Source organism: Glaciecola sp. G7-5, assembly GCF_055808975.1.
In genome coordinates, this window is the sequence record NZ_CM147892.1 from 3171932 (window position 1) to 3287274 (window position 115343).

The following is a 115343-nucleotide window of genomic DNA, read 5'->3' on the forward strand; positions in this document are numbered from 1 at the left end:
CTTGAACTATGGTGATTTAGGCGCTGCCGTCATTGATGCGCAAAAGGTAATTGAGCAAGTGAATCTTCCCATTAATTTAGGCGCTAGTGTTGCTGGCCAAAGTGAAGAAATGAACGCGAGTTTCGAGTCGTTATTACTAGCATTGGCCCTTGCCGTCTTTTTGGTCTACTTGGTAATGGCGTCGCAATTTGAATCATTACTGCATCCGTTTTTGATTCTATTTACGGTGCCAATGGCATGTGCCGGCTCCATTTACGGATTATTTTTGACTGGAACGAATGTCAGTGTTGTGGTTTTTATCGGCTTAATTATGCTCGCGGGTATTGTGGTTAATAATGCCATTGTGTTGATTGACCGAATTAATCAGTTGCGAGCCAATGGTACTGAAAAAAGCAGCGCAATTGTTGAAGCGGCGACTAGCCGATTAAGGCCTATTTTGATGACCACACTAACCACCGTACTTGGCCTGTTACCGATGGCGATTGGCTTAGGTGATGGTTCAGAAATACGCACACCAATGGCAATAACGGTTATCTTTGGACTTTTGTTTGCCACGCTTTTGACGTTGTTTCTCATTCCAATACTGTACAGTTTATTTGATGCAAAGCGATTTAAAACGCAGTACATGGAAACTAACCCAACGACAAAGCCCTCGCTAAGTAAGGAGCATGCCCATGGATAAGTTTGCACATGCTGGGGCTTTTCTTGCTTCATTTGCGTTACGCCGGCCAGTGACTATTTCTATGCTGTTTTTTTCTTTGTTACTACTTGGTTTAGGTGCTAGCCGTTATTTGCCCTTAGAAAAGTTTCCCGGTATTGATTTTCCTGAGTTATATGTACAAATACCGTATCAAGACGCGACGCCTGCAGAAATTGAAAAGATGATTACGCGTCCTGTAGAAGAAGCATTGGCGACAATGTCGGGGATTAAACGCATGCGCTCATTTTCTAATGAAAACAGCGCTGAGATAATGTTGCGATTTGATTGGGAAGCAAACATAAAAGCGAAAAGTGTAGAAGCGCGCGAGAAAATAGATGCGATACGACACTTGCTTCCTGACGATGTTGAACGCTTAATGGTGTTTAAGTTTAACCTCGCTGATATGCCTGTATTTCAGCTGCGCCTTTCAAGTGATCGCGATATTTCTAATAGTTACGATTTGCTAGAACGCACACTTAAGATGCCTATCGAACGGGTTGCTGGCGTCTCTAGAGTAGAACTTTATGGGGTTAACAAAAAGCAAATATCAATCCGCCTTGATCCCGACCGTATAGCTGCTTTACGCATAGATACTACGGATGTTTATCGGCAACTTCAAAATGCTAACTTTTCGATGACAGCTGGACAGTTTTTTGATTTGAACCAAAAAATTACGGTCAATCCAGTTGGGGAATATCAAAGCAAAGAGGATATTAGTAATTTAATTGTGGGTCGTAATATACGTTTGAGTGACATTGCCACTATTGAATTTGAAACCCCAAAGGCAACAGAAGCTCGCCATCTTGATCGCACCCACGCAATTGGTTTAAATATTTTCAGAGAATCAGACGCAAATTTAGTTGAGGTGTCTGAATCTGTCATGGCTGAAATTGAGAAGGCAAAAACCAGTAAAGCTTTTAACGGTATCAATGTCTATATTATGCAAGATGAAGCCAACAGCGTTACATCTTCACTGCAAGACTTGCTCAATACAGGTTTAATTGGTGCTGCGCTTTCAATCATCGTGCTTTATATGTTTTTGCGTAACTTAGCTACAACCTTGGTAGTCGTTTTGTCAGTGCCGTTTGCTATATGCATCACATTGGCGTGTATGTACTTTTTGGGATATACACTAAATATTCTTTCTCTTATGGGACTAATGCTAGCAGTAGGTATGCTTGTTGATAATGCGGTGGTCGTCACTGAAAGTATCTTTCAAGAGCGCGAAAAAAATAGCGATATCATTGCCGCTACCAAAAAGGGCGTGTCTTTGGTTAGTTTGGCGGTTATTGCCGGTACAGCAACAACCGCGATTGTGTTTTTGCCTAACATTGTTGGAGTAAAGGCAGAGCTCACTGTGTTTTTAGAGCATGTTGCTGTGTCTATTTGTATTTCTTTATTTGCTTCGTTATTGCTGGCACAAACCTTAATTCCTTTGTTAAGCACAAAATTGAAGATACAAAGAAAAGAAAAAGTACAAGCACAGAACAAAGCCTCTGCATTAAAAAGATTTTATGAAAACGTTTTACGATGGACTTTATCTAACCAAGGGAAAACATCGCTGATTGCGCTGGCGATTTTAGTGAGTACCTTAATTCCTCTAAACCTTTTAAAAAGCGACGATGACAACAACAATAACCAAGGCAGAATTTTCCTCAATTATCATATGCAAAGTAATTACAGCTTGGGAGAAGTTGAAAAGTCAGTCAATAAAATGGAGGAATATTTATACGCAAATCAAGAAAAATTCCATATAAAGCAAGTATATAGTTACTTTACTACTGGCTTTGCTGTGTCCACTTTAACGCTAGAAGATGACCTACCCATTTCAGTAGCACAATTGAAAAAAGAAATCAGTGATGGCTTACCCCCTTTGTTAGAGCGAAACCCTCATTTGAGTGGGAAGAGGGCTCGGGTGGGGGTGTAAGAATTAATTTATATGGACAATCTTCTGAAACCTTAATGGAAATTGCAGATCAAATTGTTCCAGTACTGGCGAGTATTGAAGGCTTAAGTGACGTTAAATCTGACGTAGATGCGCAAAATTATGAATTGCAAGTTACTGTTGACAGAGAGAAAGCATTTCGTTTTGGCCTCAGTACAAATGATGTCGCATCTATTGTAAGTACAGCGCTTCGCGGGACAAATTTACGAACGTTCAGAAATGGAAATGAGGGTGAAATTAATATTCGCTTACTTTATGACGAGTCTTTACAAGAAAGTATAGATAAATTAAAAAACGTAACGATTTTGCGTAATGGTAATCAAAACGTCACTCTAGATATGGTCGCCAACATGAGTATTAACCCTAGAATGTCTCAAATTCAAAGACGTTCTCGGCAAACCTCATTGGGACTAGGGGCAAACCTAAACGAAGATTTTACCATGAGTGAAGCGCGGGAGAGTATCGAGCTTATCATGGAAAACATCGCTTTGCCTTCAGGCTACACTTGGTCTTTAGATGGTAGCTTCCAGCGCCAAGACGAAGACGAAGCCATCATGCTCACTAATATGATCCTTGCCATTATTATGATTTATATCGTTATGGCGGCGCTGTTTGAATCACTGTTGTTACCTACTGCTGTATTGATTTCCTTAGTGTTTTCGTTTACCGGCGTTTTTTGGGCATTTTTAATCACCGGAAATGCCATGACGGTGATGGGCATGATTGGGATGCTGATACTAATGGGTATAGTGGTTAACAATGGTATTGTGTTAGTAGACCGCATTAATCAGCTAGCAGAATCAGGCATGAGTGTTCATCAAGCCATAATTGAGGGTTGTTTAACCCGTATAAGGCCTATTTTAATGACCGTATTAACCACTGTATTAGGGCTAATTCCACTGGCGGTTGGAGACGTTAGCATTGGCGGTGATGGCCCACCTTATTCACCGATGGCGATTGCAATTATTGGCGGTTTGTTGTTTAGTACGGTCACAAGTTTATTTTTAGTACCACTTGGTTACTTACTTTTACTTAAATTAAGGCGCAACACCATGGCGATGATAGCTGAGGCAACCGAATTTGTGACACGCTACATAATGCAAGCGAGGATTAAATTATGATTGAGGGAATATTAGGTCTTATTGGCGGTGTAGACCTTTTCTTGGTGTTTTTTGTCTTGATTATGGAGCTGCTATTTTGGCTAGTACTTTGGTGTATAGAACTTCTATTCGCACTTTTTGGTTGGCGTAAACCCCAGTTGGTGCCTAAACCCGTTTTTTGGCGCCCTAAGTCAAAATTAAAACAAAGTAAGCAGGCCTAATTCAAGAATAGACCGCGTGAAGTAATTTTATCAAGCTGTAATATATGGCTATGTTTTTTTTGGGTATGGGCAGATAGTAATGTAATTGGTTTAGCGCCAGCGGGTATATTGTACTTGGCAAGTAGAATTATACGGGAGTAACATTTGATGAAAAGGAAGCAGAACAATGAGCAGTATCTTCAACATATTTAAGAAAAAAGAACCGCAGCCTTCAGTTACAGAAAAATGGGAAGCACTTAAGCCTATACTAGCGCCATATAAACGCTTGGCTTGGATCCCTAATATAATAGAGCAACACTCCAGTCCTTTGGCTTCAAAATTTTCAGGTATCCCAGCGCTTTCAAAAGATGAAACGTGGCCTTGCTGCGCTAATTGCAACGAACCCATGCAATTATTCTTGCAGTTAAACGCTCAAGACCTCCCCGAATCAGAGAGAAATGTATTTGGTGGGGGGATACTTCAAACGTTTTATTGCACAAACTGGGAGAAAGAATGTGAAGTAAACTGTGAAGCCTATTTTCCATTTTCGAAAAGCAGTTTAGTAAGAATAGTTAATTATAAAGATGAAATTATCGCATCACCCAACAAAATCCCAGTTAAAGACGCCTTTGCAGAAAAACAAATAGTTGGATGGAAATCTAAAGAAGATTACCCAAACTGGATAGAGCTTGAAGATATTGGGCTAAGGTTGAATGATGATCAAAGTGAGTTACTTTGCGACATGGAGTACCCCCTCCCAGAAGATAAGCTGCTTGGTTGGCCATATTGGGTACAGGGTGTTGAATACCCTAATTGCCCAGAATGTGGAAAAGCGATGAAAGTCATTTTTCAAATAGATTCAGAGGATAATTTGCCCTATATGTTTGGAGATGTAGGTTGCTCGCATATTTCACAGTGCGAGGATCATAAAGATAAATTAGCAATTGCATGGGCATGCAGCTAACAAGCTATTAAAATTAGAATTTTTTTACTTTTATTTATTTTTTGCTAAAGTAATTGAAGTTTGTGCCGTTACCGTTATTGGGAAACGCTTTTTTCGCGTTGCTTAACAAATTTTGACTATGAAAGGAGAGAAGAAATGTACTTACCAACACAATTTCTTCCCATAAGAACAAGCAAGCCGAAGTTAGTAAAACGTGGTGAAGTCACCTTGGAAAAGGCTGAATCAAACCCAGATAGCACCAAGCAAGTGGCAAATGCACATGTAATCGTGTATGAAAAAAGAGAAGGGAAAGAACGACGCAAACGCCAGACTAAAGTTTTATTAGATACTCGTAGCGGAAGAGATAGACGTTACGATAGAGAAACGCCAAGTATAAACACCAAGGCATAATCCTCGATACCTAGCGCCTACACTACTGATCGATGAGTTAATGGCTAAGTCATCAACAATGTAGGCGTTGTAAATCACATAGTGATACAATTACTCCAAAATAAACACACTTCCAGTTGAGACTTATGGACGAACTGCTAGCGCCAATTCGACAGTTTTTACAATGCGAAACCCCACAAGCTTGGATAGACGAAGCTATTAAGCCTAAAAATTTACCAGTATTGCTTACAGATCACTTGATTTGCGAGCTTAAAGCCGCGCAAAGCGCGATGTTCTTAATTCGTAGATATGCGGTCGATGCAACTAGCGCGAAGGCTTTGTTGGATTGGTTAGCTCCGTATGAAAAGTTTACTTATCGTCACGAAGGCAAGTGGCAAGATCTAGCTAAATGTAAGCTCAATAAATCGATGATGGCGAAAACTGAAACTGCATATAGCCAAGATTTGATTGATAAAATGGTATTGTTGATTAAAGAAGAATTACATCATTTTTATCAAGTTTTAGAGATGATGGACTTGTATGGGGTAACTTACACTAATATTAGCTCGAGTCGCTATGCGAAAGGTCTGCTTAGCCATTGTAAAACCCATGAGCCCGATGCATTGATAGATAAATTAATTTGCGGCGCTTATATAGAGGCTCGTTCATGTGAACGTTTTGCTAAAATAGCGCCCCATTTAGATAGTAAGTTGGGGGAGTTTTACATCAGTTTACTGCGCTCAGAAGCTCGTCATTATCAAGACTATTTAAGCCTTGCTAGCCAAATAGCAGGCAAGGATATTTCAGATAAAGTTGCTTTTTTTGGTGCGAAGGAAGCTGAGTTGATCGTTAGCCCCGATGAAGACTTTAAGTTTCATAGTGGTTCGCCCGTTTTAGGGTAATACTTGCCTCCAGCCCGTCATCCTTGCGAAGGCAAGGACCTTCATAATTACACGCAAAGCTGTAAAGTTTTATTGGGTTTGTTAGCCTTTTTAGGAGATCATCGCCTGCGCGATGATGACGTTAACGACGGTGTTTATATTGAGCGCCAACAAAGAGATCATCGCCTGCGCGATGATGACGCGGACTTACTCTTGCGCTAATTCAACGACTTCGCTGCGTATAACCTGATTATCGATACTGTACTGGACGGTGAAGTTGCCTTTAAAAAGCTCTTTCCCGCGTCCTAGCGATAAACGATATAACAGATTTTGTGCTGAGTTGTATTCACCCATGGCAACTACGGTATCGGTTTTGTCAAAGATTTTAATACCCAGTTTAGTAATAGGGGGTTTGGTAAAACTAGGACGAACCAAAAACTCTTCTACACAAATTAAACTTTCAAATTTAGGTTTATCGCAATAGCGCGCGCCCAAGTAATTTTTATCAAGCGCAATTGGTAAGCTGATGATGCGTTTTAATTTATCAACTTCAGACTTCAATGCTTCTATTTCAGAGTTTTGTTGATTGCGTGCTTGCGCTAATAGTTTATCTTTTTGAAGCGATTCTTCTTGCGCCTCGGCTAAACGTTCACGTAAAGATTCAATGACTTTTTCTAGGGACGCAATTTTTGCTTCGGCCAGATTTAGGTCAATCTTTTCAGCATTACAGGTCTCTAGTTTTGCTACAGGCGCTTTTTCTGCAGGCGCTTTTTCTGCAGGAGCCTGACTTTGTGTCGTATTATCATTGTTTGATTCACAGGCTTGTGTTTGCAGGGTATTGCTACTTTGCAACAACTGCGCTTCGTCAAGTTTTTCTTGTAATAAGGCCTGCTCTTTTTCTGCGTCATTAAGCTCTCTATTCAATTGCTCAACTGTCATGACCAAGTTTCTTTCTTTTTGCAAAAGTCCCATCACATAGTCGTTATCGAAAGGATCTGGTTTTTCTTCTTCACTCTGGTTGAGAAATACGAATAAAGCGACGAGCACAAGAATGTTGGCAAGAATAAGAATGATGTATTTTTTGCTTAGATTAAACAAGCGGAATCCCTTTCGATGGCATATTTGATGATTATTTTTATAGCTTAATTATTCATCATTTCAGGTGTTTTTTAAACCCTTTTTTTAAGCAATAGCCTATTCAAACCATTAGTAAGAGAGTATAAGGCCTGAAAACGTATAAACTGAGGTAGTTCGAGTTCAAAATTGTCGTGTTTCAAGTGATAAGTTATTGGGCGTCGCAACTAAAATGCTGCCTTGTGAATACCAGTCTCCGAGTACTATTCGTTGCATCTGTAGCGGTTTTTCGTTGCGCTGCACGACAAAATGATGAATCTTAGGGCGATGGGTATGGCCATGAATAAATAAATCTACGTTATGATTCAACATGGCTGCTTCTACTTGTGACTGGGTCACATCCATAATGTCTTCACTAAGCTGCATTTGGTTGTTTTTACTTACTTGCCTTCCTTTTGATGCCAGTTTTTTCCGTAAACTAAGCGGTAGGGCTAACATTAACCTAGGCCACCACCAACCTCGCGCCTTTTTTCTAAATTTCATGTAGGCTAAGTCCCGTGTACATAGTTCGTCACCGTGGGAAATGAGGGTTTTGCGTCCATAAAGACTGATAACGAATTGTTCTGGTAGCAACTGCATATTACATTGCTTGGCGTAGGCATCTCTTATTGCAAAATCGCGATTACCGTGAATAAAGTAAACGGGTGTAACTTGGCTAAGCTTTGCGATTACCGCTGCCACCTGCTGACTAAAGGGGCTTTTGTCATCATCACCTATCCACACTTCGAACAAATCGCCCAAAATGTAAAGCGCATCAGCGTGAGGGGCTTCGTTTTCCATAAAGCTAAAAAAGCACTGGGCAATATCGTCTCGCTCAGCGCTTAAATGCAAATCTGAAATAAACAGGGTAGTGGACACTATGCTGCCTTTACCTGATTAATCGCTTTGAATGCTTGTTGCTATTCTTCGACAACACTTGCTGACTCAATAATTACGTCTTCTACAGGTACGTCGTCATGCATGCCAGCGCGGCCGGTATCAACACCTTTGATTTTTTCAACTACGTCCATGCCGTCAACTACTTCTGCAAACACGCAGTAGCCATAACCTTGAGCATTAGGGGCTTTAAAATCTAAAAAGTCGTTGTTATTTACATTGATGAAAAACTGACAAGTCGCTGAATGTGGATCGTTTGTACGGGCCATTGCTAGCGTGCCAATTTTATTGCTAAGACCATTGTCCGCTTCGTTTTCAATAGGATCTTTTGTCGCTTTTTGTTCTAGGCCAGACTCAAAACCGCCACCTTGGATCATAAAACTGCTGATTACACGATGAAAAATGGTGCCATCATAAAAACCTTCCTTTACGTACTCAAGGAAATTTGCTGTCGTATTAGGGGCTTCTTTTTCAAATAATTTAACTTTTATGTCACCAAAATTTGTTTTTAAAACAATCATGCACGTTGTCCTTTTATGAATATTATGAGTTATGGGGGTGAGAGCGACAAATAGTAGCCTATATGCATAGCAAAATGCTAGAATTGCGTGCATCTTTATCCACCTAATTACTATAAAAGCTTTCTACTATATGTTGCAGATATACAATACCTTATCCAAAGAAAAACAAGCCTTTGTTCCTTTAACTGAAAATAAAGTAGGCATTTACGTCTGTGGAATAACGGTATATGACCTTTGCCACATGGGTCACGCTCGTACTTACTTGAGCTTTGATATTGTGGTTAGATATTTGCGTCATCTCGGATACGACGTCAAGTACGTACGCAATATTACCGATGTCGACGATAAAATCATTCAGCGAGCGCAGAAAAATAACGAAAGTCCAAACGATTTAACTGCGCGCACAATCGCAGACATGCACAGCGATTTTGCAGCACTCAATTTACTTGAGCCTGATGTCGAACCACGCGTAACAACGCATATGCCTGAAATTATATCGGTCATTGAACGTTTAATAGAAAAAGGCTATGCCTATCAGTCTTCTTCAGGTGATGTTTTATTTAAAGTTTCCGCTTACAAAGACTATGGAAAACTAAGCAAACAAGACTTAAGTCAATTGGTTTCTGGGATCCGTGTGCAAACCACCAGTGACAAAGAAGACCCACTTGATTTTGTATTGTGGAAAGGCGTTAAAGAGGGCGAAATATCATGGCCTTCTCCTTGGGGCGAAGGGCGTCCAGGTTGGCATATTGAATGTTCAGCAATGAATCACAAGCATTTAGGCGCGCATTTTGATATCCACGGTGGTGGCTCTGATTTGATTTTCCCCCATCATGAAAATGAAGTGGCACAGTCTTGCTGCGCATTTGATACTGACTACGTCAATACGTGGATGCATGCCGGCATGGTGCAAATAGATAACGTGAAAATGTCTAAATCTTTAGATAACTTTTTTACGCTAAGAAGCGTGCTTGAAAAACACGACAGTGAGACGCTACGATTTTTCCTTATGTCTGCGCATTACCGCAGTCAGTTAAGCTATTCACAAGATAACATTGACCAAGCGCGTTCAAGTTTAGAGCGCTTATATACAGCACTGCGAGACCTTGAACCTAATCTTGAGGTTGATATATCTCACGGTGGCTATTTGGCTAAATTTGAAACGGCAATGAACGATGACTTCAATATGCCGGTTGCGGTTTCAGTCTTATTCGATATTGTGAAAGACTTAAACAAGCAAGACAGTGCAAGTCAAGAGGCAAAAGACTTAGCAGGCGTACTACGCAAATTAGGAGCGGTATTAGGTATTCTTGAGAGCAATCCGTCTGATTTCTTGCAAGGTGCCACTAGCGATGATTTTACGCAGCAAGTCGAAGATTTAATTGCCAAACGAATTGAGGCTAGGACCAATAAGGATTGGGCAGCGGCTGACGCCGTAAGAGATGAACTAGCCGCTTTAGGCGTTATACTCGAGGAAAGTAAAACAGGCACCAGTTGGCGTAAAGCTTAGCAAATTAAAGGCCTTGTGGGTAAGCAGAGATAGCTTGATTACACACAAGGTTTTTTTACGTGCGTTTTACATCCACTCGAATTTTAAGCTTTTGGCCAGGTTGTATATATTTTTTGCCTTGCAGCTTATTCCACTTAGTCAGTTCGCTTACCGTTACCTTAAACTTATCAGCAATGCGCGCCAATGAGTCTCCGTTTCTAACCGTGTAAACAAGGTTTCGCATCACCGGCGAATTCGCATCAGGCACCGGCACTTGATCAGTCCATACAACGATATTTGCGCCCACCTTAAGTGGGTCTGTAGGTGCCATTTTGTTCCATCTAGCTAACTCTCTCACGCCCACTTTATTTGCCATGGCGATGTCCCAAAGGGTGTCGCCAGTTTCAACCTTATGTTCGATTTTATGATTGGCTCGCTCAATGGATTGTGTTTTCTCAAGTCTTTGATCAACTGATAAACTATAGGCGTTTAGGTCCTTTAAGGACACCGGTATTAAGATGTAGTCATTGATATAAATTGTATTATTTCGAAGGTTGTTCACTTGTTTAATTACATCAATGCTCGTTGCGTATTTATTCGCGATGACACCTAAACTTTCCCCATTTTTAACTTGATGACGAACCCAATTTAAACGTTCTGTACTCGAGGTTTGTGCTAAGGCAGTGGTAAAGCCGTCGACTTTTTCAATGGGGATAATTAATTGATGGGGACCATCTGGATCTGTTGCCCAGCGATTATAGCCCGGATTAAGCGCTTGTAATTCAGCTATAGTCAGGTCAGCCATGCTTGCAGCAAGGGCTAAGTCAATCTGAGAGCCAACGTCGACTATGTCAATTACCGGAGCGTTCGGGATAGTTGGCCAATTAAAATTATATTTGTCTTGATGTTTAAGAATATCTGCCAGTGCCAACAGTTTTGGCACATATGCTCTGGTTTCTTTGGGTAAATCTAACGACCAAAAATCAGTAGCTTTGCCAGCTCTGCGGTTCTTTTTGATCGCTCTTTGTACACGGCCTTCACCGCTATTATAGGCTGCTAGAGCATGCAACCAATCACCGTCAAAAAATTCATTGAGATAACGCAAATATTTTATCGCACCTTCGGTCGAAGCAATGACGTCTCTGCGACCGTCATACCACCAAGTTTGTTTCATTCCAAAACGCTTTCCTGTTGAAGGGATAAATTGCCACATTCCTGATGCGCGACCATGGGAGTATGCAAATGGATCAAAAGCGCTTTCAACAATCGGGAGTAAAACCAACTCCAATGGCATGTTCTCGGCTTCTAAGCGTTCTACAATGTGATACAAAAAAGGACGAGCACGTTTAGACACGCGCTGCATGTATGCTGGATGACGCAAATACCAGTTTTTTTGTGCTTCTAGGCGCGGCTGATTTTCCACAATGGGTAAGCTAAATTGATATTGAATCTTTTCCCAAATATTATTCAGGGAATTAGGATCGACTGGATCGGGTTCTTCTAGTGCAATTTCAACTTCTTCTGTAGGGTGAATGACTTTTCTAACGCCATCTTCGCCTGTCTCGCACTCTGCGGAGTCGTGTTGTTTGTGCTTTGTCTCCATCATTGCAGGACAGGGTCTAATGTTGTCTATTTTTAGACTTTGATCTTCGATGCTCGATTCTAATCGCACCTGTGTATCTACTTCTGCAATTTTCTCGTTTTGCACAAGTTGGCAGGCACTGAGAGTGCATAAGAGACTAAGTGGCAGTAAAAACTTCATATTGTCCTTGTATAATTTATGATGCTGTAAAATGTTTTGTGTATAGGGCAAAGTCGCTTCGACATCTCAAAAGTTATCTTTTAGTTTGCGCAGAGCAGCAAAGGTATCAACATCTGTTGCACTGTTACAAGCCAGCGCACCTTGGCTGACAAGACTCTGTTTAACATCCGTTTTATGACAACGTAAAAACGGATTAATTTCACATTCTTTGCCAATTGTGCTCGGTAAGGTGATTTTATCTTGATTTCGTTGTTGCTTTACCCAAGTCGCGTGTGATGATAACGCTTTATTGTTTTGCTCGATACTCATTGCGAACGCCATATTAGCTTGCGTATATTCATGTGCACAATATACTTTAGTACTTGGTGCAAGTGCTGCAAGTTTTTGCAATGAGGGATAAAATACTTCGGGCGTACCTTCAAACATTCTTCCACACCCACCTGAAAATAATGTATCGCCGCAAAACAACAATTCTTGATTTACGTAAACAATATGGTCCAGAGTGTGACCTGGCGTTTCTTTGATCTCAAACTCGACAGGAAACTCAGGTAAGCTGATAGCGTCGTTTTCTTTTAAGGTGCGGGTTATGCCACTTATTTTAGGATTGTCCGGTCCATAAACTTCGACCAATGGGAATATTTTTTTAAGTTTCTCAATGCCACCGGTATGATCAAAATGATGATGCGTAATCAATATATAGTCGAGGCTGAGCTTACGTTCACGCAGAAAGGTTAGTACCGGCTCAGCATCTCCTGGGTCAACAACCAAAGAATGTGACTGTGTATGCAACGCCCATATATAATTGTCGGAAAAGGCTTTTATCGGTGTTATTGTAAAGCTCATGATATAGTCCATATAGTCAATAACTGTTGATATGATAGTATCATATTTGAATTTGATGGTTTAGTCCCAGACTTTGCTTTTATCTGGGAGCAAATAGTCTTGAGCAACAAGAGGTGTAAATGTTGATACGCTCAGCTCGCAGTAAAACAAAACCCGAATACCCAAAACAATGGCTTGAATTGAGCCAAGGAGAATTAGCGCGTGATGAGCTTGAAAAAGCCCTTGAGCCTATTGTAGAGCGTATTTTTGGTTACTACCTTGTTAAGGTCGGCAGCTTGAGTAGCCAGATAAAGTTGCCGACTTGCTCGATAAAAAACCAAGTTAGCTGCGCCCCTCATGCTAACAAACACAATCATTTGTGCGCGCAGTCTGCCAAATTACCGTTTAAGAATAATAGTATAGATGCGTTTATTGTGTTGGGTGAACTCGATTTTGCACAAGATCCGCATCAAATTATTCGTGAAATAGACCGCGCGATTACCAGTGACGGCCGTGTCGTTATTGCAGGCTTTAATCCTTTCAGTTTTGCGGGGGTGATTAAATATTTGCCTATTAATCGTAAAAATATATTACATAAAGGCCGCTTTTTTACCGCGGCTCGTATAAAAGATTGGCTTTCGCTATTAAATTTTGAAATTGTACAACAAGAGAATTTAGTCTATTCATCTTTGTTTATGCGCACCTTAAACAGTCAAAGTGCAATCCAGAAGTTCTGTAAGCGTTACCTGCCTTGGTTTTCTTCAATGTATATTATTGAAGCGAGGAAACGTGAAATTCCGCTTACAGGGATAAAACCTATGCACAAAACAAAGCGAAGCTTTAATCCAACGGGTGCGGTAGCGAGAAACGCCACCCAAAAGTTAGACAAAGCTTCGTAGCTGTTTCCCTACACTATTTTACTTAACCCGCATACCAGGCTTTGCGCCCTCATGAGGTTCTAAGATATATAAGTCTTCACCGCCTGGCCCTGCGGCAAGTACCATTCCTTCTGACATGCCAAAGCGCATCTTACGTGGAGCTAAATTAGCGACCATAACGGTATGTTTGCCAATCAGTTGCTCAGCTTTATAGGCAGACTTAATGCCCGCAAACACTTGACGTGTTTCACTGCCAATATCTAATTCAAGTCGCAGTAGCTTATCTGCTTTTTCAACGGCTTCAGCATGAACAATTTTTGCAATTCTAAAATCTACTTTTGCAAAGTCTTCGAAACTGATCATTTCAGCAATCGGCTCAACTTCATTTGCTTTGTTGTCTACTTTGTTTGCTTTGCTGTTATCTTTGGTGGCTTGCAAGTTTTCTTTAGAAGCCTCAACCATGGCGGCAACTTTGTCTGTATCAACGCGCTGAATCATGGCTTTAAACTTATTAATGTTATGACCAAGTTTAACCTCTTGGATTGCATCCCATGTAAACTCATCATTTAAAAAGCCTTGTGCATCAGCTGCTAACTTAGGCAGCACTGGCGACAAATAAATCATTAGTATTCTGAACAAATGAATTCCCATGGAGCATACATCATGGGTAAATGCTTGTTTGCTTTCATCTTTGATGGTGACCCAAGGGGCTTGGGCATCAATATATTGATTGGCTTTATCCGCTAAGGCCATTATCTCGCGTATCGCTTTATTGTATTGGCGGGCCTCAATGGACTCTGCAATACTTGCTTGCGCTTCTTGAAACTCGCTCAATAGGCTAGGGTTTTCGATGTTTGTTGATAGTTTACTATCAAATTTTTTGGTAATAAATCCGGCGCAGCGAGAGGCAATATTAACGACTTTATTGACTAGGTCCGAATTGACTTTAAGCGCAAAGTCTTCAAAGTTTAAGTCGATGTCAGTAACGTTGTCACCTAATTTACTGGCAAAGTAATAACGTAAATATTCAGGATTCAAATGCTCTAAATAAGTGCGGCCTTTTATAAACGTCCCTTTGGTTTTTGACATTTTTGCGCCATTAACGGTGACAAAACCGTGAATGTTCACGCCGGTTGGCTTTCGAAAGCCTGCACCTTCAAGCATTGCCGGCCAAAATAGGCAATGGAAGTAGGTAATGTCTTTGCCTATAAAATGGTAAAGTTCAGTATCGTTACCGTTTTCCCAAAATTCATTGAAGTCAATGCCATGTTGGTTTGCATAGTTTTTAAAACTAGCCATATAGCCAACCGGTGCGTCTACCCAAACATAAAAGAACTTACCTGGTGCGTTGGGGATCTCAAATCCGAAGTAGGGTGCATCGCGGCTAATATCCCATTGCTGCAGACCTTGTTCGAACCACTCTTCGAGTTTATTGGCCATTTCATTTTTAATTGCGCCAGAACGTATCCATTCCTTCAACATACCTTCGAATTTAGGCAGGTCAAAGAAATAATGTTCAGAATCTTTGAGAATAGGCGTTGCCCCCGATACGACCGAACGAGGGTCTTTTACCTCTGTTGGACTGTAGGTTGCCCCGCATGCATCGCAGTTGTCACCATTTTGATCTTCACTACCACATTTAGGGCAGGTTCCCTTAACGAAACGGTCGGGTAAAAACATCTCTTTTTCAGGATCAAACAACTGGCTGATAATACGTTTGGATATGTAACCGTTTTCGTTTAAACGATTATAAACGAGTTCACATAACTCTTTGTTTTCGTCAGAGTGTGTAATGTAGTAATTGTCGTAATCGACCAAAAAGTCTTTTAGATCTTGATGGTGCTCAGCGCGGGTCTGCTCAACTAATTCCTCGGGAGTTATGCCTAGTTCTTGTGCTTTTAACATAACCGGAGTGCCGTGTGCATCGTCAGCGCAGACGCTATAGCACTGATGGCCTCTTAGGCGCTGAAAACGCACCCATATGTCGGTTTGGATATGTTCTAATAAGTGACCTAAATGAATGAGATCCGTTTGCATACGGTAATGCACTTGTGACCAGTATGCGCCTAAGACTAGATTGCATAAAGTGTGGCGTCCTTGAGATAATTTCAAAATTGGGCTAAATGGTAGCCGAAACTCATATTATTTGCACCTTGAATTAGGCATAATCGACACTAAATTAGCTTAGGCAGGGTTATTTTTAGGGAAAGCGGGGATTGTGAATTTTTTTAAACGTAGTAATGCGGTTTCATCCGAAGAATTGTCAAGTTTAGTCGTGACGACGATTTGCAAATTATTTTCCTCAAGCAAGGCCGATTTGATTGCGGTGAAGCTTAAAGACAAAAATATTGATATATATTTCCCATTTTTGGTAGATGCGGTATGGGATACAATACAGTCTGAACTGACTCAGGTGCTTGGAAACGATTACAGCTATACCAAACACTACAACATTCCTATTTTTGCGGCGAAAAAGCCGCCGGTGCGAAATGTAAAAAACATTATCGCTGTTTCCTCAGGAAAAGGCGGAGTGGGGAAATCGGCTAGTGCACTTAATTTAGCGCTAGCCCTTCGTTGCCAAGGGGCACGCGTGGGTATTTTAGATGCAGATATCTACGGCCCATCAATCCCCATTATGCTGGGGACTGCGTCACAAAATGCGAATAGTGCTGATAACAAAACTATGTTGCCTATCGTTGCTCATGGTTTGGCGTCAAATTCTATTGGTTATTTAGTCAAAAATGACCATGCCTCTATTTGGCGCGGACCGATGGCAAGCAAAGCCCTTAATCAGTTGCTAACTGAGACTAAATGGCCAATGCTTGATTATTTAATTGTAGATATGCCGCCAGGAACCGGCGATATTCAATTAACGATGTGTCAACAGCTTCCGTTAACAGCCGCGGTTGTTGTTACTACACCTCAAGATATCGCACTTTCAGATGCTGCCAAAGGAATTGCCATGTTCGATAAACTCGATATCCCGGTGCTAGGAATTATTGAAAATATGAGTTATTTTGAATGTGGGCATTGTCATCATAAAACAGCCATATTTTCCCAATATGGAGCGCAAAAACTGAGTGAAAAATATGCTTTACCTCTGTTAGCACAAGTGCCTCTCGATCCTATTATTCGAGAGTTTGCCGATGCGGGGCGATCTTTACTTGATGAGCAAAGTGACCACGCTATTTCAACAATCTATAAGCAAGCAGCGATGGATCTTACGCGCAATTTATGCGAGGACCTTGCGGTATTGCCTGCGGCTGCAAATATGGCCACAAGTATAGAAATCACCAATTTGGACTAAGATACAAAGAGATTACTTGCAAGGGTGCTGTTCAAAAAGCATAATTCATGTGAAGTATTTAACCTGATATTGGTATTTCTGAGTACCGATGAAATCGGAATATCGTCCCATTCTAAGCATACCGTACTTTTTTAAGATGTTAGCTGCTTAGACCCGTCTTTAGACATTAAGAACACAAACTATAAGAAGTAATTAGCATGCGACTTTGCGATACAGATATAAAAGAATACATTGCCAAAGGTGAGATTGTTATTAGCCCCACACCTTCTGAAAACGCCATCAGTGGGGTAACGGTGGATGTGCGACTAGGCAGCAAGTTTAGAGTTTTTGAAGAGCATCAAGCGCCTTATATTGATTTGAGCGGTCCAAAAGAAACGGTCCAAGCAGCACTTGATATGGTAATGTCTGATGAAATAGAAATAGAGGACGATAAGTCCTTCTTTTTGCACCCTGGCGAACTTGCCATTGCAGTTACTCACGAGTCTATAACCTTGCCCGGTAATATGGTGGGGTGGCTTGACGGACGTTCTTCTTTAGCGCGCTTAGGTCTAATGGTCCATGTAACTGCGCATCGTATAGATCCTGGTTGGTCGGGCAATATTGTGCTTGAGTTCTATAATTCAGGGAAATTACCATTAGCACTCAAACCGAAAATGAAAATTGGTGCTTTGAGCTTTGAATTACTGTCTTCATATGCTGAAAAGCCATATAACTCAAGAAATGATGCAAAATATAAGGGACAAGACGGAGCCGTTGCGAGTCGAATAGGCTCTGATGATTAATATTCATTTTCAGCTCAGCGTAAAGGCAGGTGTAAATGTATGACTTAGTTGGTGATATACACGGTTTTGATGAGCCTTTTGTCGAGCTCCTAGAAAAGCTGGGTTATGCCAATATTGACGGGGTGTGGCAACATCCCACTCGGGTGCTAATTTCCTTAGGTGATTTGGTTGACCGTGGCCCTGGGCAAAAAAGTCGTTGATATTTTAAAGAACATGCAGCAGAACGGCAAAGCTATTGTGATTATGGGCAATCATGAGTTTTATGCCGTGGCTTGGCATTTAAAAGGTCCTGATGGGAAGCCTCTACGGCCGCATTCCGAGAAAAATTATAACGAACATCGCGCCTTTTTAGAGCAAGCTTCACAAGGTTCTCCTTGGTATATAGAGGCCATTAATTGGTTTAAAAGTTTACCTTTGTTTTTCGAAGACGAGCATCTTCGATGCATACATGCCGCCTGGCATGAGAAGCATCTAAACACCTTAAAAGCATACACTGATGACAAAGGGATAATTAAGTCCTCATTTTGGGAAGATCCCAGTATTGTTGATATTTCATTTTATAAGGCACTGGAGTATTGCATCAATGGTCCTAAGCTTAGGTTGCCAGAGGGTGCCTTTTTTATTGATTCAAATAATAGAAAACGGGTCAAAGTGCGCTTGAAGTGGTGGGATTTAGACCATCGTCCAACTTACAGAAACGCATGTACTTCAGTACCCGATCCAATGCAACTCCCTGATGAGCCTCTCGCATTGTCGTCTTTGCCTGTTATTCATGGTGACAAGCCTATTTTCTTTGGCCACTATTGGATGCAGGGAGAACCAAAACTGATGAAAGATAATATTGCGTGTTTAGATTGGTCGGTGGTTCAAGAAGCTGGATGTTTAGCGGCATACCGATTTGATGGCGAACAAAGCTTAGATGCTAAAAAACTTGTGTGGGTACGTTAGGGTATTTAGCAAATAAAATAGTGCAAATATTCAGCGCTTATCGTTGCTTTCTCAGAAAAAAGTAGATATTTAAACGGATATCCATATAATACGTCGCTCGGTCGGTGTGTGGCGCAGCTTGGTAGCGCACTTCGCTGGGGGTGAAGGGGTCGTAGGTTCGAATCCTATCACACCGACCAATCTTACAAATTCCTCTCAAATCAAAGATTAACATCACTAATGCTAAGCTAGCGCGTTTTGCGACGTTTTTTTTGTGTCTTAAATATCTGTCAGCGCATTCGTTACCTAGTGTCCTCATGCGAAAGTATGAATAACGGCGAATAACGGTATAACAAATAAAATTCAGTTTAAATCATTGGCCAGACACTAGGTTTTTTTACTAAATTAACTATCGGATTGGCCGATATCTTAAAAATGAAATGTTCTCAGCCAATCTTAGGACTTTATTTGTCTATTCGCGTTTTTGCTTTTTATTTACTCAAGTGGACTAGTATCGCCTCGCTTTTACTGGGCGCATCTTGTGTATTTGCGAATCAAAGCAGCTTTTTCACACCAACGTTTCAGCCCATCTATTTTAATAATATCGATCCTGAGGTTAGCCCAATCAATCCGGCTGTCAATGTAATCGAACAAGATTCTCAAGGCTTCATTTGGCTCGGTACCCAAGATGGCCTAGACAGATACGACGGCAAGACTTTTACCCATTACAATGTTGTACGAGATAGTGACAAATCATTATCAAGTAATTGGGTGTCAGATATATTTAATGACAGTGAAGGGCGCTTGTGGATTGCATCAATGGGCGGAGTTGATTTATTTATCCCAGAAAGCAATACCTTTGAACGTTTGGCTCTGCGAGAAGACTTTCCTAGTGATTTAGATGTTCTACAAATTGAAGAGCTCAAAAACGGCGAAATTTGGTTTGCGTCAAGACAAGGTGGCATCTACTCTTTTGACCCTCGCGACAATAAAATTCGAAATATTGAAATACCGCATACTGAAACAGAAGGAAAAAGTGATAAGTCAGCACGAATAGTGGTGACTGACAACGCAATTTATATTGCTAATAATCAAATAGGCATACTGCAATATCACATGATGACAAAAAGCTTTTCTCCTTTAGTCGAAATTAACGAACAATTACCCGATAAGCAGTTGACGAAACTTTACGCTAAAGATGATAGCGTTTTGTGGGGCTTGGTGCGCAATACTTCTCTTTTTAGTGTGAACATTAAAGGTAGCTGGAAGGTTGAAACTTATCCCGTTGTTGAACAGGTTTGTGGAAAAGTGTTGAACGATGTAATTAAGGATGACGACGGTATCTTATGGATTGGCACTGATACTGGTTTATGTGCTTACAACGCTAAATTGAATAAGGCCTTCTTATATCAAAAACAAGACGCTAACCGAGCAAGCCTAATTGAAAACCGCGTCGTAGGTCTTTTCCAGAGCAAGGATAACGTTATATGGGCAAGTACTATGGGAGGCGTAAGTCGCTGGAATGTTAAACAGAGACTCTTTAATCATTTGAAAAGCCACAAAGACGATCACTCTGTTATACAAAATGATGTGGTAACAAGTTTTGCCCACGATGTAACAAACTCTGTGCACTACATTGGCACTTTTGGCGGCGGTGTTAGTATCGTTGACTCTGCAAACAATACCATTGGTTTTATCAACTCATCAAATTACGAAATCATGAATGATGATCGCGTAATGGCCCTTGAGGTAGATGATAACCATAATCTTTGGATTGGTACATTAGAGTCGGGCATTTTCATCTTTAATCGGGAATCTCAAGATCTTAAGAGTTTAAAACGCAACAAAGAACAAAATAACAGTCTTAGCAGTAACGCGATTAGTAAAATTAGGCAACTCAGTTCTGGCGCGATGGCTATTGGTACCTTTGGTGGTGGACTCAATGTGCTGCTTTCAAGTGGTGAGTTCAAACACTTTAATAGCAGCATGAAGGCCGAAACCCAGTTGGGTAGTGACCTAGTATTAGATATTGTCGAAGATAAAGAAAGTCGCTTATGGGTCGCCACCTTAGGGGGGGCTTAAGTGCTATCAATCTTGAATCCAATACCTTAGAAAATTTCGCGCATGATGATGCCACACTGAGAAAAGCACTCAGCAATAGTATTTTTACATTGCAAGCTACCGAGGATTACCTTTGGATCGGCACCCAAGAAAACGGTGTAATTCGTTTGACTAAGGCCTCGCTCGATGCCGAATCACTTGAGGTAAAATACTTTGATGAAACATCTGGCCTTAAGAGCAAATCTATATACGGTATTTTGAGTGATGCCCCAGGCAATGTGTGGTTGAGCCACTCTAAAGGTCTTTCAAAAATCAGTGTGGAGAATGAAATTACTAATTTTTCAACATCACACGGTATTCAAGGTAAAGACTTTACCGCAGGCGCTTATTTAAAAGATGCACACGGTAACTTCTTTTTTGGTGGGGCAAATGGATTTAATGTTTTTGACCCGCAACATATTGACAAAACAAACTATAACGCGCCGTTACAACTTCACGCATTTTATAAGGCAAACAAGCCTATATCCATAGTCAATATGCTTAATGAGAACGGTGCGATTGAGCTAGAATACACAGATACTTTTATTAGCTTTAAGTTTTCTGTACTTGATTATACTGACTCTGCTAACAATACCATTGAATATACCCTTGAAGGTTTGTATACAGATATGATTGAGAACGATAATAATTTATTGGTTTCGTTTTCAACAATTCCGTCAGGAGAATACAAGCTTAGAGTGCGTGGCTTTAATGCTGATAAAATCGCGACGAGAAATGAAATTGTTGTTCCGGTTATTGTTCACCCTCCGCTGTGGCGAAGTCAATTGGCCTATTTGCTTTATGCCCTTATATTGTTACTCGTTATTTATTATTTTGCGACGCAATATAAACGTAAAATGAAGCGTCAAATTGAGTTTCAAAAAGAATTACAAAAGCAAGTGACTGAGCGCACCAACGAACTGATGTCAGTTAACCTTGAGTTAGAAGAGGCCGTTGAAACAACCAAACTTGCCAAAGAAAAAGCGGAACAAGCGGCGCAGGCAAAGTCTATCTTCCTTGCTACCATGAGTCATGAAATTCGCACGCCCATGAACAGTATTTTAGGCATGGGTGAGCTACTGTTGAATACAAGCCTCGATAGCATACAACGTAAATATGCGCAGACATCTCATCGCTCATCAGAAATGCTTCTAGAATTAATAAATGATGTATTAGATCATTCGAAAATGGAAGCGAATAAAGTATCGTTAGAAGAAATAGGCTTTGATTTTACAGCGACTGTTGAAGAAGCTGTTTTTCATCTTGCCAGTCGGGCGCATGAGAAAGGTTTAGTGATTGGTCTTCACATTGCTAAAGACAGTCCTAACCAAGTCTTTGGTGATCCGATTCGAGTACGTCAAATTGTCACCAATATAGTGGGTAATGCAATTAAATTTACGGAAACTGGTTTCGTTAAAATCAGTGTTAGCAATAAAGATGGGCAGCTTATTATTGCTATAAAAGATTCAGGTATAGGCATTGCCGACAACAAGTTAGACGATATTTTCAATCCATTTGAACAAGCCGAATCTGACACTACAAGGCGTTTTGGAGGTTCTGGCTTAGGTTTAAATATTACCAAAACCTTAGTCGAATTGATGGATGGGGATATCTCGGTTAGTTCTGAGAAATATAAAGGCACGCAGTTTACAGTGTCATTGCCTTTGCGCAATATCGCCATCGGCAATACAAACACCGAAAAAATAGAAGCAAGTCACTTTGTTGTGTGCATTACAAACCAAGTGGTGCTTGGAAATTGTACAAATGTACTAGACCGATGTGAACAGCCCTACGACATAATGCAAAGTTCAGCGCTTCAAGAGTGCGCAGATGAACAAAGTATTTTTGTTATTGATGAAAATAGTTATCACGAAATACAAAGCTCCGCGTTTTTCCAAGAAAACCAATCCCGGTTTATTCTTTGTTGCACTAATGCATCGATGATCCGCTATGACGCTTTAAAAGATATTCGTACGTTAACCTTACCCGTTACGAAAAAACAATTCATCAACGTGATGAATGAAAGTACCAGCCCTGATATTGCTGCAGATAAGCCAGACCAAAACCCTTTACATTTTGGTCAACATCATTATTTTGATGCCAAGGTACTGCTAGTTGAAGATGTGCGCACAAACCAAGAGGTCGCAAAAGGTATTTTGTCGCAGCTTGGCTGTGACATCGATATTGCCGACAACGGCATGATAGCTGTTCAAATGACGCACGAAACTCAATATGACTTAATCTTTATGGATTACCAAATGCCGGTTCTCGATGGTCTTGAGGCAAGTAAACTAATCAGGCAGCAAGGACATCATGGCAACGCACCGAAAATAGTTGCCTTGACAGCAGACTATAGCGACGGCAACAAAGCCAAGTGGGTCGCGGCAAAGGTTGATGGCTTTATGACTAAGCCATTTAGCGCTGCAGAAATGCTCAATACCTTAAAAACGTTTTTATCAACACACATCGTCAATAAAGAGGTTATTCCGTTGACGAATATCACGCCTGTGCCTGCGTCAATTGAAAAATCACATTGGCATTTTATTGATGAAACGGTAATCAAGTCACTGCGCGAGATAGAGCAAGCAACGGGTAACGACATGTTGTCGAAATTAGTGACAATCTTTATTGAAGACGCAGAAGAAAAGCTACCTGAAATGGAGGCTGCCATCAAAGAGGCAAATAATGCTGAACTAGCCAAAGTGGCTCATGCTTTTAAATCTATGGCAGGAAATGTCGGTGCCAGTCAAGTTTATGAAGTTTGTGCCCGCATAGAATCAAGAGCCCTTGCCAACAATAGTGCAGATATTGAGAGCGATTTCACTGCGTTTGAGGGCACTTTAAAAGACACGATTGCTGAGTTTACTGAATTATGTGGGGAGGCTGCGTGAAATATTCTCCTGAAGAACAAAATAGAATTTTGATTTGTGACGACGATCGTACTCATCTACTTATTTTAAAAGAAACCCTAGTCTCACAAGGCTATGATGTGCGACAAGCGGTCAACGGCAGAACTGGCCTTGGAACTTTTCACTAGTTTCATGCCACATATCGTACTTTTGGATGTAGGTATGCCAGTGTTAGACGGTTTTGAGGTGTGCACAAGAATTCGCGCAACTCCTACGGGCGCCAATATACCTATACTCATGATCACGGGCTCAGATGATCAACAGTCGATTGAAAAAGCCTTTGAAGTTGGTGCCACTGATTTTTTACCCAAGCCGATTAAATGGGCATTGATTCAGCATCGCGTAAAATACATGCTGCGCTCTTTCGAATTTCAGAAAAGCCTGCAAGCCCGAGAAAGTGAACTTAAGCATATCGCATATTATGACGCGCTAACTGATTTACCAAACCGACAATACTTTACCGATCAACTAAGTAAAGTGATCGCTCTGTCAAAGCGTCAACAAACAACAATGGCGGTGATGTTCATTGATTTGGATAGTTTTAAACGGGTAAATGACACATTGGGTCATCAATACGGTGACATCGTGCTAAAAGAAGTCGCTCACCGTTTAAGCAAGCAAACGCGTGAAAGCGATGTAGTCTGCCGTGCTGACAAAACGCACCTTGACTGTCAAGTTGCAAGATTAGGTGGTGACGAATTTACTCTATTGCTGAGCGATTGTGGAGGGGCTGATGAGGTTGTGCTTATAGCAAAGCGCATTCTTAGCGAGATTTCTGAAACGATTTTGGTAGGCCAGTATTCGTTAGTCGTTACCGCGAGTATTGGTATTTCTATTTATCCGGTGGATGGGGAGAATACACAAGATTTGTTAAAATTTTCAAATATGGCGATGTATGAGGCCAAAGAAAGTGGAAAAAATTGCTATAAACTCCATTCTAAAGAATTGAATGAACGTTCTATAAATCGACTAAAGCTTGAGGAATATATGCGTGAAGCTTTAGAACATAACAAGTTTGAATTGTTCTATCAGCCTCAAATTAATTTAACGTCAGGTAAAATAGAAGGCGCGGAAGCTCTTCTGCGCCTGCATCATGATGAAACGGGTATTATATCACCGCTTGAGTTTATTCCCGTTGCCGAAGATACAGGCCTAATAGTAGACATAGGTTATTGGGCCATCCAACAAGCATGTAATCAATTGGTCGAATGGCAAAATACGGCTGCTAATTCTATTTCCATTTCAGTTAATGTGTCAGTTAAACAAATAAACCAACCAAAATTTGTCAGTAGACTCGAAGAAATAATAAAAAAGAGCGGGGCTTCACCTCGGCTTCTGGACATCGAATTGACTGAAAGCATTATTATGAATAACCCAGAACAAAACATAAAAAAACTCAAGGAGATTAAAACCCTTGGCGTTGGCTTGTCTATTGATGATTTTGGTACTGGTTACTCTTCTCTTAGCTATTTAAAGAAATTTCCGATCGATACCTTAAAAATCGACCGTTCGTTTATTATTGGTATATGTGATAAAGCAAACAACGAAGATGCAGCCATTGTCCGCGCCATATCTGCCATGGCGCATGCTTTGCACCTTAATATTGTTGTAGAAGGTGTAGAAACAAAAGAACAGCTAGCATGTATTGGGAAGATTTGCGCTCATTCAGATACCTTTATTCAAGGTTATTATTATGCAAAACCGCTTCCTATCAATGTATTTTCAGAATTTGTGTTGACCCACCGCAGCAATACCGACGTTGATAAGGGCTTATTAAAATAGACATTGCTTTGTGTCCTTAATAAGATTTAAGCTTATGACTCTTATTGTATAAACTTACGAATTTTATCTTCGTTGATTGGAGTCTTTTTATGTCTACTAACGCAATATTCGACAAGTACAGCTGTTTTCGCGTTTCCATTGAAAATCATATTGCCCATATACAGCTTTGTCGCCCTGAAGCCTTAAATAGCATGAACATTGCGTTTTGGTCAGAGCTTCCTGAGCTTGTGCATCTAATCGATAATCAAGCTCATGGCCAGAGTGATTGTAATCTCGTCAACGGGAAAGCATTTTAGTGCAGGTATGGATTTGTCCGTATTTCAGAATATGGGGGCAAGCTTTAAAGCCGAGCCCGGGCGAAGGGAGAGAAAGCGCGCAGGCATATTCTGCAACTGCAAGAGACCTTTAGTGCACTCGAAAAAGCACGAATGCCGGTATTAGTTGCCACTCAAGGCGGTGTTATTGGCGGTGCGGTTGATATGGTAAGTGCCTGTGATATGCGTTATTGCAGCAAAGATGCTTTTTTCTGTATCAAAGAAACTGAAATTGGGATGACTGCGGATGTTGGTACTCTGCAAAGACTTCCGCATTTGATTCCTCAAGGCCTAGTTAGAGAGCTTGCGTATACGGGGCGAAATATGATGAGTGAAGAAGCAAAGTCCTGCGGCTTGGTGAATGAGGTATTTGAAGACCAAGAGACGATGCTAGCAGCGGTTTTTAAAATAGCCCAACGAATTGCTCAGCACTCACCCTTAGTGGTTGCAGGTTGCAAAGAAATGATTACCTACGCGCGCGACCACAATGTTAACGATAGTCTCAACTACATGGCGACTTGGCAAAGCGGCATGCTGCAAATGCCTGATGTAAGCGAAGCGATGTCGGCCGCAAAAGAGAAGCGAGCCCCTGTTTATGAAGATTTACTGCCACAAGACGACAAGCTACTTTGAAAGATTGTACTCAATGCGGTAAATGTTGCATAAAATATGGCAAGGGTGCACTTTTTGCGAGCCAACAAGAAATAGACCAATGGGAGTTGTTTGACCCTGACATATTTGCTTATGTTGCTAACAACGAAATATGGGTTGACCCAGAGACAGGCATAAAACTTGAGCGTTGTCCCTTTTTGGAAGCGATACCCGCTACCGTAGCGACTAACGCTATAAAATATAGTTGTGGTATTTATCAAAGTCGTCCTGAAGATTGCCGACAATACCCCAGCTTACTTTCAGAAATGGTTGCGGATGAATGCGAAATGATTGAAGTAGGGGACTTAGAAAACCCAAGATTAGCCCAAAAACATCTTTCCCGAATCATCAACGAAAACCGTTGATTGAACATTTAATATAAGCTTAGCCTTAAGGTGACTTAAGACCAAGGGTATTAACTGAAATTACTTTATAATGATGCTGCTTACCCTCGATTGCCGTTGTATCTACAAACTTCATTTCAGGCAAGGGTTGTCGTGGTGAATCGCTGTTATAAAGTGTTTGAAAAAGCGGGCGCCCTAGCATGTCAACTTCATTGTTTTGCACTTTGGTGAGAAATTTTCCGTCTCGTTCAATAATGAAATAAGCTAAGCCACTTTCAAGATCGGCCTCTGCCTGCCAAGTCAACACGCCATCTTTTACGATTAGATTACTTGGCGCTGGCGGTGGGGTATCATCAGCCACGAAGTTGTCTTTCATGTAACTCATCCAGGCCTCAGCGATTTTTTGGTTGGGTAGCCACACCGCTTTTAATTTATCTTCGTTATATTGAGCGGCAGGCACGGCTTGCGTCCCTAATAAGGGAGCTAGCCATGCGTCCTCTTTGGGCATAGCCCGCAGGGGTTCTCCTATATTTTTTGGTAAACGGGCTTCAAGAATGGTATTAAACCAAGGAATGGCAAGATAGCGCTGATTGCCATTTTGGTGTTCGGTGATTAAGTCATAAGAATGGGCAATAAGGCCACCTTTAGCTCTTATTGCATGAAAGACTGATTTGTTGCGCAGCCAAAGCCGAGTAAAGCGACTGCTGGTATCTGTTATACCTTCTTTGGCTCCTTGATTTAACATCATGGGAATTGTTAATGCTTCGGTGCTAAGGGGGAAGGCTCGTTCACTTTTTGGTTCTGAATCCGCTTCAATAACAATGGCACCTGACCTCATCCAAACAGCGGCAACACGTTCAGGATGAATAAAGCTCATTGCACCTACCCAATATGCACCGCCACTATGTCCCCATAAAGCCCAAGGTACTGCAGCTAATTCAGGATGGCCCGACTTCGCACCAAGGTCGCTTAAGGCTTTTAGAAACACAGCGTTCGACCCATTGCGTGGTTCGGCCCAGTTTTCACACTTTTCTCCTGAGGCCTGCTCATAGGCAGCGCTAATAAGCGCTGCATCATGTCTCTTGGCCAATGCCTGCCAATGCAAATCAAATGCACCTGTTAGTCCAGTATAGGCAGCCCCGCGGCCACAACCATGCTGGTGCACTATTACAGCACGTAAATGCGTAACGCTTGGTGGGATCCAAACCGTATAGTTTGCCGCAAAAATAAGTTCGCCCGGCTGTTCAGAACCCGGATAACGGACGTGGTAGTAGGGCGCTTTGTCAGAAACAGCTGTAAATGGAAATGGGAATGCTTGCGCGAACAGCTTAGTGTTAAAGAAGCCCAGCAAGACCAATAAAACTAAAAATTTAACACTCATGTTTGGCTGGCAATAAATATTGGATTTGAGTAAAACCATAAATCATCCCAAGGGTTTTTCACCGCTAACATCTTTGAGAGGTTCTAATTCATTGGTGTTGGTTCCTCTAACTCGAATATAGCTTGAAGTGCCTATAGCATCACCGCCAATGATGGCCTTAGGTGGCTTTTCGCTTCTATCCCAGCCAACACTGTACTGGCTATGAATATGGTGATCGCCCGCCAACCACGTTTTTTCTTCAGCAGGCGTCGATTCAGTGTGGCCTAGCGCCATAGTTGATGCGCTGAGGGCAAAAAATACACATGCTAGTTTTGTCAATTTCATTATAAGTCTTCTACAACGATAATGTGCAAAATCTCGGGTCCATGAGCGCCTTGTACTAGCACACCTTCAATATCTGTGGTGCCACTGACCCCTGATATTAAACACATATTTCGAGGCGTTTCTCCCTTTTTGGCTATTTCGTTGGCAATCAGCGCATAGTCATCCATATAATGAAGTACTTTTGACTTTGGGATAACCGCCATTAAATAAAGTGGTAGGAAATTTAACAATATCGGCATCTGGGGACTAGAGTGAACCACGAAGGAACCTGTTTCAGCTACGCCGTATTGTGCCCAGCATAAACCAACTGAGTTGTCTTCGCGGACGTCGATGTTAGTTTCAATACCCTCCCAATCAAGATTTTGTAGTTTCTCTGTGTCTTGGACTTTTAATGCCTTCGGCAACTTGTGTGTTTGCAAAAATTGGCTAACGACTGCGGGTAGCGCGTTAAGCGAGGGGATTTTTTGACAAGTAGTGCCAATGACTAAACCCTTGTCAATTCTGCTGATGAGCGCTTCGGTGGCATCTTCAGCGAGTAAGTCTGGTCGTGCAAATTGACTTTCGCTGAGTAAGGCTAAGGCCTCAGCTTCGATACTTTTTACATCTGCATTGACTACCGGTTTAGCCGCTTTTATTGCTTGAAATATCCTAGCTCGGCTTAAGTCACTTGTTTGCTTATTCATATGCTAGGCGCCTCTTTTCTTGTCTTTTTGTTGTTTTTTATATTGCTGCATGAAGGTTGTTGTTTCAGGTTCAATAAGGTCTCGGTTACGTGTCCAACCAGAGGTCATAGGCATAAATGAAATCCAGCCTTTGCGACTAAATACTTTCATAAAGAGCACTGAACAAGAACTAAAAAATTGAAACAATGCCGGTCTTTTTGCGACCTGAGAATACACATTTACAAAAAATCGATTGGTAAGCGGTTCGTAATTTTTTTCCCAAGATTGCGCGCGCAAAGAGCGTAATAGTTTTGGCAGTGGGATATTAACCGGACAGACTTCTTCGCAGCGGCCATTCATGGTGCATGCATGGGTTTGCTTGTTAGCCACCTCTAGACTGTTTAGATGCGGTGTAAGGACCGAGCCCATAGGACCTGGATAAACAGAGCCATAGGCGTGGCCGCCTATATGCTTATAAACCACACAATGATTCATACAAGCGCCACAACGAATACATCTGAGCATCTCCTCCATATCATCAGCAAGCATTTTAGTACGACCATTGTCGACTAACACGATGTGACATTCTTGCGGGCCATCCGCATCATTTTCACGTTTTGGTCCATTGTGAAAGGTGATGTATTGGGTTATTTCAGCGCCGGTTGCAGAGCGTGTAAGAAGCCTTAATAATGGCACCGCATGGGCCATAGATGGAACTAGCTTTTCAATTCCTGCGGTCACTATATGTACTTTAGGGGGTTGTAGTTAATTCAGCATTGCCTTCATTGGTTACGGTGCAGGTAGAACCGCTATCGGCAAGCAAAAAGTTGGAACCGCTAATACCAATATCTGAAGTCAGGAATTTAGTTCGTAAGTCACGCCGTGCACTGCCCACTAAATCTACAATTTCTTCTGAATAAGTAGGGTCTTTATGAAACTCCCTGAAAAGTTTGATAACGTCTTCTCTACTGCGATGCATTGCTGGCCAAACAATATGCGAGGGCGGGTCGCCTGCTAGTTGAATAATATGCTCAGCTAAGTCGGTTTCAATTCGCTCAATGTCAGAGTTGTCAAAGGCATGAGTAAGTCCTATTTCTTCACCTAACATCGACTTGCTACGCGTGACTTTTTTTGCCTCATGGGAACGGCAAATATCCATCACTATTTTAGAAGCTTCTTCTGCCGTACTTGCCCAGTGCACTATATTTCCTTGAGCTAGCGCATTTTTTTCAAACTCAGCCAAGTAATGATCCATATACTTGATCGTATGGTCTTTAATTTTCTGCCCTTGAGACCGGGCTTTATCGAAACCGGGAAAATCAATAAGCGCTTGCGCTCGTTTACTTTCAGCTTTGTCAGTGGTTCGCCTTATAATCGACTTTAAGTCTTTTTGAGCCAAGGCTTTGCTAACATTTTGTTTAAAATTTTCTGGCTTATGGTCTTGTTTACTTATTTGCATTTTTGGCTCCAATTATCTGCTCAGCCATGCCTGCAAGCACTTCTGCGGTATGTAAGGCGGTTATTTCCTTATGGCCTTCACGATTTAACTTGCCCGCCATATTCATTAAACAGCCCATATCGCCTCCTAACAAATAGTCAGCATTGGTCGCTAATATGTTTTCTGTCTTTTCTTGCACAATAGCATCTGAAATATCTGAATACTTAACGCAAAAAGTACCTCCAAAACCGCAACATTCTGAATGTCCATTAAGTGGCTTATGCTCTAAACCTTGTACTTTTTCTAACATCTTTCTAGGTTGCTCATACACACCTAGTGAACGATATCCTGAGCAGCTGTCATGATAAGTAAAAGTGCCATCTAGGGCGATATCGGTGGGTTCAAACTGACAAACATCAACTAAAAAGGATAACAGTTCGTGGGTGATACTAGCTAAATGTTGTGCGCGTGCTAGCCACTTGGGTTGGTCTTTCAGTACTTCTACAAAATTCTTTTTGATCATTGCAGCACAAGAGCCTGACGGCACAACAAGGTAGTCAAAATTTTCAAATTGCTCAATTGTTTTGTAGGCGATTTGCCGTGTGCCTTCGTCATCGCCGGAATTAAACGCTGGCTGACCACAACAAGACTGTAGCGATGGGACTTCAACTGTGCATCCGGCTTGTTCAAGCAAACTAAGAGAGGCAAAACCGATAGAAGGGCGCATGGTATTAACCAAACAAGTGACAAACAACCCAACACGCTTACTTGCGATATTTACGCATTCAATGCTGTCAGACTGTGGTTTATCAGCATTAATAATTTTAGGAGACATTTGAAAATCCTTTATAGGGTAAAAGATAACTGTGTATTCTAAATATAAAATGACACTTAGACTATCAATATACTATGCCTTTTTATTATTTCCACTACTCATTTAGTCTATGCTGTTAATCACTTGCTCCGCAAATTTTTGTTTTGTACACATAAAAGGGCGCTAAAACAAAGAAAATTAAAATTCGTACTCGATAGATAAGCGAAAAGTATGGTCTTTGCCTTTGTTTGACACTTCGGTAATAAAGCCAGCTTCCCACTTGATTTGTTCTTGCCCAACAAAGCGATGAACGCCCATCATGGCAGGTCCAATACCAAAAAAGTCTTCACCTGCATAAATCTCAATGGCGGGTTGAACTTGAGGCATAAAACGATACCGATACTTGGCGCGAAATTCTGTTTCAAATTCGCTAGTGAGATTCGCACCTTTTTCAAAAATTAAAAAGACATTTACTGTTAAACTCGTTTTTTCAAATTCTTTTTCAGAAATAATACCAACGCTCGCTTCGTAACTGTTGAGCAAGGTATTGCGCTCTACTTCAAATACAGCGCCCCAATCCGCCCAATATTGACCTTGTTGGGTAATCATCCAGCGCGCTTCAATTTCATAGGCACTGATGTCAAAGTCTTGTTCGCTATCACGCTCGGCAACAATATAGCCTTCTATAGCCAAGTCTTCGGCAATTGAGTAGCCCACACCGATTCGCTGAGCTAAGCGGTTAAACTCATCTGTTTGGCTCGACATTAAGCGCCACTCTACCTCGCGTTCATTGGCAACAACATAAGGATGATAGACTTTATCCACCACAATACCATCGGCAAAGCTAGGTAGGCTCATAAACACAACAACAAGTAAGAGTAAGAATTTGAAAGGCATTGTTTTGGTCATAATGACTCTCCAAATGCGCTTTGTTTAGCGCCAGCGGGTGGTTTTAATGGGTGCTTATAAAGGGATGCGCTTAACATCAAGACAAAACTGCCTATCAAAAAGATTCCATATAAGAGGCTCGGTGTAGCGTCATAGCCGGTCAGTGCTTTAAAAATAAAGCCATATTCAGATTCTTCGTTAAGCCAGTGAGAAAAGTTGCTCAGACTTTGGCTTCCAAAATGTATTAAGTCGATTTGGTGAGTGATATCAGCGACAAAACTGAACTGATTGGCAACAAACAAACTCCAAAGAACAAGCACCAAGGCCCAAAACGAAGACTGCCATAATTCATGAAGAATAAAACTGAAAAGAAAATAGAAGCTGACGCAAATACCTATACCGATTGCGCACCCTATGACCAATTCAACGAGTATGTCTGTATTGGCAAAGTAAATCGTAAAATAAAGTAAAAAAGAATTAATATGGATAACGAGCAATAAAAGGGTAGCGAGTCGAAGTAGTAGCGTTTTAAAGGAGATATCGGCAGCAAGCTGCGCAAACAAAAAGCAGATAAATGCGAGGGACGCAAAAATCATTTTCAACCATTCTATGCCAGTTCCTTCTGCTAGGTCACTTATATACTCGTATTGAAACAATACAACGATACTGAATAAGAAGGCGCTAGCGAATAAAACTGTGACTTGTAGCGGTCGTTCAATGAGGCGTTCATGCACGCATGACAAATACGCAAACATAATGAACATGGGTAATAAATCACGTAAAAATAGGACAACGGTATTAGTTAACATCTTTCTGTTCTCCTGTTGTTGCGACTATGATTCCTTTTGCAATATTAGGGTGGAACTCGCCAAAATAATGGTACTCGCCGGGCGCCAGTGGCCCTACGTATATGGTGGCGGTTTTGTTAGGGAAGAGAACTTTTTCGCGGTTTAAGTCAAAACTGTCAAACTCTTCAGGTTCGTCATCTAAGTTAATAATGCGTATCTTTATTTTTTTGTTTGCGGGTATATATAATATTTGTGGTGAAAATGTATTATTTTTGAGTTCAATCAGGTACTTTTTCTCTTGCGCAGAAAGGATGAAATGTGTACTCAAGACACTTAGAGCGACCATAAAACAAAATAGACTACGCATTAGTGCCACCATTTATAGGAATGCGCACCCTAACCATTAAGCCACCTAAATCTGATTTACCAAACAATAACGAGCCCTTATGCAAATTAATGATGTGTTTGGATATGGCTAAGCCTAAGCCAGAGCCCTTAATAGAGGTTTGATTGCTGGCGCGGAAAAAACGCTGCGTTAGTTTTTGCATATCTTGTTCACTCAATCCCTTACCTGAGTCCTCAACCAAGACCTCCATGTTGTTGTTCGTAACGCCTAGCGTTATAGAAATATGACACGCTTCACCGCCATATTTGTTTGCATTGCGTATAAGGTTTTCGAATAACACGTAGAGTGCAAACTCTGATGCAAATATATTGCAAGGACTCGCGACAAGGTCGATACTTTGCTGTGCATTTTCAATGCTTAAATAATTATTGGAGATGACTTCTTGTAGCACTTTTTCAACATCTACATCGCTTTTCTTAGTTTCAATGTTTTGTGAAGTAAACCGAAACAAGCCTATAATTTGCTCAATAACTTGGGCCATTCGCTCTACGTTTTGATTTAAGTCTGTGAAATCCTTAGTTTCTAAAGTGTTTTGTTTAAATGACTCCATCAAATTATTTGCAGCAATCGCTAATACGCTAATAGGGGTGCGCAACTCATGCGCGGCATTTGCAGACAATTGTTTTTCGAGCTCAAAGGATGATGACAAGCGGCTAAAAAGTTCATTTAGGCGATTGACCACCGGAACAAGTTCTTTGCTAGGTGTTTCTATATGCACACCAGATAAATCTTCACTGTGTTTGTTGCTTAATTCTTTAGACAAAAAACGTAAGGGTCGTAAGCTATTTCGAATAATATAGAAAATAATAAGCCCGATGATGGGGATTGACAATACAATAGGAACGAGCGTCGCTAATAATATTTCCTCAGTCACATTGCGACGATATTTGTCAGATTGGGCGACGGTTACATAGGTATCGCCATTACCTAAGGTGAATGTTCTCCAGCGTTGGCCGCTAAAGGCTTCTTCTGAAAACCCCTCTGTTTTAGAAATAACAACGCTTGGGCTGTTAGCTGAACGGGCAATAAGCTTTTGATCGCTCGAGTATATTTGAAAGGCTTTGTCGTCACTTAATACACTAACAGGCCTTTCTGCTAGTAATTGATTTGGCCTACTTTGGGCTTGGAGATGATTATTTAGGATAAAGCTTGCCAAGGTTTGCAGTTCTTTATCTAGAATATTGTTGAGTTGCTGTTGGCTGTTTCTGTAGCCGTGCATCGCTGCAATAAACGTAGCAATGGTGACCAATGAAATTATAAGCTTTATTAATTGGGATTGAATTGACAATTATTTTGCCCGCACAACGTAGCCTACGCCACGAATGGTTTTGATAAAGTCCGGTGGTAGCTTTTTACGCAAGTTACTAATATGTACTTCGATAGTGTTGCTGCTAATCTCATCTCCCCATTCATAGAGCTTGGTTTCAAACGAATATTTGGACTGTATACGGTCGATGTTTTCCATAAGAATACGCATGATCATAAACTCACGTCGTGACAAGCTGACGTTTTCATCTTTTATGCTAAATGAATTAGAGGCAACATCGATTGAAACATCTTTTACCTTTATCAACGAACTTGCATTATTGCCTTGCTTGCGCTCAATTACGCGTATGCGAGCGAGTAACTCTTCAATGGAAAAGGGTTTAGCCAAATAATCATCGGCACCTAGGTCTAAGCCCTTCACCTTATGTTCGACGCCGTCACGAGCAGTTAATATCAATACGCTAACCAAAGACTTACCTTGCTTTATTTGTTTCAACACATCAAGACCGTCTATGTCTGGAAGCCCTAAGTCTAATATGACTAGGTCAGCTATGTTTGCGTCTACGCTAAGCAAGGCATGTTTTCCATTATCAACATGATCCACCGCATACCCTTGATGATGCAACGATGCTTTTAACTCTCGTGCTAAAGGCAGGTCATCTTCCACTAACAAGATTCGCATTAACTATTTTTATCCATTCGTTTTATAAATTTATCCCATAATGCTTTCAAATTCGTTTCGTCTTATCGGGTTAACGAAATTTACAAGCAAGCTAGACCTGTATAATGTTTCACAAGAGTCGTATAGCTTGAACCTTACATCGTATATCTACCTAAGTCTAAAGCCTTTTTTGATAGTTTACGCAAATAAGCTTAAGAGAAGCTTAAGATATCCTTTCTTTGTCGCATAAATTTAGTAAATAATGTTTTTTTTAAAGGCTTGACCTTAGAGTAGACTCTAAGGTATATGCTATAGTTGAGTTGTTAATTTATAGGGGAAGGAAAGATGAAAATTAGCCAACTGGCAAAATTGTCGGGTCTTTCAACCCATACCTTGCGCTATTATGAAAAATTGGGAATTGTTAGTTCTAGTAGAAGTCGTGCTAATAATTACCGCGAATATTCAAAGGATGACCTTGCCACTGCTTTATTCATTAAGAGGTGCAAGCAAAGCGGGTTTAGTTTGCGCGACACGGCTAAATTAATTGAAATCAAAAAAGCAAAGGATGCTCATACTTGTGCAGAAGCAAAAGCCATTGCGCAGCAAAAAGTAGTCGATATCGCGCTGCAAATTGAACAGCTTGTTGAATTAAAAGAAACCTTGTCGCAGTTGGTCGATAATTGCTGTGGTGGAAATGAAAGTGCAAAGTTTTGTTCTATTATCTCAAAATTAGAAAACCACAGTTTGGCAGTGCACGATGCCAACAGTAAAACCGAAACACATAGTACTAAGTCAAATAACGAGGACAATAATGCTCTTGATAACTAATTTTATCGCTTTGTTTGTTGAGTCTGCGCCATATTTATTGCTGGGTATGCTAATAGCAGGGGTCATTCATCAGCTTTTGCCTAACAAATGGATTGAATCAACTTTGGGTTCAAAAAATGCAGTGGTAACAGCCGCGTTTGTAGGCGCGCCTTTGCCTTTGTGTTCTTGTTCGGTGATTCCGGTCGCTATGGGGATAAGGCGCAGCGGCGCAAGCAAAGCAAGTACCGCTAGTTTTTTAGTGTCAACGCCAGAAACCGGTATCGATTCTATTGGTATCACCTATGCGTTAATGGGGCTGCCAATGACAATAGCCAGACCAATTGCCGCTATTTTTTCAGCGATTGTAACGGGCTTTAGCATCGCAGTTTTTGGCACAACTGAGCAATCCAAAAATGACAAAAGCGTGCAGCCAACAAGTAGCTGCTGTCATTCTGCTAAAGCAATTGAGCCTGTAGTGGCTGAAAAAAATCATGTTGTGCTAGCGAACAAAAGAAAACTAAAAATATATGGGATAGCACAAAAGCAATTTTTGCTTATGGTTTTGGACAGCTACTGGTCGATTTTATGAAATGGCTATTAATCGGCTTATTTTTTGCAGCATTAGTATTGACCTACGTCCCTGAAAACTGGATGGCAAGTTATGGTTCAGGTCCATTGGCCATGTTACTCATGGTGCTTGTTTCAATCCCAATGTATATCTGTGCGACGGCATCAACACCTGTTGCTGTTGGTCTTATTATGGCGGGGATTTCACCTGGTGCAGCGTTGGTGTTTATGTTAACTGGTCCAGCGACAAACATTGCAACTTTAATGGTCATTAAGCAAGAGTTGGGTAGCCGTGAACTTGTTATCTACCTCATTTCTTTAATTGGAGCTGCTTTGCTTTCAGGTTGGGTGGTTGATGCAATTTTTAACTATTATGAGATTACAATGATCCTTAGTCATGGTGAACATTCTGACATGAGCAGCGCAATTCATCAATTTTCGGCGATTGTATTGGCCATACTTGTGACATGGCAAATAGTTAAAAAAGTGAAAACTAGGTTCTCAAACACAGACATTAAGAGTCGCGTTAATATATAACAAATTAAAGAATATAGGCGTAGATGGCAACGAAATGACAGGCTGCGCCTAATACCACACAAAAATGCCAAAGCGCATGGGAATAGTGTCGTGTTTTCAGTAGATAAAGCGGTATTCCTGCGCTATAGCACAAACCACCTATAAGCAACAAAGCAAATCCAGCCGCAGTTAACGATAAATATATAGGGTAAATTAACAATAAGGCTAACCAACCCATTAGTGCGTAGGTTGATATCGACAATTTAGGGTATTTATGACCAAAGTAGAGTTTGAAGAATATACCTAGCGCGGCGATTACCCATACCACGATTAATCCAATGTGGGCTAGTTGACTGCCCACACCTAAAACTAAAAAGGGTGTATATGAGCCCGCAATCAACAGATAAATAGCGATATGGTCAAGCTTTCTAAGGAGCACCTTTGTTTTGCTATTTGTGCTATAGTGATAAAGAGTAGAGCTTAAAAACATTAGCGCTAAGCTAATGCCGTATATCCAACCTACTAGATATTCTAGCGACGTATCCGCCTTCATCAACAAAGCGACAATGCCAACAAGCGCTAGTAAAAATCCGATACCATGTGTTAATGCATTTAGTCTTTCTTCACCACTTGAATATAAGTTGGCATCTAGCTCTTCGAGCGATTTTTTAGGGAGCATAAACTTTATAAATAATATTCAAAACGATAATAGAGCGCTAGTGTACACGTTTCAGCGTACACGTGTACACTTAAATTTATCGGTGATTTATTTATACTCATCTACAAAAAAGGCCGCTTAATTAGCGGCCTTTCAAAATGCATCGTGCAAAGTTTACTATTTTACTTCAACGCCTGCTGCCTGCTGGTCGGCATGATAGCTAGAACGCACCATAGGCCCACATGCGGCGTGACTAAAACCAATCTCTTTAGCATAGTCGCCTAAGGCGTCAAATTCTTCTGGTGGCACGTAACGCTTAACTGGAAAGTGATGTTTACTTGGTTGCAAATACTGACCTAAGGTAAGCATGTTAACGTCATGCGCACGTAAGTCATCGAGTACTTTTTGCATTTCGTCATTTTCTTCACCCATGCCCATCATTAAGCCTGATTTTGTAGGTACATGAGGATGTTGAGCTTTAAACTTTTTCAATAAGTCCAGAGACCACTGATAATTAGCGCCTGGTCTACATTCACGATACAAGCGCGGGATGGTTTCTAAATTGTGATTAAAGACATCAGGAACACCTGACTTAAATATTTCCAAAGCGCGGTCCATTCTTCCTCTGAAGTCGGGTACTAGCACCTCAATAGTTGTGCTGGGGCTATGCTCGCGTATGGCATTAATACAATCGACAAAATGCTGGGCACCGCCGTCGCGTAAATCATCACGGTCAACAGAGGTAATAACAACATATGAAAGTTTCATTTCTGCGATGGTTGTTGCCAGTTTTAAGGGTTCTTCAGCACTTGGTGGTAGAGGCTTTCCGTGGGCAACATCACAAAACGGACAGCGTCTTGTGCAAATATCGCCCAAGATCATAAAGGTCGCTGTTCCGTGATTAAAACACTCAGCAAGGTTGGGACAACTTGCTTCTTCACAAACAGAATGCAGTTTGTTTTTGCGTAAGGTCTTTTTGATATTATCAATACGATCAGTTCTAGCGGGTAATTTGACCTTTATCCAAGCCGGTTTACGAAGCATTTCAGCTTTTTCGGTCGGCATTATGGTAATAGGGATATGTTTTAACTTATCTTCGTCTCGAAGTTTAACGCCAGCTTGGGCGCGTGAATTACTCATCAAAACCTTCTTTATATAATAGGGGGCTTATATCTAATAACTTACAAAAATGTTTTACAACAAGCGCTTTGGCACTGCTGATATTAGCAGTTGCACCAAGACCAGCGCTATCAACCATTTCCAAACCAGCATATCCACAAGGGTTAATGCGTTGAAAAGGGGCTAAATCCATATTGACGTTAAACGCCAGTCCATGAAACGAACATCCTTTGCGAATTCGCAGTCCTACCGAGCATACTTTTTTCATCTACATATACACCCGGCGCATCTTTTTTTGCGTAAGCATGAACACCACTTTCCGCTAATGTTAACACGATACATTCTTCAAGGGCAGTCACTAGATGCCTAACACCTAACTTGCGACGCCTAATGTCCAGTAATATGTACATCATAAGTTGCCCAGGACCGTGATAGGTGACTTGACCACCTCTGTCTACGGGAATGACGGGAATGTCGCCTGGCATAAGAATATGTTCAGCCTTACCAGCTTGACCCTGAGTAAATACGGGTAAATGCTCTGCTAACCATATTTCGTCATGATCTTTGTTGTTGCGGGTATCAGTGTAAGCCTGCATCTTTTGCCAAATTGGCAAATATTCCTGCACACCTAAATCTCGAATAATAACCGGCAGCTCATTCACTTGGGTATTGGCACTCTCGCAAGTTGCATCTTCTAATTTTCGGGCAATTACATCATTCACGTTATTAGAGTACAACTCTGACAAGGTCTATTTTTGACAATTCGATATAAATAGATTCCATATGCTCTTTGCTCGTTACTTTTACGGATAACGATAAAGAATGAAAATTTCCTTTGCTGCTAGGCTTAACTTTAGGCGCGTAATCTCCGGGTGCCAATTCTTGAAGGCGAGAGACTACCTTAACTGGCAAATGCTCATGGGCCACACCCATCACCTTAAAGGTTTGCATGCACGGAAAATCGAGTAATTCGTCAAAATTCGTTTCCATTTTCTATTCCAGCCCTAACTGTAAGTTAATCCAATCCATTGCTTTGCTAAACATCCCGCCTTCTTGGACTTCTTCTAAGGTCACTAATGGATAGGTCGCTAAGGTTTCATCATCTAGGCTGATGGTAAGGACGCCAACCTCAGTGCCTTTATCAATTGGCGCTGATAATTGCTGCGTTAGTTCATAGCTGGCAACAAGTTGTTTGGCTTGGCCTCTTGGGATAGTCATGGCGGTTGAGCTATTAATGCCCAAGTTTACAGTTTCTTTATCACCCATGTAAATGCGGTTTGTTGCAAATACATGATTGGATTGGAAGGGTATAACTGATTCGTAAAAGCGAAAGCCATAGCGAAGTAATTTTTTATTTTCAGCTTTTCGTGCACGTTCACTATCTGTTCCCATAACAACAGATACTAAGCGCATATCGCCTTGGGTCGCTGACGTAATTAAACTGTAGCCGGCATCAGAGGTGTGCCCCGTTTTTATCCCATCCACATTCAAGCTTTTATCCCATAACAAACTATTGCGATTAAATTGTTTAATACCGTTGTAAGTAAATTCTTTTTCGCTATAAAGTTTGTACATGTCAGGTGTTTCTGCAATGAGGGCTGACGACAAGGTAGCCATATCTCTAGGTGATGTATAGTGGTCGGGATCGTGCAGTCCGTGAGCATTAACAAAGTTAGTGGCGGACATACCTAAACTTTGGGCATAGGCGTTCATCATGCTTGCAAAAGCAGATTCGCTACCTGCTATATGTTCCGCAATCGCGACACAGGCGTCATTACCCGATTGCACAACAATGCCTCTTAGCAAGTCACTTACCGCGACTTGTGTGCCAACTTCTATAAACATTTTTGAAGAGTCAGGGAACTTCTTTGCCCACGCTTTTTCTGAAATCGTGACCATGTCATTGATGCTAATGTTTCCTGCTTGTAACTCTTTGCCGACGACGTAAATGGTCATAATTTTCGTTAAACTAGCAGGCGCTAATCGTTGGTCGATATTTTTTTCTGCAATAATATGGCCGGTGTCATGATCAACTAACAGGAAACCTGCCGCATCTATTGAAGGAGGCGGTGGAATAACGATAGCGGCTTGAGCTACAAACCCGCTAAAAAAAACAAAGAAACTGAGTAAAACTTTAAAACGCATTATTAATCCTGATAGTAATCGCAACTTAATTTATGGTGCTGAAGAGTCAATACTTGGTATTAGCACTTACTCTGTCGGTATCGAAAAACTAGCCTGCTTGTATCGCTAGTTTTGTATGTAAGCTAACTGTACATATTTTACCTGCTTTACAAGTAATGTCGACATGCAAGTCGCTAACGGTAAAAGAAATAAGGGCTTATGGTGAGACTTCAACCGTAAAGGCTTGTTCAAAACCGATTTTCTTTAATTCTTTGATTATATTTTCGGCTTTTTGTTCATTTGCAAGTGGACCTAATTGTAATTTGTAAATATTGGCGATTTTGGGGATTAAATTAGGGACTTGTAAAAGGTTTGATAAGCCTGTTGCCAAATCCTTTGCTTTGTCACCATTTTCCATTGCCATCACTTGTACAAAAAAGCCAGGTGGAGATGCCATATCCGCAAAATCAGTCAGCGTATTTTGCGCGATGAGTGTTTCTTGTCTGTTAGGTATTGGATCTCGCTTGGCAATCAACTCGCCATCTTCATAGACATATAACTGCTTGTTATTGCCAATTGTTATGTCACCGTTTTCAGTAACATGCAGTATTTCGAGTTTAACGTCAGCCACACCCTCTTTATGGTAGCCTAACATTTTAGCTGCGCCATAAGACAAATCAATAACGCGTTTACCGTGAAAGGGTCCTCGGTCGTTAACTCTAACAATCGTCGATTTACCGTTTTTTAAGTTAGAAACGCGCACAAAAGAGGGCAAAGGCAGTGTTTTGTGTGCCGCGGTAAGGGCAAACATGTCAAATGTTTCCCCATTTGCGGTCTTGTGGCCGTGGAACTTCTCGCCATACCAAGACGCTTTACCTTCTTCTTCAAATCCTTCACCACTTTGCAAAGGGTAGTATTGTTTACCAAGAACAACATACGGACGTGCTGTCCATTTGTTATAGGGTTCAGGACTAGGGACGACCTGATTGTAGGTAATATCGCCGTAGTCAAAGCTAGGGGCGGTATCTTGGGCAATCTTATAGCGGCCCGTGGAGGTACTACTACAACCTCCAAGTAGCAGCAAACACAGGGCTGCAATGCCCGCTATGCCTCTAAATTGAAGTGCAGATATCATGGTTTTATTTTTAGCGCATCTCATTGTGGAGAGTATCCTTCACACATGGAAATTATTATTTCAATCTTTAGTCACATTTTTTATTACATGAGCTTACTTATACGCATGCAGTATGTGTTATCTGGATAATAACCGCTTTTGCGTACTAATTGCCATTAAAATTCCAAAACCGGCCATTAATGTCACCATTGAGGTGCCGCCGTAGCTAATTAATGGTAATGGAACTCCAACTACGGGTAGTAGTCCTGACACCATTCCCATGTTGACAAACACATATACGAAGAAGGTTAGTGTGATACTTCCGGCTAGCAATTTACTAAAAGTATCTTGCGCTCTGTTGGCAATATATAAACCACGTAAAATAATGCAAAGATACATGACTAAAAGGCCAACAATGCCCACTAAACCAAATTCTTCACTGTACACCGAGAAGATAAAGTCGGTATGCCTTTCTGGCAGAAACTCTAATTGCGACTGGGTGCCTTGCAACCATCCTTTTCCTTCAACGCCACCAGAGCCAATAGCAATTTTCGATTGAATAATATGATAACCCGAACCTAGGGGATCACTTTCAGGGTCGAGAAAAGTTATAACCCGTTGCTTTTGATAGTCTTTCATTAAGAAGAACCACATAATTGGTGCGAAGCAACCTGCTAGTAAACCGATAAATGATATTAGTCGCCATGTCATACCCGCTAAAAACAAAACAAAGATGCCGCTAGAAGAGACCAATAATGAGGTACCTAAATCAGGTTGTTTAGCGATAAGCAGTGTGGGTACTAATACTAGTAAAAAACCAACAAATATCTCATGAAGTCGCGCTGGAATACTGTGACGGCTGATATACCAAGCAACCATCATGGGCATAGCAAGCTTCATTATTTCAGAGGGTTGGAAACGGAATACCCCTAAGTCTAACCAGCGCTGGGCACCTTTACCCATCACGCCGAATAACAGCACGCCAAGCAACATTAAAATACCCGCTATGTAAAAATAGATCGAAACACGTTGGTATACTAGTAGTGGTATTTGCGCCAGCAGCGTCATGATAACCAAAGCGAGGCCCAAACGAACCAATTGACGGTATACCAAATCCCAGTCTTGTCCACCTGAAGAATAGATAGTCAGCAAACCAACGAGCATTAAGCAGACCAAAGATAGCAGTAGAAACCCGTCAATATGAAGGCGAGCCAGAAAACTTTGTTTATTGGTTGTGAAGTTCGTATTCTTCATGCAATTATTGACTGCTCTGTATTTGTTTGTCAGCGGTCACGGTTGAATTTTTTTCCTCGTCACTACTTTTTGCTTCGCTTTGTGCAAGTTCATTTGTATTAGCTTGGCTACGTTCATCAAAGTAATAATCCATTACTTGACGCGCTAGGGGGCTGCATTTGAACTTCCACCGCCAGCATTTTCTATTGCGATGGCTATACTAATTTGTGGGTCGTCATATGGAGCATAGCCAATATACATGGCGTTATCACGTAAATATTCGTTAACATCATCAGCTACATATTCTTCGTCTTGGGCTACAGAAAATAATTGTGCGGTGCCTGTTTTCCCCGCCGAGACATAACTTGTGCTTTTAAAGGCTGAGTGTGCTGTGCCATGGCTACGATTTACCGTACCGTAGAGTGCGTCTAGCACGATATCCCAGTTAGCTTCGTCTTTTATAATCATAGGAGGCTTTTGTTCTATCGGGACGTTTTCTACTTTCCCATTAACTAAATACCCTTTTAATAGTTTGGGGGTAAAACGTTTACCTCGATTAATAAGCACGTTAAGTGAATTTGCAATTTGAATTGGCGTCGCATTCCAATAGCTTTGCCCAATACCAACAGAGATAGTGTCTCCTATATACCAAGGCTCGTTAAATGTTGCACGTTTCCAGCCGCGACTCGGCAAAATTGCGCGTGATTCTTCATACAAATCTAGCCCGGTAAACTGACCAAAACCAAATTCTGTCATCCTTTCGTGAATGCGATCGATACCTAATTTGTAAGCAAGGTCGTAATAAAATGTATCACAAGATACTTCGACAGATTTTGTTACATCGACCGTACCGTGACCATATTTTTTCCAATCTCTCCAGACATGGGCGACATTGCGCAATTTGTATGTTCCCCGGTCTTTTATTTCTGTCTCAGGTGTAATCACCCCTTCCTCTAAGCCTATAAGCGCAAGATGCGGTTTAATTGTCGATGCGGGTGGATATCTACCTTGAGTCGCTCTATTTAGTAGCGGGCTATAGTTTGAATTCAGTAACTTGGAATATTCCGATTGGCTGATGCCATGTACAAACAAGTTTGGGTCGTAACTGGGGCTTGAGTAAAGCGCTAATACTCCACCTGTTTTTACATCGGTAATGACTACCGAGCCGCGACGGCCAGCGAGTTCTTCTTGCGCTTTTTTTTGTAATTCTATGTCGATGTTAAGGACTATATCTTTACCGGGTTCGGGCGGCTCAAAATTTAGTACTCTTATTATTCTGCCCTTGTTGTTTACTTCGACTTGTTGATAACCAACACGCCCGTGCAGCAGTTTTTCATGATATTTTTCAACCCCTTGCTTGCCTATGTCGTGGGTTGCTGCGTAATTCGCTTCTTCGCCTTTAGCTTTGAGTTTTGCAACGTCGCTTTTATTAATTCTAGAGACGTAGCCTAGCATGTGAGTAAGGGTGTCTTTAAACGGATAATAACGCGATAATCTTGCTTTTATATCGACACCCGCAAATTTATGTTGGTGGGCAGAGAAAAGCGCAACCTCTTCATGGGTTAATTGCTTTCGCAATGCAACGGGTTTGAAACGTCGCTGTCGTTTTCTGTCTCGCTGAAAACGTTCAATCTCAGCAGGCGTGATTGACATCAATGTGGTCAGTTCCGCTAAGGTTTGTGCCAAGTCATCAACTTCTTCTGGAACAATCTCCAAACTAAAAACAGCTTTGTTTTCAGCTAAAATAACTCCATTACGATCATAAATAAGTCCACGATTTGGCGCGACAGGTAATAACTTTATGCGGTTGCCATTAGATTGAGTTTGATAGTCAAGGTGCTTGTTGACTTGTAAATCGTAGAGGTTAATCAACAACAAAAGCATTAAAGCAATAACGAATAGCGCTGAAAAAAAGCTCGTCGTGAGAATAGATTAGCCTCAGCACTGTGATCACGTATTGTTTGCTTGGGTTTTGCCATTAACGCTTTATTCTCGATGATAAGGGTGATTTTGTGTTAGCGTCCAAGCACGATACAAGGCCTCGCTTACAATGACTCTGACGAGTGGGTGAGGCAGGGTCAATGGAGACAACGACCATAATTGGTCAGCAATATCTCTGCACTTATCCGATAGGCCCTCAGGACCACCTATTAGTAAACTTACGTTCCTACCGTCCATTTTCCACTGGTTAATTTGATTTGCTAGGGCAGGCGTATCCCAAGCCTTACCGCGTACTTCTAGGGCGATTACGTGATTACCTTTTGCAATCGCAGCAATGCACTTATCGCCTTCAATTTCTTTTACTTTGTCAAGGTTGACCGTTTTTGTACGCTTATGGGGACTAATCTCGCAAAAGCTCACAGAAAAGTCCTTGCCAAAGCGTTTCAGGTACTCACCACTACCTTCGACCACCCAAGAGGGCATTTTGTTCCCCACGGCAATAATTTGCACATTCACCGTACTATTGCCAGAGCTTTTCTAACTGATAAAAATCTCGGGTTTCATCTTGCATGACATGCAAGACCAATTCGCCTAGGTCGACTAAGACCCATTCACCTTCCGCTTTTCCTTCTACGCTTAAGGGTGCATGCTCAGCTGATTTACACTCTACAATAACGTTTTCGGCAATTGCCGAAACGTGACGTTTGGAGGTACCTGAGCATATAATGAGGGTGTCGGTTATGGTTGATTTGCCGGTTACATCAATGACGCTTATATTTCTTGCTTTCATGTCATCGACTTTATCGATAACAAAATCTGTAAACTCTTGTTGATTCAATACTTTTCCTACTTATTTAATATATAGCTTGTGCTGAGTAATGTAGCTAGCTATGGATTCAGGTACCCAATTGCTAATTACTCTGCCTGATTTAATTTGCTGCCTAACGAAACTAGACGACATTGGTAAATTATGATTATTGACAAACCAAAGCTTACCCTTGGCTGAATTGCTTATTATATCCTTAAAAGCGTAATAATTAATACATTCAGAATCATTTTCAGCCAAGGCTAATTTTGACAAAAGAAATAGCCGGGTCTGTTCATCCATCTCTGGCCCTACTATTGTGTCAAACTTTTCCGGTGATGTATAAAAATTATACAAGTTTGATGCCACACTTGCTTTTCTAGAAAAGTCAGTTAACGAATGCGTTTCTTTTGTCTCTGTTGGTCTGCGCATAACAACAATATGGGAATAGTCAAAAAGTGCTTGCCAACGCTCCCATAGGTGCAATGTTCTAAGCGAATCGAGTCCAATAATAAAGACGATTTTTTGCTCTGGATTGTGTTGTTTTATCTGCATCAGTGTGTCAATAGTATAGCTTGTTTCTGTTCGCTCAAATTCAAGTAAATCGAGGGTGAAACGGCTATCTAACTGACACAACAATTCACACATCGCAATACGATGATGAGCTGCGCTTACGTTTTTCTTAAATACAGGTACATTTGCTGGAAGTAAGGAAATGGTTGATAGTTGCATTAGGTCTGCAGTTTCTCGAAGCGGCAAAAAGTGACCATAGTGGGGCGGGTCAAAAGTACCGCCAAAAAATGCCTTAATATTTTCTCTTTGTGCGCCTTTATCCATTAACAAGGCTAAACTCTGGTAAATCTGTGGGGCTGAACAACAATGCCAAATGACTCAAAATTACATACGGCTTTGCAATATATTCAGACTTAAACATGATGTCTGCTTGACTCAACTCTTCGTTTATTTTGTGCATGTGTGCAAGCGTAAGTCGTGATATCGCAGCTTGATATAAACTTTGTTTACTTGCCCAAATACGTAATGATTTAAAATCAACGTGCCCAGTCATTGCTTGCATATCGAGTAACTTAGTTAGGGTTTGTGCTTCATTGACAATACTCCACAAAATCACGACTGGCTCAACACCTTCATCTTCTAACTGAATTAGCATCTTTACTGCTTTTTGCATGTCCCCACGCAAGATTTCATCGGTAAACTGGAAGCTTGAATAACGAGATTGTTGCACCATTACTTTTGCAATGTCGTTTTCTTCGATGAGGTGTTCAGAACCAAACTGTAGACTTAGTTTCTCAAGTTCTTGTCTACCGGCCATCACATTGCCTTCACTCAAATCGGCAATCATTGCAAGCGCCTGAGGGCTTATGCGAAGATTTTGCTTACTCGCGCGAAGCGATAACCATTTCTGCAATTGGTTGTGTTGCAAGTCATAAACATGAGTAAACCAACCTTCGTTAGCTAAAGCACTAAACCATTTCGTTTTTTGAACATCTTTGCCAGCTTTAGGGCCTTGAATCAGCAGGACTACATCATCGGATGCTAGTTTAGCGATTTCCAGAAATTGCTTTGCGCCAACAGCACCGGGTTTAGCTGAGGTCATGGTGAGTTCAATATATTGCTTATCAGCAAATAGTGACATGCTTTGCATTGCATCAATAAGATGAGCCCATTCAAAATCACTATCGAGGGTAAAGTTTTGACGCTCATCAAAACCGCTTTGCTTGGCTTTATGACGCACTGCATCAATGATGTCTAACTTTTGTTGCGGTTCATCACCAAACACCAAAATGAATGGGGGAAGGGAGTGCGCGTTAAGTTGGCGTTCAAAATCGTAAGCTTGTATTTGCACTTAGTTCCCTTTAACGCTGCTAAAAGGTGTCTTTTTACTTTTGTTTTTAGCTCTATCTACATCTATGACTGAACTATTGTATTGACTAGACAATAAACGTATTAAGCGGTCTGCTGACTCTTCTCGCAATTCAGTTAATACTAAATTTAACTCCCTAGATTTAGCTAATATTTGGTCAGGATCATCTTGGTATTCCCGTGACACCGTTAAGCTATTTTCAATGGGAAGTTTGTTTGGAAAAATCACTTGGTAGTTAACTGTGTATACTAAATCGTATTCGGCGACCTGGCCGGTGCTAAATACCGACAGTAACCTGCGCTCAAACTGCTCAGGCTGTAGTTGCACGACAACGGTTTTCTCAAGCATATCTTCAGCAATAATTTTGTCTGAATTTACCACACCGGTCAATTGATAGACCGGCAACCTTTTTTGTAACGCGCGCGATAAAGGCGAATATTGCAAGGGCGCCCTTATTGCTACATGGGTGAGACTTTCTGGCAGGGCTTGTGAGCCACGAAGCGAAAACCCACAAGCAGACAAGGCGCATATAAACGCGCCAGTCAACATTATCTGAAAGTATCTATGTAGTTGTTTATTCAAGCCTAGCACCTTAATTTGCGACTATATTAACAAGCTTTCCTGGTACTACAATCACTTTTCTTATTTGTTTGCCTTGAGTATAGGAACTCACATTTTCGTGTTCTAAAGCAAGTGCTTCTAATGCGGCTTTGTCGATATTGGCGGCGACCATTAATTTGGCTCTGAGTTTGCCATTAACTTGCACGACGATCAGTTTTTCATCTTCAACTAAGGCGCTTTGGTCGACTACAGGCCAAGCCGCAGTTTGCAATTCTCCATCACACTGCATCGCCGCGTATAAATCCTCACAGATATGAGGCGTTACAGGGTTGAGCATTTTAATCATGGCAACAATAGCTTCATGCATCAAGGCAAAGTCTGTCTTATCTTTCACTTCAAACTTTTGCAAATAATTGAGCAATTCCATTAATTTAGCTATTGCTGTATTAAAAGTTTGTCTGCGCAATATGTCATCACTGACTTTTTGAATACTTGTGTGTAATTCAAATCGAAGTGACTTCTGCTCTTTCGACAAATTCTTTGCTTCGTATTGCGCTAACTCTGCTTTAGCGTAGTCACTTTCAATGTGATCATTGGCTAAGCGATAAAAGCGACGCAAGAAACGGTTAGCACCTTCAACTGCTGATTCTGTCCACTCTAAATCTTGCTCTGGTGGCGCGGCAAACATAGTGTAAAGCCTAATCGTGTCGGCACCGTACAGATCGATAACAGCTTGGGGGTCAATGCCGTTGTTCTTTGATTTCGACATTTTGATCATGCCGGCATGTTCAACAGTTTCATTTGTTGCCGTCACATAGGCCTTCGTGATTCTACCCTTGTCGTCTTTTTCAATACTTAAATCTTCCGAAGCATGCCAAGTAATCTTACCGCTCTCATCTTTGGTGAAAAACGCGTTCGATAACACCATACCTTGGCACAGCAAGCGTTTAAATGGTTCGTCACTATCAACAAGCCCCTCATCACGCAATAACTTATGGAAAAAGCGTGAATATAGGAGATGAAGAATTGCGTGTTCAATGCCACCTATATATTGGTCAGCAGGCAACCAATAGTTTGCTTCCTTAGGGTCTAACATTGCGTCATTTGGTGCCGATGCATAGCGAGCGTAGTACCATGACGACTCCATAAAAGTATCAAAGGTATCTGTCTCACGCGTCATTTCAACACCGTTGTGAGTGGTTTTTGCCCACTCAGGGTCTGATTTGATAGGCGAGGTTACACCATCCATGACAACATCCGTGGGCAATACAACGGGTAAATCAGCTTCATTTACAGGATGAGAATTACCCTGTGCGTCGTTTACGATTGGAATAGGCGCGCCCCAGTAGCGTTGCCTTGAAACTCCCCAGTCTCGTAGGCGGTAATTGACAGTCTTTTTACCACGTCCTAGGCTCGCTAGTTTATCGGAAATGGCCTCAAAACCCTCTTCATAGCTAAGGCCTGTATATTCATTAGAATTGATTAGCGTGTTTTTTTCAGTGTAGGCCGCAGACTTTATGTTAGCGTCAGAATCTTCTTTCTTAAATTCAATGACCTGTATTATAGGAAGCTTGTACTTAGTCGCAAATTCCCAATCTCTTTGATCATGTGCGGGGACTGACATCACTGCGCCTGATCCATACCCCATTAAAACGAAGTTAGCTATCCAAATAGGTAATTTTTCACCGCTTAAAGGATGCACAGCATACAAGCCCGTGGACATTCCTTTCTTTTCCATCGTTGCCATTTCAGCTTCGGTGGTTTTAGTATTTTTGCATTCTTCAACAAAGGCTGCGATGTCGTTATTCGTCTTACTTATTTCTTGTGCAATCGGGTGACCTGCTGCAATCGCCAAATAAGTCGCGCCATAAAGCGTGTCAGGACGAGTCGTATATACCTCTAGCGCAGAAAGTCCGGCGCTCGGTGTGGCTAAATCAAAAGTAATATCGACACCTTCTGAACGACCAATCCAATTTCTCTGTGCTGTTTTTACCTGCGCTGGCCATTCGTCCAGTTTGTCGAGGTCGTCGAGTAGTTCGTCAGCATAATCAGTAATTTTAATAAACCATTGTGGGATTTCTTTTTGCTCAATCACTGCGCCAGAGCGCCATCCTTTGCCATCAATGACTTGCTCATTGGCTAACACGGTCTGATCAACAGGATCCCAGTTGACAGTCGCATTTTTTATACACTAAGCCTTTTTCAAACAAACGAGTAAAGAACCATTGTTCCCACTTGTAGTATTCTGGCTGACAGGTCGTGACTTCACGCCGCCAATCATAACCAAAACCAAGTGCTTGAAGTTGTTCTTTCATGTAATCAATGTTGCCCAATGTCCATTTTGAAGGGGCACTATTGTTATTTATTGCGGCATTTTCTGCAGGCAATCCAAAGGCATCCCAACCCATAGGTTGTAACACGTTTTTTCCTTGCATCCGCTGAAACCGGCTTACTACGTCACCAATGGTGTAGTTTCTTACGTGGCCCATATGCAGTCGACCACTAGGGTAAGGAAACATACATAAGCAATAAAATTTCTCTTGCTCGGGTTTAACGTCGACCTCAAACACTTTATTAGCGCGCCAATGCTGCTGCGCATTAGCTTCTATCGCTTTTGGATCGTATTGTTGTTGCGGTGAGGTTGAATTGGCTTCAGCGTTTGACATCGAATCAGAATTCTCTAGTGTTTATTTGATTATAGTAAAGCCCTATAGAATAGCCTGTAATACTAGCGGTGGACAAGACGTTAGTTGGTTAAAGTGTAGAAAAAATTGATATTTATTCTCAATCAGCAAGAGATTGATTTTTGCTTCTGTGACGAAGACAAAAATCCTGTACACTATTGCAGAAACAAATATAACAAAATTAGTCAAACCATCTTAGGATAACAAATACACTGTGACCGTCTTAACTCCTGCTGAAATGAACGCCGTTGCGCGGAAGAAACTTGCTTTATCAGCCCATCAACTTGATGTTGAAATCTCGTCTTCGATGATTTCTCAAGCGCTTGCCGAAGACACAAAAAGCACTTCACTCATTGGCCAAGAACGTGCCAAAAATGCGCTCTCTTTTGGTCTTGGTATTGACGTTCAAGGCTATAATTTATATGTGATGGGTGAACAGGCTAGCGGTCGTTATACCCTTGTAACTGAATATATAAAGGCGCAAAAAAGCCAAAGTTATCCGCTTTTAGATTGGTGTTATTTGAATAATCTTGAAGCCGAACGTGAGCCAATAGCCCTGTCTTTGCCTGCCGGAGACAGCAAACAACTGCTTGATGACATAGAAGTCCTAATCGATGAAATATTGGCCACATTTCCAGCGGTATTCGAAAACCCGGGGTTCCAGCGTAAACAAGCCGCTATAACGCGACATTTTGACCAAAAATATGATAGTGCGATCGATCAGGTTGAAAAGTTAGCACTTGAAAAGAGCGTCGCACTCATAGAAGACGGTAATAGTATCAGCTTTGCTCTTATCGTAGACGGAAAACCGTTGAATGATGGCGAATTTACAAGCAAAACAGACATCGACCGGCAGCATTTTTACGCTATTATTGACGAATTAGAAGTTCACTTAAGTGAAGCATTACTCGAACTGCCCATATGGCAACGAGAAAGCGCAGAACAAAAGAAGGTACTGCAGCAGGAAACCGTAGAACAGGGGATTCGCCCTTTACTTAAAGAACTTGAACGCAAATATGCACATAATATAGCGATCCTAAAATATTTCAGACAGCTAAAACATCATTTAATCGATATGGTAATCGAGACACTGTCTATTGATGAGAAAGAAGACAAAAGCGACGACTATGATAAACGCGCGCTTTTTATTGATACCTATCTACCCAATGTCCTTGTGGCCAATAAACCAAACGATAGTGCGCCCGTGGTTTACGAACCTAATCCAAGCTATCAGAATCTATTCGGTAAAATAGAATATACAAGTGTACAAGGCAGCGTTTATACCAATTATAGGATGATTACCGCAGGTGCACTGCACAAGGCTAACTCAGGTTATTTAATTTTAGATGCCGATAAAGTGCTTGATCATCCTCATGTATGGGAGTCATTAAAACTAGCGTTAAAATTTGGTCAGATAAGGTTGGAATTACCACATCAAGATGTAGGGATGGTCAATAATATTACACAAACACCTGAAGCAATTCCCTTGCAGGTTAAGGTCATATTGCTTGGCTCAAGAGATTTATACTATACCCTACAAGAATATGACCCTGAGTTTTCAGAATTGGTGCGGGTATTAGTCGACTTTGATCATGAAATAGACCTGAATCAAACGCATATAAACCATTTTGTTGCCCGTGTTTCAGAGCAAGCAGGCAAGATAGGCTTAGATGGGATCAGCAACGATGCGATAGCTATGCTGATTCGCTATAGCCTTCGTAAAGCTGAGCACCAAAGTAAATTAAGTGCAAAATTTGCCGAGGTCATTGAACTGCTCAACGAAGCGAAATATTTTTGTCAGCAAATTGGCGACACTGTCGTACAAAAACAGCATATACAATCGGCTCTTGACGCAAAAAAACACCGTTCGGGACGCGTAAGTGATTCTTTTTTACTCGATATTGAAGAAGGTCACGTACTCATTAGTACGCAAGGAAAGGCAGTCGGCACAATTAACGGTTTAACTGTGCTTGAAATTGGTGATACAGTTTTTGGTACTCCAGCGCGCGTGACGGCAACTGTTTATGCTGGTTCAAGTGGAGTGGTTGATATCGAAAGGGAAGTCGATTTAGGTCAGTCGATTCATTCAAAAGGAGTTTTGTTATTAACTGGCTACTTGGGCAATAAATACGCAAAATCTTTTCCACTAACCTTAAGTGCCAATATTGCGTTGGAACAATCTTATGGCTATATCGATGGCGATAGTGCGTCTTTAGCCGAACTCATTGCGCTTATTTCATCACTAACCGACATACCTTTACAGCAGGGGATTGCGATTACTGGTTCCATTAACCAGTTAGGTGAGGTGCAGGCGGTAGGCGGGATTAACGAAAAAATCGAAGGCTATTTTACACTTTGTGCTAAGCGTGGCTTAACCGGCGAGCAAGGCGTAATTATTCCGCAATCCAACCACGTCAATTTGATGCTCAGTGATGAGGTAAAGCAAGCGGTCAATGACGGTCTGTTTTCGGTCTATGCTGTTAGTGATGTAGATCAAGCGATATGCATTACCATGGGTCACAGCGCAGGCGAGTTAAACGCCCGCGGAAGCTATCCTAAAAATACTGTTCATCACGTTGCTATTTCGCGCTTATTTGCTATTTCAAACGTGGTCAATGGCGCACACGAAGAATAACAGGCTACTTTGGCGGCATCCGCAAGCCGCCATCTAAGCGAATAGTTTCACCGTTAATATAATTGTTGTCTGCAATATGCAGCACTAATTTAGCAAACTCTTCTGGCAACCCTAAACGCTTAGGGTGCTGAACGTTGCTTGCCAACGCGGTTTGTACATTTTCAGGCATAGCCAAAAGCATAGGGGTACCCATTATGCCCGGTGCGATAGTGTTGACACGAATTCCTACAGGCGCTAAATCTCTGGCCATTGGTAAACTTAAACCAATTAGACCTGCTTTACTGGCTGCATAGGCGGTTTGGCCAATTTGACCTTCATATCCCGCTACTGAAGCGGTATTAATAATTAGGCCTCTACCGTGGTCAGCGTTAATTGGCGTATTTTTAGCCATGGCTTGGGCAACTAATCGTGCTACGTTGAAGGAACCAACTAGATTGATTTCAATTACTTTTGAAAAATCCCCCAGAGGCATAGCTTCACCTTCGCGGTTGAGCGTGCGTTTTGCCGGAGCTACCCCTGCACAATTTACCAACAAACTGATTTCTTTGTCTTGATACTTAAGTAAGGCACGTTCCACGCTTTCGCTGGAGGTAACGTCGACGTGTTCAAAATAACATCTGTCTTTACTTAAGGCCTCAGCGATATCATTGCCATTATCTTTATTTAAATCAAAGATACAGACTTGCCAACCCGCTTCAATAAGCGCAGTGGCGGTTGCATGTCCTAAACCAGAACACGCACCAGTGACGATTGCGAAAGAGGGTGATGTGGGCATAAATATCCTATCTGCTGGTTGATTAAAAAAACTTATTTTTTGGGCAATTTTATGATGGGTTCTTTACTTGCTTTGTAAATCACCAAAACATGACCGATAGATTGAACTTTTACGGATTTTGTTTCTCCAACTATTGCATCCATAATGAGCGCTTTTTCCTCTCGGTCATCACTAGGTACCTTGACTTTAATGAGTTCATGGTGACCCAAGGCATTTTCTATTTCAGCTATAACGCCTTCTGTCAAGCCATTGCCACCTAATTGCACGACCGGTTTTAACGGATGTGCTAAGCCTTTTAGAAATTGCTTTTGTTTGTTTGTAAGTATCATGTTTTCGTTGCTTGCCTGTATTAATGCATTATTTACACTTGAATTTCATTATTCTACCTACACTTATACTTTATTGCGAACAGTGAAGTGATATATAGATAATATTTTTACAAGTGAGCAAGGCATTTTAGTGGGGATTTACTGTGCTTTAAAATTCTTTATCAGAGTATTGAACAAGATCTCGTTAATTAACGTAATTAAATATTAATGTAAGAAAGTATGTAGGACAATCAAACTTGTCATGAATATTAACAAATCGCTTTGCGTTAATAATAGGTAATTCTGAGTTTAAACAGGGCGTTATGTTTGTTTATTTGATAAGACAAGAAGTTCGTTCTTCATAATTTTGCTACATTTGGCTGGTAGTAACAGGCTATAAAGTATAGTAGTCTTAACAAATGTTGTTCGTTAAAGGCAACAAACTATTTTTTATTTTTATTTTAGAGGGTCATTGCGTTGAGCGACATGGCAAAAAATCTCATATTATGGTTAGTCATTGCAGTTGTGTTAATGATGGTGTTTCAAGGCTTTAATAGCCAAACAGCGCCGCAAGCACAAAAGGACTATATTTCTTTTCTAAAAGATGTTGAAGACGGCAACGTTACCGAGGTGCTAGTGGATGGCTCCAAAATTACCGGTAAGCTTCGCAACAACGACACTTTTACTACCTACATGCCCGTTTATGACGAAAAACTCATAGATTCGTTGCTGGCAAAAGAGGTGAGAGCATACGGAAAAGAACCGGAAGAGCGTTCGCTGTTAGCAACGATTTTTATTAATTGGTTCCCGATGTTACTTCTTATTGGTGTATGGATATTTTTCATGCGACAAATGCAGGGCGGCGGTGGCCGTGGGGCAATGTCCTTTGGTAAGAGCAAGGCGCGCTTACTGAGTGAAGACCAAATAAAAACTACCTTTGCTGATGTTGCTGGTTGTGATGAAGCTAAAGAAGATGTTTCAGAACTAGTAGACTTTTTACGAGATCCGACCAAGTTTCAAAAGTTAGGTGGGAAAATTCCAAAGGGTGTACTAATGGTAGGCCCACCGGGAACAGGTAAAACGCTGTTGGCAAAAGCCATAGCAGGCGAGGCGAAAGTGCCGTTTTTCACCATTTCAGGATCTGACTTTGTGGAAATGTTTGTTGGTGTAGGTGCCTCTCGCGTAAGAGACATGTTTGAGCAAGCGAAAAAGTCATCGCCTTGTATTATCTTTATTGATGAAATTGATGCCGTTGGTCGTAAGCGTGGCGCAGGCATGGGTGGCGGCAACGACGAACGTGAGCAAACACTTAACCAAATGCTTGTGGAAATGGATGGTTTTGAAGGGCACGAAGGAATTATTGTTATTGCGGCGACTAACCGCCCTGACGTCCTTGACCCCGCACTACTTCGTCCAGGAAGATTTGACCGTCAAGTAACGGTTGGTTTACCAGACATCAGAGGCCGTGAACAAATTCTAAAAGTCCACATGCGTAAAGTTCCGTTGGCAGACGATGTTGAAGCATCGGTTATTGCGCGGGGAACACCAGGCTTTTCAGGTGCTGATCTAGCCAACCTTGTTAACGAGGCCGCTTTATTTGCAGCACGTACGAACAGACGCGTAGTCTCTCAAGAAGAGTTTGATAAGGCCAAAGATAAAATCATGATGGGCTCGGAACGTAAGAGCATGGTCATGACGGAAGAAGAAAAAACCATGACGGCCTATCATGAAGCAGGGCACGCTATTGTTGGCCGTGTTGTACCTGAGCATGACCCTGTTTATAAAGTGTCAATCATACCGCGCGGTAGAGCACTTGGGGTGACCATGTATTTGCCAGAACAGGATCGTGTAAGCTATAACAAGCGTCATCTTGAATGTATGATTTCAAGCCTATACGGTGGTCGCTTAGCCGAAGAGATTATTTATGGCGAAGACATGGTAACGACGGGAGCGTCCAATGATATTGAACGGGCAACCGAAATTGCTAAGAAGATGGTAACTCAGTGGGGACTTTCTTCTAAACTTGGCGCCCAGCTTTATGTTGATGAAGATGCTGATCCGTTTTCAGGCAAGCCGAAAGGCAGCATGTCGGATGAAACCGCGAGAATCATTGACGCTGAAGTAAAAGATATTATCGATAGAAACTATCAACGAGCCGAAAAGATATTGCGTGACAATATCGATATCTTGCACGCAATGAAAGACGCTCTAATGAAATATGAGACTATCGATGCAAGACAGATTGATGACTTAATGGCTAGGCGTGAAGTTCGTCAACCAGCAGATTGGGATAAAAACGACAAAATCGATTCTGATAAGCCACCAACAGATGGTTCGTCAATCGATGTCGGTAAAGATGACAAGAAAGCTGATGATGGCGAAACCAGTAACGTGACATAAATACTTGTCATTAAGTAGGCAAATAAAAACACCGGTTTAGGCCGGTGTTTTTTTATTTTAATTAGCAACATTGGCTGCCAAGTTGGATTAATACTTATTTTTTTATCCTATCAGGTATAATCTCGCCCCCTATTATTAACTGGTGTTGGAAGCGTTTATGATGTTGTTTAAGGATCGTACAGTTATCTTTAACAGCCCCAAAGTGATGGGGATCCTCAACGTCACCCCTGATTCTTTTTCAGACGGCGGTAAGTTCTCTACGCTTACTAAGGCACTCGCGCAAGCGCAAAATATGGTTAAGCATGGTGCGACCTTCATTGACGTGGGTGGCGAGTCAACGCGCCCAGGTGCAACAGAAGTTAGTCTTGATGAAGAGCTTTCGCGCGTAATTCCTGTCATCGAAGCGATTGATAAAGAATTAGATGTCATTGTATCTATTGATACCAGTAAACCGCAGGTTATGGTTGAGGCCGTCAGCGCTGGCGCTAGATTAATCAACGATGTACGCGCTTTGCAACTTCCAAATGCACTTGAGACTGCGGCAACCTTGGCCAAAGAAAAAAAGATACCCACTTGTATAATGCATATGCAGGGTTCACCACAAACAATGCAGGATGCACCAACTTATAATTCTGTGGTCGATGAAGTAGTGGCCTTTTTTAGTGCTCAAATTGACCGTTTAATTAACGCTGGATTTAATTACAACCAAATAATGCTAGACCCAGGCTTTGGCTTTGGAAAAACACTTGATCATAATTATCAGTTACTAAAATCATTCATACAATTTACCCAATTTGACATGCCTGTGTTAGCGGGAATGTCACGTAAATCTATGATTGGTAATTTATTAAGCAAGGACGTCGACAAACGTTTATATGGTGATATCGCAGCAAATACGATTGCCGCAATGTCAGGCGCTAGTATTTTGCGTGTGCATGATGTAGAAGAAACTATGGATGCAGTAAAAATTGTCGATAAGACTAATAGTGTAAAATAGAGAAGGACTATTCATGACAAAAAGACAATATTTTGGAACCGATGGGATCCGTGGAAGAGTAGGTGAAAGCGTCATCAACCCAGAGTTTGTTACTAAATTGGGGTGGGCAGCAGGAAAAGTACTTGCTGGCCGGGGGACAAATAAAGTACTCATTGGTAAAGATACGCGAATAAGTGGTTACATGCTTGAGTCAGCTCTTGAAGCTGGTTTATCTGCCGCGGGCATCAATATAGGTCTGCTAGGTCCAATGCCAACGCCTGCAATTGCTTATCTAACCAAAACCTTTCGCTCTGAAGCAGGGATCGTTATTTCAGCGTCGCACAATCCCTATTATGATAATGGCATTAAGTTTTTCTCATCTACAGGACATAAACTAGACGACGACATTGAGCTTGCGATTGAAGCGCAAATGCAAGAACAGATGACTTGCGTTGAATCTGACAAACTCGGAAAAGCGACTCGAATCAAAGACGCTGCAGGTCGTTACATCGAATTTTGTAAAGGTACATTCCCATCTGACTTGTCGTTATCGGGACTAAAAATAGTGGTCGATTGTGCACACGGTGCTACTTATCATATTGCGCCCGATGTGCTGCGCGAGCTAGGCGCAAATGTTATAGAAATAGGTACGGCACCTGATGGTTTAAACATCAACCACAAAGTAGGGGCTACCTCCTTACGCGCAACCATAGACGCAGTAAAAAAACACAAGGCGGATATAGGCTTTGCGCTTGACGGTGATGGCGATCGTATCATGTTAGTTGACGAAGATGGTGAAGTCATTGATGGCGACCAGATCATTTATATTATTGCCCGTGACGCGTTGCGTGCAGGCAAATTAAGTGGTGGCGTAGTGGGTACAAAAATGTCTAATCTTGGCATGGAAGTCGCGCTAGAAAAATTAGGTATTCCGTTTGAAAGAGCCGACGTTGGTGATCGCTACGTGATGGAATTGCTAATGAAGAAAGATTGGTGCATTGGCGGCGAAAATTCTGGGCATGTGTTAAATCTTAATTACGCATCAACAGGTGATGGTATTGTTGCAGGCTTGCAGGTTATTGCTGCAATGTTACGTGCAAATATGACCTTAAGTGCACTTAACTCCGGTTTTACCAAATTTCCGCAAAAGCTAATCAACGTGAAATTTAAAGACAAAGGCGTTGACCCTTTGCTTAACCCTAAAGTCATTAATTCGGTTAAAAAGGCAGAGAAAGCAATGGGCGAGACTGGCCGTGTTTTATTAAGAAAAAGTGGGACAGAACCACTGATTCGTGTAATGGTAGAAGCTGAATCTGAAGAAGATTCGAACAAATGGGCGCAGTACATTACTGAAGAAGTAAAAAAAGCCGGGTAATTTAGGCTTTTTTGTCGCTTTGTCACTTGTATAATGTGCCTCGGTTAGTTAATATCAGCGCCGCTTTTATTGGTGGTGACTAAATTCGTTTTGTTTACACACAGGGAATAAAATATGAATAATTCGCGCAAGCCCATGGTAGCGGGTAATTGGAAGATGAATGGCTCTTTGGCCCTTCTTAAAACCTTTATAGAAGGTCTAACCGTTTCCTCTGGCCTAGACACTGTGTTGTGTGTTCCATCGCCATACCTATCAGCGGCAGGTAAGGGTGATTATATTTTAGGTGCCCAAGACTGTAGCCAGTTCGAATCAGGTGCTCACACCGGTGATATAGCGGTAGGTATGTTGACAGAGTTAGGTGTTGAATACGTAATCGTTGGTCACTCAGAAAGACGGCAAGATCACAGCGAAAGCAACCTTGTTGTAGCACAAAAAGTGCAGACAATATTGAAAGCAGGTTTAACGCCCATACTATGTGTAGGTGAGCCGCTGGAAGTAAGAGAAGCTGGCAACGTGAATGGTTTTGTTTACGACCAGTTAAATGCAGTTCATACCGTTTGTGGAAGTGCATTTTTAGATAATTGCGTGATAGCTTATGAGCCTATATGGGCAATAGGAACCGGAAAGACCGCTTCACCAGAGCAAGCGCAAGAAGTACACGAATTTATTCGTTCTGAAATAGTAAAGTGGAACGAAAATGCCGTTTCTACCCGTTTGTTATACGGTGGAAGCGTTAATGCGAGTAACGCAGAAGCGTTGTTCTCGAAACCAGATATTGATGGTGGCCTAATTGGTGGCGCCAGCTTAAAAATAAACGATTTTACCGCCATTTGTAACGCGGCAAAATAAAGGGAAAGTTATGGTATTATATGAAGTATTGTTAGTCGCCTATTTGATAGTGGCTATATTGTTAATTGGTTTCGTTTTATTGCAACAAGGTAAAGGCGCAGATATGGGCGCATCTTTTGGTGCTGGCGGGTCAAATACAATATTTGGCTCGAGCGGTTCAGGCAACTTCATGACCAGAACCACTGCGATTTTAGCTACTTTGTTCTTTACCATCAGCCTAATCATTGGTGGTATCACAGCAAGTAAAACCGAAGCGGTAGATGAGTTTCAAACCATAGACCCAGTAGTCACTGAGCAATTACCAGCAGCTTCAGATGAAAGTGAATTCCCTGTTGTTGTGGATGACGCGACACAAGCAGTAGAAGAAGCAAGCGAAGACGCTCCAAAGCCAGAAGACAAACCTTAACGAATACGCGGAAGTGGTGGAATTGGTAGACACGCCAGCTTGAGGGGCTGGTGGCCTAACGGCCGTGCGGGTTCAAGTCCCGCTTTCCGCACCAATTAAAAAAGGGGTCTAAAAAAGGGGTCAGTGTTACTTTGCAATCTATTTATTGCAAAGTAACACTGACCCCTTTTTTATTTTTTTAAATCACACCGTCACGCATTGCACTACACCGTCATCTTTGCGCAGGCAAAGACCTCCCAAAACAACCCCCAAGCATCAAAACTCAAACCAGCTCAAATTGTGCTCACTAGCCGAGTTATCCCACCGCAAAACACTATCGAGAACGAATACAATGCTGCACCACAAAAAATTAGCACTAAACATAAATGATTGAATTACCTTTATTTGATGTTACGCTTTTGTTATGTCCAAATTTTAGTAGTAACTATGTCAAACACCAAAAACAATAAAAGCACATGTCATAAGCTCGTTAATTCTGGTTTGTTGCCTGATCTTCCTACTCACGTGTTAGAGGGAGTTCAATATGAGGTTGTTATGGGATCTATAGCCTATGGCGTGAGCAATGATAGTTCTGATATGGATATCTATGGTTTTACTATACCACCTAAAGACATTGTTTTTCCTAGCTTACGCGGAGAAATTCTGGGCTTTGATGATTATGAGATTAAATTCTCACAATTTCAAAAACACCATATAAAAGATGAATCAGCCCTAGGTGGCAAAGGTAGGGTTTACGATATGACCATCTACTCTATTGTGAAGTATTTTCGATTATTAATGGAAAATAACCCCAATATTATAGACAGTCTTTATGTCGCTGATAACTGTGTACTTTACTCTACACCCATTGGTGAGCATATTAGGAATAACCGTAAGTTGTTTTTACACAAAGGGTGTTGGGCAAAGTTTAAAGGCTATGCTTACGGCCAAATGCATAAAATACGGACTAAACAGCCTGAGGGTAAACGTAAGCTATTAGTTGATGAGTTTGGTTATGATGTTAAATTTGCATACCATGTTGTCCGCTTATTAAATGAGGTAGAACAATTACTGATTGAGCAAACGCTTGATCTGACTAAAAACGCTGAACAGTTAAAAGCCATTCGACGCGGTGAATGGTCACTAGAGAAGCTAGAATCTTACTTTGAGAGAAAAGAAGCTGATTTGGAGTCATTTTACATAAATAGTAAATTGCCTGATACACCAAATGTTGATGCCGTTCGACGACTTTTAGTAGATTGCTTGGAACAGCACTTTGGTTCTCTGAGCAATCTAGTTCACCAAGATACCAAAGCAGATATTGCGTTAAATAAAATTAGTGAGATTTTAAACGATTATGAAAACAGACCCCAGAATTGATAATGAAGTTTTTTTAGAAATTCAACGATATCTTGCGCAAATCGAAACTGAACATAATGTAGTTATTATTCAGGCAATAGAAAGTGGAAGTCGTGCATGGGGTTTTCCTTCTCCAGATAGCGATTATGATGTCAGGTTTGTCTATGCACATGCTACTGATTGGTATCTTCAACTGGTTGAAGAAAAAGATGTGATAGAAATTCCAATTAGCGACGAATTGGATATTGCAGGTTGGGATCTTCGCAAGTCACTTAGACTGGCGAACAAAGGAAATGCTGTTATTCAAGAATGGATGAACTCTCCAATTATTTACAAGCAATCAAGCCGCTTTAATGAATTATTCGACTTGGTGAGTAGCGCATTCAACCCAATTAACGCTTACCATCATTATCGCTCAATGGCTAAAAAAGTTTTCACAGATATCCAATCTTCTGAAACCAAGAAACTTAAAAGGTTTTTCTATTTTGCGAGGGCTACTTTAAGTGCTAAATGGATTTTAGTAAAAGGTACAATGCCGAGTATCCTTTTCTCCGAACTGGTTGCTGAACTTGTGTTGGACAGATCTATTTTCCTTAGTATTGAATCACTAGTTGTGCAGAAGGCGAGTGAGTCGGAAGCATCTACTTTGCAAGTTCCATCCAATGTCTATCGAGTATTTACTGAAATGTATGAATCGCTAGAAGAGGGCCAGCAGTTAAACTCTAAAGAAAATCGATTTATTTCAAACAAAGACTTTAGTTCATTTCTTTATAACAGTAGTAATCAATAATGCAGCCTGAGGTACTGGAGTATTGTTTGAGCCATTTGTAAAAGCTTTTCCCAATTCAATAGATATACAAGTCGCTACTCTTGTTCAAGAAACAGATGTCAGTTTTGAAGAGCAGGCAAGTGCTTTATTAGGGCAAGTAAAGAACAACACAATAATTGTCGCGGAATCTTATTCGGGTCTAGTAGCACACGAACTAGGTAAGCTAGCGCCTGAATCTATCAAGCATATTGTTTTTGCAGCGAGCTTTTTAGAGCCACCTTCCATATTGGCAAAATTTGGTAATCTAGTGCCAAAAGCGATGCTAGATTATACTTTATATCCAAAGTCTATCGTGATGCAGGTTCTATTTGGTAAGTATAGCTCGCAATATTTGATGAGGCTTTTCGAACGAGCTATGGCAGACGTTTCACTAGACTTGTTAGAATTCAGAATAAAACAGCTCTGTAATCTAAATAAAGTCGAACACAGAAGTGATATTCCAGCGACCTATCTTCAGGCGGAGAATGATAGGTTGGTATCAAGTAAGGCAGTGGATGTTTTCAAAGATGTTTATACGCACCTCAATTACAAAACGGTGCAAGGTAGTCATTTTGTATTGCAAACTAATTCAAAAGACACTGCACGAGAAGTGCTAGCAATCTTAGTAGAAACGATTAATTAGGTTCAATCTGCTTTATTCTGCTTCTTAGCAATAGCCTGGCTCTCAACCTTTAATGGCTTGCCTTCGGGACAAAAATCTACCAAGAAATCATTCATGCTGGCAAATAGGTTTTCTTTCACTAGATAATAATGCACAAACTGACCTTTTTTCACAGAATCAATAAGGCCAGCATTAGACAAAATACCTAAGTGCTTCGACAAAGCGGGCTTACTCATCTCAAATTTTTCTGCTATTTCGCCAGCAGTCAGGCTGGCTTCAGACAAAAAAGCTAAGATTTTTCGGCGCACTGGTGAAGATAAAGCTTGAAAAACATTACTCATTGATTATATATTTAACTAAATAGTTAATTAACTAAATTTATCGTAGTGTGATACTAACCAATCTTTATGGAAAACACCATGACTCAATCAGGATCTAAAGGAATTGTTCCAAAGAGTACAAAGCGTCGTCGTAATATTCTAATTTTACTTGTTATAGGCACAGCGTCTCTCCTTATTAGGTTGCTCATGTCATATGAATTTGACCGAACAGCATTACTATATGTGGGTATTCCATTTTTAGTTGCCTTGGCCTTGCTATTTGTTATCGAAAAGCCGGAAAAACCTAGCTTACATCGCTATTATGGGCACATAGTCATGTGGTCTCTTATTGTCATGTTGGGTACGTCTATCGTTTTATTTGAAGGCTTTATATGTGTATTGATGTTTATGCCTATCTATTTTGCCATTATTCTTTTGATGTATCTGTTTCAATTATTAGCGCAATATCTCAATCATGCAGATAAGAGTAAGCACTATGCTCATGTAATACCGGTCTTAATATTTATGAGCGCGTTTGAAGGCGTGATCCCAAGTGCTAGTTTTAATAGAGAGTATTCTGTCACCCAAGAAATAGTGCTTGAATCTTCCGTTGAAGCTATAAAACACCAACTCACTCAACCGATGCAATTGAATGTCGAGCGTAATTGGTTGTTAAGTCTTTTTCCTATGCCTACGCGCATTGATGCAGAAACGCTTGTTGCGGGTGACAAGCACACAATCGACTTTATTTACCATCGTTGGTTTGTTACTAATACCCATAAAGGAAACATGACTTTAGAAATATCTGAGGTTAAGCCGGAGTGCATAAGAACGACATTCTTGGAAGATACGAGTTATATCGGTAATTACCTGCGTTTGAAAGGTACCGAGATCGACTTTACTCCAACACTAGACGGCGGCACAAAGGTGTCGCTTACCATTCATTATCATCGTTTTCTCGACCCTGCTTGGTACTTTGGCCCACTTCAGGAATATGCAATTGGGCAAACAGCTAGTTTGCTGTTAGATGAGTTGTTTACACCTAAGGTGGTTGTCGAAAGCTCAGGAGATAGCCGTGTATTCAAATGAGCGTATAGTTACAAATAAAGATAGCAATGCTGTGCACGGCAAAGTCCTTATATCGCCATCTAAAACACTCTGGATGGGGAGTATGTTTCTTATTGCTGTTATTGGCAGTTGGTATACTTTCTCAACTACTTCATTAATTGTATTTGTAGTAACAACGACAGTATCTCTGTGTTTAGGACATTCTTTGGGTATGCATCGCCGGCTCATTCACAAAAGCTATCAATGTCCTATTTGGCTTGAATATTTGTTTGTGCATTTAGGTGTCATAGTCGGATTGGCAGGGCCAATAGGTATGATAAAAACCCATGACCTGCGCGATTGGGCGCAACGACAAGAGGAGTGTCACGACTATTTTGGGCACAAGAAGCCCATATGGAAAGACTTCTTTTGGCAGGTCTTTTGCGATATCAAACTCACCCACCCACCATCCTTTAGTATTGAACAATCCGTTAGTAATGACAAAATCTATAAATTTATGGAAGCGTCTTGGATGCTCCAGCAATTGCCACTAGCGTTTATCCAATTTATATTGGGTGGAATCGATTGGGTGATTTGGGGAGTATGCGTAAGGGTATCGGTTTCTGTAATAGGGCATTGGTTAGTCGGTTATTTTGCGCATAACCATGGACCTCGCGATTGGCATGTCGAAAACGCCCATGTGCAAGGTTACAATGTTCCATTTGCTGCATTGCTTACTATGGGGGAGAGTTATCACAATAACCATCACGCTTTTCCTGGCTCTGCAAACTTGGCGCTAGAAAAAGGGCAGGTTGATATTGGCTGGTATGTATTGAAAGGTTTAGCTTCTATCGGGCTTGTTTGGAATTTAGTGTTGCCGCATCATTTGCCTGCGCGAGAAGAGTTGACAAGGCTTTATTAAATTCTGGGGTTTAGTTTAGTGTAGAAGGATGTTTTGGGAGGTGTTTGCCTGCGCAAACATGACAGGGAGAGGTGGCAAACATGACATGGCGGGGGGCGAACATGACAGTGAGGTGGCAAACATGACAAGGAGGAGGTGCTTAACTTGATATGCATCAGGTTTTTCTACAATAAATCGGGTTTCATCAATTTAAAGTGAACAATTAAATTCGAAAATAGGTATAAGTAATATTCGAAAAAACCTTCCTATTCTTTGTATGGAAACACGCTGATGTCAGACAATATTAACTATAAGCATTTGCATTATTTTTGGGTGGTTGCGACCGAAGGTAGCATCGCGCGAGCAGCGGAAAAACTGTTTATCACGCCGCAAACTATCAGTGGCCAACTTAGTATGCTTGAAGCGCGTATTGGTCAACCTTTATTTGACAGGATAGGGCGCAGACTGCGGCTTACAGAAACAGGTAGATTAGTGCTTCGTTATGCTGACGATATATTTGAATTAGGCCGCGAATTAGGCGATGTCTTGCGCGGTGCACCATTGGTTGGTAGCTCTGAATTTATCGTTAGTGCAGCCAGTGCCTTACCCAAGACCATTGTTTACAAGGTGCTAGAGCCGGCACTTTCTGTATCCTCAGATATTAGTTTGACCTGCAAAGAAGGCCCAGTCGAAGCGATTTTGGGCGAATTAGCCATACATGAAGTAGACATGGTACTAACAGATACGCCACTTACCAGCGCTTTTAGTATAAAAGCCTACAACCACTATTTGGGACAATCTACATTATCATTTTTTGCAGCACCTCAGGTCGCCGCTAGATTGGTAGGTGATTTTCCAGCATGTTTACAAGACGCGCCCATGTTGTTACCAACAAAACAATATGCAATAAGGCAGGCATTTGACAAATGGTGCACAAATAACAGTATTTTTCCAGCAATCCGCGGACAATACGATGATAGCGCATTAATGAAGTCCTTCGGTCAGGCTGGTTTTGGTGTGTTTTTTATGCCGAGTATTATTGAGCAAGAAGTCAAACAGGCTTTTGGACTAGAGGTTGTGGGGCGCAGTGAATCATTGAAGCAAAAGTTTTATGCTATTTCCTCGGAACGTAAAGTAACGCACCCTGCGGTCGCCGCAATTTGCGATGCTGCGCGCGATAAAATATTCAAATAACTTGACTATTTCAACCACTTATATTGACAAAATCTGCATTAAAGAGTTGGTATTACTACGCTAGCCATATATACTATGCGCGCAATTAAAAAGTGTATATAAACAATTTAAAGGATAGAGTGTGACTCCTATTACTAAAACTTTCCAGTATGGTCAACATACTGTCACCCTAGAGACTGGGGTAATCGCAAGACAAGCAACTGCAGCTGTAATGGCAAGCATGGACGACACAACCGTTTTGGTTACTGTTGTTGGTAAAAAAGATGCTAAAGCAGACCAAGATTTTTTCCCTTTAACGGTTAACTATCAAGAAAAGACGTATGCTGCTGGTAAAATTCCAGGTGGCTTCTTTAAACGTGAAGGCAGACCTTCAGAAAGCGAAACCTTAATCGCCCGTTTGATTGACCGTCCAATAAGACCACTATTCCCTGATGGTTTTAAAAATGAAGTTCAAATTATCATCACTGTTATTTCAGCTAACCCTGAAATACCTACAGATATTATTTCCTTAATCGGAACGTCTGCTGCGTTAGCAATTTCAGGCATGCCATTTAATGGCCCTGTAGGCGCTGCACGTGTTGGTTATATTAACAATGAATTTGTACTTAACACACGTACTTCTGAAACCGAAGATAGCCAATTAGATTTAGTTGTTGCCGGCACCGATAGTGCGGTACTTATGGTTGAATCTGAAGCAGATATTTTATCTGAAGAAGTTATGCTAGGTGCGGTTGTATACGGACACGAACAGTCTCAAACTGTTGTTAATGCGATAAAAGAATTCGCAACAGAAGTGAATACCGAGTCTTGGAACTGGGTTGCTCCTGAGCAAAACGTAGAGCTTAAAGAAAAAGTTAAAGCCATTGCTGAAGCTGGCATGACAGAAGCGTATCAGATTTCTGACAAGATGTTACGTAAAGATGCCGTAGACGCAGTGACTGCCAAAGCGATTGCAGAGTTAACCGAAAACGATGACACTGTTGATGCTAAAGAAGTATCTGAGTTAGCGCACGAAATAGAAAGTGACGTGGTACGTTCGCGTATTTTGGCTGGCGAAAAACGTATTGATGGTCGCGACCCTGAAACCATTCGTGGTTTGCATGTAGCTACGGGTTTACTTCCACGTGCACATGGTTCTGCTGTGTTTACGCGTGGAGAAACGCAAGCCCTAGTTGTTGCAACTATGGGTACTGAGCGCGATGCACAAATGATTGACGGCTTGTCAGGACTAAGCAACAGCCGCTTTATGTTACATTACAATTTCCCTCCATACAGCGTAGGTGAAACTGGCTTTGTCGGTTCTCCAAAACGTCGTGAGATTGGTCATGGTCGTTTGGCTAAACGCGGTATGCAAGCAGTTATGCCTTCTGCTGAAGACTTCCCGTACGTAGTGCGCGTTGTATCTGAAATTACTGAATCAAATGGTTCGTCTTCAATGGCTTCTGTTTGTGGTACTTCATTAGCATTAATGGACGCTGGTGTTCCTATTAAAGCATCCGTTGCTGGTATCGCGATGGGCCTAGTAAAATCTGACGATAACTTCGTAGTTTTGTCTGATATATTAGGCGACGAAGATCACTTAGGCGATATGGACTTTAAAGTAGCGGGTACGACTGAAGGTATCACTGCTTTACAAATGGATATCAAGATTGAAGGTATCACACAAGAAATTATGCAAAAAGCGCTTAAACAAGCTAAAGAAGCTCGTTTACATATCTTAAGCGTAATGGACCAAGCGATTGGTGGTCACCGTGAAGAAATGTCTGAATATGCACCTCGCATTTATACACTTAAGATCAATTCAGACAAAATTCGCGATGTTATTGGTAAAGGTGGTGCGGTTATTCGTTCAATCACCGAAGACACTGATACCAACATCGAGATTGAAGATGACGGTACTATCAAGATTTTCGCAACAGAAAAAACCAAAGCTGATGCAGCAATTGCTCGCATTGAGCAAGTGACTGCTGAACTTGAAGTAGGCAAAACTTACCACGGTAAAGTCATGCGTATTGTTGATTTTGGTGCCTTCGTTGAAGTATTACCGGGCAAAGAAGGCCTAGTACATATTTCTCAGATCGCCCATGAACGTGTTGCTAAAGTATCTGACTACTTAAAAGAAGGCCAAGCAGTTGACGTTAAAGTGATGGAAATAGACCGTCAAAACCGCGTTCGCTTGAGCATGAAAGAGTTATTAGAAAAACCTGCAGCGCCTGAAAGTGGCGACAGCGAGTAATCATAATGTGCTAGTTGGCATTCAACTGGCCAGATTATGAAAACGATGTAGCAAAAAAACCGTCTCTTTTAGGCGGTTTTTTTATTCGTTAAGCTAAACTTGAACTAACATTTTCCTAGTAACGTTTAACGTTAATAAACTTATATTTTAAGGAGACAAAGATGACTAACGACGAACAAATTCAACTTGAAGCAGCGACGTTTCGCAGATTTTTGGCGCATTTAGATAACAATAAACAGGTTCAAAATATTGATTTGATGATACTAGCGGACTTCTGCCGCAATTGTTTATCAAAATGGTACCTCAGCGAAGCCAAGGCGCGAAATATTCCTTTAAGCGATGATGAAGCTAGAGAGTATATATATAAAATGCCGTATTCTCAGTGGAAAGAAAATCATCAACTGCCAGCTACCCCCGAGCAAATGCGTGCCTTTGAAGAGATAAGTGCGAAGAAGCAAAAAAAGTAGGTGAATATTTTGGTTTTAGTAAGCTTTGTGGGTAAACTGTAGTAATGTTAAAAAGCGGTTTAGCTTCAATACGAGTAAATAATAAGAATCTAGAGGAAGCGCAAGCACGTGCCAAGAACACATATCTCAATAAGCAAGTTTAGTATCAACATCAAGCAAAATGTTCACGCGTTGACGATAGGTCTTTTATTGCTTGCTACCTCAGCTTGCTCAAGTCTAAAACCTGCAAGCCCATTTATGAGTGGGCTTTTGCTTGCTGAGCCAGCAATGGTGAGCCCGCGAACGCAGATGTCGGTCGCACGCTACACCGATACACTCTACAGAGCACAGCTTAACGAGCAGGAAAGGGCTGAGATGCTTTTTCAAAGAGGTATCGCATACGATTCTATGGGCCTAGTATCATTGGCCAGAAGTGACTATGCATCAGCATTAGCCCTGAATCCAGCGCTCGCTGATGCACACAATTCTCTTGGTGTTATTTATACTCAGGCTGGTATGCACATGATGGCCTATGAGGCCTTCGACTCTACTTTAGAAATCAAACCCGACTACGATTTTGCTCATTTAAATAGAGGAATCGCTCTTTATTATGGTGGCCGGTCACAGCTGGCGATTAACGATACACAACTTTATTTGGACAAAGACCCCACTGATCCTTTCCGCGTGTTATGGCACTACATTATTTATCGCGATAGTAAAACCGAAGCTGAAGCGAAAACGATGTTAAGCACAGCACGAGCCTTATTAGATGATGAAAATTGGGCCACCAGTTTGGTTGATTTTTACTTGGGTAATGTCGAAGAACGAGATGTTATCGCCACCTTAGTCAAGGGCGTGACAAGTCCTAGTCAATTAAACTATCGGCTTTGTGAAGCATACTTCTATTTAGGCAAATATAATGCATTAATGGAATATAACGTTAAAGCCGTGAATTACTTTAAGTTGGCACTATCAACAAATGTGTATGAGTACGTTGAACATAAATATGCGCGTATTGAATTAGATAGGTCGCAACAAGCGCAGTTCGAATCTATACGTGCGGAATAGCGCATATGGATAGAAAAATATTAGGGATAAACGCGAGAAGAGGGCTCAGACTTAGCATTGTATTTACAGCACTACTTTTTTCTGTTTTATTGCATTCCAGTAGCACGCATTATGCACCCTTATTGCATCATTATATATTACAAGATGATGCTCAAACGTCTTATGAAAGCCTTTGGCCTGCGGCTAAAGAAGGCTCTCAAACAGCACTCCAAACACTCGCAGAACTGTCTGCCCAAGGAAAAGACTTTTTTGGTTAGAAAAAGCGGCCTCTTTAAATAACCTGCACGCGCAGTTGGCGTTAGCTGACTTATCACAAGGCGATGATAAAATTTATTGGTGGCGTCAAGCGGCTACGAATGGACATGGTCCAAGTCAGTTCGAATTAGCCTTGCTGGTTGACTCTACAGAAGAGCGGATACGTTACTTAGAACAAGCTGCACTTAATGAACATGCACCGGCTATTATTGCTTTGAGTAAGTACTACTATGAAAACCTTGAGGTGACCAATGCAATAAGATGGTTGCGTAAAGCCGCCGATATTAACGCGAGTAGTTCGTTTAAATTAGCGCGAATGCTATGGCAACAAGGTTTAGAAGGCGAGGCACTAGATGCGTTTAAAAAAGCCTCACAGTCCCAAGCGGATGCCCAACGATATATCGATGCTATTCAAAATACATCTCGCCAAGGAATAATGTCGTTGGCGAATGCTAATATTGGAAAGAATCAGCAATGCGCGCAGCAAATTCAATTTGTGGCGGTCTCTTTAGACAGTGCCGTTCAAGCAAATAGTTTTATCGAGCAATTTGAAAAAGATCAACGTTTGCGTGCTTTGCCCATATGTATCCATCCTACGATTTGGTTAAAAACAGATGAACTTAGTTGCAAACTTGTTGAGGCGCGCAATGTTTGTGACTTAAGCAAGTTAAGCAAAGAACGCTTTATACCAAGCTATACTCACCTTGTTTTTTTCTTAGGAGAAGGTAAGGCATACGTGCAAAACGGGGCAATGTATCTTGATGAGGCAGATACTTATTCTGTGTTTGTACATGAACTTGCCCATTTTGTCGGATTTGTTGATGAATATGCAGTGTCAAGTTCTCTCGCCGAGCAGTACTGCTATCTCTCTCAGGCCCCTAACTTAATTGTCGCACAAGACGAAAATTTGCAAGAAAGTGAAAAGTATCTGTTGTGGCAGGTCTATCATAGAGAGCTTATCGCGCATGAGTTTGCGCTGGCAGAGCAGACTGAGGAAGTCAATCCGAACTTTATTCCTCCTTCGCTAGAAATTGGACCTTCTCGTACTTGTGCGTCTTTACAGATGAAAACCTATAAACCAACAAATACCTTAAGCTTTATGGAATATCATGACACGCAAAATATTCCGCCTATTTATTTATTGATGTGGCAGGACTTGCTTGAGCAAAAGCATGGCCGTATTGCGATAGCAGAAATATTCAAAGAAAACGCGCTCGCCCAAAATGAGCAAAGCGCAGCCTTATATTGGGAAAGTGTGTATTAGTATCTAATTGCTTGTCTTCTTAGGCTCGCTATAACTGCTCAGCTTTATACCTAAAATGTTCAACATACATGGCCGTTGCACCGCAGATAGACACAGGCATAACCATAAAGTTAATAACTGGAATAAATGAAAATACATTGACTAATATTCCAAAACTAAAGGCTCTTGATTTATCTTGTCGCAAAGAATCTCTCGTGAATCTAAATTCCGCTTTATGATTATCAAAAGGGTAATCAACATACTGAACTGACATCATCCAAGCGGTAAACAAAAACCACACTAGCTGACCAAAAACGGGCAAGAAAAAGAAAATAAGTAAAAAACCAATTGCACGAGGAATAAAATAGCCGAGTTTAGAAAACTCTCGACCCAATGCTCTGGGTGTATCTTTTAAGGCATCAAAAAGACCTTCATTACCCATTTGCTCACCCGTTAAATGGCGTTCAACTTTTTCACTTAATAGACCATTAAAGGGGGCTGCTATCCAATTTGCTAGTGTGCCAAAAATCAAAGCAAAGATAAGTAACACTGTAATAATTGCGATAGGCCATAATACATATTTTAAGCCGTCTTTAATAAACGACAACCACTCTGGTATTGCGTTTAAGATGTAACTAACGGATTGTTGAATATAATCAATTAAAAAATAAAATGCGGTGCAAAATAGAATAAGGTTGATAAAAAGTGGGACCAACACAAAGCGCTTTATGCCTTTTGTGCGGATGAGTTCAAACCCTTGAAAAAAATAACTAGCGCCGCTGCGCTGATTGTCACTATATGTTGCGTGGTTGTTCATTAAAACTCCTTAGATATAAGCTCTAGTATAGAGGCTTGAAACACACTCGACCACCCCGAATATAGGGCAATTTGTTACTAAGTTTTTCTAACTAACAAAAGACAAAGTATTCCTTTATGTTTGCCTTGCAAAAGTGGTTCAAGCTATGTGGATAAATTGCGCATTTTTTAAGGGGGAAATTGTCTATTTACCCTTTTCATTTATTGCCCTACACTAAGCAAATGCGCCTAAAAAAGATTCGCCTCGTCGGCTTTAAATCCTTTGTTGATCCCACCAATATTCCTTTCCCTGGGGATATGACTGCGGTTGTGGGTCCAAATGGCTGTGGTAAATCAAACGTTATTGATGCAGTTAGATGGGTATTAGGTGAATCCTCTGCAAAGAATTTGCGCGGAGACGCAATGACCGATGTCATTTTCAATGGCTCGAGCGCGCGTAAACCGGTGTCCCAATGTTCCGTAGAACTTGTTTTTGACAACACTTCTGGGCGAATACAAGGTGAGTTCGCGGCATACAATGAAATATCCGTGAAGCGTGTGGTAACTAAAGACGCTGTCTCTAGTTATTTTTTAAACAGTAGTAAATGTCGACGTAAAGATATTACTGACTTGTTTCTCGGCACAGGCTTAGGTCCTCGCAGTTACGCAATAATAGAACAAGGCATGATTTCAAAGTTAATTGAATCAAAGCCTCAAGAATTACGAGTATTTATTGAAGAAGCTGCTGGTATTTCTAAATACAAAGAACGGCGTAAAGAGACCCATACTCGAATAAAGCACACTAAAGAAAATCTAGATCGATTAGAGGATGTAAGGAAAGAATTAGGTGAGCAAATTGCAAAACTCAAACGACAAGCGCTTGCCGCCACGCGATACAAAGAGCTAAAACAACAAGAACGTCAACTTAAAGCAGAACTTGCTACATTAAAATGGCTGGTACAAAGTCGCATAATGGCCGACGCTCAAGATATTATTAGCGAAAAACAACAAGCGCTAGATAAACTATTGAGCAACCAACAAGGTGATGAATCGGGTCTACAAGCCCTCAAAAATCAGCAATCATTTTGTAAACAGTCTATTGATGATTTACAACAGCAAATTTTTGCCTTGGGTACTGAAATTACCAAACTTGAGCAATCGCAATTATTTGCTCAAAAACGTGCGAGTCAAATACAATCTGAGATAGAACAACTAAAACTCAACGAATCAAGCTTAAACCGAGAACTTACAAGTATTGCTGAAGAAATTGCTCGAGAAGAAGAAAAACGTATAAAACTTGAGCCCGAAAAAGAGTTGTTGCAAGAAAAACTATATGAACTAGAGGATAAAAAGCACGAGGCGGATGCTCAATTAGAAAAACAGTTAAGGCGTTTGAAAGAAAAAGAAGATGTCTATTACAGCAAGACGCAACTATTGCAGCAAAAACATGGGCAGATTCAACAAACCTTGAGTTTGCAAGAGCGAACACAAACACGCTTGAATGAGTTAAACGACGAGCTCAGCTCACTTCAAAACGATAACTTACTTACTGAACTTGATACATTAAGCGCACAAAGAAGTGACCTCGATAAACGTCTATCCGAAGCCCAAGTCGAATTACGTACAAGTACTACTGCTATACAAGAATTAACAAGTAAATGTGAAAAGGCGCGCGCAGAATATGAAAGCTCGAGAAACTTAAGCACCAATACACAAGCCAAGCTTGATGCATTAACTGCCTTACAAAGTGAAATTCATGATGAGCAAGCTGTTCCTAACGAGCGCGTTCAAAAACAGTTAAGTGAACTTTTGGATAAACAACAAGGCCAGGCGACTTGGCAATATTTCGAGATTCAAGAAGGCGCAGAAAAGATTTTCAATAGTGCTTTGCAAGATATTGACCCCGGTTCTATTATTGATGCGTCGATCGCCTCAAGTGACAATTGGCCGTCAGAATTATGGCCTCACTTTCAAAAGAGTCTTTTATTTAAGCAATCTTTTACAAAAGAAAAGGTGCCTGGCACGCTAGCAAACTTATTAAAAAACGAAGAAGTACCTCACATTTTCAACTCATATTTTGTTGCTACCGATTACAACGAGGTTTTTACCTTAATCGCGGGTTTAAATGAAAATGAAAGGGTGCTGGCACCCGACGGCTGTATTTTTACAGCAGATGCTTTTATTAAGCAAAAGCAAAGCGACAACAAAATACTCAGAGCAGCACAGATTAAAAAGCTTAGTGAAGAACTTACACTTCAGCAGGAAACATGCACGCTTCTCATGGCTAGCCTTGAGGAGCACGAAAGTGCATCTGAACAAGTTAAACGAAGTAATGAAGAGTTGCGTCACGCGCTAGATAAAATCAAGCAAGAACATCAGAAGGTAGAGATTAGCTACCAAAATGTGCTCTTTCAACATCAGCAAAGTGCCAAGCGCAGTGAAAGAATAAGCACCGAGATAGCACAACACGCCGAAAAACTAGATCAAGAAGCAATGTCATTGGAGTTACTGAGTGATGAGGTTGAGGATATTAGTATTGAGGTCATGCAGCTTGAAGAAGCAAAAAACCAAGCGCTAAAAGAATCGGAAAATGTGAGGTCTGGGCAACAACAATGGCATTCACAATATACTCAGCTGCAATCGACTTTGCACGAGCAATCTATGTTGATTCAACAGCTTCGTAACAGCTTGCAAATTTTACTAGAGCAAAAACGAAGTAAGCGTCAGCTAGTGGAAGATACTGTTGGTAAATTGGAATTATTGCAACTAGAGGCAGAAGATCTATTAATGCCCCAAGAGCAACAAGAAGAAAAATTACAATCAATGTTGGCTCAACAGCAAGATTTACGAAGTGTTCAGGCAGATAAACAAAGTGAATTGGCAGATATCGAGTCGCAAATAAGTGAATTAGAAAAAGGACAGCACGGTGTTGTTGCGCAAATGGACAGTATTAAATCGGTGATAGAGTCTCAACGGATCAGAGCAGAGAGCGCAAGTGTGAGAGCTTCATCATTTATTGAGCAACTCGCGCAATTAAAACAGTCATTAAAAGATATTGTTGAGTCTCTTGAGGAAGATAGTGATGAAAAGCAAACTCAAGATGAGCTAGACAGAGTGACAGCTAGTGTTCAGCGACTTGGCGCGGTAAATCTAGCGGCCGTTGACGAATACGAAGAGCAATCAAAACGTAAAGATCATTTGGATGCGCAAAATTTAGATTTAACCCAAGCGCTAGAGACCTTAGAAAATGCAATGCGCAAGATAGACAAAGAGACTCGCACTCGCTTTAAACATACCTTTGATCAAGTAAATTCTGATCTTAAGAGTTTGTTTCCTAAAGTTTTTGGTGGAGGTATGGCATACTTAGCACTAACCGATGATGATATGCTAGATACGGGCGTTACCATTATGGCGAGACCTCCAGGTAAGAAAAATAGTACAATTCATCTATTATCTGGTGGAGAAAAAGCGCTAACCGCATTATCATTAGTATTTGCAATATTTAGACTCAATCCTGCTCCATTTTGTTTGCTGGATGAAGTAGATGCGCCGTTAGATGATGCCAATGTTGGCCGTTTTTGTCGTCTTGTTTCTGAGATGTCTGAATCAGTACAATTTATATACATAACGCACAATAAAGTGGCAATGGAAATGGCAACGCATCTTACCGGTGTAACGATGGCGGAACCTGGTGTTTCAAGAATGGTGGCGGTTGACATGGAACAAGCACTGGCTATTGCTGAATAAAAGAATCATCCACCGTTCTTTTAAAATAAAGAAACAACGATTACAAGGGCAATAATGCAAAAAGAATTACAATTTACATTATCTATTATTGGCATCCTAATTATAGGTGGCGTACTTCTGCACGGCATGTGGACGATTCGCAAAAATTCTAAAAAGCAAAAGAAATCCCAATACGAATCTAGAAATTGGGAACCTAGCATTGAAGATGAAGGCTTTGATGACGACGAAACCTTGTACGATGATGTTGGTGTGAGTAAAGCTCGCGTTGTTGTGAGTGATCCAGAAGATGATGTTGATGTTGAAAAAATACCAATGCAAAAAGTCACAAAAGACGCGCACATAACATCATTTGATAAGTCGGTAACACGCGACAAACTATCGCGAGATGATCTTTCATTGTCTTTAGGTAATCAAGATGATGACGACGAAGCCATTGATGAAAGTTTATTTGCCTCAATCGATTCTTGGGATGGGCAGCAAAGTGATGCTGATTTTAAAGAAGGCAAAGAAAGCTCAGTACTCAATAGCAGTGATTTAGATAGGTCAGGAATGGCTAAAACACCTGCTGTGGATCCAGAAAAACACGATAGTGAAGTCCAGACAGCAAAAACAACACCAGAGACTGAAGTCGCGATTTCATCAAAGGCAAATCATAAACAGGCGGAGTCACCTATTTATTCAAATGTGGTGACCCAACCAAAACCAGAGTATACAAAATCGAGCGCGACAGGCAGCGAAGATGCATTTGGTCAACCTCCAGGGTTTTTACTTAAAAAAGAAGATGATGAAAGGAAGCTTAAAGAAAATACAATGAAAGTTTCCGCTCCTCAAGAAAGTGTTGAAAGTGAGAGTGAAAAGCATGAACAAAGCCCTGATTTTTCTTTGCATATGCAAGAAGGACCCAAAGTCACGCTCGATGACAACGCAGATAAACCGATTGAACGAGCTGAAAAAGAATTAAGTTTCGCTGAACAGGCTAAGCGATTTGTTCGGCGTAATCGCAAAACGGTGGCAGAAAAAATCCGTAAAGAGCCAGTGTTGCAAGACAAAGATGCGGCTGATCAAATGCGGATGGATTTCACCGATTCTGACACGAGCGTATCGCAAGACAACCACGCCTCTGAACCGAATCGTGAAAACGTACAAGCAGAAGCAAAAAGCGGCGTGAAAAAGGATAATGGCGAAACCGATGTGTTAGTGCTGAATGTGCGCGCTAACGATAACAATCCTATTAACGGCGCAAGTTTACTACCCATGTTATTGACTCTTGGTTTTAAGTTTGGTGAACATGATATATTTCATCGGCATGTGAATACCAATGGCAAAGGGCCTATCTTGTTTAGTTTAACCAATATGTTCAAACCAGGGGTTTTTGATATAGACAGTATTGAAAACTTTAGCACTCATGGGCTTTCTTTGTTCATGATGTTGCCTATTGAAGGTGACGCGCAACAGGTCTTTAATATGATGCACAATGCAGCGCGTAAATTGTCTGATGAATTTGATTGCCGCATATTAGATGGCAACAGAGTAGGCTTAAGCAAACAAAGCTTGCAACAATACATCGAACGAATTAGAGAGTTTGAACGTCGCCGCATGTCTAGCTAATATTCAATTGGAAAAGTGAATGATCCCCAGTTTTGATTCTCAAGCCTCGGCGAGTGCGTATCTCGACGATATAAAAGCCACTGTCGAAAACTATAATTATCAGTATTATGTGCTAGATGATCCTAGTGTTCCCGATATTGAATATGACCGCTTAATGCGCGAAATCATCGCCATCGAAAGCAGTTATCCAGCGCTTAAATCTACTGACTCTCCTAGTCAAAAAGTGGGCGGAGTTGCACTTGCGAAATTTGAGCAAATAGCGCACGAAATTCCTATGTTGTCTTTAGACAATGGTTTTAGCGATGAGGATTTAGCAGCATTTGAACAGCGAGTTAAAGACCGTTTGAATAGCAATGAGATAATTGAGTTTGCGTGCGAACCTAAATTAGATGGCTTAGCGGTAAGCATATTATATGAAGATGGAATTTTAAAGCAGGCAGCGACAAGGGGAGATGGTCAGGTTGGTGAAAATATAACAGCCAACGTTAAAACCATTGTGAATGTGCCTTTGAAACTGCGGGGCCAAGATTTGCCGCAACGTTTAGAAGTACGTGGCGAAGTATTTATGCCGAAGAAAGGCTTTGAAGCCTTAAATGAGCATCAGAAATCAACTGACAGCAAGGTGTTTGCGAATCCCAGAAATGCCGCTGCTGGCTCATTGCGCCAGCTTGATTCTAAAATTACAGCGTCGCGTCCGCTGCGTCTCTATGCATACTCCATCGGTGTTGTTGATGGTGGTGAAATAAGTGAAGCAAGCAGTCACAGTGAACGCCTAGCCTGTTTAGAAAAATTAGGCTTACCTTTATGTAAAGAAACAGAAGTCGTAAAGGGCTTTGACGCTTGTATCGAATATTTTAAGAAAATAGGCGATATGCGAGATAGTTTGAGTTACGACATTGATGGTGTTGTTTTCAAAGTAAACGACATAAACTTGCAAGAAAGACTTGGTTTCGTATCAAAAGCACCGCGCTGGGCAATGGCCCAAAAATTTCCTGCTCAAGAGGAAATGACGCGCTTAAAAGATGTTGAGTTTCAAGTAGGGCGAACAGGCGCAATTACTCCTGTTGCGCGTTTAGAGCCTGTGTTTGTAGGTGGCGTGACGGTGTCTAATGCGACTTTGCACAACCAAGATGAGATTAATCGTTTAGGGGTGCGTATAGGCGATACGGTTATTATAAGACGCGCCGGCGACGTGATTCCGCAAATCGTCTCTGTGGTGATGGATTTGCGTCCACAAACGGCTACTGAAATCGTGTTTCCTAGTAAATGTCCGGTATGCGATTCACACGTTGAGCGTATTGAAAACGAAGCGGTTATGCGATGCACTGGTGGTCTAATATGCGCAGCACAACGCAAACAGGCGATTAAGCACTTTGCATCACGCAAAGCTTTTGATATAGAAGGTTTGGGCGATAAAGTTGTTGAGCAATTGGTCGATGAAAAACTGATTCAAGACCCCGCTGATATATTCTCGCTTAAGCTTTCAGAGCTTGTCGCGCTTGAACGTTTTGCTGATAAATCAGCGGTCAATCTACTTAAGGCTATAGACGATTCAAAACGCACAACACTGGCTAAATTTCTATATTCTCTTGGCATTCGTGAAGTGGGTGAGTCCACTGCACGCAACTTAGCCCTGCATTTTCTGAGTCTAGATGCTTTGCTTAATGCCGATTTAGACGCCTTAAAAGAAGTTCAAGATGTAGGTGAAATTGTCGCCAATCATGTTTACGAGTTTTTACGCGAGCCCTTAAACCTAACTGTTTTAGATAAATTGATTGCTGCAGGTATAAACTGGCCAGCCATACAAGCACCCTCTAGTGATCAGCAGCCTTTATTGGGTAAAACTATCGTTTTAACGGGCACATTTTCAACCATGGGGCGAAGTGAAGCTAAGAGTAAACTTCAAGAACTTGGGGCCAAAGTATCTGGAAGTATTTCAGCAAAAACAGATCTACTGATTGCTGGTGAGAAAGCAGGCTCCAAGTTGACAAAAGCACAGGCTTTGGGGATAGAAACGTGGGACGAGGACGCGTTCATAAAATTTTTACAAGGTCTTGATTAAGATTAACTTAGGGAAAACGCTAATATAACGCGAAATTTGTAGTTAGGATTCTGGCTAACGTTAGTCTTCCCGTTTTGCCCGCTGGCGCTCTTCCCAAGCCTTTATGACTGACCAACGCCATACCCAATCTAAAGCAAAATAACCCACCGTGGCAGAAACTACTGAACAAATAAAGCAACCGAGCAAGAATGCTGGACCAAAGCTTGAAATCGATTGAGCGACCCAAACCCAGCTTAACTCAAATACAAAAGATGACATTTCAGTCCCAAGTACAGTACTCCCAATCAAATACGCGAGGTAAAATAAGGGTGGCATGGTAATAGGGTTACTTACCCAAACCGTGGCAACTGATAAGGGTAAATTTACACGCAGAGGGATGGCAGCGGCAGCAGCTAATACCATTTGAAAGGGGACGGGCCAAAAGGCGAAGAAAAGTCCTATTCCAAACGCTCCTTTTGCAGAGCGCCTATTCAATAGCCATAAATTAGGGTCGTGTAGCATTGTGCCAAACAATCCTATTATTTTGTGACTTTTCACCGTGTTGTGGTCTGGTGAAAATCGTCGAATAAATTTCTTTATTATACTCACGGCTATGTTCTCAGGTAACTGCTATGACAAAGCGTCAAAAAACCATGCTTGGTTTTATTTTGGTATTCCTTAGCAGTGCATTATGGCCTAGTTTACCGCAAATATCACTCATTGCGTGCGCTATTGTGGCGCTAATCTTCTGTTATGTATATAAGTTTTCGACCATAAGCCAAGGAATGTTAATGGGGTTCATATGGGCGAGTGCATGTGGATATTACTATTTGCATTGGCAAATAGACGATAGCTATCTGAATAAAAACATCGTGGTAGTCGGTAAAGTCTTAAGTTTACAAGCCCCACAAGAAGAATTTTTGCGAATTGCTAATACACAGCAAATGAATGATACCCAAGCGTCATCTGCTGTTAGTGAAAATAAGAATGAGTACAAGCCGCCACCTTCCATAAAATTTAACTTCTTGGTTGAGCAAATAGGTACTCAAAAATTATTTTTTCATGCAAAGGTGAGGTTATCATGGTATCAGCCAAACCTGCCTATTCAACAAGGCGATTTAATACGACTTTTTATTCGATTGAAGCCAGCAATAGGTTTAGCAAATCCCGACGGATTTAACTACCAAACTTGGTTAACAAGTAAAAACATATCTGCACTAGGCTATGTTAAACAAAGTCCAAGCAATCAATTTGTAAACCAAAATGCAAGCCTGCGACAAAAGCTTGTCAATGCCTTGATGTCCCACAATCTAGGTAACGGTAGATGGATTGCCGCCTTAAGTTATGGTGATAGGCGACAACTTTCACAAGAAGATTGGTCTTTAATGCAGCAAACGGGAACCGCCCATTTATTTGCGATATCGGGCATGCATCTGGGCTTAGTCTTTGTATTAGTGTTGGTATTGAGTAAAACGCTTCTGTTTCTTGTTGCTGTTCTTACTAAAGCACGTATTCAAAATAATATTAAGCCTTTTCTATTTTTATTTTCTTGTGCAATTAGTGCTGTTTACGCCTTTCTCGCCGGCTTTGAAGTCCCCGTGATGCGGGCATTTATTACACTGATACTATGGACTTTGTTAATGATATTGTCCCGATATTGGCGTTTAGTTGATGTATTACTATTACTACTATGTAGTTTCTTTGTATTGTTTCCTTTCGCTATTTTGGGAATTAGTTTTTGGTTTAGTCTTCTGGCGGTGCTGGCGATTGCTTTGTTCGTATGGCGTTTTTCTTTAGCATCAGATGCCCCATGGTACGACAAGCTTTTGTATACGATAAAGCTTCAATTCTTTTTAAGTATTATAACGCTACCTATGATTGCGCTGACATTTTCGTCGCTTCCTCTATTGGCCTTTTTTGCCAACCTTTTTATGATACCCATTGTGACTTTCGTGCTCGTGCCACTTTGCTTATTTGCAGCCATTTTTAGCCTGTTGAGCATTGACACACATGCCATTTATCAACTAATCGATCTCTTGTTTGAACTCACTTTCATGGTATTGCAACTGCTTGAAGGCACAAGTGCTAGCGTGATGGGAAATGACTGGCAAAGTAGTCCGATGATTAAACTAGGTATCACTTTTATCACCCACCCCGTTGTTATTGGCTTAATTTTATTGATGGTATTGCCGCCTTGGTATCGTAAGAAAAGCACTATTTTTGTTGTTTTATGTTTGTTTGCTTTACAACAATATTGGCTTATAGAAAGGCGAGATGTTGATGATCGCGCTGAGATATTTGTAATGGATGTAGGCCAAGGAAGTGCATTAATTGTTCGAGATAAAAAGGGGACACTGTTGCACGATACAGGAGGCTCCTTTGCTGGGTTTAGTATGGCCAATGCTGTTTTACTGCCTTTTTTTACCGCCAATGATGTGCAGTCTATTTCGTATTTACTATTAAGCCACTTAGATAACGACCATGCTGGCGGTGCAGACCTTATACAAAGCAAATTACGAGTAGAGAATGTTCTGTCACCCCAAAAGGGCTGCAATCGGCATGATTTTCTTCAAAGATTTCGGTCAGGAAAGGGTCGATTATTATCTTTTGACGCAGAAGTCCTTTGGCCTTTAAAGAGCGTTTCAGGTGATGAAAACGATCACAGTTGTGTCATAAAGCTAACGCGAGGCAATATCTCGATTTTGCTGACTGGCGATATAGAAAAATACAGTGAACTTGCATTGCTCAAGTTGTATGCAGGTACAAACAAGTTAGCAAGTACAATACTTATTGCCCCTCACCATGGCAGCAAAACATCTTCAAGTCTGGATTTTGTCAATGCGGTCGCGGCCAAATATGTTGTATTTTCGAGCGGCGCTAATAACCGCTGGGGCTTCCCCGTAGCGGAAGTTGTTAAGCTTTACGAAGCTACAAACGCTCATGTTTATATTACTGGAAAACAAGGCCAAATTCGCTTTACACTCAAGGAAAATAGCGTAAAAGTAAGTCGTTACCGAGAGAATGAATATAATAGATGGTATTTTAAAGTAAGGTGATATTCATCAATAAGTTAGCGCTTCAGCATAAAAAAAGTACACTAAGATATGCATCAAATTAGGTTGTTTTGTAATGTCATCAAATTCAGTCGATAAAAACTTATCAGCTAAAAGTAAAAAACAAAGTGCAAAAGACGAGAAGCGCGAATCGCGAGAAGTACTCCGTCGTTTTTTAGCGTATATAAAGCCGTTTAAGCTACTTTTCTGCGTTGCGATAGCCGGGATGATTGGCTATGCCGGTGTCGACACTTTTGTCTTTTCTGAAGTACGGCCACTGATTGACGAAAGTCTCAATATAGGTAATTACGATTATCTAAAAAACGCTGCACTATTTATTGTGCCTTTGTTCTTGTTACGCGGCATTTTTAACTTTATGGGTACCTACACTCTAGAGTATATAGGCACGCAAGTTGTGATGAAAATGCGCCAAGAATTGTTCGAAAAGTACATCCATTTACCCGTGGAATATCATGACCACAATTCATCAGGCAGCCTTATATCTAAGGTAACTTACGATACCGAACAGGTTCGAGGAGCTGCCGGCAAGGCTATGCTGACCTTAGTTCGTGATGGCATGTTTGTGCTAGGACTGCTTGTGGTTATGTTTATGTCGTCTTGGAAACTATCAGTTATCTTCTTACTGATTGGCCCAATTGTGGGTGTGATTGTCTCTGTTGTAAGCAAGCGATTTCGCAAAGTCAGTAATGCGATTCAACAGGCGATGGGCAATTTAACGGCAAGTGTAGAGCAAGCGGTAAAAGGGCATAAAGTCGTGCTAATGCATGATGGGCAGCAATTAGAAGCTGACAAGTTTGCACAAAGAAATAACTACAATCGCCTACAAAGCATGAAGCTGGTTACTGCGCAAATATTGAGTGTCTCTACCATTCAAATTATTGCGTCGGTTGCTTTGGCGTTCGTTTTATTCGCAGCTAGCCTACCAAGCATGGTAGAGGAACTTACCGTTGGTATTTTTATTAACGTATTAGTCTGCATGGTTATGTTGTTAAAGCCCTTAAAACAGCTCACCACTGTTAATACTGAATTCCAAAAAGGCATGGCTGCCTGCGCCAGTATTTTTAAAGTGCTAGATACAGAAAACGAAGTCGATACAGGAAAAGTCGTGCTATCGCGCGTAAAGGGCGAATTAAGCTTACAAAACGTCACCTTTACCTATCCAACGAAAAAACAAGCAGCGATTAAGAATGTCAGTTTTAACGTGAAACCGGGTCAAACGGTCGCGTTAGTTGGGCGTTCGGGAAGCGGAAAATCGACCTTATCAAATTTATTAACCCGCTTTTATTCGCCAGATTCTGGCCAAATTTTACTTGATGGACAAGATATTAGCGAAGTGACATTACGTAGTTTGCGCCAACAGTTTGCGCTTGTATCGCAACAAGTTATTTTATTTAACGATACTATCGCCAATAATATTGCCTACGGCAAAGAGGGTGAATTAAGTCGCGAAGATATTATTAAAGCAGCTGACATGGCTCATGTTACCGATTTTGTGAAGCAACAAAGTGAAGGCTTTGACACCTTAGTGGGCGAGAATGGCTTGATGCTTTCGGGCGGTCAGCGTCAACGAATTGCTATTGCCAGAGCTATTTTGGCCGATTCTCCCATTTTATTGTTAGATGAAGCAACCTCTGCGCTTGATACTGAGTCAGAGAAATTCATTCAACATCAATTAGACGAGCTACAAAAGTCACGTACAAGTATTGTGGTGGCGCATAGGCTGTCTACAATTGAAAATGCAGACTTAATTTTAGTTGTCGAAAATGGTGAGATAATTGAACAAGGAAGTCATCAAGACTTGCTAGCACAAGGTGGTACCTATGCGCAGCTACACGCACTGCAGTTTTCGGCTAAGTAAAAATGCGCAAAGTATGAGTGTATTTAAAGGTGCATAGTTCTTATGTTCAATAAGCTTCAAGAGGCTTGGTACAATAATTATCACTGGGTATGGTTGTTAGCGCCTATTACGCTATTGTTTTATCTGATTTCTGCGTGTAGACGTTTGCTTTTTAGACTGGGTGTTTTGGCGTCGAGTAAGGCCAATATAGCGGTCATCGTCGTTGGTAATATTGGTATTGGTGGTAATGGTAAAACACCTCTGGTACTTGCCTTGGTCAAGCAATTACGACGCCGCGGTTATTCGCCGGCAGTGCTCTCAAGAGGTTACGGGGGTATGCAATCTGAATTTCCGTATCTAGTGGGCACTAATGATCCCGCAAGCCTTGTTGGCGATGAGCCTGCACTAATTTTTCAGCGCGAAGATGTCACTACCGTGATAGACCCTAAACGAGCGCGCGGTGTTCAATATATAGAACAGAACACTTCTGCAGACGTCATCATTTGTGATGATGGTCTTCAGCATTACGCAATGGCGCGAGATCTTGAACTTTGTGTGCTTGATAAACGTGGTATAGGCAATGGTTATTTATTGCCCATGGGGCCGTTGCGAGAAGGAAAGTGGCGTTTGGCTACGGTAAATGCCATTATACAAAATATTGGCTTTGATCCTCAGATGTTAAAAGCAAGTGATGGTGTTAGCACCTTTGAGGCAAAGGCGTCGTTGCCACCATTTTATAACATGCGCCTAGAACCAAGTTCATGGGTGAACGTTAAAACAAAGCAAACGTTAGACTTAACTGAATTTAAAAGCGTTTTAGCAAACAATGAGCTTCCATTGATTGCGATAGCCGGAATTGGTGACCCTAAGCGTTTTTTTGATACACTCAGCGCCATGGACATTCAGACGCATGAAAATATCGCTAAGCCTGACCATCATGCTTTTAGTAAAAGTGATATTCCAAGCAGTGAAATGGTGCTAATGACTGAGAAAGATGCGATTAAATGTAGACATTTTGCGCACGAAAACACATGGTATTTGCGCATTGACGCGGATATCGACGATGAATTTTTTACGTTTATCGAGAATACCGTTAAAACAAAACTAGCACAAAACCACAAGGCCGACTAAAAAGTCGTGCAAATTGCTAAGGTCGATGTTAGCTTGCGTTCACGTTTTAAGTGACGATCACTACATAAAAAAGGAAATATATAAAATGGCATTCGATAAAAAGTTGTTGGAAATTATTGCCTGTCCCTCATGCAAGGGTGAACTTGTGTTAGCCACTTTAGGTGAAAATGATAAACCTGAGTTAGTGTGTAAATTTGATCGCCTCGCATACCAAATCAAGGATAACATTCCGGTATTATTAGAAGAAACGGCAAGGGAATTATCATTAGATGAAATAGAAAGTCTGCGCTAGTGCAGGGTGATTTTAGCCCGTTTCTTTCGTAGTTGCTTTTGCTATGTCTCGTGTATTAAATAATCAACTTTACTTTTTAGGTCCGTAATATGTCATTTATAGTCGTTATTCCTGCTCGTTTTGGATCTACTCGTTTTCCTGGTAAGCCGCTCGCACTGATTCAGGGTAAACCTATGATCCAACATGTGTATGAGCGCAGTTTATTGGCTGGAGCAGAGGATGTTATTGTTGCCACCGATGATAAACGTATTGGTGATGTTGTAGAAGCATTTAATGGTAAGGTTTGTTATACCAGTGACCAACATGAGTCGGGTACTGAACGTATCGCTGAAGTACTTACAAAAGAAGGTGTTGAAGCAAACACGATAGTGGTTAATGTGCAGGGAGATGAGCCCTTTATTCCGCCAGAAAATATTAAACAAGTCGCGGATAACTTGGCTAAAGAAACGAATATGCCTGCGATGCAAATGGCGACGCTTTGTTTTCCTATCAGCCATAAATCTGAGTTAGACAATCCCAATGTTGTGAAAGTCAACTTTGCTAAAAATGGTCGTGCTTTGTACTTTTCTCGAGCGCCTATTCCCTATGACCGTAACTGGGTACAAAACACACAAGTAATGCAAGAAAATGCCTATTATCGGCATGTTGGGATTTATGCCTACACGGCTTCTTTTATCCATCAATATATTGAGCTTAGTCCCAGCCATTACGAGAAGATAGAGTCGCTAGAGCAGTTACGCGTACTCTATCATGGCTATGATATTCATGTAGATATAGCAAAAGAAGCGCCTCCTCATGGTGTTGATACTCCCGAGGATTTGGCGCGTTTAAATAAGCAAGACTAGCTCCTTACGTTAATCTTGTTCAGCGCTTGGTACAGCCCATAAGTCATGTTCGTCAGCATGAATAATTTCGACCCATAAGCGCGTACCCGGTGTGAGTTCGTGCTCGTCATTAATGTGGATTACACCATCAATTTCAGGCGCTTCACCAAAACTACGGGCAACGGCACCTTCACTGGTGACTTCATCTACCATTACAAAATATTCGTTACCGATACGCGCTTGTAAACGTGCCGCACTGATTGCCGATTGTACTTGCATAAATCGTTGTAAACGGTCTTCTTTAACCGCTTCATCAATCGAGTCAGGCAACTGATTTGCCGCAGCGCCTTCGACGGGTGAGTACTTAAAGCAACCCACACGATCAAGCTGGGCCTCTTCTAAAAAGTCTAAAAGTTCTTCAAACTCTTCTTCTGTTTCACCCGGGAAACCCACAATAAACGTAGAGCGAATGACTAAATCAGGACAGATTTCACGCCATTTTTTAATTCGTTCAACGGTTCTATCTGCACTTCCAGGACGCTTCATTAAGCGCAATATGCGTTTGTTTGCATGTTGAAACGGAATATCTAAGTAAGGCAATATTTTACCATCAGCCATTAACGGGATAAGTGCATCAACATGAGGGTAGGGATAGACATAATGCAGGCGAACCCAAATATCAAGATCAGCTAGCTGCTCGCAAAGTTGTTGCATGTGGGTTTTAACCGGCATGCCGTCCCAAAAATCGGTTTTATGTTTTACGTCTACGCCATATGCACTGGTATCTTGAGATATGACTAATAGCTCGTTAACGCCAGCCGCTTTTAATCTTTTCGCTTCACTCAATACTTCACCTACTGGCCTTGAGACTAAATCACCGCGCATCGACGGGATAATACAAAAGGTACAGCGATGATTACAACCTTCAGAAATTTTCAAATACGCAAAGTGCCGAGGTGTTAACTTGATACCGTGGTCGGGAACCAAATGCAGAAACGGATTATGCGAGGGCTTGGGTAAAAATTGATGAACCTGATCAACTACGCTCTCATATGCATGGGGACCGGTGACTGCTAACACATTGGGGTGTACTTCTCTGATATCGTCTTCTTTTATGCCTAAACAGCCGGTTACAATTACTTTGCCATTTTCGGCCAGCGCTTCGCCAATAGTATCAAGTGATTCTTGTACCGCTGAATCTATAAATCCGCAGGTGTTCACAATGACCAAATCGGCATTGTCGTAATTGGGGACAACATCATAGCCTTCGGTTCTTAATTGCGTCAATATACGCTCTGAATCAACCAAATTTTTAGGACATCCAAGGCTAATAAAACCAATTCGACCATTGCTACTATTGTTATTCATAACGCTGGAGTTTAGGGTTTTGACCGGTATATCCATGGTCGTTGTTTGTTTTGGATTAAAGGTGTTTACTGTCATTTTAGGTGCCATTTTCTGATGACTAAAGCCATGAATAATTCGCGAATCAAGCTATAGCGATGTTGCTTTCTAGTAATTGCGCGGATAATACCCCAATGAAAAGAATAATGCATTTTTCTCGCTCAATTTAGGTAAATGAACATTTATGTTAATGAAAAAATACAAGAGGTAAATAAATAGTACTCTATTACATATAAAACTAATTAAATGCAAAAATATACCCTTGTATAACACTAAAACATAAGGTATCCCGTTTTCAGCCTTGATACTCGACCCTATATTCGTCATAATAATAGGTAGAACACTAATTAAAAAAATTAAGTGTTATTCGATTAGCAACTACTAAAGAGGAAATATGTCGATTATTGACAAAAAGAGAGTCGTTTTGAAGGTAGGGAGTGCATTAATTGCCCCCCAGAACAATGGCTGTAGTTCACATAACTTGTTAGCCATAGCGCAATTTATCGTTAAATGTCGTTCGCGCGGGCAACAGATTGTCTTAGTCTCGTCAGGTTCGGTGGCTGCTGGCCGCAAATGGTTCGGTAATAGCGAACCTTCGGTCGCACTTAAGCGAGCAATGGCTGCCGCTGGCCAAACTGATATGATGGAAGTATGGGATAGACTCTTTGACTTTCCATCGGCACAACTATTGTTAACCAATGACGATTTACGCAATAAAGAGCGTTTTGACAGTATTCGCGACACCATTGATGCATTGCTTGCGCACGATGTTCTGCCAATAGTAAACGAGAATGATACTGTAACATCTGACGACCGAAGAGTCGGCGATAATGACAATCTTGCTGCTATGGTTGCAACCTCAGTTGACGCTGACGCTTTCATAATGTTCACCGATGTTGATGGTTTATACGATAAAAACCCTCAAACACATGCTGATGCCAAAAAATAAAAACAGTCGATGAGATTGATGACAATATCTTCTCTATGGCAGGCGGGGCGACAAGTGCGCAGGGTACAGGTGGCATGTACACAAAAATAGAAGCTGCAGAAAAAGCAACAAGCCACGGTATCGATACCTATGTTGTAGATGGATTCGATCCGATATCGTTTGAACGATTGGCCGCGGGTGACAACCCAGGTACACACTTTCTAGCGCATACTAAGCCTCTATCTGCAGGCTTGCACTGGATGACCCATACAGTGAAAGAACGTGGCGAAATTATTGTAAGTGAGCCGCTTAACGATGCTGATGAATATCAAGAGGCTGTAACGAGTGATAGAATTATGTCTGTAAAAGGCGAATTTGGAGTAGGTGATACCATATTGCTACGCGATGACGAAGGGAATAAAATAGCAAAAGCGACTGCTAATTATAGTAGTTGTTTATTAAACTATTTGGCGGATCAAGATATTCGCAGTAAATTAGATAAAAATTCATCGTTATTGCACGATTCTATTATTTCAGATGAGCACATGGCGGTGCTGGAGAACTCATGAGCATCATAACTAGTTTGTCGCAAGAAGCGGCAAAGGCAGCTAAATCCCTAATAAGATTAGGCGAAGAACAAAAAAACACGATTTTGCGAGAAATGGCGAATGCATTAAGAGCACAAAGTAGTGCAATCTTAAGCGCCAACGAACAAGACATGAAGTCGGCACATCAAGACGGGTTAGATGACGCGATGCTTGATCGTCTATTATTAAACGAAGAACGCATCGAATCTATGGCTGAAGGTATTGAAGTCGTCGCAAGCCTGCCTGATCCAGTAGGACAAACGCGCGATATTACAACTCGGCCCAATGGTATTAAAATATCTAAGATGCGCATCCCTTTGGGCGTCGTTTGTATGATTTATGAAGCACGTCCAAATGTTACGGCAGACGCTGGAGCGCTTTGCTTTAAGTCAGGCAATGCAATTATTTTACGCGGCGGAAAAGAAGCACTGGCTTCGTCAAAAGCCATTGCTGAGATTATGCAGAGCGTATTGCGTGCGCACAGTCTGCCAGAAGCGATAATAACGGTTGTGCCTAACCCAGACCGTTCGTTAATGCTCGAGTTGATGAAACAAAAAGATTACATTGACGTCATCATTCCGCGCGGTGGCGAAGGGCTTATCAACTTTGTAAGCGAAAATAGCTTAGTTCCCGTTATCCAACATTACAAAGGCGTATGTCATCTATATGTTGATAAAGATGCCGATTTTGATAAAGCAATTAATTTGTTGTTGAATGGAAAGACACAACGAACCGGCGTATGTAATGCGCTAGAAGGCTTACTCGTTCATAAAGACATTGCCGCTGACTTCTTGCCTCAAGTGAGTGAAGTCTTAGCAAAAGCCGGCGTAAAAATAAATTGCTGCCGTGCAAGTTCAGGCTATTTTGATTCGCCAACTGTGCTAGATGATGATGACTTCGGTTACGAGTACTTAGGCCTAGAAATCGCGGTTAGAATCGTGAATGACGTTGAAGGTGCGATAGCGCACATTGACCGTTTTGGCAGCCACCATACTGAAGTCATTTGCACTGAAAATGAAGGAACAAGTACATTGTTCCAGCAATGTGTGGATTCGTCAGTGGTTATGGTAAACGCTTCGTCTCGTTTTTCTGATGGCAGCCAACTAGGCTTAGGCGCAGAAATAGGTATTGCGACCACTAAAATGCATGCTTATGGACCGATGGGCTTAGAATCATTGACCGCAGAAAAATATCTAGTCAATGGTAGTGGGCAAATAAGAGAATAGAGTTTTTTTAGATTAAAAGGGGCAATAATTATTGCCCCTTTTTCGTTTCTGTGTTTCTCGATATCTTCTATGCTATTGTTACGGGTAAATATAAAAATAAGAGGTTTATCATGTTAACTATAGCTTCCAAACATTTTTCTTTTAAGACCTTAAGCGCGCTTTTCATCGTGCCTAGTACTTTGCTTGCAATATTAACGCTTAACACTGCAGTCCTTGCCCATGGTGGAAATGAATTGTTGCAAGGTATAGTGCTAGACAGAAACGCTGAAGATAGAGCTCGAGACAAATTTAGACATCCAGTTCAAACCTTATCTTTTTTCCATGTTGAACCTGGTATGCAAGTGGCAGAAGCATTGCCCGGTGACGGCTGGTATACCAAAATATTGGCCAGCTATTTAGGCCAAGAAGGCGCGCTACATGGAATTAATTACAATGACAATATGTGGGCAATGTTTGGTTTTTTCAGCGAAGACCGAATCATTGAAATGTCAAAACGGACGGCAGAGTTTCCCGCGATGGTTGAGGGTTTTACCGACAATGGTATACACAGTAGTGGATTTACCTTTGCTACGGCGCCAAAATCTGCAAATGGAAAATTAGACCGCGTGCTATTTATACGTGCATTGCACAATCTAAATCGCTTTGAAGAAAAAGCAGGCACACTTACCCAAGCCCTAAAAGTTGCTCATGCGCTTTTGAAACCCGATGGACTTGTGGGTGTAGTGCAGCATCGTGCTCCTGAAGATGCTTCTGATGATTGGGCTGACGGAAGCGCTGGTTATTTGAAACAAAGCGCTGTAATTAAGGCTTTCGAAGATGCCGGTTTCGAATTATTAATGACAAGTGAAATTAACGCAAACCCAAAAGATAAGCCGACTAGTGATGATATTGTTTGGCGTTTACCGCCAAGCTTAAACGGCGTTGGTGATGATACTGATAAGCTTGCCAACATGAATGAAATAGGTGAAAGTGATCGAATGACCTTATTATTCAAAAAACAGGGTGCAATATTGAGCCACTAATCCCATTATTCACAGCAAGCAAGGCCAGCACGCAATGCTGGTCTTTTTGTTGTAATATACCCTCACTTTTAGTTTAGGTCTTAATTTAGTCAAACTTAACGATGCAGTTAAAATATCCACTCCATTATTATGATGAAGCCGGTCGCATGAAACCGCCAATATTTACATATCTTTTATTATTGTTTGTGTGTCGTGGTTTAGTTGTGCTAATTATCTCATTATCATTTAGAGAAGATAGTGAGCGCTTGTTGAGAGTATTTTATCCTTTGCCTTTTCATTTTTATCTCTCACTCGTACCGATATTGCCAGCCTTAATCGCCTTATATTTTGTGAGCAAACGCACCATACTGTGGGAAAAGGAACGCTTTTCATGGTTCAGGTGGTTACCTTGGTGCTTATATATGGCATTAATACTTGATGGACTAATTCAAATTTATACTTTAAAGGAAATAGATTTCCGTTTCTCAATGACGCATGGCATATCACTGCTAATTGTTAGCTGCGGCCTGCTATACATGAAGCAAAGTCATTACATGGCAAACCTAGTGACTGATTGGACATCGCCTTAAAATCTCGCTCATAGATAGCCTTGGCTTATTATTGAATTCTCAAAAAGAAGGAGTATCTATTTGTCGATACTGCAAAATAAGCGTGCTAAGCAATTTTGTTCCCGGTCCTGTTTCGTCAGGTTTAGGACACACCAAACATGCAGTATATTGTTTAAAGGCACTGCCATTTAAGCTTAATTGTACCAATTCGCCAGTTTTAATAAGCTCTGCCACCTCATGTGTGGGTAACCAGCAAAATCCTAAGTTTTGCTGCACTAGTTTAATAGCTGAATCAAAATGGCTAACCGTCCAGCGATGCTCTGATTTCAACCAGCCACTGGTCTCTTGAGGCTGTTTTCCAGAATCCTTTATGACTATTTGCAGATATTGCGCCAAAGTACTCGAATCAATATCTTGAGGGGTTACCGCTAAGGCGTGTTTCGGATGGCAAACCAATACAAATTCGACATTGCATAGGGGTTCACCTATAAAGCCTTTTGGCACTTCCATAAGAATGACTAGATCAGCCGATTTATTGATAACCGCCTCTTTACTGCCCGTTAATACCGTATCTAAAATGGTAATACGACTACCTCTACTACGTTCTAAAAAGCTTGCTAGAGCCTTAAACAGAGGTGCTCTTGGAAAAGCCATATCGATTGCCAAAATGATTTCTGGCTCCCAATCTTGCCGTATATTAAGGGCGAGTTGCTCTAACGATTCTACTTGTTGCGTCAAGTCACGAGAGCGTCTGAGCATAACTTCGCCGGCTTCGGTCAGCACTGCTTTACGTCCTTTAACTTCAAGCAATTGCACTCCAAGGGTAGCTTGAAGTTTAGAAACGGCATGATTTAAGGATGACTGACTTTTGTTAAGTGCATTGGCCGCTTGCACATAGCCGCCAAAATCCACAACTGCCTGTAGTATGCGCCATTGTTCAACAGTGCTTTTGGGACGATACACCTTGTTAATCCTTATTTTGCGATACTCAATAAAACTAAATTACAAAATAGTAACAGTACCAATGTAATCCGATACGCTCAGCATAGAGTATTCTAACTTACTATTTAATTAAAAAGTCTAAATATGAAATATGCGTCAATTTTGCCGTTCAGCGCTTTATTTGCATTGTTGCTGATAGCAACTCTCGTTAACTTCGAGCTTATTCCACCGGGTGCTGAATTACTTGAACTCATAAAGTCCTCCTATAGAGAGGATATTTACTGGGTAATATTTCTGATTATTTTACTTGAATCAATAATTTATATTGGCTTTTATTTTCCTGGTCAATTTTTTGCGGTGGTTATCGTTGTTGGTGCAAATCCTAGCACAAAAGATATCGCTTTACTTACGCTCGCGATGGTCGGGGCAGCAACCTTAGGAAGCATAATCAATTATTGTCTGGGGCGCTACAGTAAAAATAAAGAAGACAACGACCACAATCCCAGTAAATTATCGCGTTTGTTGCTAGCAATGATACATATCAACTCGCTTGCATTTTTTATGTTTGCGCAAGGAGCGCATCGAAAATCCATTAAGATTGTCGCCTTAGCGGGTTTATTTAATCTCCCTTATTATTTACTGCTAATTGCAGGAACGGCGGTATTGAGCGAGCAAGTGATGGCTATGGCCGAAAACACCTATATGTTATTTAGTGTCATCTCAATTTGGCTTGCCATTGCCTTGTTTTTAGATTTCAAAAAACACCGCTTGGCGCAGCAAAATTAGTGTTCCAGAGCTTAGTATGTTTAGATTTTACTAAGGTTTGAGAGGTCCTTGCTTTTGAATAATGTGGTTCGCTTACGCGTTTCACGCCAATCGTCATCGTCATGCTCGCGAAGGCGAGTATCTCCTCAAAAGCTTAGTTAATCCGATATAAGCCTGCGTTTTTGTGCGTGATTCTATAGATTCTTGCCTTCGCGATAACGACGCTTGTTAGGACTCGTGCTTGTGTGATCAGTATTATGCCTTCGCAAGGATGACTAAGAATGTGGTTTACTTGCTCTGAAAATGGCGCTCAGCGGCACATCGGAAATTTGTAATGCCAAGCGAAGAATAAGCGCAGAAAAATCGATAATTAAATTTTTACGATGTACGCTATCGCGCGACTGGCGGCGATTAAGCCAAAGCTTGCTGTTACGCCTACAAATGCGCCAAAGCCAGTACTACAATCCATTTTGCCTGCGCCTTGGCTGTTTTGTTTTTGTTGTGAAACATTACCATCGCTAGTAGGGTATTTTAATTGTTCAGTAGAATAGATACATTCTACACCAAAATTTCGTTTTGTATTTTGACTAAAGTGATGAAAGCGACGCAGTTGCGAGCGAACTTTGGCTAGCAGGGGATCTTGAATCGTTTTCGCCAAGTCGCCTTTGGTAATTAGTAATGGATCCCATTGTCCACCTGCACCACCAATACAAATAATCTTAATTTTATTGCGCTTACAATGCGCGATCATTGCGGCTTTTGCATTTACACTGTCGGCAGCATCAATAACCACATCAAATTCATTGTTAATATATTCGCTTACGTTATCTGGGGTTATGAAATCCTCGATAAGCTGAGTAACACACTCTGGATTGATTTCTTGAATTCTAGCCGCCATCACCTCAATTTTACTTTGATGCAGGGTAGAGCTTAAGGCATGAATTTGTCTATTTACATTGCTGATAGATATATCATCTAAGTCAATTAAACAGATATGCTGCACACCCGAACGGGCAAGTGCTTCAGCTACCCACGAACCAACACCACCAATACCGACAACACATACTTTTGCTTGTTGTAGACTCGCCAAGCCTTTTTCAGAGTATAAACGAGAAAGACCAGCGAAACGTTGTTGATATGACATAGGACCTCTTATCTTTCTAATTAATAGAAAGGTATTGTTAATTTATAGCAATATTCTTTCTCGATATTGCATGCTTTAATAATAAAACTAAATAGCTGGCGATAAAGTATGAACTAACAACGCTCTCATCGACAGTTTATGCACCATATACAAATACGAGGAAATCACAATGGGATTATTAGTAGAAGGTAAATGGCAAGACCAATGGTACGACACCAAAAAGTCTAATGGCAAATTTGTTCGTCAAGATTCTGCTTTTAGGCATACAATCTCAAGTGAGGTAGATGCGCCGTTTGCGCCAGAATCAAACCGTTATCATTTATATGTATCATTAGCTTGTCCGTGGGCCCATAGAACTTTGATTTTCCGAAAGTTAAAGGAGTTAGAATCGCATATTAGTGTATCAATTGTCAGCCCTAATATGCTGTCAAATGGCTGGGAATTTGGTCAGTACAAAGGGGCTACTGAGGATCATCTCTACGGTTTCGATTTTATGCACCAATTGTACACAAAAGATACACCAGAAATTAGTTCGCGGGTAACGGTGCCGGTGTTATGGGATAAAAAAACACACAAGATTGTGAATAACGAATCGGCGGATATTATTCGTATATTTAACAGCTCGTTTAATGAGCTTACGCAAAATCATGATGATTATTACCCTAAAAGCTTGCAGAGCACAATTGATGAAATTAATGGATTTGTTTATCCGAAGATAAACAACGGCGTGTATAAATCGGGTTTTGCAACGAGTCAAGGTGCATACGAAGAAGCAGTAAAAGCACTTTTTGATGCACTTGATAAGATAGAATCAATTCTCACAACAAAACGCTATTTGACGGGTAGCCAACTGACAGAAGCCGATTGGCGACTATTTACTACCCTTATTCGCTTTGACCCGGTATATGTGGGGCACTTTAAATGCAATTTAAAACGTATCGCGGATTATCCCGCAATGAGTGCTTATATGAGAGAGTTATACCAAATGCCGGGAATAGCCGACACGGTTAACTTTGATCATATTAAGCGCCACTATTATTTTAGCCACGACATGATCAACCCTACGCAAGTCGTGCCAGAAGGCCCACTTATGGATTTACAGGCACCACATAATCGAGACGCACTATAGTTGCACTACCGAAGTGATTGCGTAAATGGCAGCAAAGCCCAGAAAATATGAGAGGACAAGTAATGAAAACAACAAGCATAAAGCAGATTGTGCAAGGCATGCCGGCGTCTGATGGTGCGGGCGTCAAATTAAAAAGAGTACTAGGGCAACCTACACTAAAGCGACTAGATCCATTTTTGATGCTTGATGAATTTGGTTCCGAGGATGCAGAAGATTATATTGCTGGATTCCCAGCCCATCCTCATCGAGGTTTTCAAACGGTGACCTACATGTTAAGCGGTAAGATGGGGCACAAGGATTCTGTTGGGAACCAAGGCACAATTGAAGACGGTGGTTTACAATGGATGAATGCAGGCAAGGGGATTATTCATGAAGAAATGCCACAACAGACTGAGGGGAAAATGCGTGGTTTTCAACTGTGGGTAAATTTACCGGCAAGTGAAAAAATGTCTGAGCCCGGCTATCAAGATATTAAGAGTGACGCTATTTCTGAGTTAAAGCTCTCTGAGCACTCAAAGGCACGTATATTAGCTGGTGAACTATTTGGCGTTGTTGGTGCGGTAAACACTCAGGCCGTAAAACCGCAGTTCTATGATGTTCACATAAGTGCAAACGATGAGATTTCATTTCCAGTACACAATTCACACAATGGTTTTGTATACGTTTACGAAGGTGAATTAAGCGTTAGTGGTAAAGGCATCAGTAAAGGCCAACTTGCTGTGCTTGAGATGGCCGCTGAGCTACGCGTGACAACTAGTCAAAACACTCGTTTCATTTTTGTTAGCGGGCAACCCATTGGTGAACCCGTGGAGCAATACGGTCCTTTTGTGATGAACACTACAGAAGAAATTAAACAAGCACTTGCTGACTTTCAAGGAAATAGATTGGTAAGCTAGACAACAACGAGATAGACAGTGCAGCAAGGTGAGGTTGAGCAACTTCTATCTTCTTTCAGCTCTAAAAACTACAAAACATAAAAGTAAAAAGTACAAAACAATTTGCAAGCAAGGCATATCTTTTTTAGTATGACCCGCATCATTATTCCCAAGCCATTAAGAAAAATAAAATGACCTCAATTACGTGTTTTAAAGCCTATGACATTCGGGGTGAGCTTATCACCCAATTAAATGAAAATGTAGCGTATAGAGTAGGGCGTGCGTTTGCGCAAAACCTTAGTGCCAAAACTGTGGTGGTTGGGGCCGATGCACGAAAAACATCGCTTCCATTAAAGTTAGCGCTTAGTGCAGGTCTCATTGATGGTGGGGCCAAAGTATTCGACCTAGGAGCGGCGGGAACAGAAGAAATATATTTCGCGACCAAACATTTAGGCGTTGATGGTGGTATAGAAGTTACCGCAAGCCACAACCCAATCAATTATAATGGCATGAAGATGGTCAAGGCCGACTCAGTCCCCATTAGTGGAGACACCGGTCTGAATGCGATTAGAGAGCTCGCAGAAAGTTATGATGAAAAATTGGTGCATACACAATTAATGCACTATGCTGCCCATACTTTAGTTAGCGACGAAAGCTTTATTGAAGGTGGGCACTCAATAAAACAAAATCTATTACTTACAAGCAAGCAATATGAGCGCATAAGCTGCGTAAATGACTATGTGCTGCATTTAAATGAATACATAAATACTGCCAAGTTTACTCCTTTAAAGCTCGTGGTGAACTCAGGCAATGGCAGCGCTGGTCATATTGTTGATGCCATTGAGTTATTTTTTAAACACCAAAATGTGCCCGTAGAATTTATCAAAGTTCATCATAATCCAGACGGCAATTTCCCCAACGGCATCCCAAATCCTTTATTACCTGAAAATAGAGCCGATACCGCAAAAGCCGTAATTGAAAATAAAGCGAATATGGGAATAGCATGGGACGGTGATTTTGACCGCTGTTTCTTGTTTGATGAAACCGGTGCATTTATTGAAGGTTATTATATTGTAGGCTTACTAGCTCAAGCCTTCTTAGATAAGAATAAAGGCGCAAAAATAATTTACGACCCGCGGGTCTTTTGGAATACCGAAGATATTGTAAAAAGTGCCGGAGGTAAGCCAATCAAATCAAAAACCGGCCATGCATTTATCAAAGAACGTATGCGTAAAGAAGACGCGGTTTACGGCGGTGAGATGAGTGCACATCATTATTTTAGAGATTTTGCTTACTGTGATTCAGGCATGATCCCATGGCTATTAGTAGCTGAACTCCTATGTAATACAAAACAGACCTTGTCTTCTTTGGTGAAAGAACGCATAGCTAAATTTCCGTCTTCAGGCGAAATAAACTATCGTGTTGACGATGCCGGCGCAACTATTAAAAAGATTATTAAGCATTACGAGCAAAGCGCTAGCTTTATCGATAAAACCGATGGTATCGGCATGGAGTTTAAAGAATGGCGATTTAATTTGCGTAAGTCGAACACTGAACCAGTGATTCGATTGAACGTAGAAAGCCGAGAAAATCAGGCGTTAATGGAGGAAAAAACAAAAGAGCTCGCTGCGCTAATAAGTGCTTAGCTAGCGTATAAATCCATCAAAATGTGCGCACAACTTTGTGCGCACTTCATATATACGCCATCCACAAATGACACAAAACCACGATGGTTGTCAACATGACACGCATTTTTGTATAGTCAATTAGTATGTCTTTTTCTAGCGCTAAGACATATTTGTCGTACATCAAAATACCAATATAGCTCAGAGATAAAATACTTAAGAGCATTGTACCTGTGAGAAACACAAGCGCTAACCAAGCAATGATGCTTGGTAGCATTGATACGAAGAGTTGATGATTTGTGCGTCGGTTTTGAAGTGCATCTAAATAATGAATGCCCCCAAAAAAAGATAAAATTATTGCTGAATACTGAACAAAATGAAGATAGCCTAAATAAGCATCTATTAAGCCAATAAAAATAAACAGTGGAATGCCGATGAAGGGCAGCAAACCAGCAAAAGAAAGGTACTTGGCAGTATTTTGCATCTCGCATTCCCTATGAATTGTGTTTGCATGTTGCAATTAATTACAGAAAATAATGATAAAAAAATGGCGCCTAAGCGCCATTTTTCGTTTTCAAAGGCTTACTTTTTTATTGGCGTATAGTCACGCTTGCTCTTACCAGTATATAGCTGGCGAGGACGGCCAATTTTTTGGCCTGGCTGACTAAGCATTTCGTGCCAATGAGAAATCCAACCAACCGTTCTTGCAAGAGCGAAAATACAGGTAAACATATTTGTTGGGATACCAATCGCACTTAATACGATACCAGAGTAGAAATCAACATTCGGGAAAAGTTTCTTTTCAGCGAAGTAAGGGTCGCTAAGTGCGATTCTTTCTAGCTCCATTGCAACGTCAAGTAAAGGATTGTTCACGTTTAATTCAGATAATACTTCATGACAACTCTCTCGCATTACTGTTGCACGTGGGTCATGATTCTTATAAACCCTATGACCAAAACCCATAAGTCTAAATGGGTCATTTTTATCTTTTGCTCTAGCGATAAACTCTGGAATTCTGTCTACAGAACCGATTTCCTCGAGCATTTTCAGACAAGCTTCATTGGCACCACCATGAGCGGGACCCCATAAAGAAGCAACGCCAGCAGCAATACAGGCATATGGATTAGCGCCAGATGAGCCTGCTAAACGAACCGTTGAAGTTGATGCGTTTTGCTCGTGGTCAGCGTGTAAGATGAAGATTCTATCCATCGCGCGCTCTACCGCTTCACTGATTTTATAATCTTCAGCAGGTACAGAGAACATCATATTCAAAAAGTTAGCTGCATAACTTAAATCATTGCGTGGATACACAAAGGGTTGGCCAATATTGTATTTGTAACACATCGCTACTAGTGTTGGCATTTTCGCTATTAAGCGATGGGCCGAACGGACTCGCTGATCTGGGTCAGAAACGTCTAAATCACTATGATAGAAAGATGATAACGCGCCTACGGTGCCACATAACATTGCCATTGGATGCGCGTCGTTTCTAAAGCCGTGGAAAAACATATTGAGTTGTTCATGAACCATTGTATGGCGCGTGATAGTATCTCTAAAATCGGTATATTCTTGCGTTGTTGGTGTCGAGTCGTGTAGCAACATATGGCATACTTCTAGGTAGTTTGCATCTCTTGCTAAATCTTCAATAGAATAGCCTCTGTGAAGCAATATTCCTTTAGCGCCGTCAATAAAAGTAATTGACGACTCACACGAACCTGTTGCCATGAAACCGGGATCGAAAGTGAAATAGCCACTCGAACCTAATGTTCTTATATCTATTACAGATTGCCCTTCAGTACCATCCAAAATTGGGAATTCTATTTCTACTTCACCAGCTTTGAGGGTAGCGGTTTTGTTTGACATGAATAACTCTCCTAAGTTTTTTGTATCCGCTTAAACGGAAGAAGTGACCATAACGTTCATTTATTTTTAATTGCGGTTGGCCACATCGGTGCGAAAAGTGCGGATATTCTTAACTTAATAGACAAGTAAGTCAATTTAAATGCACATATGCCTAATATATATTCTAGTCTTATAATCTTTTAGTCTTATACGAAACGCTCATTTTCAATTTTGTTGCCGTTCAACATAAGTATAAACAAATGTTTACGTAAATAAGACTAGGACCCAAGTAAACATTGCTATTCACAGCTTAGGTTGATATATTCGAACCCGCTGAAAATCAAGGGATATTTGCTTATTAAGTGCGCATCTATCGTTTACAAAGCGTTTACACATATTGAAAAAGTTTAATGTGAGTTCGCTTAACCTTCAGCGCAATGACCGATACACTACAAGGGTAAGTCGCGTTCATTGCAACATCTAATAAAAACGCACCACTATAGAAATATAGGCATGATCAATCGTTCTTTGCGAACGGTTATTTAAACACACTGACATTTGCTTCAAATTACGCATTTTACTGAAAAGTGCTAAGGTAGAAGCTTAATGAATTATACAGGCTATTAATTGTGAAAAAGCAAAGACCAGTCAATCTAGATTTAACCACAATCAAATTACCTTCTGCCGGCAAGGCGTCTATTTTGCATCGAGTAACTGGCGTCGCCATGTTTTTCGCGCTGATATTCGTTGTGTGGGCATGGGCAACATCTTTGGATTCTGAAGCGGGATTCAATATGGTAGTAGACGTGCTAAACGGGCCGATTGGCTACGTGATAGCACTGGGAACTTTATCGGCGCTTTCATTTCATTTCATCGCTGGCATTCGCCATGTTGTTATGGATATGGGGCATTGGGAAGAATTGGAGTCGGGTAACACCAGCGCCAATGTTGCCATTGCCTTATGGATATTAGTCACCATCGTGTTAGGAGTCGTATTATGGTAATCAATCAAGCGTCTATCAAACGAAACGGCATACAAGATTATGTGTCTTTGCGCGCTTCTGCAGCAGTCATTTCTGCTTTCTCCATTTATATGGTGTATTTCTTTATTGCCACCCCTGAGATCACATTTACGGTATGGCAAGGTTTATTTCAATCGATATATATGAAAGCATTCACGCTTATCACCTTGCTCGCTATATTGATGCATGTTCGTATTGGTTTATGGCAGGTGTTAACTGACTATGTCAAACCACACAATGTCCGAATGATATTGCAATTTGTACTGAATTTAATGGCCCTCGCTTATGTAGTCGTTGGCTTATTCGTTTTATGGGGTGTTTAATATGACCTTACCTGTTCATGAATTTGATGCAGTAGTAATAGGTGCGGGTGGCGCTGGTATGCGTGCTGCACTTCAAATCTCTGAGTCAGGGCGTTCTTGCGCTTTGCTCTCAAAAGTGTTTCCAACTCGTTCACACACAGTATCTGCCCAAGGTGGTATTACGGTTGCTTTAGGTAATTCCCATGAAGATAATTGGGAATGGCACATGTACGATACTGTAAAAGGTTCTGATTACATCGGTGACCAAGAAGCAATTGAGTATATGTGTAAAACGGGCCCCGAAGCCATTATAGAAATGGAAAACATGGGTTTACCGTTCTCACGTACTGAAGAAGGGCGAGTATATCAGCGCCCATTTGGTGGCCAGTCGAAGAACTTTGGTGGTGAGCAAGCAGCACGTACTGCCGCCGCTGCCGACAGAACCGGTCATGCATTATTGCATTTGTTGTATCAGCAGAATGTAAAAAACAAAACAAAAGTATTTTCTGAATGGTATGCCTTGGATTTAGTTAAAAACCAGCAAGGTCAAATTGTTGGTTGTACGGCAATAGATATTGAAACTGGCGAAGTGGTCTATTTCAAGTCTAAAGCGGTTGTACTGGCAACAGGTGGTGCCGGTCGTATTTATGCTTCAACTACAAATGCTCACATAAACACTGGTGACGGTGTTGGCATGGCACTTCGTGCAGGTGCACCGTTACAAGATATGGAAATGTGGCAATTTCACCCTACGGGCATTGCCGGTGCGGGTACACTAGTGACAGAAGGTTGTCGCGGTGAGGGTGGTTATCTGCTAAATAAAGATGGCGAACGTTTCATGGAACGTTACGCACCAAACGCAAAAGACTTAGCTGGCCGTGACGTTGTTGCTCGCTCAATGATGACTGAAATCCGCGAAGGCCGAGGTTGTGAAGGACCTTGGGGAACGCACATTAAATTGAAATTGGACCACTTAGGGAAAGACGTATTAGAGTCGCGTCTGCCAGGTATTCTAGAGCTTTCTAGAACCTTTGCTCACGTTGATCCAGTAAAAGAACCTATTCCAGTGATACCAACATGCCACTATATGATGGGCGGTATACCGACCAATGTTGATGGCCAAGTTATTGGTATAGATAAAAATGGCAACGAGAAGCCTATGGATGGCTTATTTGCTTGTGGTGAGATTGCCTGTGTTTCAGTGCATGGCGCTAATCGCCTTGGTGGTAATTCACTATTAGACTTGGTTGTTTTTGGTCGCGCTACAGGACTGCATTTGGGCAAGAGCATAGACGACATCGAGATTAAATCTGACGCATCAAGCTCAGATTTGGAAGCGGCAATGGCTCGCTTTAATCGTTGGGAATCATCTGAAGCAGGAAAAGGCGAAGACCCGGTTCAAATCAAAAAAGATATGCAAAAATGTATGCAGCTCAATTTCTCTGTGTTTAGAGAAGGAGATGCTATGGCCGAGGGCCTTAAGGAATTGTCTGAAATTCGTGAGCGTTTACAAAATGCGCGCTTAGATGATAAGAGTAGCGATTTTAATACTGCACGTATTGAATGTTTAGAACTCGATAACCTTATGGAGACCGCATACAGTACCGCTGTTGCCGCTAACTTCAGAACGGAAAGCCGTGGAGCTCATAGCCGCTTCGATTTCCCTGAGCGAGACGATGACAATTGGTTATGTCACTCTGTTTACGTGCCTGATGGTGAAACGATGTTGAAACGTGATGTAAACATGGCACCGAAGCTTAGAGAGGCATTCCCTCCTAAAGCGCGTACATACTAATAGGAGTATTGAATATGCAATTACAATTTTCAATTTACCGTTACAACCCAGATGTAGATGATGCGCCTAAAATGGTTGATTACTCTCTTGAAGTAGAAGAGGGTCAAGATATGATGGTGCTTGATGCCCTTGTATCTCTGAAAGAAAAAGACGCTACATTGTCATTTCGTCGTTCGTGCCGTGAAGGTGTTTGTGGTTCAGATGGGATGAACATGAATGGTAAAAACGGCTTAGCATGTATCACGCCAATTTCATCTTTGGGTTCGGGTAAGATTGTTATACGTCCGCTACCTGGTTTACCAGTAGTAAGAGATCTTGTGGTCGACCTGACACAATTTTATACCCAATACGAGAAAATTAAACCTTTCTTAATAAATGACGATAAACAACCACCAGCACGTGAACATTTGCAAAGTCCTGAAGACCGCGCAAAACTGGATGGATTATACGAATGTATTTTGTGTGCATGTTGCTCGACTTCATGCCCATCGTTTTGGTGGAACCCTGATAAGTTTATAGGGCCTGCAGGTTTGTTACACGCTTATCGCTTTTTGATAGATAGTCGTGATACTGCAACCAATGAACGTCTTAACGACTTAGATGATGCTTTTAGCGTATTCAGATGCCACGGTATCATGAACTGCGTTAGTGTTTGCCCCAAAGGTTTAAACCCGACCAAAGCAATAGGACAAATTAAATCAATGTTATTACAACGTGCTGTTTGATCGATTTATACATTGAATAATATAGCTTGTTTTATGGACAATATTCGAATAGCTATCCAGTAATGGATAGCTATTTTTTTTATAAATTGAAAAAAAAACTAAGACATTGGTTATAGACGATTTATTTTAAAAACTACTTAGAATACAATACAAACAATTACACAAATCAAGGCTAAAAGATGCAAAATAGCGTGATGAAAGCATGGTGGGACTCTTCTCACATGGCGGGTTCGAATGCCGCATATGTTGAAGAGTTATATGAAACATATCTTGAAAACCCTCTTGATGTTCCTGAAAATTGGAAAAAGGTGTTTGACGACCTCCCTAAAGTAGAGGGTGTGACGGTTGAAGCCAACCATACAGACATTCGCGAAGAGTTTAAAAAGATGGCAGCGCTTGGTCCTGCGGCACGCATGGGGGCGAGTGCTCCAGCGTCAGCAGGTACTCCCGGCGACGAAAAGCAAGTTAAGGTGTTGCAGTTAATTAATGCATACCGCTTTCGAGGCCATCAACATGCGAACCTCGATCCACTTGGTTTGTGGAAGCAGGAGCGAGTGCGAGATTTAGAGTTGTCGCACCATAATCTGTCTGAATCAGATTTTGATAGTATATTCAGCTTAGGCTCATATGCTGTTGGTAAAGATAAAATGCCATTGGGCGATTTATTCAAATCCCTAAACCGAACTTACGGTGGTTCAATCGGTTCTGAATATATGCATATTACCGATACCGAACAAAAACGCTGGATTCAACAATATCTTGAATCGGTTGAAGCAAAACCGACTTTCGATCGTGATGCAAAAATAAAAATTCTTAAAGGTCTAATTGCCGCTGATGGTATGGAAAAATACTTGGGCAATAAATTTACGGGCGCAAAACGCTTCAGCCTTGAAGGTGGGGATGCACTAGTACCCATGTTAAAAGGCCTTATTTCTGAAGCGGGAGCTGCCGGTGCAAAGGAAGTCGTACTTGGCATGGCGCACCGCGGCCGTTTAAATGTTCTGGTCAATGTATTGGGCAAAAATCCCTCAGTACTTTTTGATGAATTTGCAGGCAAACATGATGACTCACTCGGCGCCGGAGATGTAAAATACCACGCTGGTTTTTCTTCTGACTTTGCAACGCCAGGCGGCGATGTGCATTTAGCGTTAGCCTTTAACCCGTCACACTTGGAAATCGTAAATCCGGTAGTGATGGGGTCTGTGCGAGCACGTTTAGCTCGCAGAGCTTGTTATGACGGTTCGGCAGTGTTGCCAATCACCATACATGGCGATTCTGCTATTGCCGGGCAAGGTGTTGTTCAAGAAACCTTCAATATGTCGCAAACGCGAGGTTTTTCAGTAGGCGGTACGGTTCGCATAGTTATCAATAACCAAGTTGGCTTTACAACCTCAAAAACTGAAGATACGCGTTCTACCCAATATTGTACTGACATTGCAAAAATGGTTCAGGCACCTATTTTCCATGTCAATGCCGATGATCCCGAAGCCGTTTCTTTTGTAACGAAACTTGCCTTAGATTATAGAAATAAATTTAAACGTGACGTTGTTATTGATTTAGTCTGTTATCGCCGTCATGGTCACAATGAAGCTGATGAGCCTAACGCGACTCAGCCATTGATGTATCAAAAAATCAAAAAGCACCCGGTTCCACGCCAAATTTATGCCGATCAGTTGATTGCTGAGGGCACTATTGAAAAACATGAAGTTGATAAACTCATTGCTGAATACCGTGCTGCATTAGATCACGGTGCTTGCGTGGTTGAAGAGTGGCGACCAATGACTGAACATTCGGTGGATTGGACACCTTATTTAGGTCATGATTGGGACGTAAGCTATGACGGTAGCGTAAGCAAAGAGCGTTTAGTTGAATTAGGTAAATCAATTACCAGTTTCCCAGAGTCACATAAGTTACATTCACGTGTTAACAAGTTATACAGTGACCGAGTCGCGATGATAAACGGCGAAAAACAAATTGATTGGGGAATGGCAGAAAATCTTGCATATGCAACCATACTCGACAACGGTAATGATATTCGCTTTACGGGACAAGATTCTGGCCGTGGAACTTTCTTCCATCGCCATGCTGTTTTACATAGTCAAACCGATGCTGCGGATTATATTCCTTTGCAACACCTACATTCGAAACAAGGTAGCATTGAAATTTATGATTCAGTATTATCTGAAGCGGCTGTTATGGCGTTTGAATATGGATTTGCGACTGCAGAGCCGGGTACACTTACAATCTGGGAAGCTCAGTTTGGTGACTTTGCGAATGGGGCACAAGTGGTATTTGATCAGTTTCTAAGCTCTGGTGAAGCCAAGTGGGGACGTTTGTGCGGACTGACGGTATTGCTTCCTCACGGTTACGAAGGGCAGGGGCCTGAACATAGTTCTGCACGATTAGAGCGTTTCTTGCAGTTGTGTGCTGATCATAACTGGCAAGTATGTGTGCCTTCTACCCCAGCGCAAGTGTATAATATGCTTCGCAGGCAGTCAGTGCGCCCAATGCGCAAACCGTTAATTGTTATGTCTCCGAAATCACTACTACGCCATCCGCTTGCTGTATCGAGTTTAGATGAATTATCTGCTGGCGTATTTCATAATGTAATTGACGAAGTCGATGACATTGACGCAAGTAAAGTCGACCGAGTTATTATGTGTTCTGGTAAAGTATATTATGACTTATTAGATCAAAGACGTGAAAATGAGTTAAACAACGTCGCTATTGTTAGAATTGAACAACTATATCCTTTCCCAAGCCAAGAGTTTGAATTACTTGCTGAGAAGTATGCACATGTGAAGGACTGGGTATGGTGTCAAGAAGAACCACAAAATCAAGGAGCGTGGTATTGTAGTCAGCATCATTTCTGGCTAAACATACCGACTGGCGCAACACTCACTTATACTGGACGTGATGCTTCTGCTTCGCCTGCAGTTGGTTATATATCCGTTCACAATCAGCAGCAAAAAGCACTGGTTGAAGACGCACTTAAAATTAAATAAGGAACCTGAAATGGCACATGAAATAAAAGTTCCCGTATTACCTGAATCAGTAGCTGATGCAACAATTGCAACTTGGCATGTACGAGCTGGCGATACGGTAACGCGCGATCAAAACCTGGTAGACATTGAAACTGATAAAGTGGTTTTAGAAGTTGTTTCTCCGGCAGATGGCGTACTTGGCGAGATATTATACGCCGAAGGTGAGACCGTTTTAGGAGAGCAAGTTATTGGAAGTGTTTCTGAAGGTGCAGTATCAAACACTGGTAATAGCGCATCTTCATCATCCTCTGAGAAAGCAGAGAGTTCAGAAGCATCGAGCACTGAAGCATCAAGTTCAAAAGCATCTAGCGCCGGCGCCTCAGGTGGGAAATCACTCGACATAAATGTACCGGTATTACCTGAATCTGTGGCAGATGCAAGTATTGCAACATGGCATGTACAACCAGGTGAAACCGTCTCAAGAGACCAAAACCTAGTTGACATTGAAACCGATAAAGTCGTGTTAGAAGTGGTTGCGCCAGAAGACGGTTCAATTAGCGAAATTCTCGCGCAAGAAGGTGAAACGGTTACCGCTGAGCAACTTATTGCAAAATTTGTAGCGGGCGCAAGTTCAAGTGAGGCCCCAAGCACAACTGAAGAAAAGAGCGAGCAATCGCAAGAAGGCGATAACGATGCCCTAAGCCCTTCAGTTCGCCGTTTGTTAGCTGAAAAAGATATTGACCCAGCAAGTGTTAAAGGCACTGGCAAAGGCGGTCGTATAACTAAAGAAGATGTAGAGCAACACTTAAAAGCAGGGTCTTCGGCCAGCGCTTCTGCGCCAAAAGCCAGTGCATCTGCAGAACCTGTTGTTGCATCAGGGGAACGCATTGAAAAACGCGTACCAATGACACGTTTGCGTAAAACGATTGCAACACGTTTGTTAGAAGCGAAAAACTCAACCGCTATGTTGACAACGTTTAACGAAGTCAATATGAAGCCTATTATGGATTTGCGCAAGCAATATCAAGAGAGCTTTGAAAAACGTCACGGTATTCGTTTAGGCTTTATGTCATTTTATGTTAAGGCAGTAACTGAGGCATTAAAACGTTTCCCAGAAGTGAATGCATCACTTGACGGCGATGACATCGTTTATCATAACTACTTTGATATTTCGATAGCAGTTTCAACCCCACGAGGCCTTGTGACTCCTGTATTAAAAGATACGGATACTTTAGGCATGGCGGGTGTTGAGAAGGGCATTCGCGAGCTTGCACTTAAAGGACGTGACGGCAAACTATCATTAGCCGAAATGCAAGGCGGTAATTTTACAATTACCAATGGTGGTGTATTTGGTTCGTTGTTATCAACGCCAATCATCAACCCGCCACAAAGTGCCATACTTGGTATGCACAAAATACAAGACCGTCCAATGGCGGTAAACGGTAAAGTAGAGATTTTACCAATGATGTATTTAGCCTTGTCATATGACCATAGAATTATCGATGGAAAAGAGTCTGTTGGATTCTTGGTTACTGTAAAAGAAATGCTTGAAGATCCAACGCGTCTAATCTTAGATGTTTAAAATTGTTATACACACGTAAATCGAGAGATGGGAAGTTGTTTTTTTACTTCTTCCTAGCGCGACTTTCGTAGTATAGCCAGTAAAATCGCCGGAAAAGCTATCATTTGTATGATATACTCCGGCGCTGTTCTAACCGGGGTTGTACTTCGCCAAGGCGGTATGAGCATCCTCATTCAATCAACACAATCGGATAAATAACCATGAATTTGCATGAATATCAGGGTAAACAGTTATTCAAAGAGTACGGTTTACCCGTTTCTGATGGATACGCTGCTGATACACCACAAGCGGCTGTTGAAGCTGCTAGCGCCATAGGCGGCGACATGTGGGTAGTTAAGTGTCAGGTACACGCTGGCGGCCGCGGTAAAGCGGGCGGCGTAAAACTAGTTAAGACCAAAGAAGAAATAAGAGCATTCGCTGAACATTGGCTTGGCAAGAACTTGGTTACTTACCAAACAGATGAGAAAGGCCAGCCTGTTACTCGCATTTTGGTAGAATCTTGTACTGATATCGCACAAGAGCTTTACTTAGGTGCTGTTGTAGACCGTACTTCACGTAAAATCGTGTTTATGGCATCAACTGAAGGCGGCGTTGAAATAGAGACTGTCGCTGAAGAGACTCCTGAGTTAATCCTAAAAGCTGAGATTGATCCGCTTGTTGGTGCTCAACCTTACCAAGCACGCGAAATCGCGTTCAAACTTGGTTTGAAAGGTGTTCAAGTTAAACAGTTTACCCAAATATTTATCGGCCTTGCCAAAATGTTTGAAGACCTAGACTTAGCCCTTATCGAAATTAATCCATTAGTTATCAAAGAAGATGGTAACTTGCACTGCCTTGACGCTAAATTAGCGGTAGACAGCAACGCAATGTATCGTCAGCCCAAAATTCGTGAAATGCACGATCCTTCGCAAGAAGATGCTCGTGAAGCACAAGCGGCACAGTGGGAACTAAACTATGTTGCGCTAGACGGTAACATCGGTTGTATGGTTAACGGTGCAGGCCTTGCGATGGGAACAATGGATATTGTTAAATTACACGGCGGCAACCCAGCTAACTTCCTAGATGTTGGCGGCGGTGCAACGAAAGAACGTGTAACAGAAGCATTCAAAATCATTCTGTCTGACAGCAACGTGAAAGCAGTACTTGTTAATATTTTTGGTGGCATCGTTCGTTGTGACATGATTGCTGAAGGTATTATTGGTGCAGTTGAAGAAGTTGGTGTAAATGTACCTGTAGTTGTGAGACTAGAAGGTAACAACGCTGAATTAGGCACTAAGAAGTTAGAAGAGTGTGAGCTAAACATTATTGCTGCGGCTAGTTTGAGCGATGCAGCTCAAAAAGTAGTTGATGCAGCTGGAGGTGCACAGTGAGCGTCTTAATTAATAAAGATACGAAAGTTATTTGCCAAGGTTTTACGGGCGGACAAGGTACTTTCCATTCAGAGCAAGCAATTGAGTACGGTACGCAAATGGTTGGCGGTGTTACGCCAGGCAAAGGCGGCACAACTCACCTTGGTTTACCTGTTTTTGATACCGTAGCAGATGCTGTTAAAGAAACAGGCGCTACTGCGTCAGTTATTTATGTACCTGCACCATTTTGTAAAGATTCAATCATTGAAGCTGCAGATGCTGGTATTGAGCTGATTGTTTGTATTACTGAAGGTATTCCAACTATCGACATGCTTTACGTAAAAGAGTATATCTCTGGTAAAGGCGTGCGCATGATTGGTCCTAACTGCCCAGGTGTTATTACGCCAGATGAATGTAAAATTGGTATTATGCCGGGCCACATTCATAAAGCGGGTAAAGTAGGTATTGTTTCACGTTCAGGTACATTAACCTATGAAGCGGTAAAACAGACTACTGATGAAGGCTTTGGCCAATCTACTTGCGTAGGTATTGGTGGTGATCCTATCCCAGGTTCTAACTTTATCGATATTCTAGAATTGTTCGAAAAAGATCCTGCTACCGAAGCAATCGTTATGATTGGTGAGATTGGCGGTAATGCAGAAGAAGAAGCTGCTGCCTACATCAAAGATCACGTTACAAAACCTGTCGTATCTTACATTGCTGGTGTAACTGCACCTGCTGGTAAGCGTATGGGCCATGCTGGCGCTATCATTGCTGGTGGTAAAGGTACAGCTGACGAAAAATTCAAAGCATTAGAAGCGGCAGGTGTTAAAACTGTACGTTCATTAGCTGAGATTGGTAAAGGTTTGCGTGAAATTACCGGTTGGTAATTTTTAAGCTAAACAATTAAAAAATCCGCCTTAATTGGCGGATTTTTTTTCTTAAATTTATGAGCTTATTTAGCAGCGTCGTTAGGGTTTAATATTCGAACTTCGCGTTGAGGGAAGGGTATTTCAATACCATTTTCGCGTAAGGTTTCGAATATGATCAACATTAAATCACCGCCAACACGGTTTTTGCCATCGTCTACCCCAATCATCCAAAACTCTACGAACATATTAATACCTGAATCGCCAAAGCTTTCAATTTCACAATCTGGTCTTTCCTCATAGGGGATATCATCACCGCTAATTACTTGTGGATGTTCTGCTACTGCGACTTTAATTAGCTCTACCATCGCGCGTATGTCTGTTGCGTAGGGGACCGAAAAGTCTACTTTATAGCGCTGTTTAGGATCTTTATGAGACCAGTTAACCAACAAGTTTGAAATAAACATTTCGTTAGGCACTAGAATATCTTTACCGTCGTAGGTCTCAAGTACTGCATAGCGCATTCTAAATTCGCGTACAAAGCCGGTTTGGCCATTGTCTAGTTCAACATAATCGCCAATGGTTAGCGATTTGTCCAAAAGTATGATGATTCCCGAGATAAAATTTGAGGCAATCGATTGCAAGCCTAAGCCTATTCCCACACCTAAAGCTCCACCGAAAACGGCTAGTGTTGTTAGGTTTATTCCCATCACATTTAGCAGTAATAACACGATGATACAAAAAAGTGTCACTTCAAATAACTTACTAAACACTTCTTTTGTGGGCACATCTAAGGCGGCCTGCTTTTTAATGATAGCTTTGCCAAAACTATTTGAAACTCGGCCCAACCAAAAAAGCAAAAGCCCAAAGATAAGAACCCTTAGAACACCATAAGCAGAAACGTTTACATTACCCGCTTCAATTGAAATATCGTCTAATATCATGATGAGATCGTCAAGCAGGTCGACTACTTGCAGAAATAAAATGGGCAAGCCAATCCATTTGAATAAGCGTCCTGCAAAGGGGCTTGTTACAAAGGTGTTGATAGCAGAGTAGAAAAACAATAGTACCGCGACGGCTAATATAAAGCGGATAAACCAATAATCATATTCTAAATGTAAAATCACTTGATAGGCGATTTTTATAAGAAATAGACCCAATAAAGGGGCCAAAATAATACCAATGTTAAAGGCAAGTTTTCTTAAAGGATGTGAGTGCTCGTCGGGCGCATCACTTAACATCCGTATATTCTTTTTTATATAAATTGCAGCTATATAAGCAAAAGCATATAAGCTGACCACAACAAACAATTGAATATAGGTATCAGGCTCTTGCAAAATGCTGACTATTAGTTGTTGAAGATTATGGATAGTTTCAGATAAATGGTTCATGAGGTAACATGGGTACTTTTATTATAGATTTGTATATACGGTACTAGATATTTCAAGCAAGGCATACTTATTTTAGTGAATACTAAGTCTTTAGAGGAAAGTAAATGAAGCAAACACGTAAGCAGGTTGTCATCGCTGGCGGAGGAACAGCAGGCTGGATGGCTGCCAATTTGTTGGCGATTAAATGGCAACATTTACCCATCAACATTACCTTAGTTGAATCACCAAATATTGGCATTATAGGTGTTGGCGAGGGTTCTACACCAAGCTTAAAACGTTTTTTTGAAATCCTAAATATTCCTGAAGAAACATGGATGCCAAAGTGTAATGCCACTTTTAAACTAAGCATTAGCTTTGCTGATTGGAGTCCGCAGTCTGGCGTAAAGAGTTACTCCCATCCATTTACTAGCCAAGTTGATACTTTTACTTATAAAGCCTTCAATATGAATTGCCGTACTCGCCGTTTAGGTCTTGATACTCACACCACACCTGGGGATTTTTTCTTAAACTCTGTATTAAGTCATCAAGGCAAGCTTCCGCATACACCAGAACATTTCCCCTTTAAAGTAGAATATGGCTACCATTTTGATTCCCATTTATTAGGAGAGTTTTTAGCAGAAAATGCGAAAACACTTGGGGTACACCGAATTCAGCAAAAAATTGAAAAGGTCACTACCGGCGAAAACGGCAATATTGAAGCACTTACATTAAGTGACAATACCGTCTTAAAAGGTGATTTCTTTATTGACTGTACTGGTTTTTCAGCCTTGTTAATTGGTAAAACACTCAATAGCCCCTTTGAGTCTTTTAGTGATAACCTATTCAATGATGCCGCAGTGGTATTTCCTACAAGTCCTTTAGACCCATTACCGCGTGAGACCAAAGCAACAGCCTTATCATCAGGATGGGCTTGGCAAATTCCACTTCGCAGCAGAACAGGTAATGGCTACGTTTATGCTAGCAAGTATTTATCAGCACAAGATGCTGAGAATGAATTAAGAGCGCATTTAGGCTTAAAACAGGACATTCAGGCACGTCATCTTAAAATGAGGGTTGGACAGCGTACTGAACACTGGCGCAAAAATTGTTTGGCCTTAGGTTTATCGCAAGGTTTTATAGAGCCTTTAGAAGCCACAGCGCTACATTTGGTGCAATTAAGCTGTGAAATTTTCGCTGATACTTTATTAGACTCTGTTGATTCGATGCCGAAAGACTGCGGTTGGACGACGAAAGGGCAACGCGAATTTAACGTTGATATTCATAATCGTTTTGAACGCGTGAGGGACTATATTGTGGCTCATTACAAATTAAACACGCGCAGTGATAGTCAATATTGGATT

The 115343-nt window shown here is 41.3% G+C and carries 99 protein-coding genes, 2 tRNA genes and 7 pseudogenes (2 of these 108 running past the window's edge); 66 read left to right on the forward strand and 42 right to left on the reverse strand.

Annotation, left to right across the window (positions count from 1 at the left end; all coding sequences use genetic code 11):
- The 7 genes and pseudogenes from AC0L6H_RS13895 to AC0L6H_RS13925 form a co-directional block, all read left to right on the forward strand.
- Window positions 1–682, forward strand: the 3' portion of a protein-coding gene (locus AC0L6H_RS13895; RefSeq protein WP_473389663.1) for an efflux RND transporter permease subunit. It extends 2681 nt beyond the left edge of the window; the window shows 682 of its 3363 coding nt (coding positions 2682–3363); its start codon lies off the left edge, out of view; it ends in the stop codon at window positions 680–682.
- Window positions 675–3766 (forward strand): annotated as a pseudogene (locus tag AC0L6H_RS13900) (efflux RND transporter permease subunit). Before AC0L6H_RS13895 ends, AC0L6H_RS13900 begins: the two are co-directional and overlap by 8 nt.
- Window positions 3763–3966 carry a hypothetical protein gene (locus tag AC0L6H_RS13905; protein ID WP_473389664.1) on the forward strand — a complete coding sequence of 68 codons (204 nt, stop codon included), beginning with the start codon at window positions 3763–3765 and terminating at the stop codon, window positions 3964–3966. The pseudogene AC0L6H_RS13900 and the gene AC0L6H_RS13905 overlap by 4 nt, the downstream one beginning before the upstream one ends.
- A 166-nt stretch (window positions 3967–4132) precedes the next feature.
- The gene (locus AC0L6H_RS13910) at window positions 4133–4909 is read left to right on the forward strand and encodes a DUF1963 domain-containing protein (RefSeq protein ID WP_473389666.1); all 777 of its coding nucleotides are present in this window, start codon (window positions 4133–4135) and stop codon (window positions 4907–4909) included.
- Between the two features lie 135 nt (window positions 4910–5044).
- The gene (locus AC0L6H_RS13915) at window positions 5045–5299 is read left to right on the forward strand and encodes a hypothetical protein (protein WP_473389667.1); all 255 of its coding nucleotides are present in this window, start codon (window positions 5045–5047) and stop codon (window positions 5297–5299) included.
- Window positions 5300–5424: 125 nt separating this feature from the next.
- A complete protein-coding gene (miaE, locus tag AC0L6H_RS13920) occupies window positions 5425–6180 on the forward strand; it encodes a tRNA isopentenyl-2-thiomethyl-A-37 hydroxylase MiaE (RefSeq protein WP_473389668.1) in 756 nt (251 codons plus the stop codon).
- A gap of 3 nt (window positions 6181–6183) precedes the next feature.
- A complete protein-coding gene (locus tag AC0L6H_RS13925) occupies window positions 6184–6381 on the forward strand; it encodes a hypothetical protein (protein ID WP_473389670.1) in 198 nt (65 codons plus the stop codon).
- Here AC0L6H_RS13925 and AC0L6H_RS13930 read toward each other — a convergent pair.
- From AC0L6H_RS13930 to AC0L6H_RS13940, 3 genes are all read right to left on the reverse strand, one after another.
- On the reverse strand, window positions 6367–7257 hold the full coding sequence (locus AC0L6H_RS13930) for a hypothetical protein (protein WP_473389671.1): 891 nt from the start codon (window positions 7255–7257) through the stop codon (window positions 6367–6369). The two genes, AC0L6H_RS13925 and AC0L6H_RS13930, sit on opposite strands and share 15 nt — an antisense overlap.
- 159 nt (window positions 7258–7416) lie before the next feature.
- Complete coding sequence (locus AC0L6H_RS13935) at window positions 7417–8151, reverse strand: UDP-2,3-diacylglucosamine diphosphatase (RefSeq protein WP_473389672.1); 735 nt, start codon at window positions 8149–8151, stop codon at window positions 7417–7419.
- 41 nt (window positions 8152–8192) lie between these two features.
- Entirely contained in the window at window positions 8193–8690 is a 498-nt protein-coding gene (locus AC0L6H_RS13940) for a peptidylprolyl isomerase (protein WP_473389674.1), read from the reverse strand.
- A gap of 130 nt (window positions 8691–8820) precedes the next feature.
- On the opposite strand from AC0L6H_RS13940, the gene cysS reads away from it, so the two are divergent.
- Complete coding sequence (gene cysS / locus AC0L6H_RS13945) at window positions 8821–10200, forward strand: cysteine--tRNA ligase (protein ID WP_473389675.1); 1380 nt, start codon at window positions 8821–8823, stop codon at window positions 10198–10200.
- Between the two features lie 55 nt (window positions 10201–10255).
- On the opposite strand, the gene AC0L6H_RS13950 is transcribed toward cysS, so the two are convergent.
- Both AC0L6H_RS13950 and gloB read right to left on the reverse strand, forming a co-directional pair.
- The gene (locus AC0L6H_RS13950) at window positions 10256–11941 is read right to left on the reverse strand and encodes a LysM peptidoglycan-binding domain-containing protein (protein WP_473389676.1); all 1686 of its coding nucleotides are present in this window, start codon (window positions 11939–11941) and stop codon (window positions 10256–10258) included.
- Window positions 11942–12007: 66 nt separating this feature from the next.
- Window positions 12008–12784: a hydroxyacylglutathione hydrolase gene (gloB, locus tag AC0L6H_RS13955; RefSeq protein ID WP_473389678.1), complete on the reverse strand. Its 777-nt coding sequence runs from the start codon at window positions 12782–12784 to the stop codon at window positions 12008–12010.
- A 119-nt stretch (window positions 12785–12903) separates the two neighbouring features.
- Between gloB and AC0L6H_RS13960 the strand changes: the two genes are divergently transcribed.
- A complete protein-coding gene (locus tag AC0L6H_RS13960) occupies window positions 12904–13662 on the forward strand; it encodes a class I SAM-dependent methyltransferase (RefSeq protein ID WP_473389679.1) in 759 nt (252 codons plus the stop codon).
- Window positions 13663–13680: 18 nt separating this feature from the next.
- On the opposite strand, the pseudogene metG reads toward AC0L6H_RS13960, so the two are convergent.
- A pseudogene (gene metG, locus AC0L6H_RS13965) lies at window positions 13681–15724 on the reverse strand (methionine--tRNA ligase).
- Between the two features lie 135 nt (window positions 15725–15859).
- Between metG and apbC the strand changes: the two are divergent.
- The 11 genes and pseudogenes from apbC to AC0L6H_RS14020 all read left to right on the forward strand — a co-directional run bounded on the left by apbC (window position 15860) and on the right by AC0L6H_RS14020 (window position 26778).
- Complete coding sequence (gene apbC / locus AC0L6H_RS13970; protein WP_473389681.1) at window positions 15860–16948, forward strand: iron-sulfur cluster carrier protein ApbC; 1089 nt, start codon at window positions 15860–15862, stop codon at window positions 16946–16948.
- Between the two features lie 197 nt (window positions 16949–17145).
- Entirely contained in the window at window positions 17146–17730 is a 585-nt protein-coding gene (gene dcd / locus AC0L6H_RS13975; RefSeq protein WP_473389682.1) for a dCTP deaminase, read from the forward strand.
- Between the two features lie 35 nt (window positions 17731–17765).
- Window positions 17766–17930: a hypothetical protein gene (locus AC0L6H_RS13980; RefSeq protein WP_473389683.1), complete on the forward strand. Its 165-nt coding sequence runs from the start codon at window positions 17766–17768 to the stop codon at window positions 17928–17930.
- On the forward strand, window positions 17905–18678 hold the full coding sequence (locus AC0L6H_RS13985) for a metallophosphoesterase family protein (RefSeq protein WP_473389685.1): 774 nt from the start codon (window positions 17905–17907) through the stop codon (window positions 18676–18678). Before AC0L6H_RS13980 ends, AC0L6H_RS13985 begins: the two co-directional genes overlap by 26 nt.
- Before the next feature lie 102 nt (window positions 18679–18780).
- Window positions 18781–18857: transfer RNA gene (locus tag AC0L6H_RS13990), tRNA-Pro, on the forward strand.
- A 268-nt stretch (window positions 18858–19125) separates the two neighbouring features.
- Entirely contained in the window at window positions 19126–20739 is a 1614-nt protein-coding gene (locus tag AC0L6H_RS13995; RefSeq protein ID WP_473389686.1) for a ligand-binding sensor domain-containing protein, read from the forward strand.
- Window positions 20712–23648 (forward strand): ATP-binding protein, encoded by a 2937-nt coding sequence (locus tag AC0L6H_RS14000; RefSeq protein WP_473389687.1) that lies wholly within the window; start codon window positions 20712–20714, stop codon window positions 23646–23648. The genes AC0L6H_RS13995 and AC0L6H_RS14000 overlap by 28 nt, the downstream gene beginning before the upstream one ends.
- Complete coding sequence (locus AC0L6H_RS14005) at window positions 23645–23794, forward strand: hypothetical protein (RefSeq protein WP_473389689.1); 150 nt, start codon at window positions 23645–23647, stop codon at window positions 23792–23794. The genes AC0L6H_RS14000 and AC0L6H_RS14005 overlap by 4 nt, the downstream gene beginning before the upstream one ends.
- Window positions 23795–23798: 4 nt before the next feature.
- Window positions 23799–25448 (forward strand): two-component system response regulator, encoded by a 1650-nt coding sequence (locus tag AC0L6H_RS14010; RefSeq protein ID WP_473389690.1) that lies wholly within the window; start codon window positions 23799–23801, stop codon window positions 25446–25448.
- An 89-nt stretch (window positions 25449–25537) separates the two neighbouring features.
- Window positions 25538–26395: pseudogene (locus AC0L6H_RS14015) on the forward strand (crotonase/enoyl-CoA hydratase family protein).
- Window positions 26392–26778, forward strand: a complete 387-nt coding sequence (locus AC0L6H_RS14020; RefSeq protein ID WP_473389691.1) for a YkgJ family cysteine cluster protein — start codon at window positions 26392–26394, stop codon at window positions 26776–26778. The pseudogene AC0L6H_RS14015 and the gene AC0L6H_RS14020 overlap by 4 nt, the downstream one beginning before the upstream one ends.
- Before the next feature lie 25 nt (window positions 26779–26803).
- Here AC0L6H_RS14020 and AC0L6H_RS14025 read toward each other — a convergent pair whose 3' ends face one another.
- The 11 genes from AC0L6H_RS14025 to AC0L6H_RS14075 form a co-directional block, all read right to left on the reverse strand.
- Window positions 26804–28177, reverse strand: coding sequence for a hypothetical protein (locus tag AC0L6H_RS14025; protein WP_473389692.1), 1374 nt, complete (start codon window positions 28175–28177; stop codon window positions 26804–26806).
- Window positions 28178–28180: 3 nt separating this feature from the next.
- The gene (locus AC0L6H_RS14030) at window positions 28181–28462 is read right to left on the reverse strand and encodes a hypothetical protein (protein ID WP_473389693.1); all 282 of its coding nucleotides are present in this window, start codon (window positions 28460–28462) and stop codon (window positions 28181–28183) included.
- Complete coding sequence (locus AC0L6H_RS14035; RefSeq protein ID WP_473389695.1) at window positions 28462–29145, reverse strand: LutC/YkgG family protein; 684 nt, start codon at window positions 29143–29145, stop codon at window positions 28462–28464. Before AC0L6H_RS14035 ends, AC0L6H_RS14030 begins: the two co-directional genes overlap by 1 nt.
- Before the next feature lie 3 nt (window positions 29146–29148).
- Window positions 29149–29865 carry a 4Fe-4S dicluster domain-containing protein gene (locus AC0L6H_RS14040; protein ID WP_473389696.1) on the reverse strand — a complete coding sequence of 239 codons (717 nt, stop codon included), beginning with the start codon at window positions 29863–29865 and terminating at the stop codon, window positions 29149–29151.
- 10 nt (window positions 29866–29875) lie between these two features.
- Window positions 29876–30583 carry an LUD domain-containing protein gene (locus AC0L6H_RS14045; RefSeq protein WP_473389697.1) on the reverse strand — a complete coding sequence of 236 codons (708 nt, stop codon included), beginning with the start codon at window positions 30581–30583 and terminating at the stop codon, window positions 29876–29878.
- Window positions 30570–31397, reverse strand: coding sequence for a (Fe-S)-binding protein (locus AC0L6H_RS14050; RefSeq protein ID WP_473389698.1), 828 nt, complete (start codon window positions 31395–31397; stop codon window positions 30570–30572). The genes AC0L6H_RS14045 and AC0L6H_RS14050 overlap by 14 nt, the downstream gene beginning before the upstream one ends.
- Window positions 31398–31574: 177 nt before the next feature.
- Window positions 31575–32285 (reverse strand): hypothetical protein, encoded by a 711-nt coding sequence (locus AC0L6H_RS14055; RefSeq protein ID WP_473389699.1) that lies wholly within the window; start codon window positions 32283–32285, stop codon window positions 31575–31577.
- Entirely contained in the window at window positions 32282–33073 is a 792-nt protein-coding gene (locus tag AC0L6H_RS14060; protein ID WP_473389701.1) for a hypothetical protein, read from the reverse strand. The genes AC0L6H_RS14055 and AC0L6H_RS14060 overlap by 4 nt, the downstream gene beginning before the upstream one ends.
- Complete coding sequence (locus tag AC0L6H_RS14065; protein WP_473389702.1) at window positions 33063–33419, reverse strand: cupredoxin domain-containing protein; 357 nt, start codon at window positions 33417–33419, stop codon at window positions 33063–33065. Before AC0L6H_RS14065 ends, AC0L6H_RS14060 begins: the two co-directional genes overlap by 11 nt.
- The gene (locus tag AC0L6H_RS14070) at window positions 33412–34746 is read right to left on the reverse strand and encodes a sensor histidine kinase (RefSeq protein ID WP_473389703.1); all 1335 of its coding nucleotides are present in this window, start codon (window positions 34744–34746) and stop codon (window positions 33412–33414) included. Before AC0L6H_RS14070 ends, AC0L6H_RS14065 begins: the two co-directional genes overlap by 8 nt.
- Window positions 34747–35406, reverse strand: a complete 660-nt coding sequence (locus tag AC0L6H_RS14075) for a response regulator (protein ID WP_473389705.1) — start codon at window positions 35404–35406, stop codon at window positions 34747–34749.
- 324 nt (window positions 35407–35730) lie between these two features.
- Here AC0L6H_RS14075 and AC0L6H_RS14080 point away from each other — a divergent pair, with 324 nt between their 5' ends.
- The 3 genes from AC0L6H_RS14080 to AC0L6H_RS14090 are packed head-to-tail and all read left to right on the forward strand — an operon-like array spanning window position 35731 to window position 37296.
- On the forward strand, window positions 35731–36213 hold the full coding sequence (locus tag AC0L6H_RS14080; RefSeq protein ID WP_473389706.1) for a MerR family transcriptional regulator: 483 nt from the start codon (window positions 35731–35733) through the stop codon (window positions 36211–36213).
- Complete coding sequence (locus AC0L6H_RS14085) at window positions 36197–36781, forward strand: permease (RefSeq protein ID WP_473389707.1); 585 nt, start codon at window positions 36197–36199, stop codon at window positions 36779–36781. The genes AC0L6H_RS14080 and AC0L6H_RS14085 overlap by 17 nt, the downstream gene beginning before the upstream one ends.
- Window positions 36778–37296 carry a permease gene (locus AC0L6H_RS14090; protein WP_473389709.1) on the forward strand — a complete coding sequence of 173 codons (519 nt, stop codon included), beginning with the start codon at window positions 36778–36780 and terminating at the stop codon, window positions 37294–37296. Before AC0L6H_RS14085 ends, AC0L6H_RS14090 begins: the two co-directional genes overlap by 4 nt.
- Before the next feature lie 4 nt (window positions 37297–37300).
- Here AC0L6H_RS14090 and trhA read toward each other — a convergent pair whose 3' ends face one another.
- The 14 genes and pseudogenes from trhA to leuS form a co-directional block, all read right to left on the reverse strand.
- Window positions 37301–37954: a PAQR family membrane homeostasis protein TrhA gene (gene trhA / locus AC0L6H_RS14095; RefSeq protein WP_473389710.1), complete on the reverse strand. Its 654-nt coding sequence runs from the start codon at window positions 37952–37954 to the stop codon at window positions 37301–37303.
- A gap of 156 nt (window positions 37955–38110) precedes the next feature.
- The gene (gene lipA, locus AC0L6H_RS14100; protein ID WP_473389711.1) at window positions 38111–39073 is read right to left on the reverse strand and encodes a lipoyl synthase; all 963 of its coding nucleotides are present in this window, start codon (window positions 39071–39073) and stop codon (window positions 38111–38113) included.
- Window positions 39066–39648: pseudogene (gene lipB, locus AC0L6H_RS14105) on the reverse strand (lipoyl(octanoyl) transferase LipB). The gene lipA and the pseudogene lipB overlap by 8 nt, the downstream one beginning before the upstream one ends.
- 130 nt (window positions 39649–39778) lie before the next feature.
- Window positions 39779–40042 carry a DUF493 family protein YbeD gene (gene ybeD / locus AC0L6H_RS14110; protein ID WP_473389713.1) on the reverse strand — a complete coding sequence of 88 codons (264 nt, stop codon included), beginning with the start codon at window positions 40040–40042 and terminating at the stop codon, window positions 39779–39781.
- A gap of 3 nt (window positions 40043–40045) precedes the next feature.
- Window positions 40046–41197 carry a serine hydrolase gene (locus AC0L6H_RS14115; protein WP_473389714.1) on the reverse strand — a complete coding sequence of 384 codons (1152 nt, stop codon included), beginning with the start codon at window positions 41195–41197 and terminating at the stop codon, window positions 40046–40048.
- A gap of 196 nt (window positions 41198–41393) precedes the next feature.
- Complete coding sequence (locus tag AC0L6H_RS14120; RefSeq protein WP_473389715.1) at window positions 41394–42335, reverse strand: septal ring lytic transglycosylase RlpA family protein; 942 nt, start codon at window positions 42333–42335, stop codon at window positions 41394–41396.
- Between the two features lie 93 nt (window positions 42336–42428).
- On the reverse strand, window positions 42429–43544 hold the full coding sequence (rodA, locus tag AC0L6H_RS14125; RefSeq protein WP_473389717.1) for a rod shape-determining protein RodA: 1116 nt from the start codon (window positions 43542–43544) through the stop codon (window positions 42429–42431).
- Window positions 43545–43548: 4 nt separating this feature from the next.
- Window positions 43549–45502, reverse strand: a pseudogene (gene mrdA / locus AC0L6H_RS14130) (penicillin-binding protein 2).
- Between the two features lie 7 nt (window positions 45503–45509).
- Window positions 45510–45980 carry a 23S rRNA (pseudouridine(1915)-N(3))-methyltransferase RlmH gene (gene rlmH / locus AC0L6H_RS14135; protein ID WP_473389718.1) on the reverse strand — a complete coding sequence of 157 codons (471 nt, stop codon included), beginning with the start codon at window positions 45978–45980 and terminating at the stop codon, window positions 45510–45512.
- Between the two features lie 4 nt (window positions 45981–45984).
- Window positions 45985–46302 carry a ribosome silencing factor gene (rsfS, locus tag AC0L6H_RS14140; RefSeq protein WP_473389719.1) on the reverse strand — a complete coding sequence of 106 codons (318 nt, stop codon included), beginning with the start codon at window positions 46300–46302 and terminating at the stop codon, window positions 45985–45987.
- 12 nt (window positions 46303–46314) lie between these two features.
- Entirely contained in the window at window positions 46315–47106 is a 792-nt protein-coding gene (gene nadD, locus AC0L6H_RS14145; RefSeq protein ID WP_473389721.1) for a nicotinate (nicotinamide) nucleotide adenylyltransferase, read from the reverse strand.
- Window positions 47099–48133 (reverse strand): DNA polymerase III subunit delta, encoded by a 1035-nt coding sequence (gene holA, locus AC0L6H_RS14150; RefSeq protein WP_473389722.1) that lies wholly within the window; start codon window positions 48131–48133, stop codon window positions 47099–47101. The genes nadD and holA overlap by 8 nt, the downstream gene beginning before the upstream one ends.
- Window positions 48134–48733 (reverse strand): LPS-assembly lipoprotein LptE, encoded by a 600-nt coding sequence (locus tag AC0L6H_RS14155; protein WP_473389723.1) that lies wholly within the window; start codon window positions 48731–48733, stop codon window positions 48134–48136.
- Window positions 48734–48743: 10 nt separating this feature from the next.
- Window positions 48744–51378, reverse strand: a pseudogene (leuS, locus tag AC0L6H_RS14160) (leucine--tRNA ligase).
- A gap of 232 nt (window positions 51379–51610) precedes the next feature.
- Here leuS and AC0L6H_RS14165 point away from each other — a divergent pair.
- The gene (locus AC0L6H_RS14165) at window positions 51611–54031 is read left to right on the forward strand and encodes a Lon protease family protein (RefSeq protein WP_473389725.1); all 2421 of its coding nucleotides are present in this window, start codon (window positions 51611–51613) and stop codon (window positions 54029–54031) included.
- 4 nt (window positions 54032–54035) lie between these two features.
- On the opposite strand, the gene AC0L6H_RS14170 is transcribed toward AC0L6H_RS14165, so the two are convergent.
- Both AC0L6H_RS14170 and yhbY read right to left on the reverse strand, forming a co-directional pair.
- Window positions 54036–54806, reverse strand: coding sequence for an SDR family NAD(P)-dependent oxidoreductase (locus AC0L6H_RS14170; RefSeq protein ID WP_473389726.1), 771 nt, complete (start codon window positions 54804–54806; stop codon window positions 54036–54038).
- A 32-nt stretch (window positions 54807–54838) separates the two neighbouring features.
- Window positions 54839–55135, reverse strand: a complete 297-nt coding sequence (yhbY, locus tag AC0L6H_RS14175; RefSeq protein WP_473389727.1) for a ribosome assembly RNA-binding protein YhbY — start codon at window positions 55133–55135, stop codon at window positions 54839–54841.
- Between the two features lie 456 nt (window positions 55136–55591).
- On the opposite strand from yhbY, the gene ftsH reads away from it, so the two are divergent.
- The 9 genes from ftsH to AC0L6H_RS14220 all read left to right on the forward strand — a co-directional run bounded on the left by ftsH (window position 55592) and on the right by AC0L6H_RS14220 (window position 63909).
- Window positions 55592–57514 (forward strand): ATP-dependent zinc metalloprotease FtsH, encoded by a 1923-nt coding sequence (gene ftsH, locus AC0L6H_RS14180; RefSeq protein WP_473389729.1) that lies wholly within the window; start codon window positions 55592–55594, stop codon window positions 57512–57514.
- Window positions 57515–57674: 160 nt separating this feature from the next.
- Window positions 57675–58511: a dihydropteroate synthase gene (gene folP / locus AC0L6H_RS14185; protein ID WP_473394541.1), complete on the forward strand. Its 837-nt coding sequence runs from the start codon at window positions 57675–57677 to the stop codon at window positions 58509–58511.
- A gap of 13 nt (window positions 58512–58524) precedes the next feature.
- Window positions 58525–59865, forward strand: a complete 1341-nt coding sequence (gene glmM / locus AC0L6H_RS14190; protein ID WP_473389730.1) for a phosphoglucosamine mutase — start codon at window positions 58525–58527, stop codon at window positions 59863–59865.
- Window positions 59866–59979: 114 nt separating this feature from the next.
- Window positions 59980–60714 (forward strand): triose-phosphate isomerase, encoded by a 735-nt coding sequence (gene tpiA / locus AC0L6H_RS14195; protein WP_473389731.1) that lies wholly within the window; start codon window positions 59980–59982, stop codon window positions 60712–60714.
- A gap of 10 nt (window positions 60715–60724) precedes the next feature.
- Window positions 60725–61120, forward strand: coding sequence for a preprotein translocase subunit SecG (gene secG / locus AC0L6H_RS14200; protein ID WP_473389733.1), 396 nt, complete (start codon window positions 60725–60727; stop codon window positions 61118–61120).
- A 7-nt stretch (window positions 61121–61127) separates the two neighbouring features.
- A tRNA-Leu gene (locus tag AC0L6H_RS14205) sits at window positions 61128–61214 on the forward strand.
- A gap of 332 nt (window positions 61215–61546) precedes the next feature.
- Complete coding sequence (locus tag AC0L6H_RS14210; protein WP_473389734.1) at window positions 61547–62479, forward strand: nucleotidyltransferase domain-containing protein; 933 nt, start codon at window positions 61547–61549, stop codon at window positions 62477–62479.
- Complete coding sequence (locus AC0L6H_RS14215; protein WP_473389735.1) at window positions 62457–63248, forward strand: nucleotidyltransferase domain-containing protein; 792 nt, start codon at window positions 62457–62459, stop codon at window positions 63246–63248. The genes AC0L6H_RS14210 and AC0L6H_RS14215 overlap by 23 nt, the downstream gene beginning before the upstream one ends.
- 22 nt (window positions 63249–63270) lie before the next feature.
- Window positions 63271–63909 carry an alpha/beta hydrolase family protein gene (locus AC0L6H_RS14220; protein WP_473389737.1) on the forward strand — a complete coding sequence of 213 codons (639 nt, stop codon included), beginning with the start codon at window positions 63271–63273 and terminating at the stop codon, window positions 63907–63909.
- A 2-nt stretch (window positions 63910–63911) separates the two neighbouring features.
- On the opposite strand, the gene AC0L6H_RS14225 is transcribed toward AC0L6H_RS14220, so the two are convergent.
- A complete protein-coding gene (locus tag AC0L6H_RS14225) occupies window positions 63912–64229 on the reverse strand; it encodes a metalloregulator ArsR/SmtB family transcription factor (RefSeq protein ID WP_473389738.1) in 318 nt (105 codons plus the stop codon).
- Window positions 64230–64307: 78 nt separating this feature from the next.
- On the opposite strand from AC0L6H_RS14225, the gene AC0L6H_RS14230 reads away from it, so the two are divergent.
- From AC0L6H_RS14230 to AC0L6H_RS14265, 8 genes are all read left to right on the forward strand, one after another.
- A complete protein-coding gene (locus AC0L6H_RS14230; protein ID WP_473389740.1) occupies window positions 64308–65297 on the forward strand; it encodes a hypothetical protein in 990 nt (329 codons plus the stop codon).
- Window positions 65284–66177, forward strand: coding sequence for an acyl-CoA desaturase (locus tag AC0L6H_RS14235; protein ID WP_473389741.1), 894 nt, complete (start codon window positions 65284–65286; stop codon window positions 66175–66177). The genes AC0L6H_RS14230 and AC0L6H_RS14235 overlap by 14 nt, the downstream gene beginning before the upstream one ends.
- Window positions 66178–66447: 270 nt before the next feature.
- Window positions 66448–67350 carry a transcriptional activator NhaR gene (gene nhaR, locus AC0L6H_RS14240; protein WP_473389742.1) on the forward strand — a complete coding sequence of 301 codons (903 nt, stop codon included), beginning with the start codon at window positions 66448–66450 and terminating at the stop codon, window positions 67348–67350.
- A gap of 121 nt (window positions 67351–67471) precedes the next feature.
- On the forward strand, window positions 67472–69586 hold the full coding sequence (pnp, locus tag AC0L6H_RS14245; RefSeq protein ID WP_473389744.1) for a polyribonucleotide nucleotidyltransferase: 2115 nt from the start codon (window positions 67472–67474) through the stop codon (window positions 69584–69586).
- A 161-nt stretch (window positions 69587–69747) separates the two neighbouring features.
- The gene (locus AC0L6H_RS14250; protein WP_473389745.1) at window positions 69748–70053 is read left to right on the forward strand and encodes a DUF1244 domain-containing protein; all 306 of its coding nucleotides are present in this window, start codon (window positions 69748–69750) and stop codon (window positions 70051–70053) included.
- A gap of 108 nt (window positions 70054–70161) precedes the next feature.
- Window positions 70162–71100, forward strand: a complete 939-nt coding sequence (gene nlpI, locus AC0L6H_RS14255; RefSeq protein ID WP_473389746.1) for a lipoprotein NlpI — start codon at window positions 70162–70164, stop codon at window positions 71098–71100.
- A 5-nt stretch (window positions 71101–71105) separates the two neighbouring features.
- On the forward strand, window positions 71106–71357 hold the full coding sequence (locus tag AC0L6H_RS14260; RefSeq protein WP_473389747.1) for a hypothetical protein: 252 nt from the start codon (window positions 71106–71108) through the stop codon (window positions 71355–71357).
- A gap of 35 nt (window positions 71358–71392) precedes the next feature.
- The gene (locus AC0L6H_RS14265) at window positions 71393–72619 is read left to right on the forward strand and encodes a tetratricopeptide repeat protein (RefSeq protein ID WP_473389748.1); all 1227 of its coding nucleotides are present in this window, start codon (window positions 71393–71395) and stop codon (window positions 72617–72619) included.
- A gap of 28 nt (window positions 72620–72647) precedes the next feature.
- Here AC0L6H_RS14265 and cysZ read toward each other — a convergent pair whose 3' ends face one another.
- A complete protein-coding gene (gene cysZ, locus AC0L6H_RS14270) occupies window positions 72648–73415 on the reverse strand; it encodes a sulfate transporter CysZ (protein ID WP_473389750.1) in 768 nt (255 codons plus the stop codon).
- A 221-nt stretch (window positions 73416–73636) separates the two neighbouring features.
- Here cysZ and smc point away from each other — a divergent pair, with 221 nt between their 5' ends.
- Genes smc through ligA form a run of 3 tightly spaced genes read left to right on the forward strand, consistent with a single transcriptional unit; the run spans window position 73637 to window position 80810 of the window.
- Window positions 73637–77140: a chromosome segregation protein SMC gene (smc, locus tag AC0L6H_RS14275; RefSeq protein ID WP_473394543.1), complete on the forward strand. Its 3504-nt coding sequence runs from the start codon at window positions 73637–73639 to the stop codon at window positions 77138–77140.
- A gap of 54 nt (window positions 77141–77194) precedes the next feature.
- Complete coding sequence (gene zipA / locus AC0L6H_RS14280; protein ID WP_473389751.1) at window positions 77195–78748, forward strand: cell division protein ZipA; 1554 nt, start codon at window positions 77195–77197, stop codon at window positions 78746–78748.
- A gap of 19 nt (window positions 78749–78767) precedes the next feature.
- Entirely contained in the window at window positions 78768–80810 is a 2043-nt protein-coding gene (ligA, locus tag AC0L6H_RS14285; protein ID WP_473389752.1) for an NAD-dependent DNA ligase LigA, read from the forward strand.
- A gap of 60 nt (window positions 80811–80870) precedes the next feature.
- Here ligA and AC0L6H_RS14290 read toward each other — a convergent pair whose 3' ends face one another.
- Window positions 80871–81392 carry a DUF2062 domain-containing protein gene (locus AC0L6H_RS14290; RefSeq protein WP_473394544.1) on the reverse strand — a complete coding sequence of 174 codons (522 nt, stop codon included), beginning with the start codon at window positions 81390–81392 and terminating at the stop codon, window positions 80871–80873.
- A gap of 29 nt (window positions 81393–81421) precedes the next feature.
- Between AC0L6H_RS14290 and AC0L6H_RS14295 the strand changes: the two genes are divergently transcribed.
- The 5 genes from AC0L6H_RS14295 to kdsB all read left to right on the forward strand — a co-directional run bounded on the left by AC0L6H_RS14295 (window position 81422) and on the right by kdsB (window position 87968).
- The gene (locus tag AC0L6H_RS14295) at window positions 81422–83845 is read left to right on the forward strand and encodes a DNA internalization-related competence protein ComEC/Rec2 (RefSeq protein ID WP_473389754.1); all 2424 of its coding nucleotides are present in this window, start codon (window positions 81422–81424) and stop codon (window positions 83843–83845) included.
- Between the two features lie 73 nt (window positions 83846–83918).
- Entirely contained in the window at window positions 83919–85721 is a 1803-nt protein-coding gene (gene msbA, locus AC0L6H_RS14300) for a lipid A export permease/ATP-binding protein MsbA (RefSeq protein ID WP_473389755.1), read from the forward strand.
- A 42-nt stretch (window positions 85722–85763) separates the two neighbouring features.
- The gene (gene lpxK, locus AC0L6H_RS14305) at window positions 85764–86831 is read left to right on the forward strand and encodes a tetraacyldisaccharide 4'-kinase (protein WP_473389756.1); all 1068 of its coding nucleotides are present in this window, start codon (window positions 85764–85766) and stop codon (window positions 86829–86831) included.
- 85 nt (window positions 86832–86916) lie between these two features.
- Window positions 86917–87123, forward strand: a complete 207-nt coding sequence (locus AC0L6H_RS14310) for a Trm112 family protein (protein ID WP_473389757.1) — start codon at window positions 86917–86919, stop codon at window positions 87121–87123.
- Window positions 87124–87212: 89 nt separating this feature from the next.
- Window positions 87213–87968 carry a 3-deoxy-manno-octulosonate cytidylyltransferase gene (gene kdsB / locus AC0L6H_RS14315; protein WP_473389759.1) on the forward strand — a complete coding sequence of 252 codons (756 nt, stop codon included), beginning with the start codon at window positions 87213–87215 and terminating at the stop codon, window positions 87966–87968.
- A gap of 9 nt (window positions 87969–87977) precedes the next feature.
- On the opposite strand, the gene rimO is transcribed toward kdsB, so the two are convergent.
- Window positions 87978–89390: a 30S ribosomal protein S12 methylthiotransferase RimO gene (rimO, locus tag AC0L6H_RS14320; protein WP_473389760.1), complete on the reverse strand. Its 1413-nt coding sequence runs from the start codon at window positions 89388–89390 to the stop codon at window positions 87978–87980.
- A gap of 355 nt (window positions 89391–89745) precedes the next feature.
- Between rimO and proB the strand changes: the two are divergent.
- From proB to AC0L6H_RS14340, 4 genes and pseudogenes are all read left to right on the forward strand, one after another.
- Window positions 89746–90848: pseudogene (proB, locus tag AC0L6H_RS14325) on the forward strand (glutamate 5-kinase).
- On the forward strand, window positions 90845–92092 hold the full coding sequence (locus tag AC0L6H_RS14330; RefSeq protein WP_473389761.1) for a glutamate-5-semialdehyde dehydrogenase: 1248 nt from the start codon (window positions 90845–90847) through the stop codon (window positions 92090–92092). The pseudogene proB and the gene AC0L6H_RS14330 overlap by 4 nt, the downstream one beginning before the upstream one ends.
- A gap of 110 nt (window positions 92093–92202) precedes the next feature.
- Entirely contained in the window at window positions 92203–93114 is a 912-nt protein-coding gene (locus AC0L6H_RS14335) for a class I SAM-dependent methyltransferase (protein WP_473389762.1), read from the forward strand.
- 101 nt (window positions 93115–93215) lie between these two features.
- Window positions 93216–93683 (forward strand): DUF2919 family protein, encoded by a 468-nt coding sequence (locus AC0L6H_RS14340; RefSeq protein ID WP_473389763.1) that lies wholly within the window; start codon window positions 93216–93218, stop codon window positions 93681–93683.
- A gap of 39 nt (window positions 93684–93722) precedes the next feature.
- Here AC0L6H_RS14340 and AC0L6H_RS14345 read toward each other — a convergent pair whose 3' ends face one another.
- A complete protein-coding gene (locus AC0L6H_RS14345; protein WP_473389764.1) occupies window positions 93723–94625 on the reverse strand; it encodes a LysR family transcriptional regulator in 903 nt (300 codons plus the stop codon).
- A 123-nt stretch (window positions 94626–94748) separates the two neighbouring features.
- Between AC0L6H_RS14345 and AC0L6H_RS14350 the strand changes: the two genes are divergently transcribed.
- Entirely contained in the window at window positions 94749–95390 is a 642-nt protein-coding gene (locus AC0L6H_RS14350; RefSeq protein ID WP_473389765.1) for a hypothetical protein, read from the forward strand.
- Between the two features lie 349 nt (window positions 95391–95739).
- On the opposite strand, the gene tcdA is transcribed toward AC0L6H_RS14350, so the two are convergent.
- Entirely contained in the window at window positions 95740–96513 is a 774-nt protein-coding gene (gene tcdA / locus AC0L6H_RS14355) for a tRNA cyclic N6-threonylcarbamoyladenosine(37) synthase TcdA (RefSeq protein WP_473389767.1), read from the reverse strand.
- A gap of 169 nt (window positions 96514–96682) precedes the next feature.
- Between tcdA and AC0L6H_RS14360 the strand changes: the two genes are divergently transcribed.
- From AC0L6H_RS14360 to AC0L6H_RS14370, 3 genes are all read left to right on the forward strand, one after another.
- Window positions 96683–97642, forward strand: coding sequence for a glutathione S-transferase family protein (locus tag AC0L6H_RS14360; RefSeq protein ID WP_473389768.1), 960 nt, complete (start codon window positions 96683–96685; stop codon window positions 97640–97642).
- A gap of 62 nt (window positions 97643–97704) precedes the next feature.
- A complete protein-coding gene (locus AC0L6H_RS14365) occupies window positions 97705–98538 on the forward strand; it encodes a pirin family protein (protein ID WP_473389769.1) in 834 nt (277 codons plus the stop codon).
- 170 nt (window positions 98539–98708) lie between these two features.
- Complete coding sequence (locus AC0L6H_RS14370; RefSeq protein WP_473389771.1) at window positions 98709–100163, forward strand: phosphohexomutase domain-containing protein; 1455 nt, start codon at window positions 98709–98711, stop codon at window positions 100161–100163.
- A 46-nt stretch (window positions 100164–100209) separates the two neighbouring features.
- Here AC0L6H_RS14370 and AC0L6H_RS14375 read toward each other — a convergent pair whose 3' ends face one another.
- Both AC0L6H_RS14375 and AC0L6H_RS14380 read right to left on the reverse strand, forming a co-directional pair.
- Window positions 100210–100626: a DUF3429 domain-containing protein gene (locus tag AC0L6H_RS14375; protein WP_473389772.1), complete on the reverse strand. Its 417-nt coding sequence runs from the start codon at window positions 100624–100626 to the stop codon at window positions 100210–100212.
- A gap of 98 nt (window positions 100627–100724) precedes the next feature.
- A complete protein-coding gene (locus AC0L6H_RS14380) occupies window positions 100725–102005 on the reverse strand; it encodes a citrate synthase (protein ID WP_473389774.1) in 1281 nt (426 codons plus the stop codon).
- Window positions 102006–102613: 608 nt separating this feature from the next.
- Between AC0L6H_RS14380 and sdhC the strand changes: the two genes are divergently transcribed.
- From sdhC to sucD, 8 genes are all read left to right on the forward strand, one after another.
- Window positions 102614–102988, forward strand: coding sequence for a succinate dehydrogenase, cytochrome b556 subunit (gene sdhC / locus AC0L6H_RS14385; protein WP_473389775.1), 375 nt, complete (start codon window positions 102614–102616; stop codon window positions 102986–102988).
- Window positions 102982–103329, forward strand: a complete 348-nt coding sequence (gene sdhD / locus AC0L6H_RS14390; RefSeq protein WP_473389777.1) for a succinate dehydrogenase, hydrophobic membrane anchor protein — start codon at window positions 102982–102984, stop codon at window positions 103327–103329. Before sdhC ends, sdhD begins: the two co-directional genes overlap by 7 nt.
- Before the next feature lies 1 nt (window position 103330).
- Window positions 103331–105103, forward strand: coding sequence for a succinate dehydrogenase flavoprotein subunit (gene sdhA / locus AC0L6H_RS14395; RefSeq protein WP_473389778.1), 1773 nt, complete (start codon window positions 103331–103333; stop codon window positions 105101–105103).
- Window positions 105104–105117: 14 nt separating this feature from the next.
- Window positions 105118–105828 (forward strand): succinate dehydrogenase iron-sulfur subunit, encoded by a 711-nt coding sequence (locus tag AC0L6H_RS14400; RefSeq protein WP_473389779.1) that lies wholly within the window; start codon window positions 105118–105120, stop codon window positions 105826–105828.
- 179 nt (window positions 105829–106007) lie between these two features.
- Entirely contained in the window at window positions 106008–108833 is a 2826-nt protein-coding gene (locus AC0L6H_RS14405) for a 2-oxoglutarate dehydrogenase E1 component (RefSeq protein WP_473389781.1), read from the forward strand.
- A 10-nt stretch (window positions 108834–108843) separates the two neighbouring features.
- Window positions 108844–110394, forward strand: coding sequence for a 2-oxoglutarate dehydrogenase complex dihydrolipoyllysine-residue succinyltransferase (gene odhB, locus AC0L6H_RS14410; RefSeq protein ID WP_473389782.1), 1551 nt, complete (start codon window positions 108844–108846; stop codon window positions 110392–110394).
- Between the two features lie 200 nt (window positions 110395–110594).
- The gene (gene sucC / locus AC0L6H_RS14415) at window positions 110595–111764 is read left to right on the forward strand and encodes an ADP-forming succinate--CoA ligase subunit beta (RefSeq protein WP_473389783.1); all 1170 of its coding nucleotides are present in this window, start codon (window positions 110595–110597) and stop codon (window positions 111762–111764) included.
- The gene (gene sucD, locus AC0L6H_RS14420; RefSeq protein ID WP_473389785.1) at window positions 111761–112633 is read left to right on the forward strand and encodes a succinate--CoA ligase subunit alpha; all 873 of its coding nucleotides are present in this window, start codon (window positions 111761–111763) and stop codon (window positions 112631–112633) included. The genes sucC and sucD overlap by 4 nt, the downstream gene beginning before the upstream one ends.
- A 65-nt stretch (window positions 112634–112698) precedes the next feature.
- On the opposite strand, the gene AC0L6H_RS14425 is transcribed toward sucD, so the two are convergent.
- Entirely contained in the window at window positions 112699–114003 is a 1305-nt protein-coding gene (locus AC0L6H_RS14425; protein WP_473389786.1) for a mechanosensitive ion channel family protein, read from the reverse strand.
- Between the two features lie 104 nt (window positions 114004–114107).
- Between AC0L6H_RS14425 and AC0L6H_RS14430 the strand changes: the two genes are divergently transcribed.
- Window positions 114108–115343 carry the 5' portion of a tryptophan halogenase family protein gene (locus AC0L6H_RS14430; RefSeq protein ID WP_473389787.1) on the forward strand. Its footprint extends 261 nt past the window's final position, so 1236 of the gene's 1497 nt are visible here — the first part of the coding sequence; it begins with the start codon at window positions 114108–114110; its stop codon lies off the right edge, out of view.

Excerpts from the sequence above, each read along its gene's own strand:
- AC0L6H_RS14260 (WP_473389747.1), top strand. The coding sequence starts at position 71,106 with ATGGATAGAAAAATATTAGGGATAAACGCGAGAAGAGGGCTCAGACTT.
- AC0L6H_RS14335 (WP_473389762.1), top strand. The coding sequence starts at position 92,203 with ATGTTAACTATAGCTTCCAAACATTTTTCTTTTAAGACCTTAAGCGCG.
- AC0L6H_RS14030 (WP_473389693.1), bottom strand. The coding sequence starts at position 28,462 with ATGAAATTGACAAAACTAGCATGTGTATTTTTTGCCCTCAGCGCATCA.
- AC0L6H_RS14080 (WP_473389706.1), top strand. The coding sequence starts at position 35,731 with ATGAAAATTAGCCAACTGGCAAAATTGTCGGGTCTTTCAACCCATACC.
- AC0L6H_RS14090 (WP_473389709.1), top strand. The coding sequence starts at position 36,778 with ATGAAATGGCTATTAATCGGCTTATTTTTTGCAGCATTAGTATTGACC.
- AC0L6H_RS14350 (WP_473389765.1), top strand. The coding sequence starts at position 94,749 with ATGAAATATGCGTCAATTTTGCCGTTCAGCGCTTTATTTGCATTGTTG.
- AC0L6H_RS13960 (WP_473389679.1), top strand. The coding sequence starts at position 12,904 with ATGTTGATACGCTCAGCTCGCAGTAAAACAAAACCCGAATACCCAAAA.
- AC0L6H_RS14065 (WP_473389702.1), bottom strand. The coding sequence starts at position 33,419 with ATGCGTAGTCTATTTTGTTTTATGGTCGCTCTAAGTGTCTTGAGTACA.
- cysZ (WP_473389750.1), bottom strand. The coding sequence starts at position 73,415 with ATGAACAACCACGCAACATATAGTGACAATCAGCGCAGCGGCGCTAGT.
- AC0L6H_RS13950 (WP_473389676.1), bottom strand. The coding sequence starts at position 11,941 with ATGAAGTTTTTACTGCCACTTAGTCTCTTATGCACTCTCAGTGCCTGC.
- dcd (WP_473389682.1), top strand. The coding sequence starts at position 17,146 with ATGCGACTTTGCGATACAGATATAAAAGAATACATTGCCAAAGGTGAG.
- AC0L6H_RS14210 (WP_473389734.1), top strand. The coding sequence starts at position 61,547 with ATGTCAAACACCAAAAACAATAAAAGCACATGTCATAAGCTCGTTAAT.
- cysS (WP_473389675.1), top strand. The coding sequence starts at position 8,821 with ATGTTGCAGATATACAATACCTTATCCAAAGAAAAACAAGCCTTTGTT.
- sucC (WP_473389783.1), top strand. The coding sequence starts at position 110,595 with ATGAATTTGCATGAATATCAGGGTAAACAGTTATTCAAAGAGTACGGT.
- nadD (WP_473389721.1), bottom strand. The coding sequence starts at position 47,106 with ATGGATAAAGGCGCACAAAGAGAAAATATTAAGGCATTTTTTGGCGGT.
- lpxK (WP_473389756.1), top strand. The coding sequence starts at position 85,764 with ATGTTCAATAAGCTTCAAGAGGCTTGGTACAATAATTATCACTGGGTA.
- AC0L6H_RS14330 (WP_473389761.1), top strand. The coding sequence starts at position 90,845 with ATGAGCATCATAACTAGTTTGTCGCAAGAAGCGGCAAAGGCAGCTAAA.
- AC0L6H_RS14365 (WP_473389769.1), top strand. The coding sequence starts at position 97,705 with ATGAAAACAACAAGCATAAAGCAGATTGTGCAAGGCATGCCGGCGTCT.
- miaE (WP_473389668.1), top strand. The coding sequence starts at position 5,425 with ATGGACGAACTGCTAGCGCCAATTCGACAGTTTTTACAATGCGAAACC.
- AC0L6H_RS14425 (WP_473389786.1), bottom strand. The coding sequence starts at position 114,003 with ATGAACCATTTATCTGAAACTATCCATAATCTTCAACAACTAATAGTC.
- AC0L6H_RS14360 (WP_473389768.1), top strand. The coding sequence starts at position 96,683 with ATGGGATTATTAGTAGAAGGTAAATGGCAAGACCAATGGTACGACACC.
- gloB (WP_473389678.1), bottom strand. The coding sequence starts at position 12,784 with ATGAGCTTTACAATAACACCGATAAAAGCCTTTTCCGACAATTATATA.
- AC0L6H_RS14010 (WP_473389690.1), top strand. The coding sequence starts at position 23,799 with ATGCCACATATCGTACTTTTGGATGTAGGTATGCCAGTGTTAGACGGT.
- AC0L6H_RS13910 (WP_473389666.1), top strand. The coding sequence starts at position 4,133 with ATGAGCAGTATCTTCAACATATTTAAGAAAAAAGAACCGCAGCCTTCA.
- AC0L6H_RS14405 (WP_473389781.1), top strand. The coding sequence starts at position 106,008 with ATGCAAAATAGCGTGATGAAAGCATGGTGGGACTCTTCTCACATGGCG.
- tcdA (WP_473389767.1), bottom strand. The coding sequence starts at position 96,513 with ATGTCATATCAACAACGTTTCGCTGGTCTTTCTCGTTTATACTCTGAA.
- AC0L6H_RS14000 (WP_473389687.1), top strand. The coding sequence starts at position 20,712 with ATGGGTCGCCACCTTAGGGGGGGCTTAAGTGCTATCAATCTTGAATCC.
- AC0L6H_RS14295 (WP_473389754.1), top strand. The coding sequence starts at position 81,422 with ATGACAAAGCGTCAAAAAACCATGCTTGGTTTTATTTTGGTATTCCTT.
- msbA (WP_473389755.1), top strand. The coding sequence starts at position 83,919 with ATGTCATCAAATTCAGTCGATAAAAACTTATCAGCTAAAAGTAAAAAA.
- zipA (WP_473389751.1), top strand. The coding sequence starts at position 77,195 with ATGCAAAAAGAATTACAATTTACATTATCTATTATTGGCATCCTAATT.
- AC0L6H_RS14380 (WP_473389774.1), bottom strand. The coding sequence starts at position 102,005 with ATGTCAAACAAAACCGCTACCCTCAAAGCTGGTGAAGTAGAAATAGAA.
- AC0L6H_RS14400 (WP_473389779.1), top strand. The coding sequence starts at position 105,118 with ATGCAATTACAATTTTCAATTTACCGTTACAACCCAGATGTAGATGAT.
- secG (WP_473389733.1), top strand. The coding sequence starts at position 60,725 with ATGGTATTATATGAAGTATTGTTAGTCGCCTATTTGATAGTGGCTATA.
- folP (WP_473394541.1), top strand. The coding sequence starts at position 57,675 with ATGTTGTTTAAGGATCGTACAGTTATCTTTAACAGCCCCAAAGTGATG.
- sdhD (WP_473389777.1), top strand. The coding sequence starts at position 102,982 with ATGGTAATCAATCAAGCGTCTATCAAACGAAACGGCATACAAGATTAT.
- ligA (WP_473389752.1), top strand. The coding sequence starts at position 78,768 with ATGATCCCCAGTTTTGATTCTCAAGCCTCGGCGAGTGCGTATCTCGAC.
- sdhA (WP_473389778.1), top strand. The coding sequence starts at position 103,331 with ATGACCTTACCTGTTCATGAATTTGATGCAGTAGTAATAGGTGCGGGT.
- smc (WP_473394543.1), top strand. The coding sequence starts at position 73,637 with ATGCGCCTAAAAAAGATTCGCCTCGTCGGCTTTAAATCCTTTGTTGAT.
- AC0L6H_RS14225 (WP_473389738.1), bottom strand. The coding sequence starts at position 64,229 with ATGAGTAATGTTTTTCAAGCTTTATCTTCACCAGTGCGCCGAAAAATC.
- rodA (WP_473389717.1), bottom strand. The coding sequence starts at position 43,544 with ATGAAGAATACGAACTTCACAACCAATAAACAAAGTTTTCTGGCTCGC.
- ybeD (WP_473389713.1), bottom strand. The coding sequence starts at position 40,042 with ATGGAAACGAATTTTGACGAATTACTCGATTTTCCGTGCATGCAAACC.
- AC0L6H_RS14230 (WP_473389740.1), top strand. The coding sequence starts at position 64,308 with ATGACTCAATCAGGATCTAAAGGAATTGTTCCAAAGAGTACAAAGCGT.
- AC0L6H_RS14075 (WP_473389705.1), bottom strand. The coding sequence starts at position 35,406 with ATGCGAATCTTGTTAGTGGAAGATGACCTGCCTTTAGCACGAGAGTTA.
- AC0L6H_RS14120 (WP_473389715.1), bottom strand. The coding sequence starts at position 42,335 with ATGAGATGCGCTAAAAATAAAACCATGATATCTGCACTTCAATTTAGA.
- AC0L6H_RS14250 (WP_473389745.1), top strand. The coding sequence starts at position 69,748 with ATGACTAACGACGAACAAATTCAACTTGAAGCAGCGACGTTTCGCAGA.
- AC0L6H_RS14050 (WP_473389698.1), bottom strand. The coding sequence starts at position 31,397 with ATGTCTCCTAAAATTATTAATGCTGATAAACCACAGTCTGACAGCATT.
- rimO (WP_473389760.1), bottom strand. The coding sequence starts at position 89,390 with ATGACAGTAAACACCTTTAATCCAAAACAAACAACGACCATGGATATA.
- AC0L6H_RS14085 (WP_473389707.1), top strand. The coding sequence starts at position 36,197 with ATGCTCTTGATAACTAATTTTATCGCTTTGTTTGTTGAGTCTGCGCCA.
- yhbY (WP_473389727.1), bottom strand. The coding sequence starts at position 55,135 with ATGATACTTACAAACAAACAAAAGCAATTTCTAAAAGGCTTAGCACAT.
- AC0L6H_RS14375 (WP_473389772.1), bottom strand. The coding sequence starts at position 100,626 with ATGCAAAATACTGCCAAGTACCTTTCTTTTGCTGGTTTGCTGCCCTTC.
- kdsB (WP_473389759.1), top strand. The coding sequence starts at position 87,213 with ATGTCATTTATAGTCGTTATTCCTGCTCGTTTTGGATCTACTCGTTTT.
- odhB (WP_473389782.1), top strand. The coding sequence starts at position 108,844 with ATGGCACATGAAATAAAAGTTCCCGTATTACCTGAATCAGTAGCTGAT.
- AC0L6H_RS14310 (WP_473389757.1), top strand. The coding sequence starts at position 86,917 with ATGGCATTCGATAAAAAGTTGTTGGAAATTATTGCCTGTCCCTCATGC.
- AC0L6H_RS13915 (WP_473389667.1), top strand. The coding sequence starts at position 5,045 with ATGTACTTACCAACACAATTTCTTCCCATAAGAACAAGCAAGCCGAAG.
- AC0L6H_RS14055 (WP_473389699.1), bottom strand. The coding sequence starts at position 32,285 with ATGACCAAAACAATGCCTTTCAAATTCTTACTCTTACTTGTTGTTGTG.
- AC0L6H_RS14170 (WP_473389726.1), bottom strand. The coding sequence starts at position 54,806 with ATGCCCACATCACCCTCTTTCGCAATCGTCACTGGTGCGTGTTCTGGT.
- AC0L6H_RS14370 (WP_473389771.1), top strand. The coding sequence starts at position 98,709 with ATGACCTCAATTACGTGTTTTAAAGCCTATGACATTCGGGGTGAGCTT.
- AC0L6H_RS14045 (WP_473389697.1), bottom strand. The coding sequence starts at position 30,583 with ATGCAAATAAGTAAACAAGACCATAAGCCAGAAAATTTTAAACAAAAT.
- nhaR (WP_473389742.1), top strand. The coding sequence starts at position 66,448 with ATGTCAGACAATATTAACTATAAGCATTTGCATTATTTTTGGGTGGTT.
- AC0L6H_RS13940 (WP_473389674.1), bottom strand. The coding sequence starts at position 8,690 with ATGATTGTTTTAAAAACAAATTTTGGTGACATAAAAGTTAAATTATTT.
- AC0L6H_RS14060 (WP_473389701.1), bottom strand. The coding sequence starts at position 33,073 with ATGTTAACTAATACCGTTGTCCTATTTTTACGTGATTTATTACCCATG.
- AC0L6H_RS14115 (WP_473389714.1), bottom strand. The coding sequence starts at position 41,197 with ATGCGTTTTAAAGTTTTACTCAGTTTCTTTGTTTTTTTTAGCGGGTTT.
- lipA (WP_473389711.1), bottom strand. The coding sequence starts at position 39,073 with ATGAGTAATTCACGCGCCCAAGCTGGCGTTAAACTTCGAGACGAAGAT.
- AC0L6H_RS14340 (WP_473389763.1), top strand. The coding sequence starts at position 93,216 with ATGCAGTTAAAATATCCACTCCATTATTATGATGAAGCCGGTCGCATG.
- AC0L6H_RS14035 (WP_473389695.1), bottom strand. The coding sequence starts at position 29,145 with ATGAATAAGCAAACAAGTGACTTAAGCCGAGCTAGGATATTTCAAGCA.
- glmM (WP_473389730.1), top strand. The coding sequence starts at position 58,525 with ATGACAAAAAGACAATATTTTGGAACCGATGGGATCCGTGGAAGAGTA.
- AC0L6H_RS13905 (WP_473389664.1), top strand. The coding sequence starts at position 3,763 with ATGATTGAGGGAATATTAGGTCTTATTGGCGGTGTAGACCTTTTCTTG.
- trhA (WP_473389710.1), bottom strand. The coding sequence starts at position 37,954 with ATGCTCCCTAAAAAATCGCTCGAAGAGCTAGATGCCAACTTATATTCA.
- AC0L6H_RS14215 (WP_473389735.1), top strand. The coding sequence starts at position 62,457 with ATGAAAACAGACCCCAGAATTGATAATGAAGTTTTTTTAGAAATTCAA.
- AC0L6H_RS13980 (WP_473389683.1), top strand. The coding sequence starts at position 17,766 with ATGTATGACTTAGTTGGTGATATACACGGTTTTGATGAGCCTTTTGTC.
- tpiA (WP_473389731.1), top strand. The coding sequence starts at position 59,980 with ATGAATAATTCGCGCAAGCCCATGGTAGCGGGTAATTGGAAGATGAAT.
- AC0L6H_RS14025 (WP_473389692.1), bottom strand. The coding sequence starts at position 28,177 with ATGGTTTTACTCAAATCCAATATTTATTGCCAGCCAAACATGAGTGTT.